Here is a 115343-nt window from a genome sequence, read left to right on the forward strand (position 1 = left end):
GTCAAAGGAGCCTTTCTCGATATAGCCCACGACAAAATCCTTATATTTCACGGCACCGATGCCGTACATGAAATTCTTATCCGCCATCTTTCTTTTGTTTTTGAATTAATATTACCGCTAAAACGCATATCACTATTCCAGTCCCCAAACCATAGAAGAAGATTTGAACGGGGTTCGAACGCCGTTTTACCTCCGCCTCGTACAAATCCGCCATTTCCTCCCAGGCTTCCCTGTACGTCTCGGACCTGCCCGCATAATACTCGACCAGGATTTGCAGACTGTCGCAGCTCGCGTGCACGGCGATCACGTCTCCGTCGCGGCTTACCGACACGTTCGCCTGCCCGCTCTTTCCGCTATACGATGCCCTGGGGGGCAGTCTCATCAGGCTGTCAGCCGATATCGCCAGCCGTACCTCCGACTTCGGGACCGCCTCCGTCCGTACAAGGAGGACTTCTTTGGCCAGACTGCCCACCGCCATCCGATTCGCCTCCGTCCGGGAGGTCTCCTTCACAGTCTTTCGGGTGCTCGCGCAACCGGAAAAGCACAGGACAATCACCAGAATGCTTGCAATTGCCGGCATCACCGATAGCCTTGCGAAGCCGGGCCATCTCGCGCTTGGTAGACCCAAACTCCTTCTTGGTCGCACGCAGTTCTTCTCGGGTCTCATTCAATTCCTTCTTTAATGGTTCAACAATATTATCTATCAATATCCGGGTGGCTTGCTCAGTGTTGTCAATCCGGACTGTCTCGGCCTCGGCCCTCGCCTTCTCCGCCTCGGCATTCGCCTTGCGGACAGTCGCCTTCAGCGTGAGAAGCCCGATGACAGCCGCCAATAAACCGCCGCCCAGTACCAGGTTGAGTATTTCACTAAGCTCCATCTCTGATACCCGTTTATGACTTGCTTTCCGATTTCTTGACTATAAGGCCGATAAGCCATTGCACCAGTCCCGTGTCCGCAATCCCGTTCGCGACAAGGGACGCACCGAAACCGTAAAGCAGGGCTATATACCACTGGACATCCGACACAAATCCGGCATCCAGCCACCACAGCAACATGGCGCCCGCAATACCGACGCACCAGCTGACAATTTGGGTTACCCAGCCTTTCATATTCGGAAACAAGCCTTTCAAGCCTTCCGTCAATACTACCACACCGGCCGCAAAACCGGCAAACGTGCCAATCATCGCGTCATAATCCGTAACCGGAACATCGACTCCTTGGGCCATTACTGCCGACACCGTTCCAAGCATCAGCATCAAAAACAACATAATTCGTTTCATTTCTTTCTTCTTTTTTTTATTGGTTAATACCGATTTCTTTAAGCCATTTCTGTACGTCAAAGCTGGGGCAGGCTTTCGCCGCCAACTCATTGTGTCCTACAATGCGAACATCCGGAAAGCGGCGGTGGAAATCCTTCACATACTTCTCCAATGCCTTCTTCTGAGAGGCCGTACGTGTGTCCTTCGGAGTCTTGCCGTCAGCGGCACATCCTCCGGCATACACAATATGCCGGGAAACGGAGTTGTAACCCGCCGCACCGTTGGTGACTTCCCACGGGTCTACATTTGCGTCCTCGTTGTTGTCCACCAAACGCTCCACGCCGCCATTGAGGTGAAACAGGTCGGTGTAACCCACCTGTTTCCAGCCACGGCCGCCCTCGCTTACCGGGGCGGTGTGCCAACGGCGGATGTCCGCCGATGACACCTCACGGCTTTCCGCCGTGGCCGTGCAATGGATGACAAGGTATTTCAACTTGGCCATTACGCACCCCCTCCCTGCTTTTTGGCGGTCAGGGTGATTTTGGCCGTCTTACTACGATCGGCATCAAGGGTGAGGGTGATCGTGCCGGTCTTGTCGTTGCCGGTCGTGTTAGGCTCTGCAGTAACGGTCAGGTCCTCGTCCGTTTCCACCACCTTGAAACCTGCCGGAGCTGCGCTCGCTTTCCATTCACCGGAAGCCGTTACCGCAACCTTCTGCGTGCCGCCGGTACTCTCAAACGTGAGGGTGGCCGGTTCTACGGAAATGGTTTTCTCCGCGGCCTTGAACACGGGGTTGGTACGGGTATCCAGTACGACAGCCTCCTCGCCGAAAGCGATGTTCGTGTCCGCCTTCATCAGCAACTTGAAGAAATACAACTCGCTGGCGTTGGATACCTTGTCGATCTGGATCACGTCCTCGTCATCCTGCAAGTTGACAGCGGCGAAGAAATTGCCGTCCGCGCCCATCGAGCAAAGGGTGGTCACGATCAGATCGTCCGGCCACGCGGAGAGCGTCTCGATGGTGATGCCCTTGTAACGCTTGCTGTTTACGTCCGTCTCGCTGGCGTTCTTGGCCTCCCGTTCGGTCAACTCATCGTCGTACTTGTCGAAATCGTTAACGCTCATGATAATGCGCAGGTTCGGATTGTTACGGATGGCCACGGGGATAGCCTTACGAACGGCCTTCAACTTCTCCAGCATGGTCGCCGGCTTACCCGATACGATGATAAGCTCGGTATCTTTCGTCATCTGTGTCAGGATACCGTTCATCAGATGGTCGTCGTCATCCCCATACGTGCCGTTGATAAAATGGTCACCCAGCTCGAACTTCACCTGCTTGGTCAGCTCGGCCAGCAGGGCGTTCTGTCCTTCAGGGGGCAGTTCGGCGAACACGAGGTTGCCCTTGGGCTGCCACTTGCGCCAAATCTGCTCGTAGGCGCGGGGATTGAACACGGTAAAGGCCATGAAGTCCACCGGGTCAAGGGATTTCTCCGAATAGTTGAAATTCCCCTTGGAATCCTCGATGCCCGGGTGTTCCTTACGTTTCTGCAACATCTTGCCGCTTTTAAGGCGCGGCAGGCTGATTTTTTTCTCCACGCCGGGAATGACCATGATCAGCCCCTTCTCGACGATCTCGTTCCCCGTGGCGGCAAGCGTCAGGATCTGCTCCAGTACCTCGCCGTTGTAATTGGTGTTCTTTACTACTATTGCCATTGTTTATCGGTTTAGTTTGTTCTTGATTTCCGACATGCGCTTGTCCCACGGGCTTTCGCCTCCCACTTCCACGCGCAGGTCAGTGGTCACTCTCTTTTTCGGTTTCAGGCTCCGAAGGGCTTTCTCCCCGTTCTCGCGGTCAGAGCTAAGCAGGTTCTCATACACCGGACGCGTGGTCGCATCGATACGGCCGTCGGCCTCGGCATCGTCCAGCAATTTTTTCCTTGCCGCCTCGTCCTCCTCTTTGGCCTTGTCCGTAAAAGCCTTGTTCTCTTTTTTCAACCTGTCCACCTCGGCTGTCAGGCCGGGAACCTTTCCCGCCTCCTCCTCGAGCGCGTCCATCACGCGGAACACGTCCGAGTCCGTCGCGCAATCCTTGAAGCGCGGACGTTTCTTTACTTCTTCTAAATTCATTTGGGTATCGTTTAATGGCTGTTCAAGCCGGTTGTTGAATATGCGGTAAACCTGTTCGGGCGTACTGTCCTCCGGTACGGGGTCGGCATCATAAACCCCGTCGATAAAACCCAGCGAGAGGGCCTCGTCCGCCTTCAGCCAGTGGTCGGCGTCGTCAAAGTAACGCGCCCGGATTTCCTCCACGCTGGTGCCCAGTCTCGGGGCGTACATCTCGCAGAGGGTGTTTTCCAACGCCTCCACCTCCTCCAAGCAGCGCCTGAGTTCCGTCTTGTTGCCGTAACAACCTCCCGAAACGCTGTGCAGCATCAGTCTCGCGTACTTGCTCATCTCGACGGGCTTTCCGCACAGGGCGATCACGCTGGCCATGCTGGCGGCGATGCCGTCCACATAAATATGGATATCCGCCTTGCTGCCGCGCAGGGCGTTGAAGATGGCAATACCTGTATAGACATCACCGCCGTTGCTGTTTATCCTGACATCGATCCTTTTTCCCGATGCCTCCGCCTCCATGAGCTCGCGAACTATGGCGGCCGCCGTGACATCGCTGTATTCGCCGATGTCACCGTACAAAAGGATGCAGCAGGCGTCCTCACCGGGTATCATATTAAAAAAACGGTTCATTTCTCTATATCGCTTAGGGCGGGTTCCCGCCGTGTTTACGGTGCAAAAATGAAGGTATTTAGGGGATCAGGCAAATCGGATTTTTATCATACACGGCTTATAATGTTATCATTACGCTATAAAGTTGTATCATGCGGCAAGTTTTTTCCCGAACGTCGTTTTTTAGCCACCTTTGTCTAAAAAAAGACACTATGGCGGATAAAATGACTACCGGACAGCGCAAGGAATGGGCGAAACTGCTCTTCGTAAAGGAAAACCTCACGCAGGCGGAAATCGCCGAGCGGGTGGGGGTGTCGCGCGTCACCGTGAACAAATGGATCAACGCAGAAAACTGGGAACACCTGAAGGTATCGGTCACGATCACCAAGGAGGAACAACTAAAGAACCTGTACCGACAACTGGCCGAGCTCAACGGCAAGATCGCCCAGCGGGAACAGGGACAGCGGTTTCCCAACGCCGCGGAAGCGGATACCATCTCCAAGCTGGCAAACGCCATCAAGAAGATGGAAACGGAGGTCGGACTGGCGGATATCACGTCCGTGTTCGCCGACCTGCTCAAATGGTTGCGTACCTACGACGCGGAGCAGGCCAAACAGGTCTGCCCGCTGCTGGACGCTTTTGTCAAATCAAAACTCGCATAGGACATGGCAAAGAAAAGGCTTACACCACAAGACCGGATGGCGTTGGAAGGATGGAACGAACTGGTCGCTTCCATCCGGGAAAACTCGGACATCAACCCGGCGGATTCCACCGCCGAGATCGAGACCAGAAAAAAACGGCTGGAGGCGGACGACGAGGCATGGTTCCGCTACTACTTCGCGCAGTATTACACCTGCAATCCCGCCGACTTCCACAAGAGGGCGACACGGCGTATGATGGCGCATGAAAGATGGTACGAGGTCAGGGCCTGGTCACGAGAGCTGGCCAAGTCCGCACGCGCCATGATGGAGATCATCAAGCTGGCGCTGACCCGCCGGGTGCGCAACGTGCTGCTCATCTCCAACTCGCAGGACAACGCCCAGCGTCTGCTCCTGCCCTTCATGGCCAATCTCGAGGAGAACCAGCGTATCATACAGGACTACGGGACGCAGAAAAAGCCGGGCGCGTGGGAAACAGGGGAATTTACCTGCCAGTCGGGATGTTCCTTCCGCGCCATCGGAGCCGGGCAGTCGCCCCGTGGTACACGTAACAAGAACTTCCGTCCGGACTGCATCCTGATTGACGATATAGACACCGACGAGGAATGCCGCAACCCGGAACGCATCAAGGCCAAATGGAAGTGGCTGGAAGAGGCACTGATACCGACCATGTCCGTATCCGGACATTACCGGGTGCTGTTCAACGGGAACATCATCGCGGCGGACTGCTGCATCACACGCGCCATTGAAAAGGCGGAGGAACTGAAGGCGAAGGGCATCGGGCATGTGGATATCATCAACATACGGGGTAAAAACGGCGTATCCTCATGGCCCGAAAAGAACTCGGAAGAGGACATCGACCTGTTCCTATCCCTGGTCAGCGCGTCCGCCGCCCAGAAGGAGTTTTTCAACAACCCGGTGGCCGACGGCGAGGTGTTCCAGGAGATCGCCTACGGGAAAGTGCCCGCCCTCTCCAAATTCAAGTTCCTCGTCATCTACGGCGACCCCACACCGGGCGAGAACAAAAGCAAGAAGAGCTCCACAAAGGCGCTCTGCCTCCTGGGAAAAATCAGCGGGCGGTTATATGTCATCAAGGCATTTCTCGACCGGGGATTGAACGCAGAGTTCATCCAGTGGTACGTACAGCTGCTGGACTTCGTAGGCGGACGATGCCCCGTGTACTGTTACATGGAGAACAACAAATTGCAAGACCCCTTCTTCCAGCAGGTGTTCCAGCCACTGGTCAGAAAGGTGCGCCGCGAGCAGGGCGTGGAGCTCTACATCAGAGGCGACGAGGACAAGAAAACGGACAAGGCCACCCGTATCGAAGCCAACCTCGAACCGCTCAACCGGGAAGGGAACCTCATTTTTAACGAGGCGGAGCGGGACAATCCACACATGAAGCGGCTGGCAGACCAGTTCCGGCTCTTCAACCTACAGCTTACATATCCCGCCGACGGGCCGGACTGCGTGGAAGGCGGGAACCGTATCATAGACCGTAAACAGCGCGACATGGAACCGGCAAAGAAGATCGCCCGAAGCGTGTTGCGCAAAAATAACAAGTACAGACAATGAGCCAATTTATCGAACTGACAGATTATGACGCCAGTATCCACCGCGAGATACTGGACGCGCTGACACGCGAGGACGAGTCCATCGTGGAGATATGCGAGGACCGTACGCTGGCCGAAATGAGGGGATACCTCTCACGGCGGTATGATTGCGACCGCCTGTTCGCCGCAACCGGTCAGGAACGCAACCAGCTGGTGCTGATGATGGCCGTGGACATCACGGTGTACCACATCTTCTGCATCCACAACCCGCGCAACATGTCCTCCGTCCGAAAAGACCGCTACGACCGGGCAAAGGAATGGCTGGAGGCGGTGGCGGACGGGAACATCAGCATCGACGGCGCACCGCTGCTGCCGCAGGAAGAACGCCGGACACGCTCCGGCTTTATCATAAAAAGCAACCATAAACGTTCAAACCATTTTTAAATCATGGGAAGAAGAAAGAAAAATACAGGGCGCATCACCGTAGGCGGGAACTTGCGCCGGCCGGGCATCACGGGCACGCAAACCATCGTACTCACGCAGCCCAGACGTTTCGGCATCGACATCGCCGACATGACGGCGGCCATCCACGCCTTCGAAAACGTGGACTACTCACGCCGGTTCAAATTGTACGACCTGTACAGCGACATACTGATGGACACGCACCTGTCCAGCGTCATCGACAAAAGGGTCGAGGCCGTGCTGGCACTGGACATAGAGTTCCAGCGCGACGGGAAACCGGACGAGCGCATAAACGAGCAGTTGCAGTCGCCGTGGTTCCGGCGCTGCATCGAGGATATCCTTGCCGCCCGCTGGTGGGGATTCTCGCTCATGCAGTTCTACCGCGAAGGACCGTGGATCAACTACGACCTGATCCCCCGAAAGCACGCCGACCCCGTGCGCCGCCTCATATTACGCCACCAGACGGACATCACGGGAACCCCGTGGGATGAATACCCCGACCTGCTCTTTGTCGGGGACAAGGACGATATGGGGCTGCTGGCGAAGGCCGCGCCGTGGGTCATCTACAAGCGTAACGACATGGCCGACTGGGCGCAGTTCGCCGAAGTTTTCGGGATGCCCATACAGGAGTACACCTACGAGACAGACGATGACGAGGCACGCCAGCGTGCCATCGAAGACGCGACGGGTGTCGGATCATTGGGCGTGTTCATTCATGGCAAGGACACGGAACTGAACCTCAAGGAAGCGGGTAACAAGAGCGGATCGGCGGACCTATACGACAAACTCTGCGAGCGTTGCAACAGCGAGATATCGAAACTGGTACTGGGCAACACGCTGACCACGGAAGCCTCCAAGACCGGGACACAGGCCCTGGGCACGGTACACAAGAAGGTGGAGGACAAAAAGCTGAAGTCGGATTGCCGTTTCCTGCTGAACGTGCTTAACTACGACATGACCGACATTTTCCAGGTAATGGGCATCGATACCTCCGGCGGAAAGTTCTGTTTCCCCGAGCAGAAGGAAACGGACACGAAAACCGAAATGACTGTCCTCTCCACCCTGAAAAGGGACTTCAACCTGCCCATCGATGACGATTTTCTCTACGAAAAGTTCGGCATAGAGAAACCGAAGAACTACAAGCAGCTGAAAGCGGAAGCCGCCCAAAAGACACAAACACCGGCCTCGCCCGTTCCGCCGGAAGGCAAAAAAGAAAAGCCCGAGGAAAAGCCGGACAAAGAGGATGAAGCCCCCACGGGGAGACGGAAAAGGAACTTCATGGCGTGGCTAAAGAGTTTTTTCGACCACGCCCCGCACAAAGACGGGGCGGCTTTAAACTGGTAGTCGACACTCTTTATCGGAATGCCGCAGGCGAGGTATCCTCCGGTTTCACTTTTGACCGGGACGTACTGGAGGCGTTCGTGCGCCGCATCTACGAAAAGGACTTCCACCCCATGACGGACATCGAGCTTCAGATGTTCCGTGCCGTCTGGGATACGCTCGACATCGCCACCGACAAAGGGTTCGGAAAGCGTCCGGCAGATGATCCGGATCATGACTTCTACGAGGAACTGAAACGAAACAACGCCGTATTCGCCGCCTTCAAGGTACACCGCATGCAGAACGACATGGCCGCGCTGCTGCTCGATTCGAACGGCGTTTTAAAACCGTTCGAACGGTGGGCGAAAGAGGTCATGCCCATTGCGGACCATCAAATCTACCAGTGGCTGGAGACCGAATACGATACGGCGATAATCCGGGCGCACCAGGCCGCCAACTGGCGACAGTTCGAGCGTGAGAAGGACGTGCTGCCCAACCTGAAATGGATGCCGTCCACCTCCCTGCATCCGGGAGCCGACCACCGCCGGTTCTGGGGAACGATACGGCCCATTGATGATCCGTTTTGGAATAACCACCGGCCGGGCGACCGCTGGAACTGCAAATGTTCCCTCTCATCCACGGACGAGGAGCCTACCCCCCTACCCGACTTCGATCCCGCCGACAAGCCGCAGGACGGGCTGGAGAACAATCCGGGTAAGGACGCCAGACTGTTCTCGGACAAACACCCGTATATGGCTGAGGCCCATACGGGAGCGCAGGAAGCGGTGGACGCCTTGACAAGACGGATAAACGAAATGATAGCGGAAATGCCGGGTAACCTGACGTATGAGGAAAAGAAGGCCATCGCCATGCATAACCTTGAACTGGAAAAAGTTCTCGGGATCACCAAAGGCAAACCCATGAGCGTGGAAGAGGCGGACAAGCAGAATGCGAACCCGAAACATACAAATGAGTTCATATTAGACCCTAACGGAACTTATCAGGATAAAGCCGGGCGAAGATATAGAAAGAACATGGAATACGACCGGGAAAAAGCCAGGCCTTACAACATCAATTGCCAGACTTGTGCTCCGGCCTATGCCTTACGTTTAAAAGGATTTGATATCACGGCAAAAGGGAATGTGCCCGGTTCAAAACTGGAATATCTGAGCAAAGGACGCGCTTTTGAAGTCTGGAAGAATGCGGACGGAACAACTGCGCAACATACCAGCATTAACGACTGGCTTTACACAAAGGGATACTTGAAAATGACGCCCAAAAGGTATAAGGAGTTTTTCAATGAAATCTGCAAGGAAGAGGGTGTTTATGAATTGTGCATCGGTTGGAAAAACGGAGGCGGACACGCTACCATCCTACAACGGTTTGCCAACGGGGAACTTCGTTATATAGAACCGCAAAGCGATAACTCGGCCGGATCGGGGATGGAATGGAAGGATGTCAAATACCTGTGTGAGATGGGAGCGGCAACTTCTCACAGCTGCAGGGGGATCATGAGAATAGACAACAAACTATTCAACCTCGACTTCTTCGACATCTTTGACATATAAGCCTATGAAATCGAAGACTGAAGGCCCTGTTATCTCAATGGCCTCGCCGTCTTTGTACAAGTACAGGAACGGAAAGCCTATAACAAGATCATCCGGTAGACGCAGCAACCATGCCTTTTGGCCGTCAACGTCACCCAGATACTCAAGATTGCCGCCATATTGTTCCATCATGTTGCCGGCTTCTTTGATTACTTGTTCAGGTATGTTCATAAAAAGATAGTTTTCACAAAAATACGGTTTTTATTTGAAAGGACAACAATAATATGAATATAAAAGATTTTTCGGCCTCGCTCAAGGCTAAACAGAAGGAACTGGACACGCTCATGCGCCGCGAGCTGCCCATCAAGGTGGGACGCATGGCCAAAGACCATTACCAGGATAACTTCCGCAAGGGAGGCTTTGTCAATGGCGGCCTGCAGCGCTGGCCGCAGACGAAACGACAAAACTCCGGCTCCAAGTCGGCGGCGGCAGGTTACGGCCCGCTGCTCTCACGGCGTAACCATCTGTTCTCATCCGTCAAATATACACCGGGAGACTACCGCGTCAGGGTGGCCAACGACGTGGAATACGCCCCGCTGCATAACTGGGGAGGCGAGACACATCCGACCGTGACACCCCGGATGCGGAAGTTTGCATGGGCGATGTATTACAAAGCGGTAGGCAAACGGAAAAAGGGTAAAACAAGGCAAGGAGAACTGCCGCCGGAGGCCGGTATGTGGAAAGGGCTCGCCCTTACCCGGAAGAAAAAGTTGAAGGTAAAAATCCCTCAACGCCAGTTTATCGGTGAAAGCACGGAATTGAACAAACAAATCAGGCAAATCGTCGAAGCGGAAATAAGAAACATTTTAAAATAAACAACATGGAAGAACTGTACATCGCAATCCTGAAAAGGATAGAAAATGAAATGCCGGAAATAGCCTACATCGACGAGGACTACGGCCAACTGGAAGGAATGAATTCGGAAAACGAGGATTTTTATCCGGTGACGTTTCCATGCGTATTGGTAGGAAACACCGAAGCGGACTGGAAAGACATCGGGCTGGGAACGCAGGCGGGAGAAATAACATTGACCGTCCGACTGGGCATCGACTGTTACCACGATACCCACATCGGAAGCGGAACGACCGGGCGTATCAAGGAACGTATGGAAATGGCCGGGAAACTATACCGGACACTGCAAAACTTCCAGTTCTGCCGGAACATGGACGAACTGGTCAGAGTCAAAAGCCGGGATTATACCCTGCCCGGAAACATCAAGGTGTATGAATTTGTGTTCTCGTTCAGCTATCGCGATGAATCTGCGCTATTGGATAGCCGGCATCGTCCGTGAACAGGGAAAGCTGTTTGAAGGTTAAACGGGGCGCACGGACTTTGGGGACCGGGTGGATATCCGGATCGACCTTGCTGCGTTCACGGATAATGGCCATGATGCGCTCCTCCGACAAAAAGAACTCTTTGGAGAGTATCTTCAGGGCACGGTCAAAGCGGACGCTCTGCGCCTCCGTCCAATAATAGTAACGGCGGCACAGGGCTTCATTTCGTTCTCTGATCAACTGTTTGTCTCGTCCTTTGGCCATAAATCAATGTATTTAATACAAAAGTACAGCTTTATACCGTATTTTACGGCGGCATTGGCTTTTAAGTTTGTTTGGAACAGACGGTTTTTAAGTTTGTTTAAACCAATCACCCCAAAAAACAATCGGCGGGACAGCTTTTTGTTCCGCCGATTGCTAATTATTATCCGGTTATTTCGTCGATTCCAACTGTTGCAATCGTTTCAAGTGGTAAACCACCGCCTCGAAAAACTCAGGGCTTCTCTCACTTTGCCGTTTTTTGACTCTGCTTCTCAATCGTGGGATTTGTTCCTTGATAATTTCCGCCGTTCCTTCGGCATCTTTGACGCATTGTGCCACACTGGGAACCAGTCCTAAATCTTTCATGTTCATAATTCAATCCTCTATTATATCGTTGCTTTGCAATAAACGTTTCATGCTCCTGTCCCTTTCCGCTTTGCTGGGGTAATAATCGCCGTATCTTTTCCAGCTATGCGGATTGGCTTCACTTTTGAATTTTATGCATGGAGAAGGATAATCCATCCGGCGAAGTATGGTATAACCTGCCTTGCATAATTTGGCTTGATCTGTCGCATTCATATTCAACAGATATTAAAGCCTTCCGACTGTTCACAGAAATCTGCCAGCATTTCTATCTTATGTAAGAACTCTTCAGCCGGTGGTTCCGCTTTTTCCCCTAACATGGATTTGATCTTGATTTGTCCCTGTTCCGACAGTTGGTCCCATTCTTCCTTCAACTCCCTTTTTACAGAGACATACCCCCTAAAGAGCCTCGCCATGATACAGGCTTCTTCTTTTGTGACTTCAAATCCGTCATTGCTTACCGGACTGCCATCTTTCCGGGAACCGACATAAATATATTTTCCCGGAGAAAATGTGTGGTCCCCATAGCCAAACAGGTAGCAAGCACCGGTTTCGTTCAGTATGACGGGCCATGTAAATATCATTCCGCTTTTACAATCGACCCCCTTTTTTTTTGGTATTAAATCATAACCCATAATTATTCTGTTTCCTCCTGTTTTTGTAGTGTTAAACCCAAAGCAGCCATTGCTATTCCCAATTCCATTTCCTTTTTTTGTTCTCCCGCAAGTTCCATGGGGAAAAGAATTGGTTCTGCAACCATTTTCTGCCAGACTTCATCCGACAGGTTTATATCAGCTAAAAAACACGCTGTCTGAACCACGTTCTTATCCAATTCCATTACTATTCTTACTTTTTCTCCCATGACTGATTATTTTTAATCGTTTTCTGGCACATAAGCCGATACATAAGTTGTTACCTCACACGATACGATCACACGCCCGGAACCTTTACACTGCGGGCAGGTCGCGCCCTCTTTCGTCCCCTTGCCCTCGCAGACCTTGCAGACCACGATATGCGGTGGGATCATTCTCTCCCGTTTTGGTAACAGTTCGTCCGTCTTATTCGGTCGATCTGCTTTTCTTTTTAACCTGTTTAAAATACTGTTCATCATTTCTCCTCTGTTTTAAAAATTAATCATTGTCAGACCAAACCTGCTGTCCGGCATTTTCGGACCATAGGTTTTCAAGAGTCGTAATCCGCTTTCCAGTCCACCGTAACGACAGCCCTCATTCTACCCGTCCCGTCACAACGGGGGCAAGTCTTCCACCTGTAATCGTCACGCCCTATTTCTTCCTGGAAACCGCCACTCCCGTTACAGGAGGGGCAAATAAAGCCCCTGGCTTTCACAACCTCCGTCTTGGGGGTGTATTTGTCAATAAAAAGATCGATCGATTGTACGCTCCTGCTCATACTCTCACCTCCCCTTCCTGACACGGGAACAATCCCGGTTCTTTAGATTCCTTCAGGTATTCCAGAAGGCAAAGGTCGATCAGCTGGGTTTCCCAATTGACCGGGCGATGCTTGTACATGGCGCGAAGCGCCTGCCTGCAATCTTCCGCCGAAAGGCCCATGTCCAACTTTGAAACGAACAGGTTTATATCCGAAAGGTGGATGCGTTTCACGTCTATGATCCGGGCATTCCCCTTCCAGATGCCCTTCAAGTAAATCTGCTTGACGGCACCGACGCAATATTTCACGGGATCATGCAGCCTCATGGTTGTGAAGCTATCGCCGTTCAATTTCCCGTTCCAGTTTTTAGAAAATTCTATTCTTTCTACCATAATCTTGTGATATTTTCCATTGGATTGTTTGCATTTGAAACAATATACCAGCCATTTCCCCTCTGTTTTATCCACCCGACAAACCGAATACTGAAAGTCGCAGGGACAGACATATATCCAGTAGCCGGGGGTAAGGGTGGCAGATTTTACCTTCATGCCTCTGTCATTCCTAACGGTATCGCTATCCATGCCCCGTTATCGTTCTTAATCTCGGCCCGGATGAACTGTTTGCTGATGGCCGGCTGGTAGGCCTCCTCGATGATCTGCACGCCTTCCATGAAACGCTCGTCTTCCGATTCCTCGGCTATCTTGCGAAGCTGGACAATACGGCTTGCCTTCAGCGTTCCTTGCGCGTTACGGGCCAACAGGCGGAGTACCATTTTTACGAGTGCCTTCGTTTTCTTGTTGTCGGCAAGCCCCTCGATATACTCCTTCACGATGGCGATACCGTCCTCCACCGTGTCGCGGTAGCCATCGGTTTCATAATACCCTACGGTGATACGCTTGTCTCCAGCGGAATTGGTAAAGGTGTCTGTGCGTTGGCCGTCCTTTTTCAATTTCAAGACTTCCGACTTCATGTCGATCACGCGGCGGAAGTTATTCAGTACGCCGTTTTTCACGGTCTTGATGCAGTCGCTTACCGCTTGCAAGTCCGGGATCGCCTCCTCGATCGTTTCGTCCACCAGTTCCTTGTAGGCCTCGCGGTCACGTTTGGCCTGTTCCTTGGCTCGCTTGGCGGCCTGTTCTGCCTTGAACGCCTCGAATTGTTTCAGTTCTTCGTCCGTCATTTCAACGGCTTTTCTTTCTTCTGTCATAGCTTTAATTAATTTAGTTGTGAATAATCCGTGTTCTTTTCCCTCTCTTTCCTTTGGATGATCCGGAGTTTGATGGCCACCGTATCCAGTTCCCCGGTCGTCAGCCGGGCGAACTTCTTGCCCGCGATCCGGGGATTCTGGCAGTAGGCGTCCACCCGGTTCCAGTCGGTCGTGTCAATGCCCTGCTTTTGCATCAACTTCAGCACCGTGGAGCGTTTCTGCCGCAGCTGCTCACGGTAGATTTCCCGCGCCTTGTAATTCTCATCCATACGCTGCATGTCCTCGCACATGGCGTCGTACTCGTTAACGGTCATTTCCCGGAGCGATTCGGTGCGTCCTCCGGTGTATTGGCTGACCAGCGAGGCTTTCAACTCGTCCTTATCCTCCGTGGGCAGACGGTTCAAGAGGATATAAAAACGTGCGTAGTTCCTGCTCATTCGAAATCCTCCTCTTTAAATCCGTACTCGGTCATCAGTGCCGTATGCGATAAATCCGACAGGCGGTCTGATACCTCACTGTAAATGAATGATTGGTCGCCGGGGGAAAAGGCCGTTGCTCTTTCCACCGCGTCGTTTACGATTGCTTCTATCACTTCATCCATAATTTCATGATTTACGATTTTTACTTCATTGAATATTGGGCGGCACCTTCCTCCCAAATTATATAAGAATTGCCAGGCTGGGTGATAAACCTTCCTTTACACACGGCACGGAATCCTCGGATAAATATTTTCATGTCTGCGTCATAGGCAACTTTCTTCGCCGCACGTCCTTCCGGTTTTTCACCCTCGCAGTGACTGACAAATACCAGCAGCTTATTCCGATGTTTTTCTTTGAGCGTCTTGTAGGCAGCATAAGTCAATCCTGTATATTGAAAACTGTCTATTATCACCACATCCGGACTACGACGTTTCAAAAGACGTTCACTCAAGTCATCCATTGGTTCCCGGTCCAATATTTTGAACTTGTAATTCACTTCCTCCATGCGCTCCCGATTCAAAGTGTTCTGAAACGAAAGGCCGGTACTTTCTTCCAAGCTGTCATAGGCTACCGTACACCACTGGCAAAGGTATTTTGCCAATTGCATCACAAAGCTGCTTTTTCCATTACCGCTTTCACCCCAAATAATCCATACACCTGTACGATCGGGATGTCCGAAAGCGGCCTCCCATTTCCCCTCGAATGGAAAACTGGGAATGTTCATCTGTTGCACCTCTGTTGGGGAATAGGCCCGTTTCATGCTTCCCCCCCCTTTCTTAACTTTTCTATTTCGGTGTAAACCCGACGGAGACTTCCGCCGGTACGATTTACAATCTGCATGATATCGTTACGTTCCGGGGCGTTTACCTTGACCACCATAGCCGCCTGCGCCTTCAGAAATACTTCACGTTCTTTGCCATCGTCCGGTGTTACCTTACTAAACTTATCGCCGTAGCGCGAGAACATTTCCGTATAGCCGATCTTTTCGTTTTCGATGGAGCGAGTGATCTTTGCCCGAAGCCCGTCGGCACCCATCATGTACCAAGCACAACCGCGTTCAGTAGCATTCCACAGGGCTTTCAGTTCGAGAAAAGCGTCATATTGCAGGTCTCCGGCCTCGTCCAATATGATAAGCGGATGTTCCAACGTCCGGAGATAAAAACAAAGGTCATCGTACACGTCTGCATACCGGCCGTTGTTATTTACACCGAACTCTTTGGCGATAAAGCGGATCAGGCGTGATTTGTTCTTTACCTGAGAGCAATCCACATAGATAGCGTTGCGATGTGCTTTAACATAGGCGCGTGCCGTGAATGTCTTTCCGATATTGGCAAGGTCGCAAAGCAGGGCAGACACACCGCTTTCCTGGCAAGTGCGAAGCTGTTCTGTGATAAACAGGAAAGTCGGAGTTTCGGCGACTTTCCATTCGATTTCGTTCTGCAAAGAGACGTTCAACCGGCGAGCAAGGCAAATCCAGTTCGTATCGCTTACCTGTTTATCCGTTATTCCTTTTTTTAAAGAGTTATACACACTTGCTGAAATACCCAATGCGGCAGCGTGCTTGTTGTCACTCGGATAATTCTCACGATTGACACGAATAGCGGCCAATATACGGTCTTTTATTTCTTTCGTTACTTCCATGTTATAATGCTTTTTGAATTGTTTTATAATGCTGTTTAAACCGCATCTTGTCCGATACGGGTGTAATCTTTGCCTTTGAAATAATTTAAGTAGTCAATCTCCTCTGTTTTCGGTATCTTCACTGCCTTAACCGGTGCCGAGGCTATCTGTTTGACGGATTCCGATTTCAAGGTGCCGACGGGGGTAACGCCGTTGCGGACCATCATTTCATCAAAAGCGTGGATATATTTCATCTGTTTACCTAAAATTCGCTTATCTTCCTCAGTCTGTTCCACATCAGCAGTATTGAACCGCCCCATATCAACCAACGTGTCGATCTGTTTCCCGTCCTGATAAATAAACACGTCCTTTATGCTACCGTCCTCTTCCGGTATATAGTAAGCATCCACCTTATAATTATTCGGGGATAACTTCTCTATGACCTCCGGAGAGCTCAACCAATAATCCGTATAATTCACCCGGCAGTAACTGTTACGCCGGATAGTGGTCGGTACGCACTCGCCAATAAATTGGGCTATATAGGCTTTATCGTACGGTTGTAAATTCGGGTTCATACGTTCACAAAGCACCTGCCAACGGCTCATCCCCGGATATTTTTTTTGGTTCGGATGAAGTGATTCATTAAATAACCTAATAATCTCCTGGTCCTCCGCAATCAATTCCTCCCACGTGTAATATTGTTTATCCACGTAAGTATCATTTAGTTCGTCGAACACTTTCTTTGCCTCTGTCCGGTACTTCTTACTTTTGGCGTAAAACCGACCAATACCTAACTGATGTTCGTGTTCCAAACTTCGCTTTTTGGCTCCGTTCAGTGGCTCAGCGTATTTTTCCTGCGAATTTTGCGGGGCACAAAAGCGGACAAACTTAAACACCTTCCCAGCTTCCAGAAAACCCTCTTTCCATTGGCTCATTAAATGATTCTCGACTTCTACCTGTGCCGGGATTCCCCAACCGTTACGCTCTATCAGCCGGAACATATTTCGAAACATATCCACAACCAAATCCACGTCCTTTTTCCGGCTGTAGGAGAATCCGACCACACACTGGCTTGCCACATCATAAGCATAATAAGCCTTCGGACGTTGTTTGCTGTCTTTCAATTTGCGCGGCAAATCGCGGTCGTCAAAAGATACCTTACTGAAACTGTATTCGGGTGATTCGCGATGGACGTGCGGGCGTTGCTCGTGCATGAAGGTTGTCCAGCTCATCTGCTGTTTGTCTATCAAGGCCTGATTTTTAGGCAACGTCAAATAATATTGAACGGTCGAAGGGCTTAACTCTATCGGGTTACCTTTCTTATCTGTAAAATCCGCCGGGTTATAGATTTCTCCGGTTTCCGGATTGAACATTTCCAACTCGCCACGTACAAACTGGTTGTACATATCGCAAACGCTGGTGTTCCACGGCCGATTGGGACGTGCAGCGATACTGACAAGCAGCTTTTCGATCTTCACGTTCACCAGGCGCGTGTTCTGGTTACCAAACTTCTTGCTGATAAGGGCTTCGTAGCCTTTCTCTTTAAATTCGAGAACCTTCTTTTTAAAGCGGTTTACCGAAAGGGGGAGCGTATGGCCGAACTCGGCTTGATAGAAATTGATCGCACCAGCCATTTCCTCCCAGCATAACCGTTCGCCCTGCATGACGGCACGTTGCATTTTTACGTCGTCCATCAGCCTAAGAACAGCCTGTATTGCAGAAGCATTCAGAACACATTCCTGCTGTTTCTCCAAATCAAAATTATCACCGAGAACAAGGCTTTTCCGAGTATAAAATGTCCGGGCGGAATCGTCTACCACCCAATGAACCAAAAACCAATGTCTAAGTATTTCCAGGCGCATATTGCCGTATTTTTCTTCTACTCTTTTTCGATATTTCTCCGGGAGACTCTCAACTGAAACTAATGCGGTAACACCACGACCTACGCCTTTTCGGATAACTCGAATTTTCTTTCTATAAACCAGTTGATCGTAGCAACTTACACTCATAATAGGAGCTTTAATGTCGTCTATCTGATAGCCTCCTACCATCGGGCGATCATCCCTTGTCAGGTCCTCTTTTGAAATACATAATATTTTTCCGAAGTATTCCATATCAAACCTCCTTATCCCTGTAAAGACTGAGCCATTTTATAGACTTCGCCTTGTACACTCATAAATTCGGAAAGGGTAAGCCCGTCTTCAATCCGGCAAACCTCGCCGTCTACCAATACCGCCAGCCGGTTGGTATTCATGTGCAATATGATTTTCACACGAGGACCGAATGTTTGTGTCATAGTTCCTTCGGCCGTTTGGTGGGTCGTATCAAAACCCGGAAGCGAACCGTTTATTTCCACGCCGCCCATTTCCTTTTTGGCCGTATAGCGGATTTTCCGGGCCAATTCGTTGTCGCTCTCATAGTTGAGTGCTTTCCACACCGTAACGCGGGTAACTCCAAATGCCTCCTGGAGTCTCTTTCTTGCGTCGCTGTCGATTATTATTTGTCGTTTCATATTCTATTGCTTTTTAAATACCGTTATTATTCTGTTCTAATTATTCTTTGTTTAGAATAATTCCACACGCTGTTTTGAAATGCTATCGTAGAAATAACCGTTGGAGTAAAAAGCTACTGTCAGTCCATAACGATCCACTATATCTATTTGGGTATTAGAAATGTTACACCCGTAACATACCTCCAACGTACAACTTCCGATATGTTCTTTTCCAACCACCACACCACGCTTATTTTCAACCAGTCGTTCCGCCAAATACACAGCTTGACGACTCTCTATGTCCATTTCCTGCCAACTATTACAAGTTCCAGCCTTACGATTCACTTTCATGTGCCTTTCCTCCTTTATTTTATAGTTTCAATCGTACAATCATCCAATTTTCCGGCAAGAACCGCCCTTACATAAGCCATCGCACATTCGCCAGAAGTGGCTACTACAAAATCCGTTTGCCCCGTCCCCGTAGCCACAATATCCTCGTGGCCGTTGAACTTTTCTATAAGGTTCAGCATCTTAAACTGCTCCCTTTCGTCGATAAAGACTTTAATTGCTTTCATGTTTAACCGTTTTAATTATGCCGTCTTGAGCGTTTTTTCTATATTTACCGCCCGTTATCATTGTTAATATGCTGCAAATATAAGCAGTTTGCGAATACAAAACAAGCAAATTGAGAATTATTTCTCAAAATGCTTATATATTTATTGAGACACATGGAAAAAACAGAAATGTTAAATGCTATTATACGCCATTGCACAGGTGGAAATAAGGCCCAGTTTGCTAATATATTAGGCGTTACACCACAAACAATTAGTTCGTGGCTTAAAAGAAATACTTTTGATATTGAATTAATATTCGCAAAATGCGAATATCTTAACCCTGCTTGGTTACTTAGCAATGGAAAGGGAGCAATGCTAAAGGAAAGCAGTTCTTCACAAGGAGATTTAGCACAGGTAAGATCAGTATGTTCTTCACCTGAAACCTCAATAGATAGCACTCTTAGCAAACCGGAAGCTATACCATTTGCTGAGGCCGCACGAAACGGGTTGCACCCCATCCCTTTAGTGACACGAAAGGCAGCAGCCGGTTTCGGTAATGGAGATTTTTCTATTGAAGAAGCCGACGTAAAGGAGTATTATGTTATTCCTAAATTCAAATATTGCCATGTTGATTTTATGATTGAGGTTTCTGGGCTTTCCATGTACCCTCACTTTAATCCGGGAGACGTTATCGCATGCTCTATACTCCGCAGCACTCAATTCCTGCAATGGAATAAGTGCCACGTAATAGCTACACGCGAGCAAGGCATATTAGTGAAACGACTTATGCCAGGGGAAGACAAAAAACATTTACGCGCAGTCTCAGACAACAAAGAATATCCGCCATTTGACATACCTGTTGACGAAATAACCGGTATCGCCGTTGTGGTTGGCCATGTGGGGCTTGAATAGCCCTCAAAGGCATACGCACGCAAAAATGAAAGCGAGGATAGAAGATACAAGTCATAACTACTTGATAATATGCAATATAATACACATAATCACATTGATTAATACGTTTATATTGGTGGCTTTTTCTACCCACTTAAAGATATTTTTTTGTCAAAGCTGCCGTTTTTCTGACTTTTTATATATCCGTACAATATCGAAAATACGACTTTTTGTAAGTCTTTTGTAAGTGTTTTAACATTTATGATTGTAGTTCTTTTATATAAGTCTTTTTGTAGTTCTTTTTGTTTTTACGCACATAAAGAAAGGCCGCTATGATACTACGGAAACGAGTATCACAACAGCCTTTAAACAGCAATATAACAACGGTTTAACGATTGCCTCTAATAAGGTGAGAAACAACAATCCTGGCTCTTTGTGTCATCTTTATGCTGCCATCAGTCAAACCAGCGTGTAAAAGGGTACTTTTCTTGATACCGATCCGCTCTTCCTCCAGCGTATCAAACACTGCCGACAGACTTCCGAAATAGAAATCTTTCTTCTCGAAAATCAGGTGTACATGCACTACTTTTACCTCTCGTTTCTCCATGCTATTTGGAAATATCTTTTACACAAAAGTACCAAATAATAATTATTTGGAAGTATTTTATACGTTAAACTTCCAAAAACGCATAACGAAACGACATAAAAAGAACGCCAACCAAACCAACCTGTTTTAAGGCGATCTGGCGGCGTTTCATATCTTCAGCGATAAAAGATACACCATGCAAAGCCCGATGTAAAGATAAGGCAAAGAATCGCCCCAAATCAGGCGTTCGAATGTAAACATAAGGTAAAGATAAAGTTATTTCGTTTTGCGAGGTCGTTCGAGCCTATTCCTTTATAACTTGCTGTTTTATAGCCTCATACTATTATTTTCGTCCTATCTATATTTTATCACTTCGTTTTAAGCCCCATACCGTTCCCGTCTACTTAACGAACGCTCTTCAATAGCGCGCATTGAAGAACCGGAATAACAAACGGAATAAGTAACGATTAACACATTAGAAAGATGAAAAAATACATTGCAATCCTGATCCTCATCCTATCCTGCCAGGCTGGATACAGCCAGAGCATGGACAAACTGTTCAACGACTTTGCCAACCAGAAAAACGTAACCCGCGTAACGGTCGGCCCGGCCTTGATGAATATAAGCAGCCTGTTCACCGAGACGATGGGTGTGAAAAGCATCGAAGTCCTTTCTTTCGAGGAATGCAGCAATACCGTCAAAGACGATCTTCGCTCCGCCATCAAAAAACTGAAAGATCCGAATTTCGAAACAATGGTCAACTCGAACGAAGAGGGCAACCGTACGAAAGTAATGGTACGTATCGACAAAGACATCATCCGCGAACTGGTAATCCTGACAACCGATGGAGGCGAAGATGCCCTGATCCGTATCAAAGGGAAAATCAAACCATCTGACATCGAAAAAGTAATAAACGACCATAAAGATGGATGTTGAGAGCTTTAAAAGGCTGTTCCTTCCCCTCCATCCCAAGCTCTTCAGGATTGCTTACGCACTGGTCGAAAACAAAGCCGATGCCGAAGATATCCTGCAAGATGCCTACTATAAGTTGTGGTGCCGGCGGAACGAACTGGCCGATGTCCGGAACTCGGAAGCTTTCTGCGTGACGCTGGTCAAAAACCTTTGCCTCGATTTTCTTCGCTCTCCCCGTGCGGGCAGGCATGATGAAGATGTCACCGAAGCCGTCACCCTCTCGACCGGTTCTTCTCCGGACGAAGAACTGGAAATGCAAGACAAAATGCAGCAAGTCCGCCATCTCATTAACCGCCTGCCGGAAAACCAGCGGCAAGTCCTCCGGTTGAGAGGAATCGAAGACTGCTCGATGGACGAGATAGAACAAATCACCGGCCTGAGTGCCGTCAATATACGGGTGCTACTTTCCCGGGCACGAAAAATAATCCGGGAACAATTGGAAAAATATTATACATACAAGTATGAACGATAAAAAGATAGACGAACTGATCAACAAAGCCCTCCAAGAGGAGCAGACTTTACCCGAAGGACTTTCCCACAGGCTGGAAGAGCGGATTGACGCCTGGGCTGCCACGGAAGAAAAGAAGACTCGTTCATTGCCTCGTAGACGGACTTTATACTGGTTAAGCGGGATCGCTGCCTCCATCTTGCTGTGTATCGGCTTTTTCCAGTACGAAGCGTCATATCAAGCCCACAACCGGCTCAGCGACACTTACACCAATCCGGAAGAAGCCGCCGTCGCCGCTGAAAAGGCTTTATTCCTGCTGTCGCACAACCTCAACAAAGGCATCAGCCAGGTAAACAATGCCGGGCAGGAGATAGATAAAGTAAACAACATTTTAAGCAAATATTTAAATGACTAATCATATGAAATCCAAGAATATATTCCTAATTCTGTTTCTTTGTTGTACCAGTTTGTGCTTCGCCCAGGATAAACTGTTCGAAAAATATGCCGATATGGATAACGTGACATCTGTCTTCATCTCCAAGAAAATGTTCGACATGATCCCTAACGTAGAAAGCAACGGCCTCAACCTGATAAACCTGAAAGGGAAAATAAACAACCTCCAAATCATCACTTCCAACAAGCAGGAGGTACGGGACCAGATGCAAAAAGAGTTCAGCAGCCTCATCGGCAAATCGCATGAAGAACTGATGCGGGTCAAGGACAACGATACACGCGCCTCTTTCTACATCGCCCAAAACAGTGACCTGATCAATGAAATGATCATGCTGGCCGACACAGATTCGGACTATGTAGTCATCCGGATAACAGGCAAGTTCACATTAGAGGATATACAAGAAGTGGCAAAAAGTTTTTCCAAAAACGATAAAAAAGAAGTAACGATCATAAAACAGAAAAAGAATAGTTAGCCCCAAAAGATAATTATGCTTTTGTGAATACTATTGATAAGGATCTTCCTGAACGTACCTATCAGATAAAGCCGGAATATTTACTTTATCCGATACCTTACAACGAGTTGCAATTAAATGACCAGCTCAAACAAAATCCAGGTTATTAATTTTCATATTAACAAAAAGACCTCTATTTTTGTGGTAGAGGTCTTTTTACTATTAGTACCATGAATACACGACACATTATCAGAAACTTTATGTATGCCGTTGTGGGAGGAATCTTGTCTTTCGGAACGGCCGGTTGCAGTGGCAACAATGTGGGAACAACAGACAGTTTTTCCACTCTGGAAGCCCAGTTTTCCGATCCTTCATCCGAATATCGTACAGCTCCTTTTATGGTTTGGAACGGAAAAGTTACAGAGGCTGAAATAGACCGCATGCTGAAAGAATTTAAAGAAGCAGGGTGCGGAGGAGCGTTTATCCATCCCCGTCCGGGCATGATCACGGAATATCTGTCGGACGAATGGTATTCACTCTACCATTATGCCGTCAATAAAGGGAAAGAAATGGGACTGGACATTTGGATCTACGATGAAAACTCCTATCCCAGCGGATTTGCCGGAGGACATGTTCCGGAAGAAATGCCCGAATCCTACAACCAGGGACAAGGACTTACCTTGACAAAGACAGACCTCTTGCCTGACAATACAGACGAATATTTCATCATCCTCAAAAAAGAAGGGGACAAATGGGCTGATATCACGAACGCCCTGAGCCAGCATAAAAAAGCAAAAGGAGAATATTATCTCTACAAAAAAACTTATTTAGGCAAATCGGATTGGTACGGTGGGTATTCATACGTCGACCTGCTCGTACCCGGTGTGACTGAAAAGTTCATCGACCTCACAATGGAAGGGTACGAAAAAACAATAAAGGACGAATTCGGCAAATCTGTTTTCGGTATCTTCACAGATGAGCCCAACATCAGCAGTCCCGGAGGCTTACGCTGGACTCCCGACTTATTCGAAGTATTCAGGAAACAGTGGGGATATGACCTCAAACCGTTCCTTCCCCTCCTGAACGAAGAGACAGGCAACTGGAAACAGGTACGCCACAACTATATGGAAACCCTGTTGCAAATGTTCATCGACCGCTGGTCCAAACCTTGGCATAACTACTGCGAAACGAACAACCTGAAATGGACCGGACACTATTGGGAACACGGTTGGCCACAAATGAATGACGGACCGGACAATATGGCAATGTATGCCTGGCATCAGGTACCTGCTATCGACATGCTGTTCAATCAGTTCGACGAGACCAGTCCGCAAGCACAGTTTGGCAATATCCGTGCAGTAAAAGAATTGCGCAGCGCTGCCAACCAGACTGGAAGTTCCCGTACCCTCAGCGAAACTTATGGCGGTGGCGGTTGGGATGAAACATTCAAAGACTTCAAACGATTAGGTGACTGGGAATATGTACTCGGTGTCAACTTCATGAACCAACATTTAGCTCACATGACACTGACGGGAGCACGCAAATACGACTATCCGCCGGTATTCACCTACCATTCTCCCTGGTGGTCCGATTACCGCAAACTGAATGACTATTACGGACGCCTTTCATTTGTTATGAGCAAAGGCATCCAGAAAAACGATATTTTGGTTCTGGAACCCAACTCGACTTTATGGAGCTATTACTTCCATGCAGGAAGTTCTCCGAAACTCATGGAAATAGGAACCAATTTCCAAGCTTTTATAACAACTTTGGAAAAGAACCAGGTGGAATATGATCTCGGCTCCGAAAATATCATCAAAGACCTCGGAAAAGTAGAAAACGGGCGTTTCATCGTTGGCAATGCCTCCTACTCGACTGTCGTTCTACCTCCTATGATGGAGACTTTAAACAAGCCAACCTTCAACCTCTTGCGACAATTTGTAGAACAAGGCGGACAAATCATAACCTTTTCTGCTCCCACCCGGATAGACGGGGCTGTCAATGACGAACTGGCCGGACTGTTGGCCGGTGCAACCGTCACATCGCTCCCGAAACTGTCCAAAGATGTAATTGCCCGGTATTTTTCTTCCGACCACTTCAGGATCACTTTCAACGGGGGTAACCTGTATCACCACCGTCGCCGGTTTACAGACGGAGAGTTGGTTTTCCTCGTCAACTCTTCTATGGACGAAGTTGTGGACGGAACTCTTTCAATGCAAGGAAAAGCCATGCTGGAAATGGATGCCCTGAACGGGGAAATCTATACGTATCCGTCTTCAAAAGAAGGAGATATACTAAATACATCTTTCCGGATCGAACCAACAGGAAGCCTCTTACTTTACTGTTCTGACAAGAACCTGAAAAACTATCCCGAACGCCCCCAAAAAGTAGGGAGCAACCCGGTTACGGCAACAAGCCGGACCACCGTCAGCCGTTTACGTGACAATGCTCTGACAATTGACTTTTGCGACGTTACGGTTAAAGGTGAGACACATAAGAAACAACATTTCTCCCATGCTGCCGATATTGCCTTCAAAGCACACGGATTCACCAACGGTAATCCCTGGAACACATCCGTACAATACAAACGGAATATCCTCGACCGCGACAACTTTAAGGATGGCGGCTTCACGGCTTCCTATCATTTTACGGTAAACGACGCCTTCGACTATTCCGGTATCAAACTGGTCTCCGAACGTCCTGAACTATTTACCGTAAAAATCAACGGAAATCTCATAAACGCTCTTCCAGATGAATGGTGGCTGGACCGTTCTTTCGGCGTTTATCCGATAGGCGGACAGGTGAAAAAAGGTAGCAATACGGTAGAACTTAGCATCAACCCGATGTGTATTTTTGCGGAGATAGAACCGATCTACATCATCGGAAACTTCTCGGTCGTACCCGAACAAGAAGGATGGAGCATCGGTGCGCCACAAGAATCGTTCACGCTGGGTAGCTGGAAAGAACAAAAACAACCGTTCTACTCATGGGATATGAGCTATAGCAAAGAATATATCCTCGATGACCTTACAGGCAGATATGCCGTCAAACTGAACAAATGGAACGGGACGGTCGCAGAAGTATATGTCAACGGGCAGAAAGCCGGTATGATTGCCTTCGATCCCTGGCAACTGGATGTAACGTCTTACCTGAAAGAGGGCAGCAACACGATCGATGTACATGTGATCGGCAGCCTGAAGAACCTCTTAGGCCCACATTACCGGAATCCGGCTCCCGGCCTGGCCTCTCCCTGGCACTGGAAAAACGTAGACAAACCGACCCCCGGAAAAGAATACCAAATGGTGGATTACGGGCTGATGGAAGACTTCGAATTAATTCATTAAACATACACGAAAAAGGACGGCAGCATGAAAGCTACCTGAAATAACGGAAATAACCGGCCTTCATACTTGCAATTCGGCCGAAAATGCAGGAAGTTTCCATTGTTCCAAGCCATTATTCAACCAGACATATGAACTGATCGACTGGGCGATCCGTAGCAATATGGCAAGCGTGCTGACCGATTGCCCGCATCGTGAGAAGTTGGGTTGGCTGGAAGAAGCACATCTGATGCAATACTCCGTACAATACCGCTACAACCTGGCACGCCTGTACGAAAAGACATTCAACGATATGCGCTCCACACAAGCAGCCAACGGCATGGTACCGACCATAGCTCCCGAACTGGTCGAGTTCGAAGGAGGCTTCAAGGATACGCCGGAATGGGGAAGCACATTCGTTATCAGTCCTTGGTACATTTACCAATGGTATGGCGATATGCGCCCGATCGAAACCTATTATCCGGATATGCAACGCTACATCGACTACCTTTCCTCGAAAGCCGAAAACCATATCATTGCTTACGGCTTGGGAGACTGGTTCGACATCGGCCCGAAAAGTCCGGGAGAATCGCAGCTGACCTCCAATGGCGTAACGGCAACGGCTATCTACTATTACGACGTCACCCTGATGGAGAAAATGGCAAACCTTTTAGGGAAGCCGGACGATGCACGCAAGTACCAGGAACTGGCGGCTCAGATCAAACAAGCCTTCAACCGGACTTTTTGGAACCCGTCCACCCGTACCTACGACCGCAACAGCCAGGCGGTAAACGCCGTCGCACTCTACATGGGACTGACGACGTCAGAAAACAGGCAGCAAGTATTCGATAACCTGATTGCCGATATCCGCGGACACAACAACGCCCTGACGGCAGGAATTGTAATTCTTTAATATGGTTGTTTTCTTTAATTATGCTTGCTCTATTTTAATACGGAATTAAAATGGAGCAAAGTATAATACAAATGGTTCTATAATAATTTGTTGAAGGTTTCTATCTTATTAGAAACAGAGAAGGTCAATTTCTTATCCTAATATTTGGTTAGTTGGCAGATATAATGCAATTTTGCAGAACAAAAATGCGTAAATACGCAATTATCTTATTATGAAATAGTGTTTATATGGAGATAAATCGTGATATTCATCTTGGAAGGCTCATCAAGAGTAAACATAATGGTATGATTAAAGTTGTGACAGGCATACGAAGGTGTGGCAAGTCATATCTTCTAATGAATCTTTTTAGGCAACACTTGCTCGACGAAGGTGTTCGTGAGGATCATATAGTAATGCTGGATCTTGAGAATCGTAGAAATAAGAAGTTAAGAGATCCAGATGCTTTATTGTATTGGATTGATTCTCAGATTGTAGAATATAAGAATTCAGGAGATGTCCCCAAAGACGAATGGTATTATGTGATGTTGGATGAGGTTCAGTTGGTGCCGGAGTTTGAGGATGTTTTGAACTCATATCTAAGCATTAAAAATGTGGATGTGTATGTAACGGGAAGCAATTCAAAGTTTTTGTCTAAGGATGTGATTACTGAATTCCGTGGTCGAGGTCATGAAATACATGTGCCCCCTTTGTCAATGAGTGAGTTTGTCGGTGCTCATCCGGAATTAACTTTCGAGGAGGCTTTGGATCAGTATATGACATATGGTGGCTTGCCGGTGGTGTGTCTAGAATCAGATGTGAGAGAGAAGGAAGCATATTTGAAGGGGTTGTTTGAGAAGACGTACTTGACTGACATCCAAGAACGCTATCATATTAAGGGGAGTGAGATAATGGGTGAACTGATTGATGTAGTGGCCTCTGGAATAGGAGGACTTACAAACCCCACGAAGATTGAGAATACGTTCAAGACGGTTAAGGGTATAGGAGTCGGCAAGAACACCATCAAGCAGTATTTGGAGATGCTGGAGGAGTCGTTTCTTGTCAAGAAGGCGGTGCGTTATGATGTAAAAGGACGAAAGTATATTGATACGCCACAGAAATACTATTTTGTAGATTTGGGCCTCAGGAATACACGCATTGGTTTTCGTCAGGTGGAAAAGACACATCTGATGGAAAATTTGGTGTATAATGAACTTTGTCTCCGCGGATATGCTGTAGATGTGGGAGTTGTTACGCACAACACTAAAGATGCTGAAGGCCGTAGCCGTAGAGTGCAGTTGGAAGTGGACTTTGTGTGTAATCGTGGACCGGAGAGGATATATGTCCAGTCCGCCTATGCATTACCAGACAAGGAAAAAGTAGAACAGGAACAGGCTTCGCTTTTGCATATCAAGGATGGATTCAGAAAAGTAATTATCGTAGCTGATAGATATTTGTCGGGATACAATGAGGATGGTATTCGTATTCTTAGTCTGAAAAACTTTCTTATGGATGGAATGTCATTGGATTAATCATTTGAATACAAAAACTAATTGTTATGTTATCCGTAAAATATATACCTATGCAATATTATGATGCCATTATCATCCGTTTTACTGGTGAGGATGGCGGTGATAAAAAGTCACGAACAATTTGCTATACCGACAAACTTAAGAAGGAACTTGAGACCTTATTCGGCATGGGGGAATCCATAGATTTGTGGGTAATAACTCATGTTGACGATGACCATATAGGAGGTCTTTATAATTTAATCAACGACACCAAATTCTTTGAAGCTCATCATGAACGAATAAATGAAGTCTGGATGAACTATGGTGGTAAAGGAGATTATGAAGTACAGCGAGCAGGAACAATAGGCTATCATGGCGGAAAAGAATTACGCGACTTACTAAAGGAAAAACATATAAGCGTTAAGCATGATATACTGATAACCGTTTTCCTACATAAACGGATCCGGACATAGAAGCTCCACCTGCTGTTTTAATCGTCGCATAGCTGGTTCCATCCCTTCCGGTTTTAAAAGTGGCACTCGCTCCGGACGTACTTACTAAATCCATCGGATAACCGCTCCAAGTAAACATCCCGAAAGGGAAAGGAGATGCTGTAAAGATCACGTTTGTACTATTATTTACAAAACTACTTCCGGAAGTTACAGAAACTTTCTGTAAATAATTATTGGAATAAATATGTTGGCCAATGCGGGCTACAGAGGCTTGGGAAAAGTAAGGAGGACTCTTTTTAGTACCTTGGACATAATGGAAGCTGTAGGAGAATCCTTATTTTGGCAATCGCCATGTACACCAAATGTTTTCATGATGTTTAAATTTTAATCGATTAGTACATTCTTTTTTATCTGTATATTCTTAAGAATAAGGGGTACTCCCATATAGTCCAAACTACTATTGTCTCTTGCTTCACCGGAAAAAATAACTTTTGTTCCCTCCAATAAACTATTTCTATCAATATTAATAGGAAGATAAGATCCCCCTCTTTTTCCCTTGGGAGGATTGGTTATTTCAATTTCAATGGCCTCATACCATCCGTCGTCTACATTTGTTTTGACAATCACTCCTTCCTGATTCTTATAAGTTTCCCAATGAACCCACGGATCTTTCAAATATTGATTCCACTCGTCATTCCATTCCGACAGTTTAAACGTTTCATACCCGTCAAAAGTTTCAAAATCTTCATTTGAGTCACACCCTCCGGCAAAAAACATAGACACTAACAACAGCAACGGCCACAGCCATCGCCTCATTCTTCTTTTCTTTTGTACATTCATACCCTCTGATTTGTTTTAAAAGTTAACATCCTAAAACTAATACATTCTTTTGATAAGAGGACGAACCCAGGTTAACACAAGGTTCGTTGGCACTATAGCAAACATTCCTGGCAGGCGGCAGTCACTCCTTTCTTTAAACCTGCGTTTTTGATTTATTACTAATTGCAACAAATATAGGGATAATATTATTACAAAACGCAATATCACCCTTTAAAATAAAGGATACAATAGAATTGGGATGTTGCATCAGAGGGGAAAAATGTATCGGTTATTTCCCTGTAATAATCCTCCGTATCTCGCTCAGCTTGTTCAACGCTTCCAGAGGTGTCAGGTTGTTGACGTCCAGGTTCTTGATCTCATCCCGCACCTGGCTGAGTACCGGATCGTCCAATTGGAAGAAACTGAGCTGGTATCCATCTGCCGATGAAGCGATTCCTTTTACGGGCTTGCTTTTGATGCCGCCTCTACGCTTTTCCAAAGCAATCCCCTCCTGGCGGTTTTCCGTTTCCAGTTGTTTCAGGATCTCGTTGGAACGTTTTACGATACTTTTCGGCATACCGGCCATCTTGGCCACGTGGATACCAAAACTGTGTTCACTGCCTCCGGGGACCAGCTTGCGCAAGAAGATCACTTTGTTATTGACCTCCTTCACCGAAACATTGTAGTTCTTGATGCGCTTGAAAGAGGCCTCCATCTCGTTCAGTTCATGATAATGCGTGGCAAACAATGTCTTCGCCCGGGCATTGGGATGTTCGTGAATATATTCGACAATTGCCCAGGCAATGGAAATGCCGTCGTATGTGCTTGTTCCACGTCCTAATTCGTCAAACAGGACAAGACTGCGGGAAGACATGTTGTTGAGGATATCCGAAGCCTCGTTCATCTCCACCATAAAGGTCGATTCTCCGACCGAAATATTATCCGAAGCTCCCACACGTGTAAATATCTTATCCACAATCCCGATATGGGCGCATTCGGCCGGCACGAAACAACCGATCTGCGCCATCAGCGTGATCAGGGCCGTCTGGCGAAGCAAAGCGGACTTACCGGCCATATTAGGTCCGGTGATAATGATAATCTGCTGCTTCTCATCGTCCAGATAGACATCATTGGCAATATAGGGTTCGCCTATAGGCAACTGCTTTTCAATCACCGGATGGCGGCCTGCCTTAATATCGATCACCTGCGAATCATTCACATCCGGACGGATATAACGGTTGCTTTCAGCCACTTTGGCAAACGAGAGCAGGCAGTCCAACCGGCCGATCAGGTTCGCATTCACCTGGATAGGCGGAATATATTCGGAAAGGCAAAGTACCAGTTCGTTAAAAAGGCGGGCTTCCAGCGAAAGTATCTTCTCTTCCGCCCCCAATATCTTTTCTTCGTATTCTTTCAGTTCTTCGGTAATATAACGTTCGGCATTCACCAAGGTCTGCTTGCGTATCCATTCGGCAGGGACTTTGTCCTTGTAGGCGTTACGCACTTCGATATAATACCCGAAAACGTTGTTGAAACCGATTTTAAGACTCGATATACCCGTCTGTTCTATTTCCCGCTGTTGTACCTTCAAGAGATAATCTTTACCGGAATAAGCGATTGCACGCAATTCGTCGAGTTCGGCATTCACGCCTGTCGCAATCACGCCGCCCCGGTTCAGCAGGGAAGGCGGATCGTTGTTGATCTCTTTTTCTATCCGGTCACGGATCAGGGCACAGGCATTCAACTGTTCACCGATACGACAAAGGCTCGGCTCTTCACTCGCCGTACAAGCCTCCTTGATCGGTTCGATGGCACGAAGGGCGACTTTCAGCTGCACGACCTCGCGAGGCGAAACACGGCCGACCGCCACTTTGGAAATAATACGTTCCAAGTCGCCGATCTGTTCCAGTTTCTCTTCCAGCAGTTCTTTCACTTCGGGATGGCGGAAGAAATATTCCACTACGTCCTGGCGTTCATGGATCGGTTTCACATCCTTCAACGGGAACAAGATCCAACGGCGCAACATACGCGACCCCATCGGGGAAACGGTCTTGTCCAACACATCCAGCAAGCTCGTCCCCTCCTCATTCATCGTGCTGACCAACTCCAGGCTGCGCACCGTAAACTTATCGAGGCGCACATAACGGTCTTCTTCGATACGGGAAAGAGAGGTGATATGAGAGATGTGGGTATGCTGCGTCTGATCCAGATAATACAGGATGGCCCCCGAAGCTACGATTCCCAATTTCAAGTGCTGGACACCGAAACCTTTCAGGTTCTTCGTTTCGAAATGTTTCAACAGGCGGTCGTTGGCTGCTTCCAAAGTAAACACCCAGTCGTCCAGTTCGAAAATAAAGAACCGGGGACCGAAAGCTTCTTCAAAACGTTTGCGGCTACCTCGCTCGACCAGGACCTCTTTCGGGGAAAAATTGTTCAACAGTTTATCCACATAGTCGATAGTCCCCTCAGCCGTCAGGAACTCGCCGGTAGAGATATCGAGAAATGCGATTCCACAGACATCCTTACCGAAATGGATGGCGGCAAGGAAGTTGTTTTCTTTATGATTGAGGATATTGTCATTGATAGAGACGCCGGGAGTTACCAGTTCGGTAATGCCGCGTTTCACCAGTTTTTTCGTGAGCTTCGGATCTTCCAGCTGGTCGCAGATGGCTACGCGCTTACCGGCACGTACCAGTTTCGGCAGATAACTGTCCAGTGCATGATGAGGGAAACCGGCCATCTCGACCGTTTGCCCCGGCCCGTTCGCCTTTTTCGTCTGTACGATACCCAGTATCTCAGATCCGGTCACAGCGTCTTCACCATACATTTCGTAAAAGTCGCCTACACGGAATAGCAGAATTGCATCAGGGTGTTTCGCCTTTATATCAAAATACTGCTTCATCAAAGGGGTTTCCACTATCTTTGCCACTGTTCTTCTCTTTTTATCTGTTCGACTGTACAAAGGTACGATTTTTCATCTTTGTTCAAAAAATTTACGGATAGCTGTTGATTTCACAAACCTGCCATACGTGCCGGCAATTTCGACCATTTCCAGCATTTCAGGGATACTATATTCATCGGGAAAAGATTGGGGCAATCTATCGTCCGGTTTCTGCGTGAACCTGCCTACGTAATAGTTGTGCACAAACACATTGTTGGTTGACTTTGTAAAATTGAACGTACTTTTTTCAAATGATTGAAAAATATTCTCATGTACAAACGTGCTGTCCGGATAGCCGCCCCAGGAATCGAAAGTCATCATACTGCAGTCCATCTCTTCTATGTATTTCATTCCCGCATGGATAATATTACGGTAGATAGTCGTGTTCTTTACCGGCCCGGCCAGATGGATCAACGGGGAAAACATGCCGACACGTGTCGGACGGGTCCGGCGACCATCGTTAATACTGATATTGTATTGCACAACGGTCCCCACATTTCCGGCATTGAAAGAAGCCGGGGACTCACCGGAATTGCAGATCAGCACCATTCCGCCGTCGTTATCGTGACTGTAGTTATACTGGATAAGCGTGTTCCGGCAATTCCAATCCGAATCGAAACCTTGTGCATCCCAGGGAGCTTTATGGTCGCTTACCTCATTGAACTGGATAACCGTATTATCGCAACTCCACGGCCAGATACCGGCGGCGGCTTCCGTATCGGGAAGGGTGGCCGGACAATTGCGCATCACGTTATACTCGATCAACGTGCTGTCGCAACCGATCGGAACGATACCATCGCCCGGAACCTCCTCTATCAGGTTTTTACGGATAACCGTATGTTTGCTCGGATGCCAGTTCTCCCGGCTGCTATATCCCGACCAGATCATCGCGTTACGGGCACAACGCCAGATCCGGCAATTCTCTATTGTCAGGCTGTCGAAGACGGATATGACATCTTTTCCTCCATTCACGATCAGGATGCCGCTACCGCCTCCTTCTTCCTTGACCAACGAACCGTTCACATCCCGTATATCCACACCGTCTATGACGATGTTCTTGGAAACTCCATAGTTCCGGCACTCGATCTTCAGCCCCGTGCGGTGCGGTTTCCTTTCCTTCCCGGTATTGACTATCTCCACATTCCGCAGTGTCAGATAATCCGAATTGAGGATACGGACGGCATACAGGGAAGTATCGTTGCCGACAATACAGGGCTTATCTCCCTCACCGTATGCCTCAATATAAATCCGGTTATCAGAGGTTCCTTGTCCGGATATTTCGAGTTCACCCTGAAAAGTATTCCCCCTTTTCAGAAGCACCCTGTCACCCGGATTCAATTTCACGTCCCGAAGTTTGGAAAGGCTTTTCCAGGCATTCGATTCGGAAAGTCCGCTCTGATTATCATTGCCATTCGCAGCATCCAAATAATAAGTAGTCGAAAATTCCGAACAGCTTGCCAACACCAACAGAAGCAGGCAGGCGGAGAGTAAACAGGTTATTTTTTTCATGATATTCACTTATATTTTATGCTCAAAGATAATTATTCTTTATAAAAAACATAACTTTGTGAACATTCTAACAGAAAACATATATCATGAAACAAGCAATTCTAATTTCGACCGGCCTTTTGCTGGCTGCTCCTTTCATCCACGCGGAGAAGAATAAGAAACCGAATGTCGTTTTTATCCTTGCGGACGATTTGGGGTATGGCGATCTAAGTTGTTACGGACAGGAAAAGTTCGAGACGCCCAACATCGATAAGCTGGCACAAAGCGGAATGCGTTTTACGCAGTGCTATTCGGGGACAACCGTCAGCGCCCCTTCCCGTTCCTGCTTGCTGACCGGCACGCACAGCGGGCATACACCGGTCCGCGGCAACCTCGAACTCGACCCGGAAGGGCAGTTCCCGCTTCCCGCCGATGCCCGTACCATCTTCGAGGTAATGAAGGATGCGGGATACAAGACATCTGCTTTCGGCAAATGGGGACTGGGCTATATCGGTTCGACCGGCGATCCTAAAAATCAGGGTTGCGACACTTTCTACGGATACAATTGCCAGTTATTGGCACACAGCTATTACCCCGACCATCTTTGGGATAACGACAAACGGGTGGAACTCGAAGACAACAACCTGAACGTACAGTACGGAAAAGGCACTTACTCGCAAGACCTTATCCACGGAAAGGCTTTGGAATATCTGGACAATATGAATCCGGACGAACCGTTCTTCATGTGGTATCCGACCATCATCCCGCATGCGGAACTGATCGTGCCGGAAGACAGCATCATACAGAAATTCCGCGGCACATACCCGGAAAAGCCTTACAAAGGGACCGAGCCGGGCAGCCCCGCCTTCCGCAAAGGAGGTTACTGTTCGCAGTTCCATCCGCATGCCACTTTCGCTGCAATGGTCTACCGTCTGGACGTCTACGTCGGGCAGATCATCCAGAAGTTAAAAGACAATGATTTATATGACAACACCATCATCATCTTTGCGAGCGACAACGGCCCGCATATGGAAGGAGGCGCAGACCCCGATTTCTTCAACAGCAACGGCATTTATCGCGGATATAAACGGGATTTATACGAAGGCGGTATCCGTGTCCCGATGATCATTTCCTGGCCGGGGCATGTCCAACCGAATACGGAAACCGACTTTATGTGTTCTTTCTGGGATGTATTGCCGACCTTCGAAGAAATCATCCACCCAAAAGCCAAACAAAAGGAGATGGACGGCGTCAGCATGCTTCCTCTTTTGGAAAACAGGAAGGGACAGAAGGAACATGAATTCCTCTACTTCGAATTCCAGGAGCTGAACGGCCGCCAGGCTGTCCGCAAAGGGCCGTGGAAATTGGTCCACATGAATATCCGTGGCGACAAACCCTATTACGAACTGTATAACTTAGCTTCCGATCCGTCGGAACGGCATAACGTACTGGATCAGTATCCTGAAAAAGTAGCAGAACTGAAAAACATCATGGTTCGCGAACACAGACCGGACCCGAACTGGCCGCTGTTGAAAGAGGAAAGAGCGAAATAACCGGAACGGTCAGAATAGGACTTCAAGCCCGTCATAAGCCGCACGAAGAGGTTCGGGAAGATGAGCGTCCAAATCTGCTTGCGTACCGTGCAGGGTACGGGCAAGGTGAGTGATATAGACAGGTTGCCCTACTGGAGGAAGATAACGTTTTGTCTCTTTCAGAACCTGGACGGTACGTTCGACTAAAGCGACACTGGAATGTGTGAAAAGACGAAAATCCGCTTCATAATCCACTCCCATGGTCGCTTCCATAATGAGGGCCGTGATAGGGCTTCCTTTTTGATGTGCATCAATTCCGCTTATACGAGCCGCCAAGGCCGGAATCCCTCCGGTATCAGTCGCATAGAGCAAGCGCGTATTCTGCTTTTCCAGCAGATAGATCAGTGTTTGTTCCGTCATGTATCCCGTCGCATGATTGGCAGGAAGAGGGGTGACGGTCAAGTCTTCTATCTGGAGCTGCTGCCCTATGTAGACAGGCGTGATTAAAGGGGGTTCCATATTCAGAGCTTTCGCGGCCCGGTCAAAATCGACTTTAGCTATGTCATACCAAGTCTGGCTTAAATAGACCCGTTTGACACCAGCTTTAAGGGCTGCCTCCGGATTGTAATGGTCACGATGTGAATGTGTATAAAAAATAATGTCGGGACGACTACCCTCCGGCAACATATCTTCAGCTGTCGGAGTGAAATCAATGAGAATATGCCGGTCGACAAGGATACTTGTCAGACGGCGTAATTCTCCACGCTCGTCCCGCCCGTTCCAATCGGCTGCACCGGTTCCTAAAAAACGAACACCAATTCCTTTCTCCATCTTTGCATTGGTTTGACTTTTCCCTAAGCTATTTTGATTCACTGTCAATAGGGATGTGGCTGCTAATTTCATAAACATGCGTCTTCTCATGGCTGGCTGATAAATTATTATGCACAAAAATAATCTTTTTTATTGTTATAATCTTACCGCATTGTTTTTTCTTAATAAGAAATTATGATTATTTTTGCACCGGCTGGTCAATGTCAACCTTATATATTTCAACAGGGATATAAATGGGTAAACATGGATTACAAGTAGTCGGTCTCCTATCCGGCCAAAAGCGAAAGCTGTGTCAATTTTGAGAGGTACAAGATTATTTGTATTCCATTCCACAGAATGAATTAACATTAAATCCTGATCCGGAACAGAATCCGGATTGATTAGAAATTGATCGTTTTTTAATTAAGAAAAAATCATATGGTAAAAAAAGTAATTTTAGCTGTAGCAGCCTTTAGTCTTTTTTCTTGTCAGGGAGACAAGATGCAAAAAAGTCCGGATGTATTGGAACCACTTCCTCCAAAAAGTATTCAATTAAATGGTTATTTGGACAATTACATAGAGAACTCGATCGAGCACTGGAACAAAGGAGTTATTCCCTATGAACAACTGGTTGATTTTTTCCGGAAAGGAAGGCCTCAGTTTGCCTTAGGGGAGATGTGGGGTAAAGCCGTCCGTTCAGCCTGCATGTTCTATCGTTACACACAAGATGAGGAATTAAAAGCGATTATAGACGAAACAGTGAAAGACCTCCTTTCCACCCAGCGCGAGAATGGGAGCATCAGTTGTGTTGAGATTGAAAACCAACCGGAAGAAAGCGAACCGTGGGAACGGAAGTACGTGATGTTGGGGCTTGAAGACTATTATGATTGGGTGAATCCGTCCCCTTTGGTCCTCGATGCGTTGAAAAAACAGGCGGATAACATTATCTCCATCATAGGGCATGCGCCCAAAACAGAAATAGTAGACATAGGATGGAGCGCTACGAACATCGGGCATGAGCCTTGCCACATAGAATCGAGTACATTGCTCGAACCTTTCATGCGTTTATATAAGATGACAGGTGAACAGCGGTATCTGGATTTCGCGGCCTATATCGTGGAAATGGGAGGAACGAAACATTATAATGTCTTCGAATTGGCTTTAAAGAATGTAGAACCTTACAAAATGGCCGGTCATTATCCGAAGGCGTATGAAATGTTATCCTTATTTGAAGGTTTGGCAGAATACTACCGTGTGACGGAAGATCCGACAATAAAACAAACTCTGCTGAATTTTTATGAGAATGTCAGAAAAAAGGAAATAACAATCATCGGCAACGGTGGTGCGGACCAACCTTATCACCCGCAGGTCATGGGAGAGGCTTGGGGAAATACAGCCTTCGAACAGACAAACCCGAATATTACACGTATGATGGAAACCTGTGTAGGTGTCACATGGATGAAGTTCTGCAGCCAGATGCTACGTCTTACCGGCGATCCTTCCATGGTGGACGAGATAGAAAAATATGTCTACAACGGACTGATCGGAGCCATGTCCCCGACCGGTGATAGTTTCAGCTATGTCAATCTTTTGAACGGTCCCAAAGTAAACGGGCAAGGCTGGGGATGGAAATTTGGGGATCTGCATGTGACCTGCTGTAATCTTAACGGTCCTATGGGACTGGCCTATATTCCGTTTGTCGCAGTAATGAAGGCTGCCGATGGCCCTGTCGTCAACTTATATAACGCAGGTACGGTGGCAATGAAATCTCCTGAAAATAAAGACTTGAAGTTACAATTAGCCACGGATTTCCCTCAATCCGGAAATGTTCAGATAATTGTCAATCCATCCGAGACCGAAAAGTTCAATTTGAAACTGCGTATTCCGGAATGGAGCGAGAACACGGTTATCAAGGTCAATGGAGAGACTCTCGGCAAAGTCAGCCCGGGAACTTATTTCGATATTTTGCGGGAGTGGAACGTTGATGATAAAGTTGAAATTGCGTTCGATATGAAATGCCGGATCATAGATGCTCCAAAAGGCAGTAACCCGGCAGGGCACAATTTCCAAGCATTAAAATGGGGACCGATCGTCCTTGCAAGGGATGAAAATCTGGATCCCGATTATAATAAACCCATACGGGTAGTCGCGGATGCCAATGGTTTGGTGAATATACAAAAAGTTCAACCTTCGTTGCCCGGAACCTGTCTGGAGTTTACAGTCCCCACGACTGACGGGGAAATCCGCATGTCGGACTATGCTACCATAGACGGATGGCACGGCTCCAGTGTTTGTACCTGGTTGCCACTTAAGTAGAAGTAATAAAAAATGTTGTTATTCTTATCTGTGAAGAGGCTGTATCGTAATTTCCATTTACGTCTCAGCCTCTTTTCATTTTTTGTAAGATCGAATCATTCATGTCACTGATTTGTGCGTATAATTCATCTCCAGTCTCCTTTTTTTGAGTGTAGAAGATGAGATAATAAGCCAGGGCTCTTCTAATAAGGATGCATTTTTAATGCTAAAAGCAATAACTAAGAAGGGAAAAGCCATAGTAATCCTACCTTTCCCGAAGTATCAAAACCAGAGGTTGATCTTTATGATCTGTCAATCTCTGAGTCCCATCCAAGGATACACTCGTTAAAAAGCCCTTTCTAAACAAAAATATAACATTCTTGTAAGTAGTTTTCCCGGATAAATCGTTTATACTTGTAGAAATGTTTCTTTGTTAGCATGTGTTATGGATAGACCGAAGGAGGATGATCGAGAGTTGATTCAGTTCAAGGAGTTATATAAATCAATTGCTCCAATGCTGATTTTCTACGCTGGAAAGTATGTAAATGCTATTACTGCAGAAGATTTGGTGCAGGATGTGTTTCTTAAAGTCTGGCAAAAGAAGACTTTTTTGTTTTTGAAAGAAGGGATTAAAACTTATTTGTATCGCTCCGTTCAGCATGCCTGTCTGGATTACCTGAAGCATCAGGAGGTAAAAGGTGATTATATCGATGCCGTTACTACCAAATTAAAAATAGAAGAGATCTATTACAATGACGATCCGCAATCCCTGTTTGCGGAAGACGAACGTCTGGAACTTATCTATAAAGAGATGGATAAGTTGCCGGAGAAGTGTCGTGAAATCTTTACAATGTCCTATCTGGAAGAGCGAAAAACTTCGGAAATAGCTGTACTGCTCAATATTTCTACCCGTACGGTAGAGGCACAACTTTATAAGGCATTGAAGATTTTACGGGGTCTTTTGCTTAGCTGTTTGATTTTTCTTTCAAATTATTGAGAATTGCGTAAGTAGATCTGAAGAGATAATCGTGTATAATATAAACGCACATCAAAATGTCTGAAAAATATAACATAGAAGAATTAATAATCCGTTTCCTGCAACAGGATATAAATGAAGAAGAACTTCGTTACCTGGAGTCCTGGCTGGAAGAAGATGCGGAACATAAATCTTATTTCTTTGGGCTGAAGGGTATCTCGGATTCCAGTCGACGTTCTTTTTTCTCGAAGGAAGAGGTGAATGAGGTCAGTTGGCAAAAAATGCTTGCACGTATAAATAAATATCAAAAGAAGGATCCTTCTTTTGATAAATCACGAATTCGTGATTTACGGTTTTCATGTGTAAAATATGCAGCTATTATAATTTTTGCAATTGGTGCCGGTTGGGGGATTCATGAGTTCCAGGGAAAGATACAGCAGGCTGATTTAGCGCCAAAGGACGTAGTGTATAATGAAATACATGTTCAAAAGGGCGGACGCGCCAATACTGTGCTTCTCTCGGATGGAAGTAAGGTTATTTTGAATGCAGCTACCACATTTCGCTATCCTACCAGTTTTAATGGAAAGAACCGTCAGGTTTATTTGGATGGAGAAGCCTATTTTGAAGTATCCAAGAACTCGGAAAACCCCTTTGTCGTTAAATTGAAAAAGCAAGAAATAACAGTATTGGGGACAACTTTTAATATTCAAGCTTATGGTCATGAATCTTATAGCGAAGTTACACTTTTGACAGGTCGGATTTTGTTGGAAGCTTTCAACGAAAGAGGAGAATCTATGAGCCGTATGTATTTAAAACCTAACCAGAAAGCGTTGTCTGATAATTCGACAGGATCGGTCTCTTTGCAAGAAGTCAATGCATCGTTGTCAAATGCCTGGATTAACGGAGAATATAAGTTCAAAGATGAACCATTGGCTTCTATCGTAAAACGTTTGGAAAATTACTACAACGTAAAGATACATCTGGATGATAAACGTTTGGAGAAAATCAGATATACGGGTACATTCTCATTGGATCAGGATATTTTGGATGTGTTCCGGATTATTGATTATGAAAAACAGTTCACTTTCAAACGAGTGAAAAAGGATATATTCATAACAAGTAAATAATTTGTCAAATCATTAAATCTGATAGCCTATGTACAAAGTTTCAGTTGTTTAAAAAAGAATCGGAAAATGGTTACGACATTTCCCGATTCAAAAATCATTTTTAATTAGTTAACCATTCTCTTTCGCTCTTGTCTGGAAAACGCTGCGAACGAGACATTTTAATAATAAAAACATCCAAATGTATGAAAAAAGAACGAGATGGCAGTCGATTACTGTCACTAAAAATTACACATATCATGAAAATCACGGCAATATTTATTTTGGCGGGTATTCTTCAAGTGTCTGCAGTAACGTACGCCCAGGAACATCGTATTTCTGTTGCAGTAGAAAACGGGACATTTTATGATGTTGTTTCACAAATAGAAAAGCAGTCTGAATTTATGTTCTTCTATAAAAGTGAGGAAATTGACAATAACCAGCGAATCAATTTGAAGGTTAAGGATAAGTTAGTTTCAGAGATACTTAGTGAAATTACAAAAAACAATCATCTGACTTACAAGATTACAGGTAAACACATTATTATAACAAAGGCTACAGCAAGTTCCCAGACACCTCGCAAAATTACAGGAGTAATTACGGATGAAAACGGAGAACCGGTTATCGGGGCTAATGTTGTGGAAGAGGGAACTACTAATGGGACCATTACAGATATTGACGGACGTTTTTCTTTGGAGGTTGCGGATAAAGCTGTATTGGTTGTATCTTATATCGGCTATAATACACAAATCATTTCTGTAACCTCAAAAGACTCATACAATATCAAGCTGGAAGAGGATACAAAAGCATTGGAAGAAGTTGTCGTGATCGGTTACGGTTCCGCACGTAAAAAAGATGTGACAGGGGCTTTGACTCGTGTAAATGTTACGGAAAAAGAGACTATTCCTAATGTTAACCCTGTACAGGCATTGAGAGGAAGTGTAGCAGGTGTTCGTGTCATCGATACGGGTATGGCAGGAGCTGATGGAACGATACAGGTCAGAGGGACTACATCCATTACGGCTAGTAATGATCCGTTGATAGTACTGGATGGTGTTCCATTTTCAGGAGGGCGTTTGTCTGATATTAATACTAACGATATTGAAACTATTGATGTATTGAAGGATGCCAGTTCTACAGCTATTTATGGCTCTCGTGGTGCTAATGGCGTTATTATGATCACGACTAAAAGAGGTAAAACGTCGAAACCTCAGCTGAATTATAATGGTTATGTCGGTTTTTCTGATTTTGCCAATATGCCGAAGCTTATGAGTGGTGAACAATATCAACAATTGCGTAAAGATGCCGAGGCCTATATGAACCAAGAGTTGCCTTTTCAGACGATTGAAGAAGAAAATATAGCAGCCGGCCGAACCATTGATCCTTGGAATGTGATTAAGCAGGATGCGCCGATGACTGAGCATGAATTAAGCATTTCTGGAAAGGGAGAAAAAATGACCTATTATCTTTCTGGTTCTTTTACATCTCAGAAATCACCTTTAGTCGGAGACCAATTTAAAAGATTATCAGTGAGAGCCAATTTTGACCTTCATGTTACGGATTGGCTTGAAATTGGAACAAATTCCAGTTTTGCGACAAAAGACTATTCAGGAGCTGAGGCCAACTGGGGAGATGCTGCAAGATTAAGTCCGTATTCGTCTATCCGGTATGATGACGACGGAACATTACGTCGTTTACCCTATGGTGATGGTATGGTTCAGAATCCACTGTGGAATGTGGAGATGAAAGACAATAAGGAGATTTCATATGGAGTGTTTAATAATAATTATATGATAATTAAACTTCCATTGAAGGGTTTGAGTTATCAGATGAACTTATCTAACAATTTACGATTTAAGGATGTAAACAACTATACACCAGCGTATAATCGTGACGGCTCGTCTTGGTTAGGAAGCGGCTCGAAAGAGCATCAGTTTACCCATGATCTTATTTTTGAAAATATCGTCAAATATAATAATACGTTTGCAGAAAAGCATAATGTGGATGTAACGTTGATGTATGGTTACGAATATAGTAGTGCAAATAAATCAAAATTAAGCAGTAATAATATATTTAATGATGCTTTAGGATTTAATGGATTAGGCATAGGTGAAAATCATACGGTAAGTACGACAGCAGGAAAATCTGCCGCTGTATCGAGCATGGCGCGTATCGGTTATCGTTTTGCTGATAAGTATATGGTAAACCTGACTGTTAGACGAGATGGTTATTCCGCTTTTGGTAGTGATCGTAAATACGGGACATTCCCTTCTATTGGTTTGGGTTGGGCTCTTTCTCAGGAACAGTTCATGAAAAATATTTCCTGGTTGGATTTTTTGAAATTACGTTTATCATGGGGTAAGAATGGTAATCGTGGAATTAGCAGTTACGAATCATTAAGTACGATGGATTTGGCCCGATATGTATTTGGTGATGGAGGAAACACTTCAGTCGGACTTTATCCTACTTCTATGGCAAATCCTCTGTTGGGATGGGAAACCTCACAGTCTTATAATTTAGGCTTGGATTTTACTTTGTTTAATAGTCGTTTGAGCGGTAATATTGATTTATACAGTACAAAAACAACAGATCTTTTGTTGGAGGTTAGTATACCAAGCATGACGGGCTATGATAAGTATTTGACTAATATTGGAGAAACTCAAAACCGAGGAATTGAACTGACTTTAAATTCCGAGAACATCAGTACGAAAGATTTTTCATGGAGTACCTCATTGAATTTTTCAGCTAACGCGAATAAAATCCTTCATCTTTCAGGGGAAGATTTGGATGGTGATGGAAAAGAAGATGACGATATAGGGAAAAGTCGTTTTATCGGATATTCTATGGGATCAAACTATAATTATGTTTTTGATGGGATATGGCAGGAAGGGGATGATTTCTCTATTGACAAATCTGCTAAACCGGGCGATATAAAGTTTAAGGATATTAGTGGCAATGGTTCGATTGGTCCGGAAGATCGTATGGTTTTGCATAATAACCGTCCGAAATTTACAATGAGTATGAATAACATATTCAGATATAGAGATTTTACGTTATCCTTTTTATTGGATTTGAGATGTGGTGGATATGCTGCAAATAATTGGATAAATCCGGGAACAGAATTTTATAATCGTTGTAATCAGTTGGATTTACCCTATTGGACTCCGGAAAATCCTTTAAATGATCGCCCCAGCGTTGGTTACTCCAATCCTCGTGGTTATGGATTTTATGAAAAGTTGACTTATTTGAGATTGCAGGATGTTTCTTTGGCGTACAGTCTTCCAAAATCACTAATTCAAAAGTTAACATTGAATAATGTGAAAATTTATGTTAGTGGAAAAAATCTTGCCACTTGGACTGGTTGGCATGGATGGGATCCGGAACATGCTTCCGGAGGGAGAGCTTCCAAGAATGGCCCATTGATAAAATCATGGGTTTTGGGACTTCAGATCAGTTTATAATTTAAAAACGTAGTAAAGATGAAAAAATCAAAATACATAGTTTTGTTCTCTTCGCTTATTTTATTGTTGGGGACACAGGTGTCATGTAGCGATAGCTATTTGGAAGAGAAGCCGATGGATAAATTCAGTCCGGAAAACTTATTGACTTCTAAAAAGGGGTTTGAGACAGTAATTTATTCCTTGCATAATTTTGCTCGTAGCGGACTTTTTCAGTCGAATAATGAAGATGTCATGAATACCGGAACAGATGTGGCATGCAGCGGTGTTACAGATGGTCGTTTCTTTAATGATTACAGTCTGATTCTACCGGAGCATGCAACCCCCAAGTTCTATTGGAACTGGGCTTATCAAAAAATGTTGAAAGATGCTAATCTTGTTATTACCAGGGCGGAGAATCCAAATGTTTCTTGGACAGAAGACGAAAAAAATGCAATTGTAGCAGAGGCTAAGTTTTTTCGGGCTTATACATATAACATTTTAGTGAATCTTTTTGGAGGCGTGCCTATTGTCGATAAAGAAGAACTGAGTCCTCGTTTTGATTATACACGTGCTTCACGGAAAGAAGTTCTTGAGTTTATCCAGAAGGACTTGGAATTTGCAGCCCAATATTTACCGATTGTTACATCTGAGGCTTCACAAGATGGGCGTATTTTTCGAGCTGCGGCCAACCATCTGTTATCAGAAGTATACATTAGTTTAGGGCAAGAAACAGGAGATCTGTCTTTTTATGATAAATCGATAGCCGCTGCGACTGTTGTTATCAATGGTAGTTGTGGAGAATACTCACTCGTAAAATCCCGTTTTGGTGATACAAGCCGTCCGGGAGATTATTATTCAGACTTGTTTTGGACTAACCAACAAAATAGAGCTTCTGGCAACAAAGAGGGGATATGGGTCATACAGTTCGAATATTTGACTCCGGGAGCCGAAGAAGCTAATAATGCACAACTTCGTCTTTGGGGACCTAAAATAGAAGATGTAACTTATCCTGATGGTAAAAAGATTTTGGTTTGCGATACGATAGGACGTATGCAGGGGATTATTCGTCCTTTAAATCATGCTAATTATGGGATATGGGATGATCCGAACGATATGCGTCACTCTCCGTATAACTTTAAAAGAGATTTCTATATGAATAATCCTGATTCAAAATATAATGGAGAAAAATTAGTTCTGACAAAGAAGAACGATGGCAAAATGTATATTACTTTGTCTGATGGAACGATAACGGATAAATCGGTCGATACATTTAGAGTGTGCTATCCTTACTTCCGTAAGATAGAAGGGGAAATGCCTTGGGGGGCTATGGCCGGAAGGACACCTAATGATCGGTACATAATGCGTCTTTCTGAAACATATTTGTTGAGGGCGGAAGCCTATTTCCATAAAGGAGATTTGGCTAATGCGGCAAATGATATTAATGTTGTCAGAGGGAGAGCACAAGCTAAGCCTGTTCAGCCTGGTCAAATTTCGTTAGATTATATTCTGGATGAACGTATGCGTGAATTAGTTGTTGAAGAGCCACGTAGAAAAACTTTGGTTCGACTGAATAAATTATATGAAAGAACGATGAAATATAATTTCAGGGTTAAAGACAATATGGAACCTTATCATGAATTATGGCCAATTCCCCAAACAGCAATTGATGCGAATACGGGTGCAAAATTATTACAAAATCCAGGCTATCCCGGCGCAGCCGAGTAAATGACACAAATGAGGGAGCGGAAGTTTTTCTGCTTCCTCGTAGTTCGTAACATGATAATAATAATAGGTATGCAAAAAATATTTCGAGTTGTTTATATAATGCTTATGTGCCAGGCTTTTATTTCTTTTTCGCTTCTTGCACAGAAAAAGGACTTTGTACTGGTTGAAGCAGAGAGTTTTAATGAAAAAGGTGGATGGGTATTGGACCAGCAGTTCATGGATCAGATGGGATCTCCTTTCCTGTTGGCTCACGGTATAGGAAAACCGGTACAAGATGCTTCAACGGAAGTAATGATTCCGAAGAAAGGAACTTGGCATGTATATGCCCGTACTTGGAATTGGTGTTCTCCCTGGAAGACGAAAGAATCTCCAGGGAGATTTAAAATTGCTGTAAATGGAGCGGTTCTTGATAATGAATTGGGAATGGGAACACAATGGAATTGGGAATATGCCGGAAGTATCGAGATAAAAGATAAGAGCAATATTGTTACATTAAAAGACTTGACCGGATTTGAGGGACGATGTGATGCGATCCTTTTTACAAAGAACAAAAATTCTATTATTCCTAATCGGAAAGAGGACTTGTCGGCGTTCAGAAAAGAACTGCTGAATATCCCAACTAAACCAGAAGATGGAGGGCATTATGATCTCGTTGTAGTTGGAGCTGGTACAGCGGGGTTGAGTGCTGCTATCAAAGGAGCACGAGAAGGCTTGAAAGTAGCATTGATTAATAATCGTCCTGTTCCGGGAGGGAACAACAGTTCCGAGATAAGGGTAGTTGCCAGTGGGGAGATGAATGTAAAACCGTATACTACTTTAGGAAATGTTATCAAAGAAATACGGAATGTATATAGTAAGGAAGATCAGGTTATTGAAATGATACAAGCGGAGAAAATGCTGTCCTATTTCCCAAATATGCATGTGTTTGCAGCTTCCAAGGTAGGTAAGCAGATAAAGTCTGTGACAGCTAAACATATTGAGAATGGAAAAGAGGAAGAGTTCTTTTCCCCATTATTTGTCGATTGCTCCGGTGATGGAAATTTAGGTTATCTGGCGGGGGCTGAATATCGTGTGGGGCGTGAGATGAGGCAGGAAACAAGAGAAACATTGGCTCCGGATAGGCCGGATAATATCGTGTTGGGTGCGACAATTTCTTGGAAAAGCAAAGTGATGCCGGCTGAAGTATCATTTCCGAGATGCGAATGGGCAATACAGTTTAATGATGAATCTTGTGAAAAGGTTATTTCCGGTAGTAATTGGTGGGAAAGCGGTTTTCGCTATGACCAGGTAAATGATGCAGAATATATCCGAGATTATCTGTTCCGGGCAATCTATGGGAACTGGGCTTTCTTGAAAAACGACAGTAAATTTAAGAAAGAATATGCAAACCGGGAATTGGACATGATGACTTACATTGCCGGGAAACGGGAATCACGTCGTCTGGTAGGGGATATATTTTTTGTACAGCAAGATATAGAGAAAGAGTATGTAAGATATGATGACGCTGTTGTAATAGGAACCTATTCGATAGACCAACATTTCCCGACTCCTAAAAATACATTCTTTTTCCCAGGAGAGGAATTTATTTCAACAATGAAACATTATTTTAATGATTTGGGAACTCCCCGCCGTTATCTGCGTGACGACCAGGTTCCACCTCCTTATCGTATTCCTTATCGCTGTTTATATTCGGTAAATGTAGATAATCTATTTATGGCGGGGAGAAATATAAGTGTCTCGCATATAGCATTGTCTTCTACTCGTGTGCAGAATACAACCGGTATGATGGGTGAAGTTGTCGCAGTAGCAGCGGCACTTTGTAAAAAATACAATTGTTTGCCACGTGAAGTTTATACTAAACATTTGAATGAATTGTTGGACTCATTGAAATAGGATTATCATGATGAACAGGCGAACTTTCTTAAAGCAGACAGGTGCTTTTTCAACCGCGCTGCTCCTACCGGCCTGCCTGAATAAGGTGAAGGAAGAGAAGAAAAATCCATATTTATTGGTGGTTTCTGGCTGGCAGGATGTGAATATTGGAGATATTGCCCATACGCCAGGTTTGTTGCATATCTTGCAAATGCACTTGCCTGATGCGACAATTACTTTATGGAAACGGAGCAAAAGCGAAAAGGTGGAAGCATTATTGAAGAAGAATTTTCCGAATATAGAGATTCTTTATGGCAATCCGGATAAAGATTTTACGGTTACGGACAATAAGATTCTGGAAGCTATCAATCGTGCCGATGTCTTTATTCACGGATCGGGACCATCAGTTGTGGCGGCCAACTGTTTGGAGGCTTGGCGTAAAATTACGGATAAACCTTTCGGAACTTATGGTATCACGATTCAGGATATATCTCCTTCATTGAAGAACCTGCTGGACGATGCATCGTTTGTTTTTACCCGCGAGACTGCCTCGATAGGGAAACTGAAAGAAGCTGGGGTAACGAAGCCTGAAATCCGCTTTGTTCCGGATGCTACTTTCGCTCTGAATATTCAGAATGAAAAGAATGCTCATTCGTTCTTAACGTCCAATAATCTGGAAGACCGTAAATTTATTTGTGTGATTCCCCGGTTACGTAAAACACCGTACTGGTTGATCCGCAGGAAAAGCTATACGGAGGAACAAATTGTAGAAATAACGGCATTGAATGACAAATGGAAAGAGATCGACCATGCCAAAGCTCGCGAAGCAATCGTTCGTTGGGTAAGAGAAACCGGGAATAAAGTCCTTGTTTGTCCGGAAATGACTTATCAGGTCGATATTATGGATGAGCTTTTGATTGATCCGCTACCGGATGATGTTAAAAGGAATGTCGTAAAACGCGGTTATTGGCTACCGGACGAGGCTGCATCTTTGTATAGCAAAGCTTTCTGTGTCCTTAGTTTTGAATGTCATTCTCCTATTATCTCTTTGCGGAACGGGACACCTGCATTTTACCTCCGCCAGCCAGAAGATACAATAAAAGGGCAAATGTATTATGATTTAGGTTTCGATAATTGGGTGTTTGAGATTAACGACACGATAGGAAAACAGATTGCCGACCGCTTGATGGAAGTTTATTCTGACTATAACAGTGCGCAGGCATATCGTAAACGAGGAATGGATAAAGCCTTCGGACTGTTTGATACAGGTGTAAAAATCATTTCTCAATTCTTATAAACAGATCCAGGAACATCCTTTTAAGATGGATATTTCCTTCTGAAAAGACTTACATATTCAAGGGCAAAAATGTACATCTTTGTTCTCTGATATGTAAGTCTTTTGTTTTTCTGAATGGAACATATTATTTCTTTTTATTCCCCTCTATAGGAGGTTTTGTTTTTTTTCGTTACATTAGCCCCTGTTTTTAATAACTCAGTTAATGATTAAGAATTAATACCTTATGAAACACTTTCTTTTACTTCTCTTATCAATCTTTGCGCCCGTGACATGGGGGCAGCAGGCAGAACAGTTCAAACTTTGGCCGGATATGCCAGAAGCAGGCGAGGCTGAAATATTTGTTTATCATCCGGCAAAGGGCAAGAAAGCGGTGCCAGCGGTGCTGATCTGTCCGGGTGGCGGATATAGCGGGCTGGCGATGAACCATGAAGGGCATGATATGGCGAAATGGTATGCTTCGAACGGGTTTGTTGCTGTCGTTTTGAAATACAGGATGCCGAAAGGCGTGCATACGATCCCGCTGAGCGATGCGGAGAAAGCGATGTCTGTTATTCGGGACAATGCAGCCAAATGGAACCTGGATGCGAATAAGGTCGGAGTGATCGGCTCGTCGGCAGGCGGACATCTGGCAGCCTCGCTCAGTACGCTTGCGGCAGATGCCAACCGCCCGAACTTTGCGATCCTTTATTATCCGGTGATCAGCTTCGACAACATGACGACACATGGCGGTTCCAAAAAGAACCTTTTAGGGAAAGATATCGAGAATAAGGTACTGATCGACCGCTACTCCTTGCAAAAACAAGTGGACGACAAGACTCCGAAGACTTTGCTTCTGCTGAGCGACGATGACCAGACCGTTCCGCCGTTAAACTCTATCCTTTATTATACGGCACTGAATGAGCATCATATCCCGGCTTCCCTCTATATGTTCCCCAACGGAGGACACGGCTGGGGATTCCGGTATGACTTCACCTACTATCAAGAAGTGAAGGACTTGATACAGAAATGGCTTACTTACATAAAAATCACGGATTAATCGACCTATATCATGAAACCTATTACACTTTTATTGGCCGCAGGCTCCCTGCTGCTGAGTGCACAAGGAGTTTCCGCGCAGACGGACAATTCCGGGAAAAAAGAATATTGGAATGCAAACACTCTGTTGATTCCTTATCGGCTGCCACCTGCTCCCGCCGGATATAAGCCGACTTATATAGATTTGGACGGAGACGGCGATCCGGATATCCTGCGTACAGTAACGGCCAACGGCATTCCGGTCCAATGGATCGACGACGACGACGATATGCAGTACGGCGACCTGGAAGGCGATACCGACAACGACTGCCTGATGATAGACCGTAATAAAGACGGCATCTACGGCGGCTACGGCGACCTTATCATCGACTGGGTAGGCGAAGATGAAAACGGCAATCCGCCCATGCAGGTCGTAGTAGACAATATCCCCGAAGCAGACCGAATGAAGACCGGCAACGGGCATTATATGTGGGTGGTGGACACGGACAAGGACGACGTGTTCAACTATATCGACTGGAACACGTTCACCCTCCGCTGCTGGATACATAACGGCTTGTCGGATTTCTACGAAGATTATAACGGAAAGAGTGCCTTCATGAAGGTACACAGCACGACCGAACGTGTGAACGATGTCCGTATGAATTGGGAAAACCCGTTCCTGTTCTATGATCCCGACAATGACGGGCTGACAGAGATGGCGATCCGTTTCTGCGACTCTCCCAAGATCGTGAAAGAGAACGGGCAGGCCAATTCCGTCCTCTCCGGAAATATCGACTGGGTTTCCATTTCGATGGATACGGACAACGACAATGCACCAGGCAATGAGTTCGACTTCGACATGACCATCCATTTTTCCGGCCCCGGTTTCAACTACGAAAACCAGAAACACGTCAACAAGAACCTGCGCGGGCTTCCCGAAGCCGACACGTTCTTCCTCGATGCCCGTTGGCGTAAACTTCCGGAGTTGCTGTATCCGGATCATGATGCAGCCTGGGACCTGACATTCAAGGAGGGCAAATGGGATAGAGTCTGGTTTACTTACGACGAGGACGACGATTGCAACCGTTGGGAACGCGTGGAACTGTATCAGCCGCTCGATCCGTTCAAAGTCGGGAAGAACCAAGGCGGAATCGATAACAACGGGCAAGCCGACCCGGCCGGCGACCGGGGCGAATGGGACCAGGACAATTCCGGTCACGGGCAGTTGTATGTCAGCCCGATAGACGGAAAGATACACTTGTACGGAGCCGAATGGGGTTGTTGGCGCATCGACCAGAACGCCCGTTACTATCAGGGAATGGGCGGGATCTATGACGGCTACGGGCCGAAACGCATCGAGACCGAACCGACCGTGTTCCCGACTGTCAAATATACGGATACGGACAATAACGGCTTCTTTGACCTGATGGAGTTCGACCTGGATGGCGATAAGGTGTTCGAACAACGCCTTTCCATGAAAGAACTGGGATTGGACGACCGTTGCGAAGTGATCAATACCGCCTCCATGAAATACGAAGATTTTGCCGACCTCGAATCGAAAGTCTCCGACACCATGTGGAAGAATGCCGAGAAGGCGATTGAAGTGGCAAAAGCAAAAAAACTGAATACCAAATGGTATGCTTTGATGTTGCAGCCGAAATCCACTCGCGAACGCTATCACTATGGCTTTTGGCTTCAATTCTATCTGTACAACGACCTGAAAGATTTGGCCGTAAGGACAAACGACAAGGCGTTGGCAAGCGTAATCGACAAGGCTTATTTGCAAGGCAAATGGGAGCTGATCAAATAATTTATCAACTTAAGAACAAGAATAGTATGAAAAACATTTCGAGAAGAACCGCCATCAAGACGGTATTGGCAGGAAGCGCAGCGATGGCTGTGTCCGGTATGGAAGCAGCAGCTCCCGCAAAGAAGAAGAAAGTGGAGAAATCCGAACCGCTGAAAGGCAACATCCGCCATTCCGTGAGCAAATGGTGTTTCGGCAGTTATCCGTTGGATGAATTCTGTGAGATTTGTAAAAAGATAGGAATCGAATCGATCGAACTGCTCGACCCGAAAGACTGGCCTGTCGTACAGAAACATGGTTTGACCGTTGCAATGGCGCAAGGTGCAGGCTTAGGCATCGACCGAGGGTTCAACGACCCCAAGCTGCATGACGAGCTGGTCGCCAGTTACGAACAAATCATCCCGCAGGTGGCCGAGGCCGGCCTGACGAACCTGATCTGTTTTTCCGGCCGCCGGAACGGCGTGACCGACTTGCAGGGTTGGGAAAACTGCGAGAAAGGGCTGAAGCGCCTGATGCCGATAGCCGAAAAGTATAATGTCGTCCTCACGATGGAACTTCTGAACAGTGTAGGGCATAAGGATTACTTGTGCGACCATACCGTTTGGGGAGCGGAACTGTGCCGCCGCATCGGTTCGCCGAACTTCAAGCTGCTGTATGATATCTATCATATGCAGATCATGGAAGGGAATGTGATCGAGCATATCCGGAAATACCACCAGTATTTCTCTCATATCCATACCGGAGGCGTTCCCGGCCGTGCCGAGATCGACGAAACGCAGGAACTCTACTATCCGGCTATCATGAAGGCGATTGTGGAAACCGGCTATAAAGGATTTGTAGGGCAGGAATTTGTTCCGAAGCAGGAAGACAAGATTGCCTCGCTTGAGAAATGTATCCGTATCTGTGACGTATAAACAGGCAAGTATGAAACGAATTGTTATTTATCCTCTGCTGTTGCTCTTCGCTTTGTGCGGGTGTAAAGGGAGAAACGAGACCACACAGGCCGGGAATATATTCAAACCCGGTGAAATCTGGCCGGACAACAACGGCGTGCACATCAATGCTCATGGCGGCGGCATGTTGCAGCAAGGCGACACTTATTATTGGTTCGGCGAGCACAAAACGGAAGGTGAAGGGGGAAATGTAGCCCTGGTCGGCGTCCATTGCTACTCTTCCAAAGACTTGTATAACTGGAAAGACGAGGGAATCGCCTTGTCTGTCTCGGACGACGAGTCGAGCCCGATCGTAAAAGGCTGTATCCTGGAGCGTCCGAAGGTGATTTTCAATAAGAAGACGGGGAAGTACGTGATGTGGTTCCATCTCGAACCGAAGGGCGCCGGCTATACGGGAGCCAAAAGCGGTGTCGCTGTCAGCGACAAGGTTACAGGACCGTACAAACTGTTGTCCGCCGATCGTCCGAACGCCGGGTTCTGGCCTAAAAACGTGTTGGATATCCATAAAGGCCCGGTTCCCGAAGAATCGAAGAAAGGTTTCGGTGGCGGCGGCTTGCCTACCCATCCCGACACGCTGAACCTGCTGGGACGCGATTTCGAGAGCGGGCAGATGGCACGTGACATGAACCTGTTTGTCGACGACGACGGGAAGGCGTATCATATTTATGCTTCGGAAGATAACAGCACGTTGCATATTTCCGAACTGACGGACGATTATACGGCTTGTTCCGGCAACTATGCCCGTTTCTTTGTCGGCCGTTTCATGGAAGCGCCTGCCATGTTCAAGAAAGACGGCAAGTATTACCTGATCATGTCCGGTTGCACCGGTTGGGCCCCGAATCCGGGCCGTTCTGCCGTCGCTTCCTCTATCTGGGGACCGTGGAAAGAGTTGGCTAACCCATTTGTGGGAGCCGATTCGGAAACCTCTTTCCATTCGCAGAGTACCTATGTGCTGCCTGTTCCCGGAAAACCCGGCCGATTCATTTATATGGGAGACCGCTGGACACCCAAGAATGCCATAGACGGCCGTTATATCTGGTTGCCTATCCGCTTTGAAGGGGAACAGCCGGTTATCGAATGGATGGACGAGTGGAAAATGGACAATTGACTATGGATAATTGGCAATTGGGAAGGGAATGATATTTAATTATCAAATCTCAATTCTCAATTGTCAATTGTTTTGTACTTTTGTTGCCACATAAAACAAACAAAGAATGAAACCAATAATGTCAATGAGTTCTAACCATACAATGGTCAGAGAATTAAAGGACTATCTGACGATCGCCTTAGGTATGGTCTTTTATGGAATCGGGTGGACCGTTTTCCTGTTGCCAAACGATTTGCCATCCGGGGCGGTTCCGGGTATTGCCTCCATTGTCTATTGGGGAACAGGTTTACCTGTACAATACACTTACTTCACCATTAACGCCTTCCTGTTGCTGCTTTCGCTGAAGATTTTAGGTTGGAAGTTCAGCATGAAGACAGTGTATGCTGTTTTCGTCCTGACGTTTTTCCTTTCCGTAATACAACGTCTGACTTCCGGACTTCATCTCTTGCACGACCAGCCATTTATGGCTTGCATCTTAGGGGCTATCTTTTGCGGGAGCGGCATCGGTTTCGCTTTCACCGCGAACGGGAGCACGGGAGGAACGGATATCATTGCTGCTATTGTCAACAAATACCGGGATGTCAGCCTGGGACGCATGATTATGTTCTGCGATATGATCATCATCGCATCCAGCTATTTTGTACTGCACGACCTGGAGAAAGTGGTTTACGGTTATGTGACCCTGTTTGTCACTGGATACATGATCGACCAGGTGGTCAACAGCTCCCGCCAGTCGGTCCAGTTTTTTATCATTTCCAACAAATATGAAGAGATCGGCAGGGAGATCAATGCCCTGCACAGAGGTGTGACCGTAATCGACGGGACCGGGCTTTATACGGGCAGACAAGTGAAGATGATGTTTGTTTTGGCAAAAAAGAGCCAATCCAACACGATTTTCCAAATCATCAATGATATTGATCCGAGAGCTTTCGTTTCGCAAAGCGCCGTTATCGGTGTCTACGGAGAAGGATTCGATCATTTCAAAGTGAAGAAAAAAACCACTTGACAGATTATCCCGGTATTCTTCACTCATATTCTGTTTTGTATCTTCGACCTAAAAATCATACGGCAATCCGGTACATTATCCATTGGATAAAATCGGAATCCGTTCCCTATGTATTTTCATTTTAATGCAAGTGTAATCTATTTTCGGCAATGCCGTATATATTTTCGACGATGTCAAATATATTCTTGACAATGCCGAACTTATTCTCGACAATACAGAAAACAGATTACACTTGCATCTAAATAAAATTATATCAGAGTCGCAGATCAAATCTTTGCAAAGGCCTGATCCAGGTCATCGATGATATCATCGATATATTCGGTACCGATACTCAAGCGCACCGTCGAAGGTGTGATATGCTGCTCGGCCAACTCTTCCGGACTCATTTGAGAGTGGGTCGTCGTGTACGGATGGATCACCAGGCTCTTCACATCGGCCACATTGGCAAGAAGAGAGAATATCTCAAGCGAATCTATAAACTTCCAAGCAGCTTCCTGTCCGCCTTTGATCTCGAATGTAAAAATGCTTCCACCTCCTTTCGGGAAATACTTTTTATAGAGTTCATGATCCGGGTGAGTAGGCAGTGACGGATGGTTCACTTTGGTTACTTTCGGATGTTTGGACAAATATTCCACGACTTTCAAAGCGTTGGCTACATGCCGTTCCACACGGAGGGACAATGTTTCCAGACCCTGCAACAGGATGAAAGCGTTGAAAGGCGAGATCGTGGCTCCTGTATCACGAAGAATGACAGCACGGATACGAGTAACGAAAGCTGCCGGGCCTGCCACGTCGGCAAAGATCGCACCATGATAGCTTGGATCCGGTTTGGCCAATGTGGGGAATTTATCCGCATTTGCTTTCCAGTCGAATTTGCCACCGTCCACAATCACACCTCCCAGGCTGGATCCGTGGCCACCGATAAACTTGGTTGCGGAATGGACGACAATATCTGCCCCGTGTTCGATCGGACGGATCAGATACGGTGTCCCGAACGTATTATCGACAATCAAGGGGATGTTATGGCGATGAGCGACTTCTGCCACGGCATCGATATTGGTGACATCGGAATTGGGATTGCCGAACGTTTCGACATAGACCGCTTTCGTGTTTTCCTTAATAGCCGCTTCCAAAGCCTGCAGGTCATTTACATTCACAATCGTATGAGTAACGCCTTGGCCGGCCAAAGTGTGTGTAATCAGATTGAAAGAACCGCCATAGAGATTATCGGCAGCCACAATATGGTCGCCAACCCCCAATATATTTTGTAAAGCATAGGTTACAGCCGCTGCACCTGAAGCGACAGCCAAACCGGCCACACCTCCTTCAAGAGCTGCAACGCGTGCTTCGAAAACTCCCTGTGTCGAATTGGTCAGACGACCGTAAATATTCCCTGCGTCGCGAAGTCCGAAACGGTCTGCCGCATGCTGTGAATTATGAAACACATAAGAGGTTGTCTGATAAATAGGAACGGCACGTGCATCTGTTGCGGGGTCAGCCTGTTCTTGTCCTACATGAACTTGTAATGTCTCGAAATGTAATTTCTTTGTTGCCATAGTCGTATTATTTTTAATTATTATTTCCGTTTATTTTCCGACAAAGCTACAGCGTGCAGGGATATCAAACAAGATATACGGGAAATAAAGAAAATAATGCTATTTTTACGGCTTCAAACAGAATACAAAAACTACATAGAGATTAAAAAAAGGATTTCGATAGAATTTTATTCTTATGAGCACAATTGAAAAATTAGACAAAGTAGACTTGCAGATACTCCGCACCTTGCAAAACAACGCCCGGCTCACAACAAAAGAGTTGGCCGCAAGTGTCAGCCTTTCGTCGACGCCAGTATTCGAGCGCCTGAAACGCCTTGAAAACGGGGGGTATATAAAGAAATATATTGCCGTGCTGGATGCCGAAAAGCTAAACCAGGGGTTCGTGGTCTTTTGCAGTGTCAAGTTGAGAAGGCTGAACAAAGAGATTGCGGAGAAGTTCACAAAGATCATACAGGAGATTCCGCAAGTCACGGAATGCTACAACATATCGGGGAGTTACGATTACTTGCTGAAGATCCACGCGCCGAATATGAAATATTACCAGGAATTCATCCTGAACGTGTTAGGCACGATCGACAGCCTCGGTTCGCTCGAAAGCACCTTTGTAATGGACGAGGTGAAGCATGATTACGGCATACATATTTAACGCCTCGCCCATGCCTTGCATTTATTTCTTCAAGGTATAGATCCGCTGGATGATGTCCACAACCTTCATGCCTTCCAGCACGTTGGTCGTGATGCTTTCCGAACTTGCGCCGGAAAGGACACGGACCACATTGCGGATCACAAAATTGTGGTTCTGCGCGGAACCTTTATAAGGGCCGTAGTCATTTCCCGGATTCGTCGGCGCCAATTCCGGCATCTCATAGTCTTTGATATGGCAGTATTCGACTTCGTTCATATACTGCCCGCCGATTTTCACGCTTCCGTTCTCCGCAACAATCAGCATACTGCTTTCCATGTTCTTGTCCCAGACAGAAGTCGAATAGCTCAGGCTTCCCATTCCTCCGTTCACGAAGTCGAAATTCACAAAACCCGAATCTTCGAAATCCGTGAGCCCGGCATGGTTGAAATCGGCAAAGCGGGCCTGGATATTGCAGATATCCCCGAAAAGCCAGTACATAATGTCAATGAAATGGGAGAACTGGGTGAAAAGCGTCCCTCCGTCCAAAGCGGCATCGCCGTGCCAGCCTCCGGGTTTATAATAGCGCTCGTCACGGTTCCAATAGCAATTCAACTGAACCATATAAATCTTGCCCAACTTGCCGGAATCCACCATTTTCTTGATCCAGACGGAAGGGGGAGAATAACGGTTTTGCATGACACAGAACACTTGTTTACGGTATTTCAGCGAAGCATAGACCACCTTCTCGGCATCGGCAAGCGTCAGTGCCATCGGTTTTTCAATCACAACGTTGCAACCGGCTTCGACAGCTTGGATGGCCATTGCTGCATGCAAGCCGTTCGGCGTACAGACATTTATGACATCTATGGAAAGCCCGCTCTGCAATAATTCCGTAAGAGAAGAGAAAAACGGGACATCGTATGCTTCGATACCCAATTCTTCACGGGGACGGATATCACAAAGGGCTACCAATTCGGCACCCGGTTCGCGCGTCACCATCTCGGCATGGCGTTTGCCGATATGACCACAACCGATTACTGCGAATTTTATCTTTTTATCCATAAATCATAAATTCTTTTTCAAGTTTTCTATTATATATTGTTGTTGTCCGGGAGACATTTCCGTATGAATGGGCAAGGAAAGGACGGATTCGCACAAACGGGTGGAGACATCCAGGCTGCCGGATACACGGGAGATGCGCCGATAGGCTTCCTGATGGTGTACCGGCACGGGATAATAGACCATGGAAGGGATCCCCCGCTCTTTCAACAGACACTGAAGGGCATTACGCCGGCCGTCTTTTACCTGAACCGTATATTGGTGATAAACATGGGTCGAAAAGGCTGACCGCGCAGGGATAACCAACGAATCGCAGGAGGACAAGGCTTCGTCATACCGCGAAGCGACCTGCCGGCGGGCTTCTGCGAACTCTTCCAGATGTTTCAACTTCACATCCAATATGGCAGCCTGCAACGTATCCAGGCGGGAGTTGCATCCGATCCGCTTATGATGGTATTTGCATTCCTGGCCATGATTGGCAATCATGCGGATACGGGTAGCCAGCTCCTCGTCGGAGGTTATCAACGCACCCCCGTCGCCATAGCAGGCCAACGGCTTGGACGGGAAGAAGGAAGTCGTCCCGATATGTCCGATCGTTCCGGTCTTTTGTACCCGCCCGTCGGAAAAGGTATAATCGGCGCCGATGGATTGGGCGTTATCTTCCACGACATACAGATGGCGGGCTTCGGCCAAAGCCATGATAGGTTCCATATCGCAAGATTGCCCGAACAGATGGACGGCCACGATCGCTTTTGTCCGCTCCGAAACAGCCGCTTCTATTTTCCGGGGATCGATATTGAAGGTCCGGGGATCGACATCCACCAGCACGGGCACCAAGCCCAACAAAGCGACAACCTCGGCTGCCGCTATATAAGTAAATGCCGGCAGGATCACCTCATCGCCGGGCTGAAGTTCCAATGCCATCAAAGCGATCTGCAAAGCGTCTGTCCCGTTGCCACAAGGGATCACGTATGGGACTTGAAGATAGTCGGCCAAATGCCCGGCAAAGGTTTTCACCTGCAGGCCATTGATAAAGGCACAACTGTCGATCACCGCTTGCATGGACTCATCGATCTCCGCTTTGAACCGGAGATATTGCCCATGCAAGTCGACCATCTGTATCTGTTCTTCACACATTGTATTGCCTATTTCACTTCGCTGCCCGGTTTCACCTCTTTTTCAGGAGTGATGACAGCCAGTTTGCCGTCGAAATTTTCTGCTGAGAGGATCATTCCTTCGGAAACGATGCCTTTCAACTTGCGCGGAGCCAGATTGGCTATGAAGCATACCTGCTTGCCAACAAGGTCTTCCGGCTTGTAATGCTGGGCGATACCGGAAACGATCGTTCGTTTTTCCAGGCCGTCATCGATACGGAACTGCAACAGTTTGTCCGCCTTAGGCACTTTCGTACATTCCAGTACGGTCCCGACGCGGATATCCAGTTTCGTGAAATCGTCAAAAGCGATGTTTTCGCGGATCGGCTTCGCCTTGTAGTTCGCTTCTTCGTTTGCTTTCTTCGTGTCCAACAGCTTTTGCACCTGTGCTTCGATCACGCTGTCTTCGATCTTCTCGAACAGCAGTTCCGATTTGCCCAACTGGTGGCCGGCTTCCAACAGGTCGGTCGATCCCAAACGGTTCCAGCCTAATGGTTCTACATTCAACATCTTGTTCAGTTTCTCCATGCTGAACGGCAAGAACGGCTCGAAAGCGATCGCCAGGTTTGCCGTGATCTGCAAAGCGATGTTCATGATCGTGGCGACACGTGCCATGTCGGTCTTTGCCAGCTTCCAAGGTTCCGTGTCAGCCAGGTATTTGTTTCCGATACGTGCCAGGTTCATCGCTTCTTTCTGGGCATCGCGGAAATGGAAGGTATCCAGCAGGCGTTCCACATTGGCCTTTACATCCGCGAAGTCGGTCAATGTCTGGCGGTCATAATCGGTCAGCTCGCCGGCAGCCGGCACCTTGCCATCAAAATACTTTTCGGTAAGCACCAAAGCGCGGTTGACGAAGTTGCCTAAGATGGCAACCAGTTCATTGTTATTGCGTGCCTGGAAATCTTTCCAGGTGAAATCGTTGTCTTTCGTTTCCGGAGCATTGGCTGTCAAGACATAGCGCAACACATCCTGCTTGCCCGGCATATCTACCAGATATTCGTTCAACCAGACAGCCCAGTTGCGGGAAGTGGATATTTTGTCACCTTCCAGGTTCAGGAACTCATTGGCAGGCACATTTTCCGGCAGGTTATAAGAACCTTCGGCTTTCAGCATGGCGGGGAACACGATGCAGTGGAACACGATATTGTCCTTTCCGATGAAATGCACCATCTTGGTTTCAGGATCTTTCCACCAGGTTTCCCAGCTTTCGGGGAGCAGTTCTTTTGTATTGGAGATATATCCGATAGGCGCGTCGAACCAAACATACAGCACCTTTCCTTCCGCACCTTCCACCGGCACGGGAATACCCCAATCGAGGTCGCGGCTTACGGCGCGAGGCTGCAATCCCATATCCAGCCAGCTCTTGCACTGTCCGTATACGTTCGGTTTCCACTCCTTATGTCCTTCCAAGATCCATTGGCGCAGGAACGGTTCCCATTTATCCAAAGGCAGATACCAGTGTTTGGTCTCTTTCATCACCGGCTGGCTGCCGCTGATAGCTGATTTCGGGTTGATCAGTTCTGTCGGGCTCAAAGACGTACCGCAGGCTTCGCACTGGTCGCCATAGGCCCTTTCATTGCCGCAATGAGGGCAAGTCCCGGTTATATAGCGGTCGGCAAGGAACTGTTTTGCTTCCTCGTCATAATACTGTTCGCTTGTTTTCTCGATAAACTCGCCTTTATCATATAAGGTACGGAAGAAATCCGATGCCACCTGGCGATGCGTAGCCGAAGTCGTACGGGAATAGATATCGAACGAGATGCCGAAATCCTCAAAAGACTTCTTGATAATACCATGATAACGGTCCACCACGTCCTGTGGCGTAATTCCTTCTTTCTTCGCCCTCAGTGTGATAGGCACTCCATGTTCATCCGATCCACCAATCATCAAAACCTCTTCCCCTTTCAGGCGAAGATAGCGTGCATAAATATCAGCAGGCACATATACCCCTGCCAAATGCCCGATATGCACCGGTCCGTTCGCATACGGCAACGCCGTAGTTATCAGCGTTCTCTTAAACTGTTTTTCCATACCTTGTGTTCTCTTTTTGAGAGGCAAAGGTACACATTTCTTGCTTAACCTAAAAAAGAAAGGAATATCATTAGTTGTTATAATCCGACTAAGGATACACTAAATAAGTTACCGCTAATCATAAGTCAACTCCATTTCGTCCAGATAGAGCGTACTACCTTCCCCGCCTGTGAAATAATCACCATATTTGCTGGCTGTCGCCACAATAATAAGATATTTGGGTTTGCGATAATCACGATAATCTAACTGAATTGTATATTCCTCATAACCAGATATGGTCTTAGCAGAAATGAACTCACCATAAGCAATAATATTTTTATCATTCTTGCTAAACAACTGCCGTTCCGACTTCTTGGTTTTGATCTCATAAGGTTCTGCTTTATCAGACAGAGCCACATAAATATGACAAGAATCCGGTCTGCCAAGCAAATAATTATAATCGGAATCGCTACTTTTATTTATCTCAGCCGAAGTATATTTGTATTTAAACTTCAAACCTGTCGGATAAGTTTCAAATGGACGTCCAAAGCTCAAGACACCGTTAGTACCGTCTGTACGGATATACGAACCGACAAATATATTACCTGCCGCAAACTTACCGATACCGGCAATTCCGACAAACCGCGATTCCAATTTGGCAGCTTTTCCGGTTCCGTTACTCGTTTCATCTGTCGGAATCGTATTGCTGTCTCCCAATGTAGTAGCTCCTCTATTTCCCGTATCCCAAAAAGAAACACTTGTTGCCAACCACGGATTCCATAATTTACCATCTTGATGCCATTCGTCAAAACTACCATTGGTCAATGACACTGATGCAGCAGTCTTACATTCCACTTCTTCTCCTACAACACCATCAACCATCACACGATACACATAAGTAGTATTCGGATTCAAATTTGTTATTGTAGCCGTGAAAGATGTACCGTTGACGGTTACGGAACTTGCCGGAAGCGTCTGCCAACTATCATCCACCTGTGTTTGAGACGAACTCTTTTCTCTGTATTCTATTACCGGAACCTTACCTTCCTGAATCATTCCGGTTACTATGATCCGATTGACCATCGCTATCGCTTCGCCACCGGAAACAGCGCCACCATCCGTATGCAGAATTGTCACTTTCCAAGTCTCCGTTACTCCAAAACGAGTCACTTCAAATGAGCGAGGACGCGAAAAATCCGTTATCGTCGTCGGATCAGGGACAACTGTTCCTACCGAACCGCCCAGTTGCATCTTAGTCACCGTTATCCGATCCAAATGTTGCTCTTTTGCCACATACACGATCATCTCCCGATTTGCCAAATCGATTACCGGTTCACCCACCTGATTGCTGACTTGCACAGCCCGGTCTATCGTCTGATTAACCGTTATCTTCCAAGGATACTCTTGATATGTCTGCAAAAGCAATGAGACAGACGAAGAAAAATCCACCCGTGTATCGGCATTCTTGGGCAAACTGTCCAAAGAAGAAAATCCGATTCGTGGAAAAGCGTTATAGTTGAGACACGCCACAGAATCCATCCGTACCTCCGCATCATTAGTCACCACCAACTTCTTGATCCGGAGAGTTGCAAGATCGACCGCGTCGCCCACCTTTACCGTTACTATCCCTTTAGTCTTGTCTATTTCCAACGTATTATCCAATTGCCCTTCTACCAGGAAATCGGTAATACTTCCTTCCCGATATGGATAAGGAATATCATTCTCTATACATGAAACAAGAAAGAACAAACAACAGAGAAAACCTGTCACATTTCGTTTTATATGATTTATATCCATACCTCGTCAAAAATAGAAGTTCATACCTAAGTTAATCGAAAATAGGTCTATCTTAAAATTAGCGGAACTGCTACGCCGTGAGCCTTTCTCAATCTGGTCGGTTGTCTGATCAGTCCACTTCATATTAAAACCCAGTACGCCAATCGACACCTCAACGGCTGCAAAGTTAGTGATAAAAGCCGTCAGACCCGGTGCCATTCCGATCTGCAAATTCTGAATGGTCTGGTAGGTACCGGTATAATCGGCACCAGTACCCGAAGAGTTTTTACCCTGTCCATAACCATAGGTCACGCGAGCTTCATTAAACAAACCAAAAATCTTACTGCTTCCAATCGGCATATAGGTACGCACAAATCCAGTAGCAGAAAAAATGTGTTCCAAATAATTTAGATCACTGATATCAAAATTAATATCGTCATCCAAATCCAAACTGATATTTCCTAAATCCGTATAAGTACGGTTATAGGAAAAACGTCCGCCCAATGCAACATTATCCCGAATGAAGTAGCCGAAGAAAGGACTTACTCTAAACGTATAACCGGTACTTTCAATTTTCTCCAGTACCAAGAACTTATAATTGTCATCCTCATGTTCCGAATAAGAAAAAGTCGATCCGACCATCCATTGCCCTTTCGGGATAAAGGTATGACTTTGAATACCTCGGTCGAAGACTTTACGACCAAAGATTTTTGTTTGGGCTTGCATTAAGCCTGTGCATAGAAATGCGATAAATAAAATAACTATTGTACGCTTCATTTTTTTACTTCTTCCATTGATCCCGGATAAACTAATTCCAAATCATCTAACCACATAGTACTACCTTTTCCTCCTTCCATATAGTCACCGTATTTACTTGAAGAGGCAACTACAATAATATATTTAGGTATACGCTTTAAATCTTTATATTCCAAATCAACAGTAAACTCCTTAAATGAATCTGCTCCTTTAGATTCCTCATCACTTATAGATCCATAAGCAATTACGGCACTACTATTGGGATCAAAATAAATTTTTTCATTTGTATTAACTGTAATTTGTTCATCTGTAAGAGCGATATAAAGAGAACACAGATCATCTTCGCCTTCTTCCAAATGTCCTTTACTCACAGAGACTTTAGCAGATGTATATTTGTAATATCCTTTTAATTTATTAGGACGACACTCAAAAGTTCTACCTAAAGTCAAAATTCCCCCCATACCATCTCTCTCAAAAGTCCCTGTAAATATATTTCCAGCAGCAATAATCTTCATTGTTTCCTGTGTTTCCATTTTCACAGAAGATCCTTGTCCTAACGCTGTTTCGTTATTTTGAGTAGTCATAATATGCTGACCAAAATAGCTGACATTTCCACAATCCCAAAACGAGGAACTTGCATCCTTTGCTGGTTTAGGTAATCCATCACTATCTGTATACCAGTCTTCAAATCCTGAATTTGGCAATTGAATATCATCCTCTGTTGTAAACTCTTCAGGTTCACTGTTTGTATCATTTTGCAACAACCGATATTCATACTTTGTACCCGCATCCAAATTCGTCACAACTTGTGTTACATTGGAAGCTCCATTCGTGGCAACAGTCACTTCACCGGCAACATCTATCCAATCTGTTGTTCCCGATTTTCGATATTGGAACTTATAAGAGGCTTTATCTCCCTCTTTCGCGTTCTTTACATATCCCCTCAATGTAGCAAAATGTGCCCACACTTCCGATTCGACTACCGGATGAGTCATGATTTGCAGATTGACAGTTACAGAAATCGTTTGCACCGTTTCATGTCCCATCTCGTCACGGACAGAGAGAACAAAGGTATGCGTACCTCCTGGCAACTGTGCAATCAAATTGTCGAAAACCAATGTAAACATTGCCTTTTTATCATCCAAAGCAGGAACATCCAATCCTATTTCAGCTAACTTATTCTTACTTTCTTCCGACAATTTCAGTAAATCCAAAGATGATGAAATCTTATGCTCGTCAAACAAAGACGAAGTCGCAATCATGGTAACAGATTCCAATCCTATATTCGCAGAAGAGATATTCAATATTACTTTTTTGGAGTCTCCTTTATCCAAAGAGATTATTCCATTGCTCTCCTTGTCATCTTCCAACACTTTCACCACCGGCGGTTCCTGCTTATATCCCGACTCCGGCAACGGGATCGTCACCGTATGGTTCTCGTCATTGGTCGGATCAGAATCTATCGTTATATCGAAGTCCATTCCGGAATTATCTTCACCACTATCCACCAAATCGAATACCAGATGATAATGATCTTTTGCTTCCGTCTTCTCGATCAGCTTGGACATGTGGAATGTCAATCCTTCTTTGTTCGTCAATGTCAAATCGACCAACAGATAACCGGGTTGGAAATAACCGGCACGTGTCTCTTGCATATCATATTCCAAATAGCTTCCCGTCACGTCAGAGACTTTCGCCACACAAGATGCAAATTTATCCTGAACCGGCTTTGTAAACTTACTGGTTACTTTCACGCAAGTCAAAAAACACTCAATTGCAGTTTTAGTTGTCTCACCCGCTTTTATGACAACCTTGTCTTTATCCCCGTAAAAAACAGGTTTTTCAAACTCTAATTTGTTCGAAGGATTAGATGTGACCTTCACCTTATAAGTTCCGACATCCAACAACACACGCTCGCCGGCCATATCATTGTAATCGGAAAAATGCTTCACGACCGAATCGTTCGCTCCGGTACAAATATCCACTGCCAAAGATTGATCCTTGACATCGAAACTACGCGTGATCACTTCCACGTTTTTCGATACACCTAATTCCAAATAGCCTGTTGTTTGAATACGGTTATCTTCATTATCACATGATACCCAAACAAACAACATTAAAAACAAACAACCTATTATATATGATAACTTTTTCATCCTATCAAGTCGTAATTGTTATTGTATGAGTTTTCGTATTTCCTTTCGAATCAGTAACGGTCAAATGGAAATTACTTGTACCGCTTCCCAATATTTTGAGCATTGGCACAAATTGGGATATATTAAACGACACAGATGTTTTACCTCCGATATAAACCGGAAAACCTAAACCGCTCAACTTATCTGCATATTCACCCGGATTGACCAAATCAAAATCTGACGTTAATCCGATACCCTGTAATTCCGATTCAGGTAACAATGGCGAATCAATGATTACTCTAAACGAGGAAATACCGTTCGGCACACTCACCACCAAGTCTGTATTGATCGCGTCTCCTTTTATCGAAATCATCTCTTCCGTCTCATCGCCTGTATTATCATCACCTCCCGTATTTCCGCCATTTCCTCCACTGCTCGGTACAATAATGTCGATCGGAGTTTCATTCAATGTCACATCTACCTTTATGCTAAAGGAGCCTTTTGTCGGTTTTTCCGGGTTATCAGGGTTATCAGGGTTATCAGGACCGTCAGGGTCTGGATTCGGTTTCTCCGGATCATCCGGTATAACCTCTTCTTCCAAGTCTTTGATCTCTATCCTAAACAAATCCTGCGGATTAATCTTTCCCTCCGAATCGGCCAGTCCGAATGTCCGGATCACCGGCTTACCGGTAGTCTTTTCCGTAGCACGGATTGTCACCGTCGTTTTCATTCCGGGACGGATATATATGATCCGGGCATCTTCTTTACCCACAGACAGAACACCGGAACCATTGGTAATGGTGATTGCATAATCATCCTTGCACGCATTCAAAAACTCTTCGGACAGAATCAAATACAAGATAGCACTTTGCAATTCGCAAACCTTATCTACCGATGTCACTTCTTTGGCTTTTATGACACATGTATCCAACGACTCATAATAAGGATATTCCGATGTCACTTCATAATTATCACCCGAATAGGCTTCGATATAATAAGTGCCCTGCTCCAATGCATATTGGGATTTTTTCAGATAATCGGCATACGACTCGAAATAATCCTGCAATTCCATCGATGCGTTAAACACTTTCACGATCATATCTTCCGCTTTCGGAACGATCAGTTCCGTACTTGATGATTTGGAAGACATGTCGTCATTACCATAAGAAGGAGGCACAACTTTCAACTTCAAATCCAATATGCCGGTTTCGCCAGAACCGCCCTGTTCCCCTTTTCCTAAAAGTTCGTCTTTCATCTCGCAGGAAGCCAAACCGACAAGAGCCAGACATAACAATACGTAATATGTATATCTATATTTCATCATTCAACAGGTGTTGCTTTTAACATCATTGATTTTGTTTCCGATACTTGCAGATCGATAATCAGATGGTCTTTCTTTTCCAACAGACCGTCTTTCGGTAAAATCGTATTCGAATAGTCGACCGGAAACCCCTCCAAAGTCGTTCCTTCGATATGGATTTTAATAAAGGAAGAGCTTTTCGCTCCATCAAAGTAGGCAGATTTATCCAAATCGCCCAAAGCATAAGACACTTGACGTTTGTTTTCATCCGAAACGGTCAATTTGAATTTTGTATCTCCGGATTGCAACTTATCATCTGTCCGAAATGCCTTCTTAAATGCATCGCTTGCATTAAAAGAGATTTGAAATTGTTGCAAACTGCATTCCAACTTCACCAAAACGGTCTCTTCCGGTAATAAAGTGTATGCTCCAGAAGCAAAGAAACAGGGTTTATCCAATATGACATCTTTCAGTTCATTGGAATACACTTCTACCTCATATACCGTACCACCTTCGGCCGCTTCCAAAAAGACCGGACTGTTTTGTTGCAAGGTCTTCAAAGAGTCTTGCGTCACAACCGCACCGGTACCATCCTGTATCTTAACGTATAATTGATTTACCGTCGGCACCGGTGTAGAACGAGTTATCACAACCGGAGATTCAGTTGAAACATGAAATTGGAGACGGGCTTTACCCTGTCCCATCACCTGTTCTGTTTCTTCGTTAGAACAGGAGGCTGCAATAAGCAGGATGGCTAATGTGTATAATAAGTGTTTCATATTATTCTTGATAATCGTATATTAGTTCGACATCATCAACGTATAGTTGGCTACCTATGTACTCGCCAGTTGATAAATTATTATAAGAAGGAACAATCATATAATCGTAGCCTTTTTCTATTCCTGATTTAAATAATATATATATATTAGTAGCTTTATATGAGTTATTTGTATATGTTATAGGAATTGTCTTTAGCTCATAGGATGTAGTTTTACCACCTTCCTTTAAGAGTCCTTCCCCTAAAAGAATAGTCTGATTATCCTTTCTATATTCAACTTTTATTAGAACCTCGTAATTATCATTACTAACATTCTTACCACTAGCCGGAAAATACTTTCTATAAAAATTCAAAGCTGTAGGACGAGAATAAAATGAATGCGGATAATATTCAGTTTCGGGGTTATCAGATTCAGCACCTAAATACAGATATCCAGAATCTGCTTTTTTTATTTCTCCATCCCATTTTTTAATTCCAATAGAGCCAGGAGCCTTTGTTCCTTCTCCCCAACCAATTGTACGAATTAAAGCAGCCTTTTCTCCGTTCTTTTTATCATTTGTCTCTATTGTTCCAGAATTATTAACATATGCAAAATTTGGAGCCAAAACATTCTCATCAGAAGTAGTCTTTTTATTTAATGTATTCCAACCTTGAGTATTTACATCTTTGCTATCCCATGGAAACCAACGTTTCCAATTAGATTGAGGTTTCTCATAATACCAATATTCAAACCCTGCATTTGGGACTTGGCTTGCTTCTTCCGTAGTAAAACTATACGAATCCAATTCTCGTTTACCATCATACTTCGCAGTAATCGAATATTTCTGATTAGGAGTTAACCCTTTCCAAACAAAAGAAGCAACACCATTTTCTTGACCTAATGATATTAACCCTGTCAACGGATTACCATTTTCATAGAATGTAACCTTATCTGGATCTTTCGCTACTACCCTCAAATAAGCATATTTAGCGAATACATCCCCTTCATTTTCAGCCATTGCCCACTCAAATGGAGGTTGAGTAACATTGATAATAAATGTATTTGTCACTTCCCTATCAAAAGCATCAATAGCTTTCATTACAAAAATATGCTCACCTACCGACAACGCATTGAACCAATCTTTTTCTAATGTCAATGTATAACTAGTAGGAACAAGCGCAGTTGATCTTTCAAAAGAAATATTTTCTATATTATTTAGTATTAAATCAACTTGTTCTCCATCTTTCGGACCGAAAGTAAAAGATTTTAATTTCAAATAAACACTCGAAATCGTAATCCTTTTACTGCCAGTATAAGTTCCTTCCTCAAATGCGCTAATATTTACATTTGGTATTTTAGGAGATGCCATTGCTTTATATGTTGCAATAATTCTTTTCATAGTCTTGTTTGGTTGAGGCAATGCATCAATCGCTAATAATTCAATCGTATAATTCCGATCTTCTTTGTCAAACAAGCTTTTCAAAAAACCCTGAAGGTCAAAACTAACGCTTATTTTCCCTTTAATATCATCAGAAAGTTCTAATTGATGCTTTTCTTGCAACTCTTCTCGCTGAGCGGATTCCATATTTGCTAAATCATACGATAATATTGTCGTTCCATTTTCAGAAACAGACAGTATTAATTTATCTATTTTTCCACCAGCCGTAACAGACACAGGTACTTTCGATACTGTAATATATGAAGAAAAAGTCTTTTCGAAATCTTCATCTTTATTTGAATCAGACCATTTAACAACAGTTCCCTCTGTTGAAATATACGGTGCCCCCTTCAACTTCTCCATGAAATCCGGGATTCCGATATTCACATAGACTGTTTCCTTTGTTTCATCGTTTAATGTCACATCGATAGCAATTCCGTTCAAGCCTTTTTCATCCGTACGGACGGTCAGCTTCGCCCACTGCTTAGGCTTGATAGTTGTTGTCGCCGTATAATTGACGGTCTTTCCATAGACATTGACCAGTTCCATCGCAATTTCCAGTTTCGTACCGGAAGCATCCGACAGAAAATACATCGGACGGGATTCGCCTTTTTCATACACCAAAGGCAATTCCATCTTATTCGTCTTCAACGACAAGGTATAATCTTTATATGTTTGCAGAAAATCATCCGAATAGTCGATCGTCACCCGGCTGTTCGCCATCTCGGCTGTCACCTCCACCGGTGTAGTCATATCCTTGACAATCGTAAATTCCTTTTTTCCGGAAAAATAAGGTGCATCGAAAGCGGCAGCCGCTTCTGTTCCTTTTGACACCTGAACCGTATATGCTCCAGCCCCCAGTTCAAGTTCGGCAGGCATCTTGTCGAAGCGGGAATATTTTGCCACAACACCCGAATCCTGCGCGATCGTCACAGCATAGCCATTCACATCCTTAAAGTCCGCCAAGTCGGAAGCTTTTGTCGGCACACCCACTAACACCGTGTCCACATTCATCCGAAAAACAAGAGTACCTTTATTAACTACTCCATCTTCATCGACTTGACAAGCATAAATCCCAATAAACAAACAAAAAAAGCACAACAGGCGGCTTACCACACAAAAGTGCTTGTTATCTCCATCCAAGAAACGTTTCTTCTCCATCCAGATTCTATTCCGTTTAACATTCCATTTTCAAGGTCGCAAAGTAAACCCGATTCTTCAAGCCCTACAAGGTCAATTTATATTATTCAATGTCCGTTTTTTTTGATTTACATTTAAGACTGCCTCTTTAATATTCTATTTATGACACATAAACAATATATCCATACACAAATAATTGTCCTATTTTTCATAATAAGCTTTGCATATAAACAAGATTTTCTATCTTTGTCACATCTTATCATTCTAATATGTATATAGATAATGACATCCCCAAAATAGATCTACCCGAAGACTGGGTAATCGGAAAGTTGACGAAAAGCGAAATCAGCTTGCTGAACCTCTATGCCAACTATCCATGCCGGCTGAAAGCCGAAATATTTGTGCTTTGTTTGCAAGGAGATCTGGAAGCATCCATCGATTTGACGCGCTATAAAGTCAGGCCGGGGAGCTTTATCACCATACAACCGGGGACAATTTTGCAAATATATCGGGCAGAAGGAGATTTGGAAATTTACTTCATGGGGTTTTCCTCAAGTTTTATCAATCAATCGAATCTCAACAAAATGGCAGTAGACATGCACTACGCAGCCAAAGAGACCCCGATCATTGAATTGAAAGAGAAGCCGGTCGAACTACTGAAAGATTACTTCTCGCTTCTGCTTAAAACATATAATACCTGCAAGCCCGTTTTAAACAAACATATTTTGACTCATCTATTATCGGGGATATTCATGGGAGTCAGTGCCATGTATAAAGATAAAGTGGAAAGTAAGACGAATCTCTCCAAAGCGGAGCAAATAAGCAAGAACTTCAGTCAATTGGTTATGCAGAACTATACTACGCAACGTTCTGTTGCATGGTATGCCAAAAAGCTCGGTATAACTCCGGCGCATCTCAGTACGATTGTCAAGCAGACGACCGACAAGACCTGTATCGAGATTATCTCATCTATGGTGATTATGGATGCAAAGGCACAATTGAAATCGACCGACCTTTCGATCCATGACATTGCCTATTCGCTGAATTTCACGAATATGTCTTTCTTCGGCAAATATTTCAAACGGCATGTGGGGATAGGGCCACAGGAATACCGGAACAGCTAAAAACAAAAGTACCGGCCTATTCATTACTTTTGTATGTTCATCAACATAAACATCCAAAATATATGAGATTTCATCTGCGCCAATGGCATATTTATACAGTCCTGTGGTTGTGGGTACTTTTATATCCCGTCATCAGCAGGGCTTTGGACAACACTTCCGATTTCCGGTGGAGCGAAGTATGGGACATGTGGGTAAATTTCATCCCGTTTATAGTCTTGTTTCTTCTGCATAACAGGTTTGTCATTCCCCGGTTCCCATTGCCTCGCCGTGCCGCCTCCTACCTGTTGGTCACGTTGGGACTGCTTTCCGGGTTTACCCTGTTCCAGTATGCCCGTTTCAGAGAACATGATTTTCGGGAAAATGTTCCTCCTCCTGTTCATTCGGAAACACCACCTCATCGGGAGTCTCCTACGTTCTCCAAACATCCTCCCCGTACCGGTGAAATCCGTAAACCGGAACCGCCCGAGAAAGGGAAAGCCCCCGCCTACGTGATGGACTGCGTCATTGCCCTGCTTATGCTGGGATGCAACCTGACCATTGTCCTTCTGTTTCGCATGCAGAAAGAGCAGGAGAAAATGCAACAACTGGAAAAAGCAGGGTTGCAGCATGAACTGAAGTATCTGAAAGCGCAGCTCAAACCTCATTTCTTGATGAACATGCTTAACAACATCCACTCCATGATAGAGGTCGACCCTGAGAAAGCGCAAGAAATGGTCATCAACTTCTCCAAGTTGATGCGCTACGCCCTGTACGAGGGCGGAAAGCAACTGGTTCTTCTGTCACAAGAGACAGCGTTTGTCTCTAACTATGTGGAACTGATGCAGCAACGCTGTTCCAGCAAAAAGGTGACCATCAATCTTTCCCTACCCGAATGTATCTCTGACAAAGTGCTCGTGCCGCCACTTCTCTTCATCGTGTTCATAGAGAATGCCTTCAAACACGGAATAAGTTATCGGCAGCCGTCATTCATCCGTGTCGCTTTGTCAGTGACGGAAGACAAGCGTATCAGTTTCTGTTGCGAGAACAGTGTTCCTCCCGCCAAGGAGAACAGCCACCCGGCAGAAGGAGGCATCGGTTTGGAGAACGTCCGCAAACGGCTTGACCTGTTGTTCGGCAACGACTACACGCTTGATATCCGATCTGATTCATCTGTTTATTCCGTAACACTAAATATACCCATATATGACGAGAAACATTCAATGTCTGGCAGTGGACGATGAACCTATCGCCCTTGAGAAGCTACAGAACTATATCACAAAAATCCCTTATTTCGATCTGGCCGCCACCTGCGAGGATGCCATAGAGGCTATGAAAGTGATGAACGAACGGGAGATAGATGCCATATTTATCGATATCAACATGCCCGACTTGAACGGGCTGGACTTTGTGGAATCCCTCTCCAAGCGCCCCTTGGTCGTCTTTACAACCGCCTATGCCCAGTATGCGGTAGACAGCTACCGGGTAGCACCGGTGGACTACTTGCTCAAACCGTTCAGTTTTGCAGATTTCCAACGTGCCGCAAACCGGATATTGCAACAGTTCAACATGCACTCTTCGCCCAACTCTCCTTCTGCCGTTTCAAACTCACTTTATGTCAAAGTGGAGTATAAGTATGTACGGATAGATTTGAAAGATATCCGCTACATCGAAGGTATGAGCGACTACTTACGGATTTTTACGACAACGGAAACAAAGCCGCTGATAACCCATTCCACACTAAGGCAGATCAAAGAATACCTTTCGCCCAATTTCCTGCAAGTCCACCGTTCCTATATCGTCAATATGGAGCAGTTGAAAGAAATACAGCGGATGCGTATCCTGATGGACAAAGATACGTGGATTCCTGTCGGTGACTTATACAAGGAGGAGTTCTACGACTACCTGCAAAGTCGTTCCATCGGGAAGAAAAAATAGCCGTTCACCGAAAAGAAAACACGGTTCATCGAACTTTTTTGCCAAGCTTTCCAGCCACATTTATCTTTGCGTCAAAAGAGATTGTTTTTCTGGATAATATTGTTTGCAAAAAAGTACAAATCATGGAGAAACAGAAATTACTGGCAGCTTTCACTCCGATAACATTGGAGGAAATGAGCACTATCCGGTTGATGAACCGTATAGACACGAAATATCTTCTCACAACGGAAAACCTGTTTTCGTTTCTCCGGCTTGCCGTAAAAAACTATCTGATACAAGAAGTAGACGGTGAACGAGATATAGCCTACTATACGGTCTATTTAGATACGCCGATGCGCGAGATGTATCTGAGACATGAATGCGGACGTGCCGTACGCGAAAAAATCAGAGTACGCACGTATGTGTCTTCCCATCTCACTTTCCTGGAAGTAAAAAACAAAAACAACAAAGGCCGCACAGACAAAAAACGCATACCGGTGACATCCGTGGAGACTTTATCGGCAGACGGTGGAGACGATTTCCTCCGAAAATACGCATGGTACAGGTTAGAGCAACTTTCTCCACAATTAGAGAACCGTTTCCGCCGTATCACGTTGGTGAACCAGGCCAAGACCGAACGGTTGACCATCGACTGCGACATCCGTTTCCATAACCTGGTCAACGGAAATAACTGTGTACTGGACAATTTGGTAGTGGTAGAGCTGAAACGTGACGGACGGCTCCCCTCACCCGTACATGACATCCTGCACAGCATGCACGTCCATCCTTCTTCTTTCAGCAAATACTATACGGGCTGTGCACTGACCGACGGGCTGTTACGGCAGAATCGTTTCAAACTACGGTTGCGAAAAGTTATGCAATTCAATAATCAAGTCATACAATCATCTGTAAAAAACAACGAATTATGAATGAGTTAATTGAAGCATCCATGATGGATTCAGGATTTATGGACTACACAGGATTTGCCGAACTGCTGTTGCGCTTTGCATTCAACATGTTGATAGTGTGGTGTGTCATCCGTTTCTTCTATTACCCCAAGAGTCGCAGGCTCGACTACTATTTCACCTTCACACTCATCAGCATCAGCATTTTCCTCATGATTTTCCTATTGGGAAGCGTAAAACTCAAGATAGGATTTGCATTGGGGTTGTTTGCCATCTTCGGTATTATCCGCTATCGCACAGAGTCTATGCCGGTGCGCGAGATGACCTATCTTTTCGTCATCATCGCCATCTCGGTCATCAATGCGTTGGCAGTAGAGATCAGTTATGCCGAACTATTGGGGACTAACCTGCTGTTCGTGCTTTGCGTGTGGCTTTGCGAGAGCAACCGATGGCTGAAACATGTGGCGTGTAAGCTGGTACAGTACGACCGTATCGAACTTATCGTACCGCAACGCAGAGAAGAACTGATAGAGGATTTGAAGAAAAGAACCGGATTGAACATCAGCAAAGTGGAAGTAGGGCATATTGACTTCTTACGAGACGCAGCAATGTTGAAAGTCTATTACGAACCGATAGAAGAAAGGACGAACACAGTGGACTCGTTGATACGTTTTCCACGGGAAGGAGACTAATCCTAAAAAAGAGTTGTTATGAAAAAGATTATCTTATTCACGGCTTGTATCTGCCTGCAATTATGTACCGGGTTGCAAGCACAAAGCGACGGCTTCGGCATCTGGAGCAGTGCGGAAGTCAAGAAGAAAATCATCCACGGACTGGACGCTTCCTTGGAAGGAGAGTTTCGTACACGCGACGGTGTGAAGGACGTAGAACGCTGGGCGGTGTCGCCTTCCTTGTCCTACCGCCTTTTTCCTTTCCTGAACGCAAGCTTGGGATACTCTTACATCAATAAACGGGTTGAAGCGGAAACCACCAAAAAAGGGAACTACATCCCGGCGCATTGGTCGCCTCGTCATCGGTTCAGCGCTTCGCTGACCGGCAGTTGCACCTGGAACCGGCTGGAGTTTTCTCTGCGGGAAAGGTTTCAGTTCACTCACCGTACAGCCTTATCCGTACCTAAGTATGATGGAGACGACGGTTCCCGCAAGGCAGACGAGATAATCAGCGCAAAATCAAAGAACATGCTCCGTTCACGTCTGCAAGTAGCATGGAATCTCCGAAAGTCTCCTTTCACGCCTTATGCCTCCTGCGAATTGTATCAAAATATGAACGAAGGATGGTCTGTGAAGAAAACCCGCTGGACAGTAGGAACGGAATATAAAATAAACAAGAAACATTCGTTCGATCTTTACTATCGCTATCAGGATCACGAGGATGATGACGAGACGAACGGGCATGTATTGGGCGTAGGATATAAGTTTAAATTCTAAACAAACTAAACTATAATTGTCATGAAAAGAAAATATATGGGCTTTTTAGCCTGCTGCTTGCTTTGTTGGGCGTGCAGCGTTGATCCTTTGGATGAACTGGACGGAAATGAAAAGAACGAAACGGGAAACAACACCGGCGGCGAGACCGGAGGATCCGGAAATGTCGATGCATCCGGCAATCTGCTCGATTTCGATATTAACTGGGACGATATGGCCGACAGCGACTTTGAAGACACTTCGGAACGTGTGCCGACCGATGAGAACGAAGATGAATATGAAGATTTCATAGAAAATTCTTCGTTTACCTCGCAGATAGCCATCGCTTATAACGGCACCTCTGCCACAGTGACCGGAGCCGCCGAAGGCGTGACTGTTACTACAGACGGGGCGCATGTCACCGTCAGTTCTACGGTGAAAGGTGTGGAATACATATTGAGCGGTACGGCAACCGACGGATCGTTCAAGGCATACAGCGAGAAAAAATTCAAACTGACCCTCAACGGCCTATCGCTGACAAGCGCCCAAGGAGCAGCCATTAACATTCAGAGCGGAAAGCGCGTGTTCGTAGAAGCAGTGGACGGCACGGTAAACACGCTGACCGATGCCTCCTCTTATACGAACACCGTGAACGGAGAAGACCAAAAGGCCTGTTTTTTCAGTGAAGGGCAGCTGCTGTTCAGCGGTAGTGGAGAACTGACCGTGAGCGGGAACTATAAACACGGTATTTGCAGCGATGACTATGTATATCTGCATTCCGGCGTAAGGATTACTGTCGCCTCGGCAGTAAAAGATGCCATCCATGCCAACGACAAGATTGTGATGAACGGCGGTTTAGTAAAACTCACTCCCTCAGGCGACGGGATGGACTGCGAGGATGGCAGTATCGACATCCGTGGCGGCCTGTTGAAAGCAAACATCACGGGAGCCGCATCCAAGGCTGTCAAGGCTGAAACTGATATTACCGTTGCGGGCGGGCAGTTACTGCTGCTGACTTCCGGTGATGCGGAGTACGATTCGACCGATAAGGATCTCAGCTCATCGGCAGGCATGAAATGCGGAGGCGATCTGACCATTAGCGATGCATCTGTTTCTATTAAAAGTACGGGGGCGGCCGGAAAGGGTATCAATTGCGACGGCAAACTTACACTGTCAGCGAGCACGGTAAAGATCGTCACTACCGGACAACAATATGTATACGGCAGTCTGGATTCTTCTCCCAAAGGGATCAAAGCAGACGGTGACCTGACCGTCGAATCCGGCACCGTGCAGGTTCGTACCACTGGCGGCGAAGGCAGCGAAGGTATCGAGAGCAAAAGCACGCTCACGATCAACGGCGGAAATATCTGTGTATATGCCTACGATGATTGCCTGAACGCCACAAACAACATCACTATCAATAACGGGAATGTCTACTGTTACAGTAGTGGCAACGATGGCATCGATTCCAACGGAACGCTGACCATCACGGGTGGTATGGTAGTGGCTTCCGGCACTACGGTTCCCGAAGATGGTTTTGACTGCGACCAAAACACATTCAAGATAACAGGCGGAACGATACTCGGCATAGGAGGTTCAACCAGTACACCGACTTCCAATGCCTGCACACAGAGATCCGTCATATACGGCGGCTCCGGTACGAGCGGGACCCTGTTGTCCATAATCTCGGCAGACGGGACACACCTGATGTCTTACACCATTCCCCGCACCTACAACCAGATGACCCTACTCTTCAGCAGCCCGTCACTGGCTTCCGGAACAAATTACAGCATCTACACCGGAGGCAGTGTCGACGGAGGAACTTCGTTCTATGGGTTGACTGTAGGCGCCAACTATTCGGCCGGGACATCCGTTTCTTCTTTTACAACCACCAACATGGTGACCATCATCGGCAGTACGGGCGGAGGCGGCAATTTTCCCGGTGGCAACCCGGGCGGTAACCCCGGTGGCGGGAAAAGACCTTAGGAGTAGGAAATTTGTTCCCACCCGGATTTGAATCTGACAGACGCAGATTAAATATAAATAAACTCGGATTTTTTGACGCGTCAAATTAGATTTGCGTCTATCAGATTCTCCTCCAATGCCAATCCTACCCTTCTCACTGTCCGGATTTCGACAAAAGGATCGTCCGAGAAATGTTTACGCAGTTTCGTAACAAAAACATCCAGGCTGCGGGAAGCAAAATAACGGGCAGAAGCAAACAGGACAGGCGTATCACCGTCTATCTCCCGTATTTTGGCGACCATCTCCCTGCCATCCATTACAGGCATTTCTATATCGGCCACGATAATGTCCGGCCGATGTTCTTTCCAAGCATCCAGCCCTTCTTTTCCGTTGTTGGCGATGATCACCTCATAACCTCCGATCAAATCTTCAAGAGATGATTTTACCATGTAGCACAGGCTGGCATCATCTTCAACCAATAACAGCTTAATCATAATGTTTCAATTGTTTGGATTAATATATCATTTAAGGACTGTAGCAATCAATATCAGCCCCATTCGTTCGAAGATTGCCAAATAAGGATTTAATATCACTGCCGGAATACCTTCGGAACCATCTTGTCGGATTGGAATGTCCAATTGGAACATATCTACAGGATAACCAAATCGGATCAAAGCTTCTGGCAGTAAAGATATAACATTTTAATTATGATACATAACGCTTTGATAATATATTATAGCATCCCTACGCCTACTGATAATAAGCTTCTATGGATCGCACTGTTACCGTCCATATGTTTACTCTAACAATATAACGGTCCAGCCTGTTTAAAATATACGCTCAAGAGGGCTAATTTGATCATTCGGCAAATTCCTCCTTTTCCGTTAACCTAACATCCTACCGATAACATCACTTATTGTACGATTCACTAAAATACCCATTGGTCTAAATCGAAACACATAGGTCAGAAAATCGATTTTTATACCCATGAAAACAGATTTTCCCGCAAGGGTAATATTTTTTAATAAACATGCATTTACACAAATATCTAACATACAGCAAAATACAAAAATAAGCCATTTAAATGGGGTTACTGTATATTTCAATCTGTTTTTTTTAGATAACGAATCCGTATTTTATCACTTCCGGATGCTGGAAATGTTAACCTAAAGATAACATAACGATAACATAGCGTTGGATTCCATATGCTTACATTTGTCACAGACAGAAGAAACAGTATATTCATCTAAAAAAATAGAACAATGAAAATAAGACACATAACATATTCAAAAATTCTAATATCCATATCCGCATTTGTTGCAATATTCATTTTAAGATTTGGGTTAAAATACAATTTTGAGCCTATAGGAATGTTATTATTCCCAAGTCTGCTATTATTTCTATATAATAGGAACGGATTAAAAAACGATATTATATTTAGTCTGATAGCAACAATAATTGTATTTACATTTTGGGGACATTTCAATTATACAGATATAATCTTATCCCTTTCAGGAGGATTAATAGCCTTTCTATGTTTAACGATTATTAGATTCATCTCAAAAAGATGACCTCCCTTACCAAGTTGCATTTATAACCTTATTGTTTTCTAACCTTTCATTGTTAAAAAAGAGATGAACAATCAAAATTAGTTGGAGGCGCTAAACCAAATAACTGGAGCATAAGACCTCTATTGTCAGAAATTTCCGTTATCTTCGTTCACAACTCATACTGTCAGTATGAAAACATCTAAACGGAGGTAACAATATGGCAAACCCCAGATTACCTAATATAACAGAGGCGGAACAGGAACTTCTGTATGAAAAACTGAATGCCTATAACCAGGCAAAAGCCTCTTACAAGGAGGCGGGATGTTACCTTGTGGTTTTGCCGAGGGAAGGACATCCTAACTACAGCCTGTGGTTCTACACGCCTCTGCTCGACAGGCGGTGCATCCTGTTTATCGAAGACCTGAAACCGGACATTATCCTGTCGCTGCGCATCGTCACTTCCGAATTGTGGTATGCCGACCGCCAGATCCTGGTCACGGACTACAACGAGAAGAGGATGTCGACACATGGGGACGACCTGATCGCCTTCGGCAAATACCGCGGACATTTCCTGTACGAGATACTGAAAGTCGATCCGAACTACATCGGTTGGATCGCTCACAAATATACGCCGACAATCCCCAAGCAGGAACGTTTCGTCAAGATGGCACAGGCCTACAACTGTGTCTATCTGGACAAGATGCTGAAAAAGAAATACCAACCGCGTCCCACCAGTCGTTTCTTAGGAAAGAAAGGGGACAGGCTGACCCATCTTACCCTGAAAATAACCAAAGTACGGGTGGAAGACGATCCATACAGGACCCATGTCGTCGGGACGACTCCGGTCTTCTTCGTCCGCCAACGCCTGACGGCCATCGATGCGAACGGTAATCTGGTCAACCTGACCTTTGCCTCCGGCAATCCCAGCCATGCCTCCGGGCAGTTGCCCTCTCTGGAACATGCTTACCGGCCGGGGGAAGTGCTACACATCTCTTCGGCACGTGTAGCCGCAACATTTGAGAGTTATGGCATACAGTACACACGGCTGAATTATGTCAAGATTGGAAAATAATCCCTACCTTTGCCTTCTCGAAAAAGGACAGTAAAATGAAAATAGTCGCCGACAATACCGTTCCTTATCTGAAAGGAATCGCAGAACCGATTGCAGAGGTAAAATATCTCACTTCTAAAGAGTTTACACCGGAAAACGTAAAGGATGCAGACGCACTGATCGTGCGGAGCATAGATAAATGTACCCGCAAACTGTTGGAAGGGAGCCGGGTCAAACTGATTACCAGCGCCACGATAGGTTTCGACCATATCGACACCCGGTATTGCGACGAGGCGGGCATCACCTGGAAGAACTCGCCGGGATGCAATGCCGTTTCGGTCGCCCAATACGTATTTGCCGGATTGCTCACGGTCGCGCTTCACAAGGGCGAGCCCCTACAGGGGAAGACAATCGGGATCGTCGGAGTCGGCCATGTCGGGAAAGAGGTGGAAAAGTTGTGCGCGGCCTACGGGATGAACGTGCTCCGTAACGACCCGCCGCGTGCGGAGGCGGAAGGAGAAGACGGCTTCGTCTCACTGGATGTGATCGCCGAGCAAGCCGACATCGTCACTTTCCACACGCCGCTGACAAAGGAAGGCCGTTTTGCCACCCGCCACTTGGCAGGAGAAGGCTTCTTCCGCAAACTCCGACGGAGACCGTGGTTTGTCAACGCATCCAGAGGAGCCGTTCATGACACGGAGGCCCTATTGCATGCCCGGAAAGAAGACAGGATCAGCGAACTGATCCTGGACTGCTGGGAGAACGAACCGGATATAAACCGGGAATTATTAGGACTGGCCGCGATAGCAACCCCGCACATTGCCGGTTTCTCGGCAGACGGGAAAGCCAACGGCACACGTATGTGTCTGGAAAATATCGAGAAATTCTTCCGGGTGAAGATCGAGAAACTCAACGAAGTGGTTCCGCCGGCGCCCGAAACTCCGGTTATCGACTTGGACCGGTTTGATGAAAACCGGATCGAACGGACGATCCTGACCAGTTTCAATCCGCTCGCTGTGGATCGGGCGTTGCGGGAAAATCCCGACAGGTTCGAATGGTTCCGGGCAAACTATCACCATCCAAGGGAATACGGCGCATACACAATCACCCATGCGACCCCGGAAGAAGCCGTACTGCTTCAGAAATTAGGGTTTAAGATTCAATAACAACACAAACAAAAATGGAACGATGGCAAAAGACAAACTTATCTCACCCAGCTTCTGCTATATCTTGGCAGCCAATTTTTTGCTGTTCTTCGCATTTTATCTGATATTGCCGGTCCTGCCGTTTTACTTGCAGGATCAGTTCGATGCGGATAAATCGATGATCGGTTTTATCCTGTCGTGCTATACCATCGCCGCCCTTTGCATCCGTCCGTTCTCCGGATATCTGCTGGACACATTCGCCAGAAGGCCGTTATATCTTTTAGCCTACTCCGTCTTCATGGTCATCTTCGCCGGATATATGATCGCCAGCCTGCTGAGCATCTTTATCGTGCTCCGTATCCTGCACGGTTTCGCCTTCGGCATGGTGACGGTGTCAGGCAATACGATCGTGATCGACATCCTGCCCTCCTCCCGCCGTGGCGAAGGAATCGGCTACTACGGGTTGGCAAACAATACGGCCATGAGTTTCGGGCCGATGACAGGGTTGTTCATGCACACCAGTTTCTCTTACGAAACGATTTTCGCCTGTTCGCTCCTCTCCTGCCTCCTCGGATTCATCATGGCTTACTTGGTAAAAACGCCACAGAAACAACCGATAAAAAAGGAACCGATCTCACTCGACCGTTTCTTTTTGAAGAAAGGCGCTTGGGCGAGTATCTCTCTGTTGCTGCTCTCCATTCCTTATGGCATGACGACCACATACGTGGCCATGTATGCCGAAGAAATCGGGATTTCCGTCAATTCGGGATTATATTTCACTTTTATGGCGATCGGCCTGGCTGTCTCTCGCATGTTCTCCGGGCGACAGGTCGACAAAGGAAGGATCACGCTGGTTATCTCACTGGGAATGTATCTTGCCGCCGCCAGCTTCTTCGGGCTGGCAGCTTTGGAAAGGCTGATGCGATGGAACCCGGCCTTTACATCTTATCTATATATCGGAATCGCTCTTTCGCAAGGAGTCGCATTCGGTACGATGTTTCCGGCTTTCAATACCTTGTTCGTGAACCTGGCTCCCAACAACCAGCGGGGGACAGCGACTTCCACCTATCTCACCAGTTGGGATGTAGGAATCGGAATCGGCTTGATGACAGGCGGAAGTATTGCGCAAGCCTTCGGAGGGTTCGACTATGCTTACCTTTTCGGGGCATGTCTGACAATTTTCTCGACTCTGTTCTTTTTACTGAAAGCAGGCCCGCATTTCAACCGGAACAAATTGAGATAAAGTTGGCCTTTTTGATCACTTAGCAGAAGTGCGGCAAGGTGATCCGCAGATTTCCTGCATAAAGAAAGGTACTCATTCTATAATATGACTAAAAGCAAAATATATGGACAGAAAATCAATATGCAGTTTCTTTTATGCCTTGATGCTGGCTATCTTCTTGATATCCTGCAATGACGAGGATGATCATGACGGCCTTGCCCCGGCAGAACTGAGCGGGACCTATTCTAACAAACTAAGTGCCCCGGCAAACGGGGATTCCCTTATTTTGAGCTACAACGGGAATACATTTATCGGAAAAGAGGTGGAATTTAAGACAGATGACGGGAAAACCGCACACATCATTCTTAAACATGTACTACCGCACGATAAAGAAACGACTATTGCCGGCGTCTCTCTGACACCAGGTTCCGGCAACTATTCCTTCAACGGCGACGCAACTGCTTCAACCGGTACGGCATTTCATTACCAAGGCTGCATACAGGCCGGGAAATTGATACTGGAACTGTCGGGCATCACGATTCCTGAGAACCGGCTGGCAATAAACGGAACCTGGCATGTCGCCCATGAAAACGCTTCCTATTATAATGTAGACAACGGCAACATGCAGACGATGATCGGAATGCTGTATAACCTGGTGGGCGGCAAACTGGTCAGTAACCTGGTCAGTTCCGTGCTGGACGACCTGACCTTCCAGACGGACGGAAACATCACCGCCCGCTATGCTCCCCTGCCCGACTCGATCCGGATAGGAAGCCTGATAGGCGGCTACGTCAAACATCCGGCAAACGATTGGAGCGTTTCTCCACCCAACTTGGCGACTTATTATGTGGAGGACAATACATCCTTATATGTAATCCCGCAAATCGACATGATCATCCGCCAGGTGATGATAAACAAACAGACGAAAACCGGCTCCGTGGATAGCTCTATGGAAAATGAGCTACTGGCAGCCTACCGGAAAATCAATGCCTGGTCTACAACCGGCATAAAAATGGCAATCCGAGAAAGCGAAGACCCGGCAAAAGGCGATCTCATCCTGCTCCTCGACAAACCGGAAATACAGGAATTGTTCGCCCTGCTGGACCTCGTGAAAGTCCTTATCCCGAAAGAGACGCTTGACGCACCCGTCATGGACCTGATCGGCGACCTGATCCCATCCCAGTTCGCAAGTATCGCCGCCATACTCCTGAAAGGAAAGACGCTCGGTGCAATTTTGGACCAGTTGAGCCAAGAGTTGAACGCAATTCCCATCGAGATCGGTATCTATTTATACAAAGACAAAAACATCAATTAAAAGCAAATCACATGAGAAAGCTATATATCCTGATTTTTAGTCTATTGATTTTCACCGGAGCCGCATTCGGACAGACGGTGAAAGGACACGTCTATGACGCAGAAACTCATGAACCGCTGCCGGGTGTCAACATCACCTACAAGAAAATAAACGGGGATACGGACGGAACCATATCGGATACCAACGGAGCCTACGAAATCGCACTGCCGGACGGTGGGATCGACCTCCTGTTCAGTTACATCGGATACGAAAACAAGCAACTCCCGCTGATACTCCGCAAAGGGGATGTCAAGACTAAGGATATCTATATGAATATCAAAACGAACCTGTTGGGAGACGTGGTGATCAGCGCCGGACGCTTCGAACAGAAACTAAGCGATGTCACCGTTTCGATGGATCTGCTGAAGGCGGGCGATATCGCCAAGCAGGCCCCTACCGATCTGAGTTCGACCCTGAACACGATGCCGGGCGTGGATATCAACGACAAGCAACCCTCCATACGTGGCGGAAACGGATGGACATACGGGGTCGGTTCGCGCAGCCTTGTGCTGGTAGACGGCATGAGCGCCCTGAGTTCGGGCAACGGAGTGATCAACTGGAACATCGTCCCGCTCGAAAATATCGAACAGGTAGAGGTGATGAAGGGCGCTTCCTCCGTGCTCTACGGTTCATCGGCACTGAACGGGGTGATCAACATCCGCACGAAACGGCCGGGACTCACCCCGACCACAAGCGCCCGCGCCTATGTCGGGGTCTACGACCATCCGGCTCATGACGAATATGAAGGGGCGGACGTCTCGCACGCACGGCGGATCGGGAACTTCGATGTGTCGGGCGGGCTCAACCTGTTTTCCGACGACGGATACCGCGAACAGGGATACAACCGGCGCCTGCGTTTCGGAGGCAATATGACATACCACCATCCGATGAAAGAGGGGAAACTGCTGAACTACGGGGTCAACTTCAACTATCTGGCCGACAAATATGCCGACTTTTTCATCTGGCGTTCTCCGGTGGAAATCTACCGCCCGTCGTCCATCGCCAATATGGGACGCAAGGGGAATACCTTCTATATCGACCCGTTCTTCAACTTTACCAATCCGGCCAACAACACTTCGCACAAGATCAAGACCCGTTTCTATTACCGGGGAGACAACATCATCGACGGAAGCTCCGGCCACAAGTCGCTCGACGACATCTTAAGCAATATGGGGAGCGATGCCGCCACAGTCAACGCCTATATCGACAACATCAAAAACGGAGACTACAGCCCGTTCTTCCCGCTGATCCAGCCGATATTGCAAGGAGACCTGAACGGGATCGTGAACGGGGCCGTCAACATCCTGAACGGAGTATTCCCGACTGCCACGACAGCCGACTACTGCGACCTGATCTCCTGGGTGATGAACAACAACAAGGAGAATGTACCTAAAGGGACAGACAAGAACTACACCTACTACGTAGACTACCAGTTCAATAAGAAATGGGACAACGGGAGCCAGATCACCGCCGGAGCAACCTACGAACATATGAAAAGCATTTCGGAAACCACCGGGACACACGACAGCGACAATGCCGCCCTGTTCGTCCAGTACGACCAGCGTTTCTTCGACCGCCTGAGCGTATCGGCCGGTATGCGTGCCGAATACTACCGGGTGGACAACTACCTGCGAGAAGCGGAAACCAAATTGTTCGGAACCAGGATTCCGGTCAAACCGATCTTCCGCGCCGGACTGAACTACCAGCTTGCCGACTACAGCTTTATCCGTGCCAGCTTCGGGCAAGGCTACCGCTATCCTTCGCTGACCGAGAAATATGCCCGCAAGGACATCGGCGGTGTCGGCGTGTACCCGAACAAGGAGGTGAATGCCGAAAAGGGCGTAAATGCCGAATTAGGCTTCAAACAGGGATACAAGTTCGGCAACTTGACGGGATTCTTCGACCTGGCGGGATTTTATACCCAGTATACCGACATGATCGAGTTCCGCTTCGGCTTCTTCAACAATACGACTTTCCAGTATCTTAATGGCACACGCGACCTCCTGAGCATGATCGCCCAGGGCCAGATGCCGGGGATCGGCGCCCAGTTCTATAACGTGTCGAAAGCGCGTATCTACGGGGCGGAAGTCAGTACGAACGGTGTCTGCACGTTCAATCCCAACACCACATTGAGCTACAACTTAGGGTATGTATTCATCGAACCGGAAGACGCCGGCTACAAGAAAAAGAACGAGGAAGAAGCGGCCTACGACGATCCGATGCACATGAAAGAGAAGTCCAACACATCCAAATACCTGAAGTACCGCCAGAAGCACACCGTGAAAGCCGTCCTCGACTTCCAATGGAAACGACTGACGCTGGGGACCAATATCGTATGGAAAAGCAAAACGTTGGCCGTCGACTACCTGATGGTGGACGAGCGTGCGAAGGAACAGCCGGAGATCATGGACTACGTGCGCGACATCCTCTTCGGCAACGTGAACGGACAAACACTTCATTCCTATTGGGCGAAAAACAACACGCCCTACTGTGTGGTCGACCTGCGTGCAGGCGTGAAGATCACAAAGGAACTGTCTTTCCAGTTCATGGTGAACAACCTGTTCAACAAGGAATACAGTACACGTCCGATGCTCGTTTCCGCACCCCGGACATACGTGATGCAGCTGAGCGCGAACTTCTGATGCCATCCGTCAGATACGGGCCGCAAGCAAATCTTCTATGACTTTAGGATAATAGGCATATTCGAGCGCGTGCACTTTCGTGGCGACATCTTCCGGCGTATCGGACGGCAGGACTGGGCATTTTGCCTGGAAGATAACCGTCCCTTCGTCATAATGCTCGTCAATATAATGGATGGTAATGCCGGTCTCCCGTTCGCCGGCGGCAACGACCGCCTCGTGCACATGCATCCCGTACATGCCTTTGCCGCCGTATTTAGGCAAAAGGGCAGGATGGATATTGATGATTTTACCAGGATAAGCATTTAGCAGAGGATCGGATATCTTATTCATGAAGCCGGCAAGGACAATCAGGTCCGTATCATATTCCGCAAGCTTCGCCAGGACAGGCGCCCCATCTGCAAATTCCTCCCTCGAAAAGACAAAAGAAGGAATCCCCAACTTGTCCACACGGGCATGCACGCCTACGTTACGGTTGTTAGACAAAACAACCGCCACTTTAATAGTTTCACTTTTAGAGAAATATCGGGCGATATTTTCAGCGTTCGTACCCGAACCGGAGGCAAAAATTGCTACGTTTTTCATGTTTTCCCCTGTTTTTGTGCACAAGAAAAGAATAAATGTGCAATTTTCCGCATTTTTAGCTCATTAAATTTGTTTTGTAACATAAAAAATTCTTTTCTTTGCACTGCAAATTTAAAAAGTATATTCGTATTTATTAATCTAAATTGAAAAAGTTATGTCTGAAGTTGCTGAAAGAGTAAAAGCTATCATCGTTGACAAATTAAGTGTTGAAGAAACAGAAGTTACAAACGAAGCAAGCTTTACTAACGATTTAGGAGCAGACTCTCTTGACACTGTAGAACTGATTATGGAATTCGAAAAGGAATTCGGTATTTCTATTCCTGATGATCAAGCAGAAAAGATTACAACTGTAGGCGACGCCATTGCTTACATCGAAGCTAACGCGAAGTAATCAATCCTTTTAATTAAAGGTATGGAATTAAAAAGAGTTGTGGTAACAGGTCTTGGAGCTATTACTCCTCTTGGTAATACCCTTCCGGAAACATGGGAAGGTATTATCAATGGGAAGAGTGGAGCCGGGCCTATTACTCAGTTTGATGCATCCAAATTCAAGACACAATTTGCATGCGAAGTAAAAGGCTTCGACCCGTTGACAGTAATGGATCGTAAGGAAGCCCGCAAGTGTGACCGTTACAGCTTATTCGCAATAAATGCCGCAAAACAAGCAATTAACGACGCAGCTATGGACTTGGACAAGGAAGACAAGAACCGTATCGGCGTTATCTTTGCCTCCGGTATCGGCGGTATCAAAACATTTGACGAAGAAGTATTAGGATATGCAAAGATCAAAGATACGATCGGTCCTAAGTTCAATCCATTCTTCATCCCGAAGATGATCTCCGATATTGCAGCCGGACATATCTCCATGCTTTACGGATTTCACGGTCCCAACTTTGCGACAGTATCAGCTTGTGCATCTTCGACCAACGCGATCAGTGATGCGTTCAATTATATCCGTCTGGGAAAAGCGAACGTGATTGTAACCGGTGGTGCCGAAGCCGCTATTGCAGAATCAGGTGTCGGCGGGTTCAATTCGATGAACGCGCTGTCGACTCGCAACGATTCGCCCGAAACCGCTTCTCGCCCGTTCAGCGCAAGCCGTGACGGATTCGTGATGGGAGAAGGAGGTGCTTGTCTGGTTCTGGAAGAAATGGAACACGCTTTGGCTCGTGGAGCTAAAATATATTGCGAGATCGCTGGAACCGGTATGTCTGCCGATGCTTACCACCTGACTGCTTCCCATCCGGACGGATTAGGAGCCAAGTTGGTGATGCGCAACGCACTGGAAGATGCGGGAATGACACCGGAAGACATCGATTACATCAATGTCCACGGAACCTCTACCCCGGTAGGAGATATCTCGGAAGTAAAAGCGATCAAAGAAGTTTTCGGAGATCATGCTTACAATCTGAATATCAGCTCGACAAAATCAATGACCGGACACCTCTTGGGGGCCGCCGGAGCGATCGAAGCCATATTCTGCATTAAGGCTATAAACGACGGTATCATCCCTCCGACAATCAATCATACGGAAGGCGATGATGATCCTGAAATAGATTATAAACTGAATTTCACATTCAATAAAGCTCAAAAAAGAGAAGTACGAGCAGCCTTGTCCAACACTTTTGGGTTTGGTGGCCACAATGCTTGTGCTATTGTTAAAAAATTTGTGAAGTAACGTGTTTACAAAGCTATACAAAAGAATAAGGCTCCTCAAGAACATGGGCAAGGAGCCTTATTCTTCTTTATACAAGATACTCGGTTTTTATCCCGATAACATCCACCTTTATGAACAAGCCTTCCTCCACAAATCCTCTTCCGTAGAAAGCGGTGACGGCAGATGGCTGAACAACGAACGGTTGGAGTTCTTGGGCGATGCCATATTGGATGCTGTCGTAGCCGATATAGTTTACAAACACTTTCAGAACAAACGGGAAGGATTCCTGACCAACACCCGTTCCAAAATCGTACAGCGCGAGACGATGAACCGCGTTGCCGTTGAACTGGGGCTCGACAAGATGGTCGTGTACTCCGCCAAATTAAGCTCCCACAACAACCACATGTACGGGAATGCCCTTGAAGCGCTGATCGGTGCGGTCTATCTGGACCAAGGTTACAAAGTTTGCTACAATTTCATCCAGAATGTGCTCATCAAGAAATATGTCAACCTGGATACAATTGCCCGTAAAGAGGTCAATTTCAAGTCGAGCCTGATCGAATGGAGCCAGAAGAACAAACTCGAAATATCGTTCGACCTGATCGAATCGTTTACCGATAACGACGGAAACCCGGTGTTTCAGACAGGCGTGACGCTTTCCGACATGCAGATAGGCGTCGGTATCGGCTATTCGAAAAAAGAATCCCAGCAGAGCGCAGCCAAGATGGCGATCAAGAAACTACGGACCGATAAAATATTCCAACAATTCATCTCGGAACTCAAGAAGAAGAAAACCGGCGAGAACACGGCCGAAAACGAATTCGAAAATCTACCTGAAGAAGCCGTAGAAAATAACGGACAGGAAATGGCAGATACGGAGAAAATAAAAGCGGAAACGAGCATAGAAACCGTTCCCGCTGAAAATTGATTTTCAATTATTAATTTCCAAACGATATCCCCATCCGTTTCCCCTGAACAATCAGATCATGTTCGGGAGTTACCAATCTCAACTTACCGGCCACTTCCGAAAGAGGGATCGACTCGACTTCATTTCCTTTCATACAGACCATACGTCCGAATTGCCTGTCTGCAATCAGCTCCGTAGCATGTCCGCCCAGGCGGGTTGCCAAATTGCGGTCGAAAGGAGAAGGATTGCCTCCGCGCTGGATATATCCCAGGACCGTATCGCGGCTTTCGATTCCGGTCGCTTTCTCTATGGCACGCGTCACGTAGACGGAAGGGCGTTCCTTATCGGGAGTTTCGATTCCCTCGGCCACAACCACGATGGAATAAGGCTTACCACGGTGGGCACGATCCAGGATCACTTCGTTTATCTTGTCCATGTCAAAGCCCAGTTCAGGCAACAGGATCACATCGGCACCCCCGGCCATTCCGGCATACAGCGCGATCCAGCCGGCATGATGTCCCATCACCTCCACCACCATTACCCGTTTGTGTGAACTGGCAGTCGAATGCAGACGGTCGATCGCTTCGGTCGCTATATTGACAGCCGTATCGAAACCAAACGTTATATCCGTTCCCCATATGTCGTTATCGATAGTCTTCGGCACGCCGATCACGTTCAGGCCCATTGCTGAGAGCATGCCGGCCGTTTTCTGCGTCCCGTTGCCACCGATGCAGACGAGGCAATCCAGGCCGAGTTCCTCATAATTCTGCCTGATGAGCTGCGGCTTCTCGCTTTCGCCCGAAGCCAGGAGCTTGCGGAAAGGCTTCTCGCGGGAAGTTCCCAGGATCGTACCGCCCAAGTTCAGGATACCGGAAAGACTGCGTTCGTCGAAAGTCTGGACATCTTTATTCAGCAGGCCGACAAAGCCGCTATGTATGCCGATGACTTCCATGCCATAGTGCATAATGGCCGTTTTACCGACACCGCGTATCGTGGCGTTTATTCCCGGACAGTCGCCACCGGAGGAGAGGATACCTATTTTCATCGCTTTTGGGGATTAAGTACTACTTGCACAAAGATAAGGAAATTATCGTATCTTTGCACGTAATTCTAACAACAGGAGCATGGATATTCTGACAAATACAATATCACTACTCTTCCGCCCCCGGCAAAAAGAGATCGCAAGGTTTGCGCAAGATGCAGATGCCATCCAACGCAAACAGCTGAAGTCTCTTTTGTCCGCTGCCAAAGACACCGAGTGGGGCCTGAAATACGACTACAAAAGTATTCAGGGATATGCAGATTTTTGTGAACGGATTCCCTTGCAGACTTATGACGATATAAAGCCATACGTCATCCGCATGATAAACGGAGAAAAGAATATCCTCTGGCCTTCGGTCGTGCGGTGGTACGCAAAAAGCAGCGGCACCACGAACGACAAAAGCAAATTCCTTCCCGTCACGCCCGAAATCCTGAAAGGATGCCATTACAAAGGCGGTTTCGACACTGTCTCCATCTATCTCCGGAATAATCCCGACAGCCATTTCTTTGCCAGCAAAGGGCTAATCTTAGGCGGAAGCCACAGTCCTTCCCCTTTGAACCGGAATGCGCATTGCGGAGACCTTTCCGCCGTCCTGTTGCAAAACCTGAACCCGCTCGTCAACCTGATCCGCGTTCCCGACAAAAAGATCATCCTGATGGACGAATGGGAAAGTAAGATCAAGGCGATCGTCGAAAGCACCTGGAAAGCCGACGTGAACAGCCTGTCCGGTGTCCCTTCGTGGATGTTGGTACTGATCAAGGCAGTCTTGCGGAAGGCGGGATGCGAATACCTGACGGACGTTTGGCCCAATATGGAGGTATTCTTCCACGGCGGGATCAGTTTCGAACCGTATCGGGACCAGTACAAAGCGTTGATTCCTTCAGACCGGATGCATTACATGGAAACCTACAACGCATCGGAAGGCTTTTTCGGCCTTCAAGACGATCCGGCGGAGCACAGCCTGTTGATGATGATCGACTACGGCGTCTTCTATGAATTTATCCCGCTCAACGAGGTGGACAGCGAACACCCGACCGTCCTTCCGTTAGAAGCCGTAGAGGTAGGGAAAAACTATGCGATGGTGATCACGACTTCCGGCGGATTATGGCGTTACCAGATCGGCGACACGGTCCGTTTCACCTCCCTCTATCCGCACAAGTTCGTGATATCGGGACGTACCAAGAACTTCATCAATGCTTTCGGGGAAGAATTGATGGTAGACAATGCCGACAAAGCGATCAGCAGCGTCTGCCGCTTGACCGGAGCCAAAGTGAAGGAATACACGGCTGCTCCCCTCTTTATGCTGGACAAGGCGAAAGGCCGCCATCAATGGTTGATCGAATTCGAGAAAATGCCACCTTCGCTGGAAGAATTCGCCTCTTTGCTGGACAAGACATTGCAGCAGCTTAACTCCGACTACGAGGCCAAGCGCTATAAAGAGATTTCCCTTCAACCTCTGGAAATCCGGGTTGCCCGCGAAGGAACCTTCTACGAATGGCTCCGCCGGAAAGGGAAATTAGGCGGTCAGCATAAAATACCCCGCCTCAGCAACGACCGGACGTTTATCGAGGAGTTGGGGAGGATTTGTGATTTATGATTTATGATTTATTTGTCGATAATAATTCATAAATCCTCAAAATTTCCATGACAAATAAAGGCCGCCCCCTTCAGGGCTAAGCGTCGGGGCGACGACCAGACGATCGCTTCTTTTCATATTGATTTTACGGGTGATCGCATTACGGATAGGGAAATAAGTCAGGTAGGCAAGCTCGACGGAGAGGATGCCGAAGCCGGCTCCTGCCACTACATCCGCCACCCAATGCCGGTTATTATACAGACGAGAACAGGCAACGAAGGTCGCCAACGCATAACCCGAATAAGCCAACACCGGACTGCTGTCCTTAAATTCCTTCCAGGCGATATGCGCTCCCAAGAAAGCATTTGCGGTATGCCCTGACGGGAAAGAATGAGGGCCTCCGTCAGGACGCACTTCACCCACAGCATGCTTGACCACCCGCGTCATGCCGGCATTGAAACCTTCGGCAATGACGACCAAGCAAAGCTGATCCACCCAGTTATGCTTCTCCTTCCCCATCAGGTCGCAAACAAAAACCCATCCTAACATGCCCCATTCCATATAATCATCGATCCGTATCTTCCTCACGGAATCCTTACGGGAAAAGAGGTGAAAATCATTCATCCCGTCTATGGCAGTGCCAATCGCCCCGACTGTTATCAGGGAAGTGGGAAGGATCAGGCTTTTCGGTTTGAATTTATATTCGACGACAGACATCCGGGATGTACTGTCCCGTACTTCCGTATCGGAAACAGGAAGCTGTTGGGGCAGTTCGCGAACCGCCCCAACAGCCGTAAATATTGTAGACTGGAATAATACCAGCAGGATGCAAATAAAAGATTTCACTGAATACCTTATTGATTTTCGCCCCCAAAGAAACAAAAATCTTCTTATATCACAGCTATCGGTTTGCCATTTTCCCACGTTTGACGCGGGGACAAGAGATTTTATAGTGATTATTCTTTCTGGAACTTGCGGCTCACCTTCAGCAAGTTTGCCGTAAAGGACACCACATTCTGCGCTTCCTGCACCATATTGAGGTAGACCATGCTGACCTTCGTGCTACCGCTCTGTCCTTGGATACGTTTCAGTTCTTCCTTCTTCAGAAGCGTCAGTTTGGCCATCAGGTCGACCGATTCGTTGATCAGGTCATCCATACGATGGTAGTCATTGCTTTCGATCATAGCCGAACTGCGGTTCAGGAAAGAAACGATGCTGTCGGTCATCTTTCCGAAGTCCTCCTTCTGTATCTCACTCAACGGACTGAAATGGTTGTCGACATGTTCCTTGCTCGGTTCCGTCAGACGGCGGATGCTGAACACGATTTCGCTGGCAAAATCATTTCCTTGGTAATAATATAACCCTTTATCGATCGCAATGTCATGCTCCAACTGGGTCACACCCAACGTACCGACACGCTTGACCTGTTTCAGGTAACTCTTCTTTTCCTCGATCGCCCCCATCACCTTGCGAAGTTCGCGCAAGTTCTCGTCCATAAAGCCATGAACGGAGCGGAAGAAAGCGTCCGAAGCGAAGTTCAGCACGTTGCAAAGTTCGCCGCGGCTATGTTCGCGGAAGAGGGAAAGGGCTTCGCGTTTGTCTTTTGTCTCGCGCAGTTTGGAAATCGTGGTATCGACTTCTTCCTGCATGGCTTCTTTCTTCATCTTTTTCTTATACAGAATCTGGTTGCGGATCAGCATATAGATCGCCAGTCCCACCATCGCAGCCATTGCCGCAATGCCGCCGACATGGATCAACAAGGCGACCAGGAAGCAGATCGTAAAAGCAGCACCTGCCGTAATGAACCAGCCCCCGATCACGGAAAGGACACCGGTGATACGGTAAACCGCGCTTTCACGTCCCCAGGCACGGTCGGCCAAGGAACTACCCATCGCCACCATGAAAGCGACATAAGTCGTAGACAACGGCAACTTCAACGAAGTGCCCAACGCAATCAGCAGACCGGAAAGCACGACATTCACCGAGGCACGCACAAGATCGAAACTGGCCTTATCTTCAAGTATTATCTCGTTATTATTGAAACGGCTGTCAATCCAGTCCTTCACCCGCAAAGGGACCACGCTCAAGATCGTACTGGAGACGTTATTGCACGTACGCACCAGGACACGCGCCACAGGCGATGTCCCGAAATTCTCATTTCCATCCGACTGCCGGGCCAGGTCTACGGAGGTTTTAATCACCGCCTGCGCCTTCTTCGAAGTAGCCAAGGCGACTACCATGATCAGGCCGGAACCGACAAGGAAATACCACGGGGTCTTGGCCGGTTCAAGCAAGGACTCCATCAGGAAAGTATCGGTCGTAGTCGTGCCACCCTGCGCCATCAGGTCCATATAAGAAGAATAGCCTGCCAACGGAACGCCGATAAAGTTCACCAAGTCGTTGCCGGCAAACGCCAAAGCCAAGGCAAACGTACCCAACAAAATCACCACCTTAAAGACGTTCACCTTCAACCAGTGAAGAATCTGCATCAATATGGTGAAGAAAACAAGCGCTCCCCACACGATCGTATCCGTATTGCTGTAGATCATCGTTTTAAGGTCTCCTGCCATAAAGGAACTCTCCTTCAATCCTTTGATCAACATGAAGTAAAGGATGGAAGTAGCGGCCAGGCCGCCGAACAACCCGATGAAATAAGTTGCATGCTTCTTGTAATTGAAGGTAAAGATCAGACGAGAGATATATTGGACAATAGCCCCGAAGAAGAAAGCGATCGCCACCGAAAGGAAAATGGCAAGTATCACCGTAAAAGCCTTATCCGTGTTCAGCAGGTCGCCCAACTGAAGCGCACCGTTGGAATTGGCAATCTTGATCAACGAAATCGCAACCGTACCGCCCAGCAATTCGAAAACCAACGAAACGGTTGTCGAAGTAGGCATACCCAAAGAGTTAAAGATGTCCAGCAACACCACATCGGTGAGCATGACCGCCAGTAAAATACACATGATCTCCGAAAAGAAGAAATGTTGCGGCTGGTAAATCCCGTGCCTGGCAATGTCCATCATACCGTTGGAAAGCGAGGCGCCGACAAAGATGCCGATCGTGGCAATCACCATTATGACTTTAAAAGACGCGGCTTTCGACCCTATCGCCGAGTTCAAGAAATTTACCGCATCGTTGCTGACCCCGACTGACAGGTCGAACACCGCCAGTACAAAGAGAAAAATGATCAGAAAGAGATAAAATGTCTCCATAATTGCTTGTTATGTATTTGGAAGCAAAGGTCTGAAACAAATATTACGCAAAAATGACATCGATGTTACAAACGTGTTACAAACCCGGTTATCTATTTATAGAAACAGCCGGAGAAAAAAGAGTGTTCCCCGATTAAGGGTTTTTCTTTATATTCGCGACTTTTATTATAGAGGCATTGTTAATCTTGCACACACACTTGGGAGAGAATCGGGACAATATTATGCAGTGGGTTTGCGAAATGGCTTTATCGGATTCACAAACTGCTCTTAAGTCGCTTTACATGGCCTATTTCGGCTCGCTGATGCGATTTACGGGGATGTATGTCTCAACGCCGGCTGAAGCCGAAGAGATCGTTTCCGACACTTTCTTGGCTATCTGGAACAACCGCAAGCAACTTCCCGGCATCTCCAATTTCGATTCCTACATATACACGATAGCCCGCCACAAAGCGATCAGCTATTACCGCAAACAGCACATGGAGCAGGTCTCGCTGGACGAAATCTCCATCGACCTTTTCACCTCGGCCGAAACGACTCCCGAAGAAGAACTTATCAGCCGGGAAGGTATCCGCCGCCTGAACCAGGCTGTCGACTCGCTTCCCACCAAATGTAAAATGGCTTTCAAACTCGTCCGCGAAGACAAACTCAAATATAAAGAAGTGGCCGCCATCCTCGACATCTCCGTCAAGACTCTGGAAGCCCATCTGGCGAATGCCGTCCGCAAACTGCGAGAGACACTTGCCGACGATCACACCTGAGAAGAGCGACACTCCGGCATGAAACAAAAATTTCATGCCGGGGATATTTTTGTTTCCACCTATTGAAAATTTTGTTTCCACCTATTGAAAACTTATTTTCCACCGTGGGAAAATTTTTTATCTTTTTCCCTTTCCCTACTAAGGGTATTCTTGCTTCCCTGCGACTATACATATAAAAACACATAGAATGGAAAACAGAATAAACCATATAATCGCGCGTGTCCTGAGCGGAGAAAGTTCTTCGGACGATATCCTTTCGTTAAGCGAATGGCTGAACGAGAACGAAAAGAACCGGGATGAATTCCGGCGGCTCAAGAATTACTGGGATGCGGATGTCGCTTTCAAGCATTCCGTCGCCCCTGCTTTCTCGGCCGACAAACTGCAACAAAAGATCAATGTACAAAGAAGGCAGACTGCCCGGCGGCAATTATGGAGAAGCGCCATTCCACTAATTGCCGCAGCCTGTTTGCTTTTCATTTTCTCAATGGGCTTTTTCCATTACAATACAAATGACCGTACATCCGAATACTACACCTTGCTGACAGGCGAACATACCTCCGACTTCACAATGGAAGACGGGACCGTCATCATCTTGAACAAGAACAGCCGCCTCAGCTATTCCGATAAATACGGAAAAGACAGCCGTAACGTCAAGTTGGAAGGTGAAGCCTATTCCGAAGTGGCAAAAGATCCGGACAAACCCTTCCAAGTCGAAATGGACGGTGCTTCCATTACCGTCTTGGGCACACACTTCAACGTAAAAGCAGAAGCTGAATCAGACGATATCACCGCGACACTCGTAGAAGGTTCCATCCGTTTCGAAGGCGCAAAACAGAATATCGTGATGACCCCAAACCAACAGCTTACTTTCAGCCGATCGACAAACAAGGTCAACCTCAAAGAAACAGACACCGACACTTTCACAGCATGGAAAGACGGCCTGCTGAAATATAAGTCGATTCCGTTTATCCAATTAGTCGAGAACCTGAAAGACATCTACCAAGTAGAAATCAGCATCGACGATGATAGACTGGCAGATCCATCCGTCACCGTCTCCGGGACATTTGCCAGTGAACAAAGCCTCGAACAAATCCTGAAAGTAATTTCAAACAGCCTGCCTGTACGATGGACGAATCATGATGGAATTTATCATATCCAATATATAACATTAAAAAGATAATGCCTATGAGTATACATTAATTTATAGAACAATACTGATGCCCACACAAGCGGGTCATACCATGAAACAACCAAATTATTAATTTCTTAAATCAATACACAAGCATGAAAAATGTTTCGTATTACAGGCATCTTCATCCCGAAAGCCTGAAAAAATTAGTAGCAATCACAAAGATCACGGCAGTTTCGCTATTAACGGTTTTACCTTCCGCAATGCAAGCCGAAACAGCCTACTCACAATCGGCAGTGATATCCGTCAAAGCGGAACGGATGCTTCTCTCCGATCTATTTTCACAGATAGAAAAACAAAGCGAATTCTTGTTCTTCTATGTAGACAAAGATGTTGCAAACATCAAAGTCAACATTAAGGCCAGCAGTAGTCAAATCGATGAAATACTAACACAAGCATTGGCTGGAACAGGATTGACATACACCATCAATGACCGCAACATCAACATTCTACGAAAAGCAGATACCCGACAACAACAAGTCAAGCAGATCACAGGGAAAGTCCTTGACAGTAACGGAGACCCGGTTATCGGAGCTAACGTTGTAGAAAAAGGAACGACTAACGGATCTATCACTGATGTTGAAGGCTCCTTCAACATCAGTATAGCACCAGGTGCTATACTTTCCATTTCCTATATCGGATACAAACCTGTCGAAATAAAGATCGGTTCACAAAACTCATATAACATCACCCTCGAAGAAGATTCGGAAGCATTGGATGAAGTGGTCGTAATCGGTTACGGTACGGCACGCAAGATCGACCTGACAGGATCAACCTCTTCTCTGGGAGGTGACAAACTTCAAATGAAGAGCACGCCGCAACTATCCAGTCAGTTGCAAGGACAGATGGCCGGTGTGCAGATCACACGTTCCAGTGGCGACCCGTCAGCGGGAGCAACTATCCGCGTTCGTGGTGTCACAACCATGTCAACCAACGATCCGCTGGTGATTGTCGATGGAGTACCGGGTACTCTTGGGGATATTACCCCTGAAGATGTAAAAGACATTCAGGTTCTGAAAGACGCAGCTTCAGCCGCCATCTACGGTTCACGCGCAGCAGCAGGTGTCATATTGGTCACAACCAAACGTGCCAAAAACAAGGAATTCCATCTTTCATATAATGGTGAATATGGTATCAACACACCGACCGCGAAACCAAAATTTGCGAATGCCGTACAATGGATGAGTGGTCTCAACGAATTAGCCTTCAACGATGGTGCTTCATCCCCGCATTCGCTTTATTCTGAAGAGATAATCAATAATTACGCTCAATTGCGGGCCGAAGATCCGGATCGCTATGCAGATACAGATTTCATGGATTTAGGTCTAAAAAGTAGTACACATCATCAACGCCACTCACTCTCGCTCAGTGGTGGAACCGACAAACTGAAAACAAATTTCAGCCTCAACTATTACAATTCGGAAGCACTTATCAAAACAAAAGACTACGAGCGTTTCAATATCCGTACGAACAATGACTATCAGATCAATAATTGGATACATGCCAATGTCGATTTGAATTTACTCTATTCCAATGCAAATGAGCCCCACGGATCGATCTTTTCCTTGATGGAACGTGCTCCGATCTACAATGCTTACTGGTCCGACGGACGTTTTGCCGATGGCAAAGATGGTGACAACCCTATCGCCGAGCACCAATTAGGTGGTTCCGTGAAAAAACAGAACTACAATGTGAGTGGTAAGCTGCAATTGGATATCACCCCTACAAAAGGATTAACTTTAACAGCCATTGTCGCTCCGAAATATTCTTTTTACAAAGGGAAAGACCATCGGAAAAGATACGAAGTCTACCGGATCACCGGCGACCCGATTCCCGGAGTCGGCTATGCCTCGACCAGCCTCAGTGAAAGTCGCAATGACAACCATAGCTTGACAAAACAGTTCTATGCCAACTACAAATTGCAACTGAAACGTCATTCTATCGGATTGATGGCCGGTTATGAAGATTATTCTTACAAATGGGAAGAGGAAGGTGCCTCCAGGACCAATTTTAACTTAGTCAATTATCCCTATTTGGATTTAGGTCCCGAAGATTACCAATACAATAGCGGAAAAGCCGGACATAATGCTTACCGTTCGTTCTTCGGCCGTGTCATGTATTCATGGGCAGATCGCTATATATTGCAAGCCAATATCCGCTCAGATGGTTCTTCACGCTTTGCCGATGGCCATCGTTGGGGTACATTCCCTTCCGTTAGTGCAGGCTGGGTTATCTCCGAAGAACCTTGGTTCAAGAAGAGCGTTGTAGATTACTTAAAACTACGCGGTTCGATCGGGCAGTTAGGCAACGAACGTTTAGGTAAGGAATTTCCCTATCAGGCAATTCTCAGTTTTGGAACAGGATTTATTCCCAATGCAACCACAGGCGTAGCAGATGTTGTGCAAACAGCCTATCAGACAGACTATGCTTTCAACAACCTGACATGGGAGACAACGACCACTTATGGTTTAGGAGCTGACATAACCTTACTAAATAACAGACTTCGTGCATCAGCCGATTATTATTACAAAAAGACGACAGATATGTTAATGGAAGTCGGATTCCCTTCTTATTTCGGTTACAACGCACCGCAAAACAATGCCGCCGATATGCACACGAAAGGTTGGGACCTCGAACTCTCCTGGAGCGACCAAATTAACAATTTTCGCTACGGTGTAAGTTTCAATTTGTCCGATTATCGCTCTAAAATGGGATATATGGCAAAACGGCAGAAAATCGATGACAACAAGATCACCGAAGAAGGGTCTTACTATAATGAATGGTATGGATACAAAAGTATGGGTATTATCTTGAATGATGCTGCCATGTTTGACGAAAACGGCAATAAAATTCCGGTCCTGACCAACAACGATAAATATAATCCGCAAAACGAAATGTTTCGACTTTTGGGAACGAAACGTTCTTTTTCCCAAAACGAAACGTTCTTTTTTTCGCACCCCTAAACACCCCCTACCCTGCCCTTTTCCGCTTAATTTCTCACTTCTAATTATTACTAAGAAATTTGGTAATCTCGCCAAAAATCGCTACATTTGTATAGTATAAATTGGTGTGTTGTGCACTCTCTCACACATACTAAAGCACTATCAAATTTCATTTTCTTAAAACATTTTCGACCGGCTTACGCCGGTATTTATAATAACACGAACGGTGTTCAGAAACCATCCGAACACCGTTCTTTCGTTTTAGTCGCTTCGCTCCACGCTTTGGCGCTTTGCGCTTACAACACTTCGCGAATCGCTTTATACGCTTCCACGCTTTCCGCCCGAACGAGTTTGCCGCGGAAGGCCAGACGGGAACCGATACCCGAGTACGAGCTCGAGGCATCGATATTCGCATGCGCGTACGACACACCACCAAACGCATTCGAGTAAACGTACCCACGAAAAACCACACGGAAGGCTGCGGTACTTATCCAATATTTATCGCAATAATATGTACTGGACGAGCCGTTAGCTGTTCCTACCGGTACGATATCCATGTATTTACCATGGGCAACACCTGTTATCCACTGGTCACTGATCGTTTTACCCTTCACCCAACGCACCGTGCCGTCCGGCATCCAAATACGCCATTTACCTTGGTTGCCACTATCGTTGGGTAAATCAACACCGTCCATCATCTCGTACTTATGGCCGTAGATGTCCTCATAGCCCAGACAACTGATATTGTTTACCTGAGTCACGGTCGGAGAACCATACTCGTCCTGGCCACGATACCAAGCGTACTGGTGGATAGAACCGTCCACGATGGAATTCGTGATCTTGTCGTTTATTTTATACGCTTCTGCGTAGCCGATCGTATCCTGCATACCATAACCGGCTGTACCGCCCGTGATACGATTGCTCGTATGCTGACCGCCTCCGCACTGTTCCTGGCTGTCACGACGGCCATATCTTGCGTAAAACAAGTTCGCTATACGGGAGTGCATCAACGCGTCTATCTGTTGCATACCGCGCTGAACCGAGTAATAATGAAAGTCGATCCAGTTCATGCTGGCCGTCGTGGAATTACCCGTTATGCATGAACGCAACTTGCTACCTACCACGCTACTGCCTACTACCGCGCAAAGATGTTCCTCGTTGGCCACCCAATCGGGCTCCATATCCTCGATCTTGTCGCTGTTACTTAGAACCACCTTGTCAAACTCGGCCGTGTTCAGGATCGAGAAGTGCAAGGCCGTGGCGTCCTCCGGAACATCCGATATCAAGTACATGCCGGCCTCGAACTTCAGACCGATCGTAGAGACCACGATGGTTTTGACCACGTTTCCGGAGCCGTCAACAAATAGACTGCCGACCAAACCCGTACCGGGAACACTCGGAAAACGTACACGCTTATAGCCTTGTACATCCACCTTGCAGACTGAATAGGTCTTGTCCGTGCTATAAGAATCCTTCAACGTGGGTTTGCCACTCAAAAGTTTGCGCTCTGTAAGGAAACCGCCCTGCGTGTCTTTGATGTCGTCCAACGTCAGCACCGTCACATCCGGAACAGGAGGCATATCGTCAGGGCCGTTGGAACTGTAACAGCTGTAATATTTCTCGTTCAGGTAGTCATTGACACCTTTCGACCAAAAGAACGGTTCGTACATCATCCAGTCGCCCTCGCTGCTGTCAAGTTTGGCTGCGCTGCCATCGTAGTATTTATTACTGCTGGTATCATCCAACGGACAATAGGTCATCTCGCCGTCCGGATTGTTCACGTCAACCGTCTGGCCCGCCATCTCCACTTTACGGCTCGTGGGCTTTTTCGTCACCTTGGCAAGCACACGATGGCGCTTCTTGAGGATCGCCGCCACGTGGGCATTCATGACGTAAGTATTGCCATACTTATAACCGGTCTCGTTGTCCGGGTTGGAAATGTTGGCATCGTCCGGAGCGCTCTCGTCCGACTCGATGATGCTGTAGGCCGGTTGTACGATCTCCAGTTCCGGATACCGCTCACGATACCGGTCGGCCTGTTCGTCATCCATGTACTTTGTCAGGCAGAGCCTGCCACGCAATCCGGAATGACGGTTGTCTATCGCTCCGGTGGAGGTATAGGTACCATAATCGTAGTATTTTCCGAGCAGCCTGCCGTCATCCTCCATATCGATGTCAAGGACAAAACGCTCCAGTTTACCGCTACCGTTCAACTTGGCCTGATGAAGACGTTCCAGCATGGCAAACCCGTCAATGCCCGGACAACCCATGAACCGGTAGCCTCGCACGTTACCGATGCCATCCAGTACCAATCCGCTCTCTGCCAACCTGGGAAGATATTCCAGAAACAGTTCCTCTATCGTTTCCGGCAAGCATAACTGCACAACAGGCGCACCGGTGGCAAGTTTCACGCGGGTAAGCCCCGTGCCTCTCACGTCCAGCTTCTTCAACCGTCCCTGCCAGCTCAAGTCCAAGGTCGTCACGTTGCCGTTATCGCCATTCCGTGCCAGCAGGTTGTTGCGCATATTAAGCTCTTCCAGAAGAAGCATGCCGTTCGTCGAGGCCATGAATGAACCGTTACGATAACCGCTGGCTTTCTCCACGCTCATGTCCAGTTTTACCAACGAGGTCAGCAAACCGAAGTTGAAGCCGATGGCGAACGCGTCCTCATGCCATACCAGTTCCTTGATTTTAGCCGCGCCGATAATCTTCAGCGGGTCGTTCTCACCGAAGGCACGGGTCAGCCGCAGGGAGTGGAGCACGTCTGCATCTACCACACCGCTGTCAGCCTGTACGCCGTTACTGGTAGATAACTGCACACGGTACGGGATGGTCAACCGGTACTGCATCGGTTTCAGCTTATAAGCCTTGTCCAGCGATGCCGTACTCTGGTAGAACTGGGCACCCAGCGTAGAGACATAACCGTACTCCACCTGCTTCAGGTCATACCTGCGCTGGATGAAATAGTTCCGGTGCGCCTTTAACGAACCCTTCAGACCGTAGATCTGCGGGTAGGTCTGTTTCGCGCCGTCCGCACCCACCGGCATCTCGTTCAAGAACGGATACACATACTTGAAGATGCCTGATTTGTTGTACAGCCGGCTGCACCACTTCTTCATCTGCTCGGTGTCGAAATGGTCAACGGCCTTCTGGATGCTGAAGGCACTCATGAAGCTGGTACCGCCGTTCACACCCTTGGTCATCACTTCTTCCAGCAGATTGCCCATATTGCCCAGTATCAGGTTCCACAGCCAGCTGTTGTGTCCCTGCATCACATAGGCCCCGTCCCGCTTGGTCTGCCGGTTGTCATCATACTTCCCGGTCAGGAACGACTTGTTGTCCGAACCCAGCTGGCAGTCTCCATCGTAATAGGTTATCCACCACATCACGCCGTCCCATGTCCGCACCAGCATGTTTTTCGCCAGCTGGTCCACGCCAAGGTTGAACTGTACATACAGGTAGTAGGCGGCCAGGTTGGGAAGGTTGAAATACTTCCCGGCTTCCGCCTTGAAGGTCGGGCTCACCCATTTCACGGTCGGAAACTTGTTGCCGTCATCCTCATAGTCCACCCCGTCAAAGGTGTGCGTCTCCTTGTTATAGGCCAGATTCTTGCCGGCAGGCGTTTCCTTCACGCATCTGTAAAGGAAACTCATCATGCGGTCAAGCGCCTTGTACATCTTGTCGTACTTGTCACCGGTGCCCAGGTGTTCCTTGATGTTCGGTTCTTCTTCGGCATCGCCTCCGCCATCGTTCCAGAACACGTCTTTCGGATGGTTGAACTCGAAACCGCCGTCAAAGTTGAAATCCATGAAGTCCGTATGGTCGGGCTCCGTGGACGGCAGCCAACGGAACAGGCACAGGTCGTTCGAGTTGTTCAGCGTCTCGATGCAGATGGGCAGGTATTCCTTCGGCCGGTCGCCGTTCGCCTGCAGGTAGTTCAGCGTATCGCCGGTCCCCCACTGTTCTTCGCCGATGGTCTTGTCCTGGCCGAATATCGGGTAGCTGTCGCTCTTCTCGTTGTTCATGTTGTACTGGCCGTAGTAGGTCAGATCCTCATCCACGCTCTTTGCCACAAACAGGTCACAGGGCAAGCCGTCAATGGCCGAGCGTATGTCTTCCTTGCACGTATCCGCATGGTCGGCGGCATACTGCTGGGCAGGGGTCAGGATGCCCATTTCCTTCATGCCGTCATGGATGAACTTCGCGCCACCGGTGTTGGTGGTCATGGAGGAGTCCGAAAAGTCACACTTCGCACAGGCGAGTTTCGCCCCCACCGAGTTGTCCCGCAGTCGGAACAGGTTCTTCTTACCCTCCGTAGCTGTCGGGTTGCTCTGCTGCCCGTTACCGTCTATCTCGCCGTAGCTCATCCGTGCCGTGTAACCGCTGGCTGTCTTCTGGAAGTAGAAGCGCAGGTTCTTGCGGGCATAGTTCACCGAACTGGTACCCTGGATACGCAGATAAATGTCACGGGCTATCCAGTCCAGCGCCCGGTTCTCACCGTTGTAGAATCTAACTTCCCGGCACAGCTTGTTGGCCTTCTTGTTGTTCAGCTGGGCCAGCGCGTCCATCACGTTCAGCGTGTCGCTCTCGCTTGGCACCTCACTGCCCACGCTGCCCGTGCCTATCAGTACCAGGATCGAGTTCCGCCGCTTCTTCATCAGCCCCATCAGCTTCTCCATGCTCACCGTGTCCCCCTCGTTCAGCACGCGGTTGTCCTCATCCAGCGAGCGCACGCCCGGTTCCCCGTCGGCATCCTCCAGATGGTTGCGGTCCACGATGTAGTTGTTAAGCACCTCGTCCGAGGTCAGCGCCTTGTTATAGATGCGCACGCTCTTCACGTTCAGGTCAGCCCCCTCCGATTTGAACTCCAGCTGGCTCCGGATGTCGAAGCTCACCTTGTCCAGCCACTTCGAGGCGGCCGACTCCTCCCCGTTCACATAGAAGCCGATCAGCGTCCGCTGCTCGTTGGTCTCCACGTCCGGGTAGAACACGTAAGTGATACGGATATTCTTACCGGGTTCAAACTTCGTACCCACCGAGTCCTCATAGCGCAGGACCTGACCGGCATCCATCGCCTCCGTCACCACGCCGGTAAGGAACTTCGCCTCCTCCGGGGTCACCACCAGCCCGTAACGGTTGCCGTTTTGCAGGGTGCCCAGACAGGTGATCAGCTCCGCGTCGGTGTCAGTCACGTTGGCCGTGCTGTATTCTATCTCCAACGTCATGCCCACGTCGCGGATGGCAAAACCCTCGGGCTTGTCCGCCTCGTTGAACGGGCGATAACCGCCGTCTGCCGTCAGGGTCATGCCCGCACCGCCGGCCAGCAGCAGGCGGTCCTTGTGCCAGCCGCTTCCTGCGCCGTATTCGTTCACGCTCCACAGCACATCACGGAATTCCATCCGTTTGTCCCCGCTCACCCAGCTTTCCGGGTTGTTTTCCGTGTTGCTTCGCCCGAAGGCATCGAACGTGCACACGGCATCCGGTGCCAGCGTGGCTTCAATGTCGGGGTGCGATGTGGTGTTCACCCGCACCTCAAGCACGGCATCACCGCACGACACACGGTAGTCCAGCGGTTCCACGTTCACGTTCGTACGCCCGTAGCTGCCGGTCTCACCGCGCTGCAGCAGGTCTTCCTTCACCACACTGCCCCGGCTGGTCACTTTCACACGGGCCGTGTACGCATCCCTGTCATAGCCGGCATACGTGAAGTTCCACGCCGTGAACTGCTCTGCCTCCAGTACGGGGTGCTTCCAGTCACGCTGGAACCCTGCCGCCCGGTGGTTGAACATCATGCCGGCATAGGCCGTCACACCTTCCCCGGCTTTCAGCAGGGTCAGGTAGTGTATCTCGCTCACCACGCCGGAGTTCTCGTGCAGCGCATAGGCTTCCACCACGTTCATGCCCTCCCGCATTTCACTCAGCGCAACGGTGACGTTCTTCTGCTGGACACCGGAACCGGCTGACAGGCCAAGCGTATAGGGCTGCCCGCCGTTGATACGGTAGTAGATGTTCTTCTCGCCACTCGTTCCCTTAGCTGTAAATGGGATGTTCACGTCGTTCCGGTATCCCCCGTCAGCAAGTCCGTTCCCAACCGAATAAGTGGTACTTAGTTCCATAGCCACCATCGTCACCCTGGCGGTAGCGGTTTTCATCAGCGTACCGCCATCATAACCGGCCTGCGCCTCCACCTGCACGGTGTAGGTCGTGGCATCCTTCAGGTAAGGCGACGCGTCAAAAGTATAGCTCTGACCGGCCGTAACGCCGACAAACTCCGCATCCTGGAATTCTGAAAGGACCGTGGAGCCACGTTTTACGACCACCTTGGCCTTCAGGTCGCTGTAGCCACTCACCTCGCCGCCACCGGCCGTGCCCACGCCAACGGCATATCTCACCACGAAACCGGTACCCAACGACAAATACTGGGAAGCGGGCAAGGAGGAACCCGAAGCATCGGTCAGGTCTATATTCACCACCACCTTGTCATCGTCGCTATACTTGGAAAAGCGCACCTCCCTGTCGCTTTCCCCCCCTTCGCTATCCTTCTGCGTGACTGTCATCACGTACTGAGTGCCGTCCTCGCTGTCCGTCACGTCGATATTCGTCACGGTACCCACCAGCGAGGCGAACACCGCGCCGCTCGTGGGGGCTTTCGTCTCACCGGCGGCCAGCTCCTCCGTAGGGGTGGCCTTGTCATCAATACTTTTGATATAGTTCTCCACCAACCGGCCGCTCACCGGAAGATTACCCGTGGATTCGTCACCGGACCAATCGGTCTTCTGCATATCCAGACCGTCCTCGTCATATACTTTCTTTGCCATATCGTTATTCTTTAAAAGTTATTTCATCCGTTTCCAGCCATCCGTTCGGCTCCAGGGTTTGTCACCGCGCCAAAAGCCCGCGCCGAAACAGCTCCGGATGGCTTGCCAAACCAGCCTGGCCCCTATATAGACCGTCGCCACCACCCGTTCGCCTACACGGATGGCCGTCACCTCTTTGTTTCCAACACTTATCATACCTATTCCTCCTCGTAAATCAGGTAAATGGTCTTGCCGTCCTTTTCCGGGAGACTTTCAAACTCCTCCTCACTCATCTCCTTATGTTTGTAGCCTTGGGCTATCGCATCCTCGGCCTTCTTCGCGGCCGCCTCCGCCTTTGCCGCCGATTCACCCGCCGTTTGAATGGCCTTTTTTGTCTCCTGGGTGGCCGCTTCCATTTCGGGAGCCAATCCCTCCACCCTTTCAGCGGCCTTGATCGCCCGGGCCGCCGCGTCATCGGCCGGCTTGCTCAATAAGGTGATCGGGACGTTCACCAGTTTGTCATCTTTCTGTCCCGGCAGGGATTTGACCCCGCTCAGCGAGCCGACCGTCTCAAGGGATTCGACACTCTTCGATTCCGCCTTGATCGCCTCCAAAACCTGGGCGATATCCGATTCTGTCAGTGCCATGTCAAACCCCTCCCTCTATCAGTTCATAAACCTGGCCGTAACCGCCGGCCGTCAGGCTCTCGCCGCACACCTCCTTGATAAGCGTACCCTCCTCGGTGGTGATCTCCAGGATTCCACCGCCCTGGATGATACGCTGGCATAGGACGTAAGCCTTGAACTTCTCATCACGACCTACCGGTTTGTCTTTTCCGTAATCGAACAGGGCCTCCGCCACGGCGGTGGCGATGTTGTCGCCGCCAAGCTCGTTCCCGTCAAAGCCCCTGAATCTCCTGTTTAAGTCAACTTTCATACTCTTTGGTTTTAAATGTTTATTCCCCTGTATAGCCGACAATGATGCCGCCCCTCACGATAAGTCTTATTTTGTCAAGGTCGGGATTCTGGGCGGCACCATCCCCCCAGTTCACACCCTCGTTATACACGTATGTACCGTCGGAATTGCGGCTCTTGATGTACCGGAACCCTTTCGACGCGCAAACATCACTTGTCAATCCGTTACCGGTATCCCTTACATCTACCGGACCGACAAAGAACCCGGCATAGGTCATACCGCTGGCCGGGTAGGTTAAGGAGCCTATCGATGCGTATATAGCGGCCCCACCGGATGTCGCCCCGACTGATTTCACGCCAAACCGACCACTGGTAGCGCCATTGAAGGCCACGTCCACGATCCCCTCCGTCGAGGAACTCGAGACTCCCAGTTTCAAACTCCGGGAATCGTTTCCGAAATAATCGCGGCTCTTCCAATACAGACGGCCGGAATCGATGGTAAAGCCGCCGATCTTACCGCCGCTCGCCTTGACAGTACCGCTGATGTTCGCGTTCCGGGTCTCGATACTCCCGTCCGTGAGGACCTTGAAATAGCCGTTAGCCGTAACAAGCCCCTCCAGTTTGATTTGGTCGGCTTTAATGGTGACACCGGAAACAAGATTGCCGAACTCGTCACGCTTGACATAGACATTCAGTTCCGCCTTCTTTACAAGCCCGTTGCTTGTAACGCCCTCAGCGAACAGCTTGGAAAAATTGGCGGTAGTCACCAACCCGGATTTATTCCGCAATTCCCCGTTCTCATCGAAATGGACAGAAATCAGCCTGTTGTATTTGGCCGTCGTGATAATGGAGGATGCCTCCAGCACATTGCCGTCCTTATCGAAATTCGCCGCCGCGATTCGGATCATCTTCTCCGACTGGTCGAAGAACGTGGCATACTTGTACGCCAGGGCATCCGTCCGGTCTGTCGAGAACACCAACAAGGACACTTGGATGACACCCGTGAACGACAGCTTGAAGTCACCGGTCCCGTTCCACAGCCCGGAATGGTTGAATACCTTCTCCCCACCGACCGGTAAATCACCGTCGTAAGCGAACATGTTGAAATTCTCGTATCCGTTCTTGTTGGAATTGACAAACTCGATACGCAGGTGTCCGGCCTCGATCACCTTGTAATGGAAGGACAGGTAGACATAGCCCGGAATGCGAAGCCCGTCCCCGTTCAACTCCTTGAAATCGGGAATCGTGCGGAAATCCCCGTTCTTCTGCATGATATAACTGTTCGTTATCCTGACGTAAGGAACCTTGCCGGTCTTTACGACCTCCACGTTGCCGTTCTCGCTCGATGCTAACAGTTTGTTACCGGCAAGAATCCACTTGCCGCCGAAAGTCAGGAACGCGGCCTTGTACCCGCTTATCCATTTACTCATCCCCTCGGTAAACGTGGTGTTATCGAAAAAGCTCTGCTCCTCCCTCACCTCGTCGCGCAGACCCTCCACGGCTGATTGTATCTTACCCTCCGTAATTTCAAATTTCGTCAGGATATCCTCGCCGGTCATGAGGACGAACGTACCTTTCAAATATACGTTGTCGCCATAGAGACCGTTCCCGTGTGGTTGGCTATTCGCCGGGAAAGCGCTGTCCTTGATACCGTCAAGATTACCCACCCGGCAGCGCAAACAGCCGTTGAAGTTTTTCGCCATCACGCCATCCAGTATGTCAACACGTGGCTGGCCGTCCTCCGTAGCCGCTATGCTGATCAGGTTCTGCCGGAGCGGGTTTTCCGTGTTACCCATAAGTACACACTCATCGCCCGCCTTCGGTTCCGTCCCACCAAACTCCCTCTGGGGTACCGTTATCCCTTCCGCATCGCCTTCCGACACTTCCACCCAGTAACCCCGAATCTCCGCCCCCGTAAAAACGGCACAGCGCATCAGGTCGTGCGCCACGAACGTGTTCTCTTGCTCAAAGGAGATGCGGTAATTGTTGCCCTCCTTGGCCACGGTCTTGATCTTACCGTTGGCGGCGGAGACAACCAGCTGCCCCCTTACGCTGCGTACCGTTTCTATGAGCAGCTCCAGAGCCACCAACGTCTGCCGGATGGTCGCCTTGTCTATCGTGAGATTACTCAGCCCCGTTATTTTATCTATCCATATCTGCCAGCCCTCGCCGAACATACCGTCCACGAAACGGGTGCTCCGGAGCAGTTCCCGGATGACCGCCGTCAGAAACTCGGCGTTCCCGTCACCGTCAACATTGCCTCCGGATTCCCCGGCTTTGTAATCCCCAAAATAAGCCCCTTTCAAAAAACCGATCACCTCGGCCGCGGTATCCCGATGGCGTTTGCTCAGGAACTCCCTTTGGCTTCTTTTCGCAGAGAAAAGGTTGTTGTCCGTGGGCAGAGTGTTGTCGAAGCTCCGGATGATGTCCGGGAGCCCGGAACTTTCGACCTTGGCTTTCGTATAGCTTTTTAGTTCCCCTATGCTGTCGTTTACCCTGTCGAATTTCGATACCTGCAGGGCGTCGCTGATCTCCAGGTCCATCTCCCCGGGAAGGTTCACCTTACGCGTGATCTTCGTAATGCGGCTCCTGCGGTAACCGTCTTTCGGGAAATACTCCGAGCTCTCCAATTTTACGCGCCGGCCGACAAACAGCTCGGCCTCCTGCTGCTCGATCCACACATGGTCGGTCGGAGCTTTGTAAGCAGCGATATCCAGCCAGTGGTCCTTGTTATAGTCATCGACGGCTTTCTGGAACTCCTCCTCTGCCAGCCGGTAATACTTATCCGGCATCCGGATGTTCCAAAGGACATAGGTGTCCCCGGCCTTCGGAACGAGCTTGCCGCCCGGAAGCTGCGTGTCGTCGCCGTAAGGCCAGATCGTGATGATCTCAAACTCACGGGTGGCGCTATCGAAGTTTACCTCGAAATAATGATCGTCCCCCTCTCCCAGCCCGGAAAGGTCACCGCTCTGGAAGGAGACGCGTTTCGTCTCACCGGCCAGTTCATAATCGTTAGGATCGAAATCCATCCCGCCGTCCTTGAAGTAATAGACGGTAAAGGTCTTACCCTCCTCATTCGTCACCTCCTCGCTCCGGACACTGCTTACCGTTCCCACCCGCCGGGGATAGATACCGCTGAAGGCGGCCTGCTCGTAGTGGTCATAGATACCGTACTCGTCCACGCCCACCTCCACGTACTTCTTTTTTCCGGGGAGCATCAGACGGGGGCTGCCGTACTTCTCGGCGTCGATGTTCCGGCTGCTGCCGATCGGAAAAAGGCGTGTGTAGAACTTCGCCGTATTGCTCGTATCCCGCTCCAGGGAGGTCAGCCCCTTGCCGTATCCCAACGTGATCTCCTCGCCGTGTTCGCAACGGCACACGTTCACCGTCTGCCCCTCGACCCACCATTCGGCCTTGCCTCCCACCTTGCCGGCGATCTCCTTCAAAGCCTGGTCGCAGTACATGCCCTCATAGTCGATCACGATAAGGTCGGTACCGTCCACCTGCCCCACCTTCCAGTCGGTAATGTTACCCATGCCGTCGTTGATGGCCTTCACTACCATCGCCACATGGTCACGGGGCGTGGCCGTCAATGTAAACAGGGGATTGGTGTCGCCGTCCGTTGTCTCCAGCACGAGAAAACGCCTGATCAGGCTCTCGATACCGTACAGCTTCAGGTTATACTCCCACTCGCTCCCGCTTTTCTCTTTCGGGGTGTACCGCTCCGTCAGCCAGTACCGCTCGCCCATGTAGTCCGTGAAGTCGCCTACATCGAGGGGAATATGGGCATAATGCGTGAAGGAGAGCGCCAGCACGTTGTCGCCCTGCACCTCCTTGCTCTGCGTCGAACTGTCACTTGCAGCCACGTCCGCACGCTTGGCCCCGGATTTATCGTATATCGTTAGAAGCATATTCGAATCGTCTTTGAATGGTTATATAATCGGTACCGGCTCGCGGAACTTCACCTTGAATTTCCCGGCGTGGACCCCTTCCTTCCACAAATAGGTCAGCGGGGTGAACTTCGGACTGTCCGTGTATTTCACGTGCAGGGTCAGATCGAGCTGGGGAAACGCGATGTCGAGCCACCCGCCCTTCCCTTTCTTCAGGAAATTGATGAACGCGAAGTATTTCCGCAGCCATCCCTCCTTTGTCTTGTTATACAGGGCAAAGTGCAGCGTCACGTCACGCGCCTCGTTCCTCGGGGTAAGGACCGCGCTGTATTTCTCCCCGTCCTCCTCCCGTATGTCCACGGCCGTCTCCTTCTTCGTCTTGCTCGGGGTCAGGATCGCCGAGAGGTTATCCATGCCACCGCGCCGGTCCTCCACCAGGAACACGCCGTACTCCGTCCAGATGTCCGTGCCGTTCACCAGCACCAGCCCGCCCAATATATCTGCCATGTCATTTCACTTTTAGTCCGTCACGTATCATTTTCCTTATCTCATCCTTTATCTCGCCCAGGTGGCCGGCGCTCACACCGGTGTTCTCGGCTATCCGGGCCAGGTGGCCCTCGGCCGTGTCCATCTTCTCCGACACGCTCTCCAGCCGGTCGTCCATGCTCGACCAATGTTGCAAACCGCCGGTAAACATCCCCTCCAGCTTCGTGCCCTGGTCATACGTCATGGCCGTGTAGCCGCCCGCTTTCGCGCTTTGACTGGTGCCGCCGGCTTCGGTCTTGTCGTAGCCCGTGGCCGCCGCCAGGTTGTCACGCAGGGCAAGGGCTTCATCCATATACTGCATGTACTCTTCCATCAGCGCGTTCCGTTCCGCCTCGGTCAGTTCGTTGTCCTCCATGGCCTTGCCGAACTTCTCCCACCAGCCTTTCAATTTCTCGCTATACAGCTCGCCTATCTTGTTACTCAGCATGGCTTTCATAAAGTACTCGGATATATCCTCCGCCGCATCCTTGGCACCGTACTTCATGTTCATCAGGTTGTCGATGAAGCTGCTGTACATACCATCGAATGAAATGCCCGTCAGCCCTTCATACAGCCGGTCGGTCAGTTCCTCCAGCTTGCCGGCCTGGTCTATGTAGTCATCCAGCTTCTCGGTCAGTCGCCCGCCATAGCCGCCCTTACCGGTATTCTGTATCTGCGTCCACATGTCCACGTTGCTGCGCAGCGCCTTCATCTCCTCCGGGCTCAGGCTCCACAGGTTCCCGTCCCACTGGCGGCCAATCTGTCCGCTCAGTTTGTCTATCTGTGCTTGGTTGAAACCACCCCAGTAGTAGTTCCACGAGTGGTGGCTTTTGCTGTAGCGTGCCTGTTCCTGCGCTATCTGCAGATAGTTTGCATTCGTCTCTTTCTGGTATTTGTAAGCATCCCGGTAAGCTTCCACCGATTTAGTCCCCTTGCTTGCCTTGATGGTATCGGTCAGGTCCTCAATGGAGGTCTGCAGTTTCTCGTTCCGGTCTGTAAGGCGGTCTATAGCCGCCTGCACTTCCCTGGCGTTTCCGTCGATGCCGAACAGTTTGTTGAAACCTCCGAAAGACACCGTGTTCAGCAATCCCCCGATACCTTTCACAAGGGAACCGCCTATCTGTTTGAACAGGTCTCCGCTGAGGATATTGTCGAGTATTCCGGTTATCGCATTGAAAATGGTGTCTATCAATGATGAGATAATCGGGCCAATACCGTCTTTCAGCAAATCCAGTATGGAGAGAATGGCCGATATGATCTGCCCGATGACTCCGGCACTTGACAGGGTCTCGGACATCCGGCTGATGGCATCACCGACCTTGCCTCCGATATTCAGTTTTGACAGACCGGTAAGCATATTCTGGATTCCTTCAAATGATCCCTGCAAGGTTCCGCTTGCAAAGCCGTGCAATCCGTTGGATACCATGTTCAACCCGTCAACCGTGTCCCGGGAGGCACTTTTCACCTCCCCGGCAAGCGCCTTCATTTCAGAGGTGGCGTTCAGGTATTCTTCGTCAGCTGAAGCACTGGACGATTGGGCCGTTTGAAGAGCGATTTTGGTACGTTCTATTTCTGCCTGGTTACCGCTTTCAAGAGCCTTGTTGTAATCGGTCTGCGCCGCTTTTAACCGGGCGAATGCCGCTTCCTGCTGCAGTTCCGCATTTTGCACACGTGTTACGGCATCCCCCAAAGCGTGCATCTGCGTTTGTAACCGGGCAAAATCCAATGTGCCGTTACCACCGGGAAGCATGCTTTGAATACGTTCAATGGCATCGTAGACGACCTGCTGGTCTGCGGCTCCCGTTTTTTTGAACTCATCCGTCTTGACATACTGTTTAAGCTCGCCAAGCAGGTTCTTCATCTGGTCTGCAAGCAGGCCTGTCAAATCCCCGAATGCTGCTCCCCAGTCTATCTTTTGGGTCAGAGCTTCCATATCCACTTTATGCACAGCCGCATCACGCTGTTTCTCCAAAGTCAGCCTTTC

The 115343-nt window shown here is 47.4% G+C and carries 101 protein-coding genes (1 of these 101 running past the window's edge); 50 read left to right on the top strand and 51 right to left on the bottom strand.

Features of this window, described 5'->3' with window-relative positions; all coding sequences use genetic code 11:
* Positions 1–76 precede the first annotated feature (76 nt).
* From BQ9893_RS15205 to BQ9893_RS15230, 6 genes are read right to left on the bottom strand one after another with little or no spacing between them, the layout of a single operon-like run.
* Positions 77–478 (bottom strand): hypothetical protein, encoded by a 402-nt coding sequence (locus BQ9893_RS15205; protein WP_241682670.1) that lies wholly within the window; start codon positions 476–478, stop codon positions 77–79.
* Entirely contained in the window at positions 390–878 is a 489-nt protein-coding gene (locus BQ9893_RS15210) for a hypothetical protein (RefSeq protein WP_005647405.1), read from the bottom strand. Before BQ9893_RS15210 ends, BQ9893_RS15205 begins: the two co-directional genes overlap by 89 nt.
* A gap of 13 nt (positions 879–891) precedes the next feature.
* Positions 892–1281 carry a hypothetical protein gene (locus BQ9893_RS15215; RefSeq protein WP_005647407.1) on the bottom strand — a complete coding sequence of 130 codons (390 nt, stop codon included), beginning with the start codon at positions 1279–1281 and terminating at the stop codon, positions 892–894.
* 16 nt (positions 1282–1297) lie between these two features.
* Positions 1298–1762: an N-acetylmuramoyl-L-alanine amidase gene (locus tag BQ9893_RS15220; protein WP_005647409.1), complete on the bottom strand. Its 465-nt coding sequence runs from the start codon at positions 1760–1762 to the stop codon at positions 1298–1300.
* Positions 1762–2973, bottom strand: a complete 1212-nt coding sequence (locus tag BQ9893_RS15225; protein ID WP_005647411.1) for a BACON domain-containing protein — start codon at positions 2971–2973, stop codon at positions 1762–1764. Before BQ9893_RS15225 ends, BQ9893_RS15220 begins: the two co-directional genes overlap by 1 nt.
* 3 nt (positions 2974–2976) lie before the next feature.
* A complete protein-coding gene (locus BQ9893_RS15230) occupies positions 2977–4008 on the bottom strand; it encodes a head maturation protease, ClpP-related (RefSeq protein WP_005647414.1) in 1032 nt (343 codons plus the stop codon).
* A 191-nt stretch (positions 4009–4199) separates the two neighbouring features.
* Here BQ9893_RS15230 and BQ9893_RS15235 point away from each other — a divergent pair, with 191 nt between their 5' ends.
* Genes BQ9893_RS15235 through BQ9893_RS15255 form a run of 5 tightly spaced genes read left to right on the top strand, consistent with a single transcriptional unit; the run spans position 4200 to position 9549 of the window.
* A complete protein-coding gene (locus tag BQ9893_RS15235) occupies positions 4200–4649 on the top strand; it encodes a helix-turn-helix domain-containing protein (RefSeq protein WP_005647416.1) in 450 nt (149 codons plus the stop codon).
* A gap of 3 nt (positions 4650–4652) precedes the next feature.
* Positions 4653–6221, top strand: coding sequence for a hypothetical protein (locus BQ9893_RS15240; protein ID WP_005647418.1), 1569 nt, complete (start codon positions 4653–4655; stop codon positions 6219–6221).
* Complete coding sequence (locus BQ9893_RS15245; RefSeq protein WP_005647420.1) at positions 6218–6643, top strand: phage protein Gp36 family protein; 426 nt, start codon at positions 6218–6220, stop codon at positions 6641–6643. Before BQ9893_RS15240 ends, BQ9893_RS15245 begins: the two co-directional genes overlap by 4 nt.
* Positions 6644–6646: 3 nt before the next feature.
* Positions 6647–8005: a phage portal protein family protein gene (locus BQ9893_RS15250; RefSeq protein ID WP_075966772.1), complete on the top strand. Its 1359-nt coding sequence runs from the start codon at positions 6647–6649 to the stop codon at positions 8003–8005.
* Entirely contained in the window at positions 7945–9549 is a 1605-nt protein-coding gene (locus BQ9893_RS15255; protein WP_005647424.1) for a phage minor head protein, read from the top strand. Before BQ9893_RS15250 ends, BQ9893_RS15255 begins: the two co-directional genes overlap by 61 nt.
* Here BQ9893_RS15255 and BQ9893_RS15260 read toward each other — a convergent pair.
* Positions 9511–9759, bottom strand: coding sequence for a hypothetical protein (locus BQ9893_RS15260; RefSeq protein ID WP_005647426.1), 249 nt, complete (start codon positions 9757–9759; stop codon positions 9511–9513). The two genes, BQ9893_RS15255 and BQ9893_RS15260, sit on opposite strands and share 39 nt — an antisense overlap.
* 53 nt (positions 9760–9812) lie before the next feature.
* On the opposite strand from BQ9893_RS15260, the gene BQ9893_RS15265 reads away from it, so the two are divergent.
* A complete protein-coding gene (locus tag BQ9893_RS15265) occupies positions 9813–10403 on the top strand; it encodes a phage virion morphogenesis family protein (protein ID WP_005647428.1) in 591 nt (196 codons plus the stop codon).
* 5 nt (positions 10404–10408) lie between these two features.
* Complete coding sequence (locus tag BQ9893_RS15270) at positions 10409–10879, top strand: hypothetical protein (RefSeq protein WP_005647430.1); 471 nt, start codon at positions 10409–10411, stop codon at positions 10877–10879.
* Here the strand turns inward: BQ9893_RS15270 and BQ9893_RS15275 are convergent.
* The 17 genes from BQ9893_RS15275 to BQ9893_RS15350 all read right to left on the bottom strand — a co-directional run bounded on the left by BQ9893_RS15275 (position 10830) and on the right by BQ9893_RS15350 (position 19247).
* A complete protein-coding gene (locus BQ9893_RS15275) occupies positions 10830–11126 on the bottom strand; it encodes a hypothetical protein (protein ID WP_005647433.1) in 297 nt (98 codons plus the stop codon). The genes BQ9893_RS15270 and BQ9893_RS15275 overlap by 50 nt on opposite strands.
* Before the next feature lie 168 nt (positions 11127–11294).
* On the bottom strand, positions 11295–11495 hold the full coding sequence (locus BQ9893_RS15280; RefSeq protein ID WP_005647436.1) for a hypothetical protein: 201 nt from the start codon (positions 11493–11495) through the stop codon (positions 11295–11297).
* Positions 11496–11498: 3 nt separating this feature from the next.
* The gene (locus BQ9893_RS15285) at positions 11499–11702 is read right to left on the bottom strand and encodes a hypothetical protein (RefSeq protein ID WP_005647439.1); all 204 of its coding nucleotides are present in this window, start codon (positions 11700–11702) and stop codon (positions 11499–11501) included.
* A gap of 2 nt (positions 11703–11704) precedes the next feature.
* Positions 11705–12070 carry a hypothetical protein gene (locus BQ9893_RS15290; RefSeq protein ID WP_005647441.1) on the bottom strand — a complete coding sequence of 122 codons (366 nt, stop codon included), beginning with the start codon at positions 12068–12070 and terminating at the stop codon, positions 11705–11707.
* A gap of 53 nt (positions 12071–12123) precedes the next feature.
* On the bottom strand, positions 12124–12348 hold the full coding sequence (locus tag BQ9893_RS15295) for a hypothetical protein (RefSeq protein ID WP_005647443.1): 225 nt from the start codon (positions 12346–12348) through the stop codon (positions 12124–12126).
* Positions 12349–12360: 12 nt separating this feature from the next.
* Complete coding sequence (locus BQ9893_RS15300) at positions 12361–12513, bottom strand: molecular chaperone DnaJ (protein WP_167369879.1); 153 nt, start codon at positions 12511–12513, stop codon at positions 12361–12363.
* A gap of 155 nt (positions 12514–12668) precedes the next feature.
* Complete coding sequence (locus BQ9893_RS15305; RefSeq protein WP_005647447.1) at positions 12669–12896, bottom strand: DnaJ-like cysteine-rich domain-containing protein; 228 nt, start codon at positions 12894–12896, stop codon at positions 12669–12671.
* The gene (locus BQ9893_RS15310; protein WP_139322615.1) at positions 12893–13267 is read right to left on the bottom strand and encodes an ASCH domain-containing protein; all 375 of its coding nucleotides are present in this window, start codon (positions 13265–13267) and stop codon (positions 12893–12895) included. The genes BQ9893_RS15305 and BQ9893_RS15310 overlap by 4 nt, the downstream gene beginning before the upstream one ends.
* A gap of 152 nt (positions 13268–13419) precedes the next feature.
* The gene (locus BQ9893_RS15315; protein WP_005647450.1) at positions 13420–14082 is read right to left on the bottom strand and encodes a DUF3164 family protein; all 663 of its coding nucleotides are present in this window, start codon (positions 14080–14082) and stop codon (positions 13420–13422) included.
* Between the two features lie 8 nt (positions 14083–14090).
* Positions 14091–14519, bottom strand: a complete 429-nt coding sequence (locus BQ9893_RS15320; RefSeq protein WP_005647453.1) for a hypothetical protein — start codon at positions 14517–14519, stop codon at positions 14091–14093.
* On the bottom strand, positions 14516–14683 hold the full coding sequence (locus BQ9893_RS21755; RefSeq protein WP_005647455.1) for a hypothetical protein: 168 nt from the start codon (positions 14681–14683) through the stop codon (positions 14516–14518). Before BQ9893_RS21755 ends, BQ9893_RS15320 begins: the two co-directional genes overlap by 4 nt.
* Positions 14684–14703: 20 nt before the next feature.
* Entirely contained in the window at positions 14704–15321 is a 618-nt protein-coding gene (locus BQ9893_RS15325; protein ID WP_005647457.1) for a P-loop NTPase family protein, read from the bottom strand.
* Positions 15318–16202 carry an ATP-binding protein gene (locus BQ9893_RS15330; RefSeq protein ID WP_005647458.1) on the bottom strand — a complete coding sequence of 295 codons (885 nt, stop codon included), beginning with the start codon at positions 16200–16202 and terminating at the stop codon, positions 15318–15320. Before BQ9893_RS15330 ends, BQ9893_RS15325 begins: the two co-directional genes overlap by 4 nt.
* 35 nt (positions 16203–16237) lie before the next feature.
* Positions 16238–18295 carry a hypothetical protein gene (locus BQ9893_RS15335; RefSeq protein ID WP_005647460.1) on the bottom strand — a complete coding sequence of 686 codons (2058 nt, stop codon included), beginning with the start codon at positions 18293–18295 and terminating at the stop codon, positions 16238–16240.
* Positions 18296–18306: 11 nt separating this feature from the next.
* A complete protein-coding gene (locus BQ9893_RS15340) occupies positions 18307–18693 on the bottom strand; it encodes a hypothetical protein (RefSeq protein WP_005647461.1) in 387 nt (128 codons plus the stop codon).
* Between the two features lie 51 nt (positions 18694–18744).
* Positions 18745–18978, bottom strand: coding sequence for a hypothetical protein (locus BQ9893_RS15345; protein ID WP_139322616.1), 234 nt, complete (start codon positions 18976–18978; stop codon positions 18745–18747).
* A gap of 59 nt (positions 18979–19037) precedes the next feature.
* Positions 19038–19247, bottom strand: coding sequence for a hypothetical protein (locus BQ9893_RS15350; RefSeq protein ID WP_005647464.1), 210 nt, complete (start codon positions 19245–19247; stop codon positions 19038–19040).
* 153 nt (positions 19248–19400) lie between these two features.
* Between BQ9893_RS15350 and BQ9893_RS15355 the strand changes: the two genes are divergently transcribed.
* On the top strand, positions 19401–20138 hold the full coding sequence (locus BQ9893_RS15355; protein ID WP_051015790.1) for a S24 family peptidase: 738 nt from the start codon (positions 19401–19403) through the stop codon (positions 20136–20138).
* 367 nt (positions 20139–20505) lie between these two features.
* Here the strand turns inward: BQ9893_RS15355 and BQ9893_RS15360 are convergent, their stop codons facing one another.
* Complete coding sequence (locus BQ9893_RS15360) at positions 20506–20724, bottom strand: hypothetical protein (RefSeq protein ID WP_005647467.1); 219 nt, start codon at positions 20722–20724, stop codon at positions 20506–20508.
* A 462-nt stretch (positions 20725–21186) separates the two neighbouring features.
* Between BQ9893_RS15360 and BQ9893_RS15365 the strand changes: the two genes are divergently transcribed.
* From BQ9893_RS15365 to BQ9893_RS15405, 9 genes are all read left to right on the top strand, one after another.
* Positions 21187–21639 (top strand): DUF4252 domain-containing protein, encoded by a 453-nt coding sequence (locus BQ9893_RS15365; protein WP_075966773.1) that lies wholly within the window; start codon positions 21187–21189, stop codon positions 21637–21639.
* Positions 21629–22147 (top strand): RNA polymerase sigma factor, encoded by a 519-nt coding sequence (locus BQ9893_RS15370; protein WP_075966774.1) that lies wholly within the window; start codon positions 21629–21631, stop codon positions 22145–22147. Before BQ9893_RS15365 ends, BQ9893_RS15370 begins: the two co-directional genes overlap by 11 nt.
* Positions 22137–22538 (top strand): hypothetical protein, encoded by a 402-nt coding sequence (locus BQ9893_RS15375; RefSeq protein ID WP_075966775.1) that lies wholly within the window; start codon positions 22137–22139, stop codon positions 22536–22538. The genes BQ9893_RS15370 and BQ9893_RS15375 overlap by 11 nt, the downstream gene beginning before the upstream one ends.
* Positions 22539–22542: 4 nt before the next feature.
* Entirely contained in the window at positions 22543–23049 is a 507-nt protein-coding gene (locus BQ9893_RS15380) for a DUF4252 domain-containing protein (protein WP_075966776.1), read from the top strand.
* 23 nt (positions 23050–23072) lie between these two features.
* Positions 23073–23198: a RagB/SusD family nutrient uptake outer membrane protein gene (locus BQ9893_RS21420; protein ID WP_244155155.1), complete on the top strand. Its 126-nt coding sequence runs from the start codon at positions 23073–23075 to the stop codon at positions 23196–23198.
* Positions 23199–23258: 60 nt separating this feature from the next.
* Positions 23259–26372, top strand: a complete 3114-nt coding sequence (locus BQ9893_RS15390) for a glycosyl hydrolase (protein ID WP_075966777.1) — start codon at positions 23259–23261, stop codon at positions 26370–26372.
* A 49-nt stretch (positions 26373–26421) separates the two neighbouring features.
* Entirely contained in the window at positions 26422–27261 is an 840-nt protein-coding gene (locus tag BQ9893_RS15395) for an alpha-L-rhamnosidase-related protein (protein ID WP_262497391.1), read from the top strand.
* Positions 27262–27488: 227 nt separating this feature from the next.
* Complete coding sequence (locus BQ9893_RS15400; protein WP_075966778.1) at positions 27489–28769, top strand: ATP-binding protein; 1281 nt, start codon at positions 27489–27491, stop codon at positions 28767–28769.
* A 50-nt stretch (positions 28770–28819) separates the two neighbouring features.
* Positions 28820–29221, top strand: coding sequence for an MBL fold metallo-hydrolase (locus BQ9893_RS15405; RefSeq protein WP_208610816.1), 402 nt, complete (start codon positions 28820–28822; stop codon positions 29219–29221).
* A gap of 363 nt (positions 29222–29584) precedes the next feature.
* Here BQ9893_RS15405 and BQ9893_RS15410 read toward each other — a convergent pair whose 3' ends face one another.
* The 3 genes from BQ9893_RS15410 to BQ9893_RS15420 all read right to left on the bottom strand — a co-directional run bounded on the left by BQ9893_RS15410 (position 29585) and on the right by BQ9893_RS15420 (position 34469).
* On the bottom strand, positions 29585–30040 hold the full coding sequence (locus BQ9893_RS15410) for a hypothetical protein (protein ID WP_075966780.1): 456 nt from the start codon (positions 30038–30040) through the stop codon (positions 29585–29587).
* Positions 30041–30308: 268 nt separating this feature from the next.
* On the bottom strand, positions 30309–32948 hold the full coding sequence (mutS, locus tag BQ9893_RS15415; protein WP_075966781.1) for a DNA mismatch repair protein MutS: 2640 nt from the start codon (positions 32946–32948) through the stop codon (positions 30309–30311).
* Between the two features lie 45 nt (positions 32949–32993).
* Entirely contained in the window at positions 32994–34469 is a 1476-nt protein-coding gene (locus tag BQ9893_RS15420; RefSeq protein ID WP_075966782.1) for a right-handed parallel beta-helix repeat-containing protein, read from the bottom strand.
* Between the two features lie 86 nt (positions 34470–34555).
* Here BQ9893_RS15420 and BQ9893_RS15425 point away from each other — a divergent pair, with 86 nt between their 5' ends.
* Positions 34556–36001: an arylsulfatase gene (locus BQ9893_RS15425; protein WP_075966783.1), complete on the top strand. Its 1446-nt coding sequence runs from the start codon at positions 34556–34558 to the stop codon at positions 35999–36001.
* A gap of 9 nt (positions 36002–36010) precedes the next feature.
* On the opposite strand, the gene BQ9893_RS15430 is transcribed toward BQ9893_RS15425, so the two are convergent.
* Positions 36011–36811 (bottom strand): MBL fold metallo-hydrolase, encoded by an 801-nt coding sequence (locus BQ9893_RS15430; RefSeq protein ID WP_075966784.1) that lies wholly within the window; start codon positions 36809–36811, stop codon positions 36011–36013.
* 417 nt (positions 36812–37228) lie between these two features.
* Here BQ9893_RS15430 and BQ9893_RS15435 point away from each other — a divergent pair, with 417 nt between their 5' ends.
* The 12 genes from BQ9893_RS15435 (at position 37229) to BQ9893_RS15490 (ending at position 55386) form a co-directional block, all read left to right on the top strand.
* Positions 37229–39106: a glycoside hydrolase family 127 protein gene (locus BQ9893_RS15435; RefSeq protein ID WP_075966785.1), complete on the top strand. Its 1878-nt coding sequence runs from the start codon at positions 37229–37231 to the stop codon at positions 39104–39106.
* 424 nt (positions 39107–39530) lie between these two features.
* Positions 39531–40082 (top strand): RNA polymerase sigma-70 factor, encoded by a 552-nt coding sequence (locus BQ9893_RS15440; protein WP_075966786.1) that lies wholly within the window; start codon positions 39531–39533, stop codon positions 40080–40082.
* A gap of 56 nt (positions 40083–40138) precedes the next feature.
* Positions 40139–41188, top strand: coding sequence for a FecR family protein (locus tag BQ9893_RS15445; RefSeq protein WP_075966787.1), 1050 nt, complete (start codon positions 40139–40141; stop codon positions 41186–41188).
* Positions 41189–41370: 182 nt separating this feature from the next.
* A complete protein-coding gene (locus BQ9893_RS15450; RefSeq protein WP_075966788.1) occupies positions 41371–44625 on the top strand; it encodes a TonB-dependent receptor in 3255 nt (1084 codons plus the stop codon).
* An 18-nt stretch (positions 44626–44643) separates the two neighbouring features.
* On the top strand, positions 44644–46329 hold the full coding sequence (locus BQ9893_RS15455; protein WP_075966789.1) for a RagB/SusD family nutrient uptake outer membrane protein: 1686 nt from the start codon (positions 44644–44646) through the stop codon (positions 46327–46329).
* A 69-nt stretch (positions 46330–46398) separates the two neighbouring features.
* The gene (locus BQ9893_RS15460; protein ID WP_317042852.1) at positions 46399–48222 is read left to right on the top strand and encodes an FAD-dependent oxidoreductase; all 1824 of its coding nucleotides are present in this window, start codon (positions 46399–46401) and stop codon (positions 48220–48222) included.
* Positions 48223–48229: 7 nt separating this feature from the next.
* Positions 48230–49498 carry a polysaccharide pyruvyl transferase family protein gene (locus tag BQ9893_RS15465; protein ID WP_244155156.1) on the top strand — a complete coding sequence of 423 codons (1269 nt, stop codon included), beginning with the start codon at positions 48230–48232 and terminating at the stop codon, positions 49496–49498.
* A gap of 223 nt (positions 49499–49721) precedes the next feature.
* Positions 49722–50534 carry an alpha/beta hydrolase gene (locus BQ9893_RS15470; protein WP_075966791.1) on the top strand — a complete coding sequence of 271 codons (813 nt, stop codon included), beginning with the start codon at positions 49722–49724 and terminating at the stop codon, positions 50532–50534.
* Between the two features lie 12 nt (positions 50535–50546).
* Complete coding sequence (locus BQ9893_RS15475; RefSeq protein ID WP_075966792.1) at positions 50547–52322, top strand: hypothetical protein; 1776 nt, start codon at positions 50547–50549, stop codon at positions 52320–52322.
* A gap of 26 nt (positions 52323–52348) precedes the next feature.
* A complete protein-coding gene (locus BQ9893_RS15480; protein WP_075966793.1) occupies positions 52349–53233 on the top strand; it encodes a hydroxypyruvate isomerase family protein in 885 nt (294 codons plus the stop codon).
* A 10-nt stretch (positions 53234–53243) separates the two neighbouring features.
* Positions 53244–54380: a glycoside hydrolase family 43 protein gene (locus BQ9893_RS15485; protein WP_075966794.1), complete on the top strand. Its 1137-nt coding sequence runs from the start codon at positions 53244–53246 to the stop codon at positions 54378–54380.
* 106 nt (positions 54381–54486) lie between these two features.
* A complete protein-coding gene (locus BQ9893_RS15490; RefSeq protein ID WP_075966795.1) occupies positions 54487–55386 on the top strand; it encodes a YitT family protein in 900 nt (299 codons plus the stop codon).
* 266 nt (positions 55387–55652) lie between these two features.
* Here the strand turns inward: BQ9893_RS15490 and BQ9893_RS15495 are convergent, their stop codons facing one another.
* The gene (locus BQ9893_RS15495) at positions 55653–56942 is read right to left on the bottom strand and encodes an O-acetylhomoserine aminocarboxypropyltransferase/cysteine synthase family protein (protein WP_075966796.1); all 1290 of its coding nucleotides are present in this window, start codon (positions 56940–56942) and stop codon (positions 55653–55655) included.
* 175 nt (positions 56943–57117) lie between these two features.
* Here BQ9893_RS15495 and BQ9893_RS15500 point away from each other — a divergent pair, with 175 nt between their 5' ends.
* A complete protein-coding gene (locus BQ9893_RS15500; protein ID WP_075966797.1) occupies positions 57118–57588 on the top strand; it encodes an Lrp/AsnC family transcriptional regulator in 471 nt (156 codons plus the stop codon).
* A 21-nt stretch (positions 57589–57609) separates the two neighbouring features.
* On the opposite strand, the gene BQ9893_RS15505 is transcribed toward BQ9893_RS15500, so the two are convergent.
* The 9 genes from BQ9893_RS15505 to BQ9893_RS15545 form a co-directional block, all read right to left on the bottom strand.
* Positions 57610–58629, bottom strand: a complete 1020-nt coding sequence (locus BQ9893_RS15505) for a Gfo/Idh/MocA family protein (RefSeq protein WP_075966798.1) — start codon at positions 58627–58629, stop codon at positions 57610–57612.
* Between the two features lie 3 nt (positions 58630–58632).
* Positions 58633–59763 carry a DegT/DnrJ/EryC1/StrS family aminotransferase gene (locus BQ9893_RS15510; RefSeq protein WP_075966799.1) on the bottom strand — a complete coding sequence of 377 codons (1131 nt, stop codon included), beginning with the start codon at positions 59761–59763 and terminating at the stop codon, positions 58633–58635.
* 8 nt (positions 59764–59771) lie between these two features.
* A complete protein-coding gene (metG, locus tag BQ9893_RS15515) occupies positions 59772–61811 on the bottom strand; it encodes a methionine--tRNA ligase (RefSeq protein WP_075966800.1) in 2040 nt (679 codons plus the stop codon).
* A gap of 114 nt (positions 61812–61925) precedes the next feature.
* Positions 61926–63587, bottom strand: coding sequence for a PCMD domain-containing protein (locus tag BQ9893_RS15520; RefSeq protein WP_075966801.1), 1662 nt, complete (start codon positions 63585–63587; stop codon positions 61926–61928).
* Between the two features lie 6 nt (positions 63588–63593).
* The gene (locus tag BQ9893_RS15525) at positions 63594–64343 is read right to left on the bottom strand and encodes a hypothetical protein (protein WP_075966802.1); all 750 of its coding nucleotides are present in this window, start codon (positions 64341–64343) and stop codon (positions 63594–63596) included.
* Complete coding sequence (locus tag BQ9893_RS15530; protein ID WP_081415475.1) at positions 64340–66478, bottom strand: PCMD domain-containing protein; 2139 nt, start codon at positions 66476–66478, stop codon at positions 64340–64342. The genes BQ9893_RS15525 and BQ9893_RS15530 overlap by 4 nt, the downstream gene beginning before the upstream one ends.
* A gap of 4 nt (positions 66479–66482) precedes the next feature.
* Positions 66483–67781, bottom strand: a complete 1299-nt coding sequence (locus tag BQ9893_RS15535; protein WP_075966804.1) for a DUF4493 domain-containing protein — start codon at positions 67779–67781, stop codon at positions 66483–66485.
* The gene (locus BQ9893_RS15540) at positions 67778–68536 is read right to left on the bottom strand and encodes a DUF4493 domain-containing protein (protein ID WP_075966805.1); all 759 of its coding nucleotides are present in this window, start codon (positions 68534–68536) and stop codon (positions 67778–67780) included. The genes BQ9893_RS15535 and BQ9893_RS15540 overlap by 4 nt, the downstream gene beginning before the upstream one ends.
* A gap of 1 nt (position 68537) precedes the next feature.
* Entirely contained in the window at positions 68538–71114 is a 2577-nt protein-coding gene (locus BQ9893_RS15545; protein WP_075966806.1) for a DUF4493 domain-containing protein, read from the bottom strand.
* A gap of 254 nt (positions 71115–71368) precedes the next feature.
* Here BQ9893_RS15545 and BQ9893_RS15550 point away from each other — a divergent pair, with 254 nt between their 5' ends.
* The 7 genes from BQ9893_RS15550 (at position 71369) to BQ9893_RS15580 (ending at position 78425) form a co-directional block, all read left to right on the top strand.
* Positions 71369–72217, top strand: a complete 849-nt coding sequence (locus BQ9893_RS15550) for an AraC family transcriptional regulator (RefSeq protein ID WP_075967403.1) — start codon at positions 71369–71371, stop codon at positions 72215–72217.
* A 62-nt stretch (positions 72218–72279) separates the two neighbouring features.
* Complete coding sequence (locus BQ9893_RS15555; RefSeq protein ID WP_075966807.1) at positions 72280–73437, top strand: sensor histidine kinase; 1158 nt, start codon at positions 72280–72282, stop codon at positions 73435–73437.
* Complete coding sequence (locus tag BQ9893_RS15560) at positions 73400–74131, top strand: LytR/AlgR family response regulator transcription factor (RefSeq protein ID WP_075966808.1); 732 nt, start codon at positions 73400–73402, stop codon at positions 74129–74131. Before BQ9893_RS15555 ends, BQ9893_RS15560 begins: the two co-directional genes overlap by 38 nt.
* Before the next feature lie 122 nt (positions 74132–74253).
* Complete coding sequence (locus BQ9893_RS15565) at positions 74254–75039, top strand: polyphosphate polymerase domain-containing protein (RefSeq protein WP_075966809.1); 786 nt, start codon at positions 74254–74256, stop codon at positions 75037–75039.
* Complete coding sequence (locus tag BQ9893_RS15570) at positions 75036–75707, top strand: DUF4956 domain-containing protein (protein WP_075966810.1); 672 nt, start codon at positions 75036–75038, stop codon at positions 75705–75707. The genes BQ9893_RS15565 and BQ9893_RS15570 overlap by 4 nt, the downstream gene beginning before the upstream one ends.
* Before the next feature lie 18 nt (positions 75708–75725).
* Entirely contained in the window at positions 75726–76463 is a 738-nt protein-coding gene (locus tag BQ9893_RS15575; RefSeq protein WP_075966811.1) for a DUF2490 domain-containing protein, read from the top strand.
* Positions 76464–76484: 21 nt separating this feature from the next.
* Positions 76485–78425 (top strand): carbohydrate-binding domain-containing protein, encoded by a 1941-nt coding sequence (locus BQ9893_RS15580; RefSeq protein WP_075966812.1) that lies wholly within the window; start codon positions 76485–76487, stop codon positions 78423–78425.
* Positions 78426–78505: 80 nt separating this feature from the next.
* Here BQ9893_RS15580 and BQ9893_RS15585 read toward each other — a convergent pair whose 3' ends face one another.
* Positions 78506–78898: a response regulator gene (locus tag BQ9893_RS15585; RefSeq protein ID WP_075966813.1), complete on the bottom strand. Its 393-nt coding sequence runs from the start codon at positions 78896–78898 to the stop codon at positions 78506–78508.
* A gap of 1273 nt (positions 78899–80171) precedes the next feature.
* Between BQ9893_RS15585 and BQ9893_RS15595 the strand changes: the two genes are divergently transcribed.
* From BQ9893_RS15595 to BQ9893_RS15615, 5 genes are all read left to right on the top strand, one after another.
* Positions 80172–81026: an exodeoxyribonuclease X C-terminal domain-containing protein gene (locus BQ9893_RS15595; RefSeq protein WP_075966815.1), complete on the top strand. Its 855-nt coding sequence runs from the start codon at positions 80172–80174 to the stop codon at positions 81024–81026.
* A 35-nt stretch (positions 81027–81061) separates the two neighbouring features.
* A complete protein-coding gene (pdxB, locus tag BQ9893_RS15600; RefSeq protein WP_075966816.1) occupies positions 81062–82171 on the top strand; it encodes a 4-phosphoerythronate dehydrogenase PdxB in 1110 nt (369 codons plus the stop codon).
* Between the two features lie 22 nt (positions 82172–82193).
* Positions 82194–83393: an MFS transporter gene (locus BQ9893_RS15605; RefSeq protein WP_075966817.1), complete on the top strand. Its 1200-nt coding sequence runs from the start codon at positions 82194–82196 to the stop codon at positions 83391–83393.
* Between the two features lie 103 nt (positions 83394–83496).
* Positions 83497–84687, top strand: a complete 1191-nt coding sequence (locus BQ9893_RS15610) for a DUF4925 domain-containing protein (protein WP_075966818.1) — start codon at positions 83497–83499, stop codon at positions 84685–84687.
* A gap of 11 nt (positions 84688–84698) precedes the next feature.
* Positions 84699–87368 (top strand): TonB-dependent receptor, encoded by a 2670-nt coding sequence (locus tag BQ9893_RS15615; RefSeq protein ID WP_075966819.1) that lies wholly within the window; start codon positions 84699–84701, stop codon positions 87366–87368.
* A 9-nt stretch (positions 87369–87377) separates the two neighbouring features.
* Here BQ9893_RS15615 and purN read toward each other — a convergent pair whose 3' ends face one another.
* Positions 87378–87950 carry a phosphoribosylglycinamide formyltransferase gene (gene purN / locus BQ9893_RS15620; RefSeq protein ID WP_075966820.1) on the bottom strand — a complete coding sequence of 191 codons (573 nt, stop codon included), beginning with the start codon at positions 87948–87950 and terminating at the stop codon, positions 87378–87380.
* 154 nt (positions 87951–88104) lie between these two features.
* Between purN and BQ9893_RS15625 the strand changes: the two genes are divergently transcribed.
* The 3 genes from BQ9893_RS15625 to rnc are packed head-to-tail and all read left to right on the top strand — an operon-like array spanning position 88105 to position 90535.
* The gene (locus BQ9893_RS15625; RefSeq protein ID WP_005639879.1) at positions 88105–88341 is read left to right on the top strand and encodes an acyl carrier protein; all 237 of its coding nucleotides are present in this window, start codon (positions 88105–88107) and stop codon (positions 88339–88341) included.
* A gap of 21 nt (positions 88342–88362) precedes the next feature.
* Positions 88363–89628, top strand: a complete 1266-nt coding sequence (gene fabF, locus BQ9893_RS15630) for a beta-ketoacyl-ACP synthase II (RefSeq protein WP_075966821.1) — start codon at positions 88363–88365, stop codon at positions 89626–89628.
* Position 89629: 1 nt separating this feature from the next.
* Complete coding sequence (rnc, locus tag BQ9893_RS15635) at positions 89630–90535, top strand: ribonuclease III (protein ID WP_075966822.1); 906 nt, start codon at positions 89630–89632, stop codon at positions 90533–90535.
* Between the two features lie 10 nt (positions 90536–90545).
* On the opposite strand, the gene BQ9893_RS15640 is transcribed toward rnc, so the two are convergent.
* Positions 90546–91559: an ATP-dependent 6-phosphofructokinase gene (locus BQ9893_RS15640; RefSeq protein WP_075966823.1), complete on the bottom strand. Its 1014-nt coding sequence runs from the start codon at positions 91557–91559 to the stop codon at positions 90546–90548.
* Between the two features lie 79 nt (positions 91560–91638).
* Here BQ9893_RS15640 and BQ9893_RS15645 point away from each other — a divergent pair, with 79 nt between their 5' ends.
* On the top strand, positions 91639–93153 hold the full coding sequence (locus BQ9893_RS15645) for a GH3 auxin-responsive promoter family protein (RefSeq protein WP_075966824.1): 1515 nt from the start codon (positions 91639–91641) through the stop codon (positions 93151–93153).
* A 36-nt stretch (positions 93154–93189) separates the two neighbouring features.
* Here the strand turns inward: BQ9893_RS15645 and BQ9893_RS15650 are convergent, their stop codons facing one another.
* Entirely contained in the window at positions 93190–93978 is a 789-nt protein-coding gene (locus BQ9893_RS15650; RefSeq protein ID WP_075966825.1) for a phosphatase PAP2 family protein, read from the bottom strand.
* A gap of 110 nt (positions 93979–94088) precedes the next feature.
* Complete coding sequence (locus BQ9893_RS15655; protein ID WP_075966826.1) at positions 94089–96344, bottom strand: inorganic phosphate transporter; 2256 nt, start codon at positions 96342–96344, stop codon at positions 94089–94091.
* Between the two features lie 221 nt (positions 96345–96565).
* Here BQ9893_RS15655 and BQ9893_RS15660 point away from each other — a divergent pair, with 221 nt between their 5' ends.
* From BQ9893_RS15660 to BQ9893_RS15670, 3 genes are all read left to right on the top strand, one after another.
* Entirely contained in the window at positions 96566–97102 is a 537-nt protein-coding gene (locus tag BQ9893_RS15660) for an RNA polymerase sigma-70 factor (protein ID WP_208610817.1), read from the top strand.
* Positions 97103–97289: 187 nt separating this feature from the next.
* Positions 97290–98282, top strand: coding sequence for a FecR family protein (locus BQ9893_RS15665; RefSeq protein WP_075966828.1), 993 nt, complete (start codon positions 97290–97292; stop codon positions 98280–98282).
* Between the two features lie 104 nt (positions 98283–98386).
* Complete coding sequence (locus tag BQ9893_RS15670; RefSeq protein ID WP_244155157.1) at positions 98387–101254, top strand: SusC/RagA family TonB-linked outer membrane protein; 2868 nt, start codon at positions 98387–98389, stop codon at positions 101252–101254.
* Between the two features lie 275 nt (positions 101255–101529).
* On the opposite strand, the gene BQ9893_RS15675 is transcribed toward BQ9893_RS15670, so the two are convergent.
* The 7 genes in view from BQ9893_RS15675 to BQ9893_RS15705 are tightly spaced (at most 21 nt apart) and all read right to left on the bottom strand, a layout consistent with a single transcriptional unit that may run on beyond the window.
* On the bottom strand, positions 101530–108051 hold the full coding sequence (locus tag BQ9893_RS15675; protein ID WP_075966829.1) for a hypothetical protein: 6522 nt from the start codon (positions 108049–108051) through the stop codon (positions 101530–101532).
* Positions 108052–108069: 18 nt separating this feature from the next.
* A complete protein-coding gene (locus BQ9893_RS15680; RefSeq protein ID WP_008778316.1) occupies positions 108070–108246 on the bottom strand; it encodes a hypothetical protein in 177 nt (58 codons plus the stop codon).
* 2 nt (positions 108247–108248) lie between these two features.
* Positions 108249–108677: a hypothetical protein gene (locus tag BQ9893_RS15685; RefSeq protein ID WP_075966830.1), complete on the bottom strand. Its 429-nt coding sequence runs from the start codon at positions 108675–108677 to the stop codon at positions 108249–108251.
* 1 nt (position 108678) lies between these two features.
* Positions 108679–108966, bottom strand: a complete 288-nt coding sequence (locus BQ9893_RS15690; RefSeq protein WP_075966831.1) for a hypothetical protein — start codon at positions 108964–108966, stop codon at positions 108679–108681.
* A 19-nt stretch (positions 108967–108985) separates the two neighbouring features.
* Entirely contained in the window at positions 108986–112855 is a 3870-nt protein-coding gene (locus BQ9893_RS15695; RefSeq protein WP_075966832.1) for a hypothetical protein, read from the bottom strand.
* A 21-nt stretch (positions 112856–112876) separates the two neighbouring features.
* The gene (locus BQ9893_RS15700; protein WP_005647397.1) at positions 112877–113341 is read right to left on the bottom strand and encodes a hypothetical protein; all 465 of its coding nucleotides are present in this window, start codon (positions 113339–113341) and stop codon (positions 112877–112879) included.
* Position 113342: 1 nt separating this feature from the next.
* Positions 113343–115343: the 3' portion of a viral A-type inclusion protein gene (locus BQ9893_RS15705; protein ID WP_075966833.1), read on the bottom strand. 1647 nt of this gene lie beyond the right edge of the window; the window shows 2001 of its 3648 coding nt (coding positions 1648–3648); its start codon lies off the right edge, out of view — the gene reads right to left on this strand; it ends in the stop codon at positions 113343–113345.

Origin of the sequence: Parabacteroides massiliensis, from assembly GCF_900155425.1 — a bacterium.
Classification (GTDB): domain Bacteria; phylum Bacteroidota; class Bacteroidia; order Bacteroidales; family Tannerellaceae; genus Parabacteroides; species Parabacteroides massiliensis.

What these genes read in the sequence shown, in the direction of transcription:
- BQ9893_RS15205 (WP_241682670.1), bottom strand. Translation starts at nt 478, where the DNA reads ATGGCGGTGGGCAGTCTGGCCAAAGAAGTCCTCCTTGTACGGACGGAG.
- BQ9893_RS15210 (WP_005647405.1), bottom strand. Translation starts at nt 878, where the DNA reads ATGGAGCTTAGTGAAATACTCAACCTGGTACTGGGCGGCGGTTTATTG.
- BQ9893_RS15215 (WP_005647407.1), bottom strand. Translation starts at nt 1,281, where the DNA reads ATGAAACGAATTATGTTGTTTTTGATGCTGATGCTTGGAACGGTGTCG.
- BQ9893_RS15220 (WP_005647409.1), bottom strand. Translation starts at nt 1,762, where the DNA reads ATGGCCAAGTTGAAATACCTTGTCATCCATTGCACGGCCACGGCGGAA.
- BQ9893_RS15225 (WP_005647411.1), bottom strand. Translation starts at nt 2,973, where the DNA reads ATGGCAATAGTAGTAAAGAACACCAATTACAACGGCGAGGTACTGGAG.
- BQ9893_RS15230 (WP_005647414.1), bottom strand. Translation starts at nt 4,008, where the DNA reads ATGAACCGTTTTTTTAATATGATACCCGGTGAGGACGCCTGCTGCATC.
- BQ9893_RS15235 (WP_005647416.1), top strand. Translation starts at nt 4,200, where the DNA reads ATGGCGGATAAAATGACTACCGGACAGCGCAAGGAATGGGCGAAACTG.
- BQ9893_RS15240 (WP_005647418.1), top strand. Translation starts at nt 4,653, where the DNA reads ATGGCAAAGAAAAGGCTTACACCACAAGACCGGATGGCGTTGGAAGGA.
- BQ9893_RS15245 (WP_005647420.1), top strand. Translation starts at nt 6,218, where the DNA reads ATGAGCCAATTTATCGAACTGACAGATTATGACGCCAGTATCCACCGC.
- BQ9893_RS15250 (WP_075966772.1), top strand. Translation starts at nt 6,647, where the DNA reads ATGGGAAGAAGAAAGAAAAATACAGGGCGCATCACCGTAGGCGGGAAC.
- BQ9893_RS15260 (WP_005647426.1), bottom strand. Translation starts at nt 9,759, where the DNA reads ATGAACATACCTGAACAAGTAATCAAAGAAGCCGGCAACATGATGGAA.
- BQ9893_RS15265 (WP_005647428.1), top strand. Translation starts at nt 9,813, where the DNA reads ATGAATATAAAAGATTTTTCGGCCTCGCTCAAGGCTAAACAGAAGGAA.
- BQ9893_RS15270 (WP_005647430.1), top strand. Translation starts at nt 10,409, where the DNA reads ATGGAAGAACTGTACATCGCAATCCTGAAAAGGATAGAAAATGAAATG.
- BQ9893_RS15275 (WP_005647433.1), bottom strand. Translation starts at nt 11,126, where the DNA reads ATGGCCAAAGGACGAGACAAACAGTTGATCAGAGAACGAAATGAAGCC.
- BQ9893_RS15280 (WP_005647436.1), bottom strand. Translation starts at nt 11,495, where the DNA reads ATGAACATGAAAGATTTAGGACTGGTTCCCAGTGTGGCACAATGCGTC.
- BQ9893_RS15285 (WP_005647439.1), bottom strand. Translation starts at nt 11,702, where the DNA reads ATGAATGCGACAGATCAAGCCAAATTATGCAAGGCAGGTTATACCATA.
- BQ9893_RS15290 (WP_005647441.1), bottom strand. Translation starts at nt 12,070, where the DNA reads ATGATATTTACATGGCCCGTCATACTGAACGAAACCGGTGCTTGCTAC.
- BQ9893_RS15295 (WP_005647443.1), bottom strand. Translation starts at nt 12,348, where the DNA reads ATGGGAGAAAAAGTAAGAATAGTAATGGAATTGGATAAGAACGTGGTT.
- BQ9893_RS15300 (WP_167369879.1), bottom strand. Translation starts at nt 12,513, where the DNA reads ATGATCCCACCGCATATCGTGGTCTGCAAGGTCTGCGAGGGCAAGGGG.
- BQ9893_RS15305 (WP_005647447.1), bottom strand. Translation starts at nt 12,896, where the DNA reads ATGAGCAGGAGCGTACAATCGATCGATCTTTTTATTGACAAATACACC.
- BQ9893_RS15310 (WP_139322615.1), bottom strand. Translation starts at nt 13,267, where the DNA reads ATGGTAGAAAGAATAGAATTTTCTAAAAACTGGAACGGGAAATTGAAC.
- BQ9893_RS15315 (WP_005647450.1), bottom strand. Translation starts at nt 14,082, where the DNA reads ATGACAGAAGAAAGAAAAGCCGTTGAAATGACGGACGAAGAACTGAAA.
- BQ9893_RS15320 (WP_005647453.1), bottom strand. Translation starts at nt 14,519, where the DNA reads ATGAGCAGGAACTACGCACGTTTTTATATCCTCTTGAACCGTCTGCCC.
- BQ9893_RS21755 (WP_005647455.1), bottom strand. Translation starts at nt 14,683, where the DNA reads ATGGATGAAGTGATAGAAGCAATCGTAAACGACGCGGTGGAAAGAGCA.
- BQ9893_RS15325 (WP_005647457.1), bottom strand. Translation starts at nt 15,321, where the DNA reads ATGAAACGGGCCTATTCCCCAACAGAGGTGCAACAGATGAACATTCCC.
- BQ9893_RS15330 (WP_005647458.1), bottom strand. Translation starts at nt 16,202, where the DNA reads ATGGAAGTAACGAAAGAAATAAAAGACCGTATATTGGCCGCTATTCGT.
- BQ9893_RS15335 (WP_005647460.1), bottom strand. Translation starts at nt 18,295, where the DNA reads ATGGAATACTTCGGAAAAATATTATGTATTTCAAAAGAGGACCTGACA.
- BQ9893_RS15340 (WP_005647461.1), bottom strand. Translation starts at nt 18,693, where the DNA reads ATGAAACGACAAATAATAATCGACAGCGACGCAAGAAAGAGACTCCAG.
- BQ9893_RS15345 (WP_139322616.1), bottom strand. Translation starts at nt 18,978, where the DNA reads ATGGACATAGAGAGTCGTCAAGCTGTGTATTTGGCGGAACGACTGGTT.
- BQ9893_RS15350 (WP_005647464.1), bottom strand. Translation starts at nt 19,247, where the DNA reads ATGAAAGCAATTAAAGTCTTTATCGACGAAAGGGAGCAGTTTAAGATG.
- BQ9893_RS15355 (WP_051015790.1), top strand. Translation starts at nt 19,401, where the DNA reads ATGGAAAAAACAGAAATGTTAAATGCTATTATACGCCATTGCACAGGT.
- BQ9893_RS15360 (WP_005647467.1), bottom strand. Translation starts at nt 20,724, where the DNA reads ATGGAGAAACGAGAGGTAAAAGTAGTGCATGTACACCTGATTTTCGAG.
- BQ9893_RS15365 (WP_075966773.1), top strand. Translation starts at nt 21,187, where the DNA reads ATGAAAAAATACATTGCAATCCTGATCCTCATCCTATCCTGCCAGGCT.
- BQ9893_RS15370 (WP_075966774.1), top strand. Translation starts at nt 21,629, where the DNA reads ATGGATGTTGAGAGCTTTAAAAGGCTGTTCCTTCCCCTCCATCCCAAG.
- BQ9893_RS15375 (WP_075966775.1), top strand. Translation starts at nt 22,137, where the DNA reads ATGAACGATAAAAAGATAGACGAACTGATCAACAAAGCCCTCCAAGAG.
- BQ9893_RS15380 (WP_075966776.1), top strand. Translation starts at nt 22,543, where the DNA reads ATGAAATCCAAGAATATATTCCTAATTCTGTTTCTTTGTTGTACCAGT.
- BQ9893_RS15390 (WP_075966777.1), top strand. Translation starts at nt 23,259, where the DNA reads ATGAATACACGACACATTATCAGAAACTTTATGTATGCCGTTGTGGGA.
- BQ9893_RS15400 (WP_075966778.1), top strand. Translation starts at nt 27,489, where the DNA reads ATGGAGATAAATCGTGATATTCATCTTGGAAGGCTCATCAAGAGTAAA.
- BQ9893_RS15405 (WP_208610816.1), top strand. Translation starts at nt 28,820, where the DNA reads ATGCAATATTATGATGCCATTATCATCCGTTTTACTGGTGAGGATGGC.
- BQ9893_RS15410 (WP_075966780.1), bottom strand. Translation starts at nt 30,040, where the DNA reads ATGAATGTACAAAAGAAAAGAAGAATGAGGCGATGGCTGTGGCCGTTG.
- BQ9893_RS15420 (WP_075966782.1), bottom strand. Translation starts at nt 34,469, where the DNA reads ATGAAAAAAATAACCTGTTTACTCTCCGCCTGCCTGCTTCTGTTGGTG.
- BQ9893_RS15425 (WP_075966783.1), top strand. Translation starts at nt 34,556, where the DNA reads ATGAAACAAGCAATTCTAATTTCGACCGGCCTTTTGCTGGCTGCTCCT.
- BQ9893_RS15430 (WP_075966784.1), bottom strand. Translation starts at nt 36,811, where the DNA reads ATGGAGAAAGGAATTGGTGTTCGTTTTTTAGGAACCGGTGCAGCCGAT.
- BQ9893_RS15435 (WP_075966785.1), top strand. Translation starts at nt 37,229, where the DNA reads ATGGTAAAAAAAGTAATTTTAGCTGTAGCAGCCTTTAGTCTTTTTTCT.
- BQ9893_RS15440 (WP_075966786.1), top strand. Translation starts at nt 39,531, where the DNA reads ATGGATAGACCGAAGGAGGATGATCGAGAGTTGATTCAGTTCAAGGAG.
- BQ9893_RS15445 (WP_075966787.1), top strand. Translation starts at nt 40,139, where the DNA reads ATGTCTGAAAAATATAACATAGAAGAATTAATAATCCGTTTCCTGCAA.
- BQ9893_RS15450 (WP_075966788.1), top strand. Translation starts at nt 41,371, where the DNA reads ATGAAAAAAGAACGAGATGGCAGTCGATTACTGTCACTAAAAATTACA.
- BQ9893_RS15455 (WP_075966789.1), top strand. Translation starts at nt 44,644, where the DNA reads ATGAAAAAATCAAAATACATAGTTTTGTTCTCTTCGCTTATTTTATTG.
- BQ9893_RS15460 (WP_317042852.1), top strand. Translation starts at nt 46,399, where the DNA reads ATGCAAAAAATATTTCGAGTTGTTTATATAATGCTTATGTGCCAGGCT.
- BQ9893_RS15465 (WP_244155156.1), top strand. Translation starts at nt 48,230, where the DNA reads ATGATGAACAGGCGAACTTTCTTAAAGCAGACAGGTGCTTTTTCAACC.
- BQ9893_RS15470 (WP_075966791.1), top strand. Translation starts at nt 49,722, where the DNA reads ATGAAACACTTTCTTTTACTTCTCTTATCAATCTTTGCGCCCGTGACA.
- BQ9893_RS15475 (WP_075966792.1), top strand. Translation starts at nt 50,547, where the DNA reads ATGAAACCTATTACACTTTTATTGGCCGCAGGCTCCCTGCTGCTGAGT.
- BQ9893_RS15480 (WP_075966793.1), top strand. Translation starts at nt 52,349, where the DNA reads ATGAAAAACATTTCGAGAAGAACCGCCATCAAGACGGTATTGGCAGGA.
- BQ9893_RS15485 (WP_075966794.1), top strand. Translation starts at nt 53,244, where the DNA reads ATGAAACGAATTGTTATTTATCCTCTGCTGTTGCTCTTCGCTTTGTGC.
- BQ9893_RS15490 (WP_075966795.1), top strand. Translation starts at nt 54,487, where the DNA reads ATGAAACCAATAATGTCAATGAGTTCTAACCATACAATGGTCAGAGAA.
- BQ9893_RS15495 (WP_075966796.1), bottom strand. Translation starts at nt 56,942, where the DNA reads ATGGCAACAAAGAAATTACATTTCGAGACATTACAAGTTCATGTAGGA.
- BQ9893_RS15500 (WP_075966797.1), top strand. Translation starts at nt 57,118, where the DNA reads ATGAGCACAATTGAAAAATTAGACAAAGTAGACTTGCAGATACTCCGC.
- BQ9893_RS15505 (WP_075966798.1), bottom strand. Translation starts at nt 58,629, where the DNA reads ATGGATAAAAAGATAAAATTCGCAGTAATCGGTTGTGGTCATATCGGC.
- BQ9893_RS15510 (WP_075966799.1), bottom strand. Translation starts at nt 59,763, where the DNA reads ATGTGTGAAGAACAGATACAGATGGTCGACTTGCATGGGCAATATCTC.
- metG (WP_075966800.1), bottom strand. Translation starts at nt 61,811, where the DNA reads ATGGAAAAACAGTTTAAGAGAACGCTGATAACTACGGCGTTGCCGTAT.
- BQ9893_RS15520 (WP_075966801.1), bottom strand. Translation starts at nt 63,587, where the DNA reads ATGGATATAAATCATATAAAACGAAATGTGACAGGTTTTCTCTGTTGT.
- BQ9893_RS15525 (WP_075966802.1), bottom strand. Translation starts at nt 64,343, where the DNA reads ATGAAGCGTACAATAGTTATTTTATTTATCGCATTTCTATGCACAGGC.
- BQ9893_RS15530 (WP_081415475.1), bottom strand. Translation starts at nt 66,478, where the DNA reads ATGAAAAAGTTATCATATATAATAGGTTGTTTGTTTTTAATGTTGTTT.
- BQ9893_RS15535 (WP_075966804.1), bottom strand. Translation starts at nt 67,781, where the DNA reads ATGATGAAATATAGATATACATATTACGTATTGTTATGTCTGGCTCTT.
- BQ9893_RS15540 (WP_075966805.1), bottom strand. Translation starts at nt 68,536, where the DNA reads ATGAAACACTTATTATACACATTAGCCATCCTGCTTATTGCAGCCTCC.
- BQ9893_RS15545 (WP_075966806.1), bottom strand. Translation starts at nt 71,114, where the DNA reads ATGGAGAAGAAACGTTTCTTGGATGGAGATAACAAGCACTTTTGTGTG.
- BQ9893_RS15555 (WP_075966807.1), top strand. Translation starts at nt 72,280, where the DNA reads ATGAGATTTCATCTGCGCCAATGGCATATTTATACAGTCCTGTGGTTG.
- BQ9893_RS15560 (WP_075966808.1), top strand. Translation starts at nt 73,400, where the DNA reads ATGACGAGAAACATTCAATGTCTGGCAGTGGACGATGAACCTATCGCC.
- BQ9893_RS15565 (WP_075966809.1), top strand. Translation starts at nt 74,254, where the DNA reads ATGGAGAAACAGAAATTACTGGCAGCTTTCACTCCGATAACATTGGAG.
- BQ9893_RS15570 (WP_075966810.1), top strand. Translation starts at nt 75,036, where the DNA reads ATGAATGAGTTAATTGAAGCATCCATGATGGATTCAGGATTTATGGAC.
- BQ9893_RS15575 (WP_075966811.1), top strand. Translation starts at nt 75,726, where the DNA reads ATGAAAAAGATTATCTTATTCACGGCTTGTATCTGCCTGCAATTATGT.
- BQ9893_RS15580 (WP_075966812.1), top strand. Translation starts at nt 76,485, where the DNA reads ATGAAAAGAAAATATATGGGCTTTTTAGCCTGCTGCTTGCTTTGTTGG.
- BQ9893_RS15585 (WP_075966813.1), bottom strand. Translation starts at nt 78,898, where the DNA reads ATGATTAAGCTGTTATTGGTTGAAGATGATGCCAGCCTGTGCTACATG.
- BQ9893_RS15595 (WP_075966815.1), top strand. Translation starts at nt 80,172, where the DNA reads ATGGCAAACCCCAGATTACCTAATATAACAGAGGCGGAACAGGAACTT.
- pdxB (WP_075966816.1), top strand. Translation starts at nt 81,062, where the DNA reads ATGAAAATAGTCGCCGACAATACCGTTCCTTATCTGAAAGGAATCGCA.
- BQ9893_RS15605 (WP_075966817.1), top strand. Translation starts at nt 82,194, where the DNA reads ATGGCAAAAGACAAACTTATCTCACCCAGCTTCTGCTATATCTTGGCA.
- BQ9893_RS15610 (WP_075966818.1), top strand. Translation starts at nt 83,497, where the DNA reads ATGGACAGAAAATCAATATGCAGTTTCTTTTATGCCTTGATGCTGGCT.
- BQ9893_RS15615 (WP_075966819.1), top strand. Translation starts at nt 84,699, where the DNA reads ATGAGAAAGCTATATATCCTGATTTTTAGTCTATTGATTTTCACCGGA.
- purN (WP_075966820.1), bottom strand. Translation starts at nt 87,950, where the DNA reads ATGAAAAACGTAGCAATTTTTGCCTCCGGTTCGGGTACGAACGCTGAA.
- BQ9893_RS15625 (WP_005639879.1), top strand. Translation starts at nt 88,105, where the DNA reads ATGTCTGAAGTTGCTGAAAGAGTAAAAGCTATCATCGTTGACAAATTA.
- fabF (WP_075966821.1), top strand. Translation starts at nt 88,363, where the DNA reads ATGGAATTAAAAAGAGTTGTGGTAACAGGTCTTGGAGCTATTACTCCT.
- BQ9893_RS15640 (WP_075966823.1), bottom strand. Translation starts at nt 91,559, where the DNA reads ATGAAAATAGGTATCCTCTCCTCCGGTGGCGACTGTCCGGGAATAAAC.
- BQ9893_RS15645 (WP_075966824.1), top strand. Translation starts at nt 91,639, where the DNA reads ATGGATATTCTGACAAATACAATATCACTACTCTTCCGCCCCCGGCAA.
- BQ9893_RS15655 (WP_075966826.1), bottom strand. Translation starts at nt 96,344, where the DNA reads ATGGAGACATTTTATCTCTTTCTGATCATTTTTCTCTTTGTACTGGCG.
- BQ9893_RS15660 (WP_208610817.1), top strand. Translation starts at nt 96,566, where the DNA reads ATGCAGTGGGTTTGCGAAATGGCTTTATCGGATTCACAAACTGCTCTT.
- BQ9893_RS15665 (WP_075966828.1), top strand. Translation starts at nt 97,290, where the DNA reads ATGGAAAACAGAATAAACCATATAATCGCGCGTGTCCTGAGCGGAGAA.
- BQ9893_RS15670 (WP_244155157.1), top strand. Translation starts at nt 98,387, where the DNA reads ATGAAAAATGTTTCGTATTACAGGCATCTTCATCCCGAAAGCCTGAAA.
- BQ9893_RS15675 (WP_075966829.1), bottom strand. Translation starts at nt 108,051, where the DNA reads ATGGCAAAGAAAGTATATGACGAGGACGGTCTGGATATGCAGAAGACC.
- BQ9893_RS15680 (WP_008778316.1), bottom strand. Translation starts at nt 108,246, where the DNA reads ATGATAAGTGTTGGAAACAAAGAGGTGACGGCCATCCGTGTAGGCGAA.
- BQ9893_RS15685 (WP_075966830.1), bottom strand. Translation starts at nt 108,677, where the DNA reads ATGGCACTGACAGAATCGGATATCGCCCAGGTTTTGGAGGCGATCAAG.
- BQ9893_RS15690 (WP_075966831.1), bottom strand. Translation starts at nt 108,966, where the DNA reads ATGAAAGTTGACTTAAACAGGAGATTCAGGGGCTTTGACGGGAACGAG.
- BQ9893_RS15695 (WP_075966832.1), bottom strand. Translation starts at nt 112,855, where the DNA reads ATGCTTCTAACGATATACGATAAATCCGGGGCCAAGCGTGCGGACGTG.
- BQ9893_RS15700 (WP_005647397.1), bottom strand. Translation starts at nt 113,341, where the DNA reads ATGGCAGATATATTGGGCGGGCTGGTGCTGGTGAACGGCACGGACATC.